Origin of the sequence: Haliscomenobacter sp., from assembly GCF_965225875.1 — a bacterium.
Classification (GTDB): domain Bacteria; phylum Bacteroidota; class Bacteroidia; order Chitinophagales; family Saprospiraceae; genus Haliscomenobacter.
Genome location: NZ_CBDDBS010000002.1, coordinates 692,058 through 807,400, shown reverse-complemented (window position 1 = coordinate 807,400; position 115,343 = coordinate 692,058). Strand labels below are relative to the sequence as shown.

General features: G+C 47.0%; 92 protein-coding genes, 1 tRNA gene and 1 riboswitch (2 of these 94 cut by a window edge). Of the genes, 27 read left to right on the top strand and 66 right to left on the bottom strand.

From position 1 onward, the window contains the following. On the bottom strand, positions 1–103 hold the beginning of the coding sequence (locus ACO08K_RS06145) for a glutamine synthetase family protein (protein WP_421795517.1). 1,253 nt of this gene lie to the left of the window's left edge; 103 of the gene's 1,356 nt are visible here — the first part of the coding sequence; its start codon is at positions 101–103; its stop codon lies beyond the left edge, outside the window. 111 nt (positions 104–214) lie between these two features. Here ACO08K_RS06145 and ACO08K_RS06140 point away from each other — a divergent pair, with 111 nt between their 5' ends. The 4 genes from ACO08K_RS06140 (at position 215) to ACO08K_RS06125 (ending at position 3,080) form a co-directional block, all read left to right on the top strand. Further along, a complete protein-coding gene (locus ACO08K_RS06140; protein WP_421795516.1) occupies positions 215–982 on the top strand; it encodes a prolipoprotein diacylglyceryl transferase family protein in 768 nt (255 codons plus the stop codon). A 70-nt stretch (positions 983–1,052) separates the two neighbouring features. After that, complete coding sequence (locus ACO08K_RS06135; protein WP_421798295.1) at positions 1,053–2,462, top strand: radical SAM protein; 1,410 nt, start codon at positions 1,053–1,055, stop codon at positions 2,460–2,462. Positions 2,463–2,483: 21 nt separating this feature from the next. Continuing rightward, positions 2,484–2,780 carry a hypothetical protein gene (locus tag ACO08K_RS06130; RefSeq protein WP_421795515.1) on the top strand — a complete coding sequence of 99 codons (297 nt, stop codon included), beginning with the start codon at positions 2,484–2,486 and terminating at the stop codon, positions 2,778–2,780. 12 nt (positions 2,781–2,792) lie between these two features. Next, the gene (locus ACO08K_RS06125) at positions 2,793–3,080 is read left to right on the top strand and encodes a hypothetical protein (RefSeq protein WP_421795514.1); all 288 of its coding nucleotides are present in this window, start codon (positions 2,793–2,795) and stop codon (positions 3,078–3,080) included. 8 nt (positions 3,081–3,088) lie between these two features. Here ACO08K_RS06125 and ACO08K_RS06120 read toward each other — a convergent pair whose 3' ends face one another. The 5 genes from ACO08K_RS06120 to ACO08K_RS06100 all read right to left on the bottom strand — a co-directional run bounded on the left by ACO08K_RS06120 (position 3,089) and on the right by ACO08K_RS06100 (position 7,598). After that, positions 3,089–4,003 carry an MBL fold metallo-hydrolase gene (locus tag ACO08K_RS06120; protein WP_421795513.1) on the bottom strand — a complete coding sequence of 305 codons (915 nt, stop codon included), beginning with the start codon at positions 4,001–4,003 and terminating at the stop codon, positions 3,089–3,091. Positions 4,004–4,080: 77 nt separating this feature from the next. Continuing rightward, positions 4,081–4,386 carry a hypothetical protein gene (locus ACO08K_RS06115; RefSeq protein ID WP_421795512.1) on the bottom strand — a complete coding sequence of 102 codons (306 nt, stop codon included), beginning with the start codon at positions 4,384–4,386 and terminating at the stop codon, positions 4,081–4,083. A gap of 11 nt (positions 4,387–4,397) precedes the next feature. Then, positions 4,398–4,964, bottom strand: a complete 567-nt coding sequence (locus tag ACO08K_RS06110; protein WP_421795511.1) for a DUF4240 domain-containing protein — start codon at positions 4,962–4,964, stop codon at positions 4,398–4,400. A 108-nt stretch (positions 4,965–5,072) separates the two neighbouring features. Next, positions 5,073–6,755: an ArnT family glycosyltransferase gene (locus ACO08K_RS06105; RefSeq protein ID WP_421795510.1), complete on the bottom strand. Its 1,683-nt coding sequence runs from the start codon at positions 6,753–6,755 to the stop codon at positions 5,073–5,075. A 6-nt stretch (positions 6,756–6,761) separates the two neighbouring features. Continuing rightward, a complete protein-coding gene (locus tag ACO08K_RS06100) occupies positions 6,762–7,598 on the bottom strand; it encodes a DUF3298 and DUF4163 domain-containing protein (protein WP_421795509.1) in 837 nt (278 codons plus the stop codon). Between the two features lie 119 nt (positions 7,599–7,717). Between ACO08K_RS06100 and ACO08K_RS06095 the strand changes: the two genes are divergently transcribed. Then, entirely contained in the window at positions 7,718–8,644 is a 927-nt protein-coding gene (locus ACO08K_RS06095; RefSeq protein ID WP_421795508.1) for a diacylglycerol/lipid kinase family protein, read from the top strand. 112 nt (positions 8,645–8,756) lie between these two features. Here ACO08K_RS06095 and ACO08K_RS06090 read toward each other — a convergent pair whose 3' ends face one another. The 3 genes from ACO08K_RS06090 to ACO08K_RS06080 form a co-directional block, all read right to left on the bottom strand. Further along, positions 8,757–9,497, bottom strand: coding sequence for a hypothetical protein (locus tag ACO08K_RS06090; RefSeq protein WP_421795507.1), 741 nt, complete (start codon positions 9,495–9,497; stop codon positions 8,757–8,759). Positions 9,498–9,596: 99 nt separating this feature from the next. Further along, complete coding sequence (locus ACO08K_RS06085; protein WP_421795506.1) at positions 9,597–11,366, bottom strand: helix-hairpin-helix domain-containing protein; 1,770 nt, start codon at positions 11,364–11,366, stop codon at positions 9,597–9,599. Between the two features lie 37 nt (positions 11,367–11,403). After that, on the bottom strand, positions 11,404–12,255 hold the full coding sequence (locus ACO08K_RS06080; protein WP_421795505.1) for an OmpA family protein: 852 nt from the start codon (positions 12,253–12,255) through the stop codon (positions 11,404–11,406). Positions 12,256–12,462: 207 nt separating this feature from the next. On the opposite strand from ACO08K_RS06080, the gene ffh reads away from it, so the two are divergent. After that, positions 12,463–13,818, top strand: coding sequence for a signal recognition particle protein (ffh, locus tag ACO08K_RS06075; protein ID WP_421795504.1), 1,356 nt, complete (start codon positions 12,463–12,465; stop codon positions 13,816–13,818). Between the two features lie 218 nt (positions 13,819–14,036). On the opposite strand, the gene ACO08K_RS06070 is transcribed toward ffh, so the two are convergent. The 19 genes from ACO08K_RS06070 to ACO08K_RS05980 form a co-directional block, all read right to left on the bottom strand. Further along, positions 14,037–14,723, bottom strand: a complete 687-nt coding sequence (locus tag ACO08K_RS06070; RefSeq protein ID WP_421795503.1) for an ABC transporter ATP-binding protein — start codon at positions 14,721–14,723, stop codon at positions 14,037–14,039. Next, positions 14,720–15,820 (bottom strand): ABC transporter permease, encoded by a 1,101-nt coding sequence (locus ACO08K_RS06065; protein WP_421795502.1) that lies wholly within the window; start codon positions 15,818–15,820, stop codon positions 14,720–14,722. Before ACO08K_RS06065 ends, ACO08K_RS06070 begins: the two co-directional genes overlap by 4 nt. Positions 15,821–16,489: 669 nt before the next feature. Next, on the bottom strand, positions 16,490–17,551 hold the full coding sequence (locus ACO08K_RS06060; protein WP_421795501.1) for a PDDEXK nuclease domain-containing protein: 1,062 nt from the start codon (positions 17,549–17,551) through the stop codon (positions 16,490–16,492). Between the two features lie 371 nt (positions 17,552–17,922). Continuing rightward, positions 17,923–19,995 carry an NACHT domain-containing protein gene (locus tag ACO08K_RS06055; RefSeq protein WP_421795500.1) on the bottom strand — a complete coding sequence of 691 codons (2,073 nt, stop codon included), beginning with the start codon at positions 19,993–19,995 and terminating at the stop codon, positions 17,923–17,925. Positions 19,996–20,058: 63 nt separating this feature from the next. Next, the gene (locus tag ACO08K_RS06050) at positions 20,059–20,415 is read right to left on the bottom strand and encodes a hypothetical protein (RefSeq protein WP_421795499.1); all 357 of its coding nucleotides are present in this window, start codon (positions 20,413–20,415) and stop codon (positions 20,059–20,061) included. A 1-nt stretch (position 20,416) separates the two neighbouring features. After that, positions 20,417–22,258 carry an EsaB/YukD family protein gene (locus tag ACO08K_RS06045; protein WP_421795498.1) on the bottom strand — a complete coding sequence of 614 codons (1,842 nt, stop codon included), beginning with the start codon at positions 22,256–22,258 and terminating at the stop codon, positions 20,417–20,419. 93 nt (positions 22,259–22,351) lie between these two features. Continuing rightward, the gene (hsdR, locus tag ACO08K_RS06040; RefSeq protein ID WP_421795497.1) at positions 22,352–24,739 is read right to left on the bottom strand and encodes an EcoAI/FtnUII family type I restriction enzme subunit R; all 2,388 of its coding nucleotides are present in this window, start codon (positions 24,737–24,739) and stop codon (positions 22,352–22,354) included. Next, positions 24,736–25,965, bottom strand: a complete 1,230-nt coding sequence (locus ACO08K_RS06035) for a restriction endonuclease subunit S (protein WP_421795496.1) — start codon at positions 25,963–25,965, stop codon at positions 24,736–24,738. The genes hsdR and ACO08K_RS06035 overlap by 4 nt, the downstream gene beginning before the upstream one ends. Continuing rightward, positions 25,962–27,449 (bottom strand): N-6 DNA methylase, encoded by a 1,488-nt coding sequence (locus ACO08K_RS06030; protein ID WP_421795495.1) that lies wholly within the window; start codon positions 27,447–27,449, stop codon positions 25,962–25,964. Before ACO08K_RS06030 ends, ACO08K_RS06035 begins: the two co-directional genes overlap by 4 nt. Positions 27,450–27,726: 277 nt before the next feature. Next, positions 27,727–28,920: a gamma-glutamylcyclotransferase family protein gene (locus ACO08K_RS06025; RefSeq protein WP_421795494.1), complete on the bottom strand. Its 1,194-nt coding sequence runs from the start codon at positions 28,918–28,920 to the stop codon at positions 27,727–27,729. A gap of 91 nt (positions 28,921–29,011) precedes the next feature. Beyond that, positions 29,012–29,395: a hypothetical protein gene (locus tag ACO08K_RS06020; protein ID WP_421795493.1), complete on the bottom strand. Its 384-nt coding sequence runs from the start codon at positions 29,393–29,395 to the stop codon at positions 29,012–29,014. A gap of 8 nt (positions 29,396–29,403) precedes the next feature. Continuing rightward, complete coding sequence (locus ACO08K_RS06015; protein ID WP_421795492.1) at positions 29,404–29,610, bottom strand: helix-turn-helix transcriptional regulator; 207 nt, start codon at positions 29,608–29,610, stop codon at positions 29,404–29,406. 166 nt (positions 29,611–29,776) lie between these two features. Further along, positions 29,777–31,213, bottom strand: coding sequence for a TlpA family protein disulfide reductase (locus ACO08K_RS06010; protein ID WP_421795491.1), 1,437 nt, complete (start codon positions 31,211–31,213; stop codon positions 29,777–29,779). A 164-nt stretch (positions 31,214–31,377) separates the two neighbouring features. Next, positions 31,378–31,605: a hypothetical protein gene (locus tag ACO08K_RS06005; RefSeq protein WP_421798294.1), complete on the bottom strand. Its 228-nt coding sequence runs from the start codon at positions 31,603–31,605 to the stop codon at positions 31,378–31,380. A 191-nt stretch (positions 31,606–31,796) separates the two neighbouring features. Continuing rightward, positions 31,797–31,870 (bottom strand) — tRNA-Lys (locus ACO08K_RS06000). A 114-nt stretch (positions 31,871–31,984) separates the two neighbouring features. Then, positions 31,985–32,323 (bottom strand): HAD family hydrolase, encoded by a 339-nt coding sequence (locus tag ACO08K_RS05995; RefSeq protein WP_421795490.1) that lies wholly within the window; start codon positions 32,321–32,323, stop codon positions 31,985–31,987. An 89-nt stretch (positions 32,324–32,412) separates the two neighbouring features. Beyond that, entirely contained in the window at positions 32,413–33,309 is an 897-nt protein-coding gene (locus ACO08K_RS05990; RefSeq protein ID WP_421798283.1) for an IS630 family transposase, read from the bottom strand. A gap of 4 nt (positions 33,310–33,313) precedes the next feature. Continuing rightward, complete coding sequence (locus tag ACO08K_RS05985) at positions 33,314–33,613, bottom strand: hypothetical protein (protein ID WP_421795433.1); 300 nt, start codon at positions 33,611–33,613, stop codon at positions 33,314–33,316. A gap of 22 nt (positions 33,614–33,635) precedes the next feature. Next, positions 33,636–33,980: an HAD family hydrolase gene (locus ACO08K_RS05980; protein WP_421795489.1), complete on the bottom strand. Its 345-nt coding sequence runs from the start codon at positions 33,978–33,980 to the stop codon at positions 33,636–33,638. A 63-nt stretch (positions 33,981–34,043) separates the two neighbouring features. Between ACO08K_RS05980 and ACO08K_RS05975 the strand changes: the two genes are divergently transcribed. Further along, entirely contained in the window at positions 34,044–34,430 is a 387-nt protein-coding gene (locus ACO08K_RS05975; RefSeq protein ID WP_421795488.1) for a hypothetical protein, read from the top strand. Here the strand turns inward: ACO08K_RS05975 and ACO08K_RS05970 are convergent. The 3 genes from ACO08K_RS05970 to ACO08K_RS05960 form a co-directional block, all read right to left on the bottom strand. Then, a complete protein-coding gene (locus ACO08K_RS05970) occupies positions 34,382–36,814 on the bottom strand; it encodes a TonB-dependent receptor domain-containing protein (RefSeq protein ID WP_421795487.1) in 2,433 nt (810 codons plus the stop codon). The two genes, ACO08K_RS05975 and ACO08K_RS05970, sit on opposite strands and share 49 nt — an antisense overlap. 310 nt (positions 36,815–37,124) lie before the next feature. Beyond that, positions 37,125–39,452, bottom strand: a complete 2,328-nt coding sequence (locus ACO08K_RS05965; protein ID WP_421795486.1) for a glycoside hydrolase family 3 N-terminal domain-containing protein — start codon at positions 39,450–39,452, stop codon at positions 37,125–37,127. Positions 39,453–39,572: 120 nt separating this feature from the next. Continuing rightward, a complete protein-coding gene (locus ACO08K_RS05960) occupies positions 39,573–40,931 on the bottom strand; it encodes an erythromycin esterase family protein (RefSeq protein ID WP_421795485.1) in 1,359 nt (452 codons plus the stop codon). 184 nt (positions 40,932–41,115) lie between these two features. Between ACO08K_RS05960 and ACO08K_RS05955 the strand changes: the two genes are divergently transcribed. Further along, the gene (locus ACO08K_RS05955) at positions 41,116–43,593 is read left to right on the top strand and encodes a glycoside hydrolase family 9 protein (protein ID WP_421795484.1); all 2,478 of its coding nucleotides are present in this window, start codon (positions 41,116–41,118) and stop codon (positions 43,591–43,593) included. A gap of 188 nt (positions 43,594–43,781) precedes the next feature. After that, complete coding sequence (locus ACO08K_RS05950) at positions 43,782–44,090, top strand: hypothetical protein (protein WP_421795483.1); 309 nt, start codon at positions 43,782–43,784, stop codon at positions 44,088–44,090. A gap of 81 nt (positions 44,091–44,171) precedes the next feature. Here ACO08K_RS05950 and ACO08K_RS05945 read toward each other — a convergent pair whose 3' ends face one another. The 4 genes from ACO08K_RS05945 to ACO08K_RS05930 form a co-directional block, all read right to left on the bottom strand. Continuing rightward, on the bottom strand, positions 44,172–44,567 hold the full coding sequence (locus ACO08K_RS05945) for an SMI1/KNR4 family protein (RefSeq protein WP_421795482.1): 396 nt from the start codon (positions 44,565–44,567) through the stop codon (positions 44,172–44,174). 139 nt (positions 44,568–44,706) lie between these two features. Beyond that, positions 44,707–45,888 (bottom strand): serine hydrolase domain-containing protein, encoded by a 1,182-nt coding sequence (locus ACO08K_RS05940; protein WP_421795481.1) that lies wholly within the window; start codon positions 45,886–45,888, stop codon positions 44,707–44,709. A gap of 117 nt (positions 45,889–46,005) precedes the next feature. After that, positions 46,006–46,632 (bottom strand): hypothetical protein, encoded by a 627-nt coding sequence (locus tag ACO08K_RS05935; protein ID WP_421795480.1) that lies wholly within the window; start codon positions 46,630–46,632, stop codon positions 46,006–46,008. A gap of 523 nt (positions 46,633–47,155) precedes the next feature. After that, positions 47,156–48,409 carry a cation:proton antiporter gene (locus ACO08K_RS05930; RefSeq protein WP_421795479.1) on the bottom strand — a complete coding sequence of 418 codons (1,254 nt, stop codon included), beginning with the start codon at positions 48,407–48,409 and terminating at the stop codon, positions 47,156–47,158. Between the two features lie 174 nt (positions 48,410–48,583). Between ACO08K_RS05930 and ACO08K_RS05925 the strand changes: the two genes are divergently transcribed. After that, a complete protein-coding gene (locus tag ACO08K_RS05925) occupies positions 48,584–49,864 on the top strand; it encodes a TIM barrel protein (protein ID WP_421795478.1) in 1,281 nt (426 codons plus the stop codon). After that, entirely contained in the window at positions 49,861–51,198 is a 1,338-nt protein-coding gene (locus tag ACO08K_RS05920; protein ID WP_421795477.1) for an FGGY-family carbohydrate kinase, read from the top strand. Before ACO08K_RS05925 ends, ACO08K_RS05920 begins: the two co-directional genes overlap by 4 nt. On the opposite strand, the gene ACO08K_RS05915 is transcribed toward ACO08K_RS05920, so the two are convergent. Beyond that, positions 51,191–51,799: a trimeric intracellular cation channel family protein gene (locus ACO08K_RS05915; protein WP_421795476.1), complete on the bottom strand. Its 609-nt coding sequence runs from the start codon at positions 51,797–51,799 to the stop codon at positions 51,191–51,193. The two genes, ACO08K_RS05920 and ACO08K_RS05915, sit on opposite strands and share 8 nt — an antisense overlap. Positions 51,800–51,871: 72 nt before the next feature. On the opposite strand from ACO08K_RS05915, the gene ACO08K_RS05910 reads away from it, so the two are divergent. From ACO08K_RS05910 to ACO08K_RS05900, 3 genes are all read left to right on the top strand, one after another. Continuing rightward, the gene (locus tag ACO08K_RS05910; RefSeq protein WP_421795475.1) at positions 51,872–54,580 is read left to right on the top strand and encodes a family 78 glycoside hydrolase catalytic domain; all 2,709 of its coding nucleotides are present in this window, start codon (positions 51,872–51,874) and stop codon (positions 54,578–54,580) included. A gap of 319 nt (positions 54,581–54,899) precedes the next feature. Further along, positions 54,900–55,415, top strand: coding sequence for a DUF2199 domain-containing protein (locus ACO08K_RS05905; RefSeq protein WP_421795474.1), 516 nt, complete (start codon positions 54,900–54,902; stop codon positions 55,413–55,415). Positions 55,416–55,525: 110 nt separating this feature from the next. After that, positions 55,526–56,896: a Gfo/Idh/MocA family protein gene (locus ACO08K_RS05900; protein ID WP_421795473.1), complete on the top strand. Its 1,371-nt coding sequence runs from the start codon at positions 55,526–55,528 to the stop codon at positions 56,894–56,896. A gap of 102 nt (positions 56,897–56,998) precedes the next feature. Here ACO08K_RS05900 and ACO08K_RS05895 read toward each other — a convergent pair whose 3' ends face one another. The 6 genes from ACO08K_RS05895 to metX form a co-directional block, all read right to left on the bottom strand. Continuing rightward, positions 56,999–57,763: an SDR family NAD(P)-dependent oxidoreductase gene (locus ACO08K_RS05895; protein WP_421795472.1), complete on the bottom strand. Its 765-nt coding sequence runs from the start codon at positions 57,761–57,763 to the stop codon at positions 56,999–57,001. 263 nt (positions 57,764–58,026) lie between these two features. Continuing rightward, positions 58,027–58,932, bottom strand: coding sequence for a helix-turn-helix domain-containing protein (locus ACO08K_RS05890; RefSeq protein WP_421795471.1), 906 nt, complete (start codon positions 58,930–58,932; stop codon positions 58,027–58,029). Between the two features lie 91 nt (positions 58,933–59,023). Further along, complete coding sequence (locus tag ACO08K_RS05885) at positions 59,024–60,211, bottom strand: porin family protein (protein WP_421795470.1); 1,188 nt, start codon at positions 60,209–60,211, stop codon at positions 59,024–59,026. Positions 60,212–60,396: 185 nt separating this feature from the next. After that, positions 60,397–63,348, bottom strand: a complete 2,952-nt coding sequence (locus tag ACO08K_RS05880; protein WP_421795469.1) for an ELWxxDGT repeat protein — start codon at positions 63,346–63,348, stop codon at positions 60,397–60,399. Between the two features lie 103 nt (positions 63,349–63,451). Further along, complete coding sequence (locus tag ACO08K_RS05875) at positions 63,452–63,871, bottom strand: OsmC family protein (RefSeq protein ID WP_421795468.1); 420 nt, start codon at positions 63,869–63,871, stop codon at positions 63,452–63,454. A gap of 113 nt (positions 63,872–63,984) precedes the next feature. After that, entirely contained in the window at positions 63,985–65,091 is a 1,107-nt protein-coding gene (gene metX / locus ACO08K_RS05870; RefSeq protein ID WP_421795467.1) for a homoserine O-acetyltransferase MetX, read from the bottom strand. 12 nt (positions 65,092–65,103) lie between these two features. Continuing rightward, positions 65,104–65,285, bottom strand: a riboswitch (SAM riboswitch). A 297-nt stretch (positions 65,286–65,582) separates the two neighbouring features. Here metX and ACO08K_RS05865 point away from each other — a divergent pair. The 3 genes from ACO08K_RS05865 (at position 65,583) to ACO08K_RS05855 (ending at position 71,350) form a co-directional block, all read left to right on the top strand. Next, positions 65,583–66,533, top strand: coding sequence for an NAD(P)-dependent oxidoreductase (locus ACO08K_RS05865; RefSeq protein WP_421795466.1), 951 nt, complete (start codon positions 65,583–65,585; stop codon positions 66,531–66,533). Between the two features lie 9 nt (positions 66,534–66,542). Further along, entirely contained in the window at positions 66,543–69,500 is a 2,958-nt protein-coding gene (locus ACO08K_RS05860) for a DEAD/DEAH box helicase (protein ID WP_421795465.1), read from the top strand. Between the two features lie 809 nt (positions 69,501–70,309). Then, on the top strand, positions 70,310–71,350 hold the full coding sequence (locus tag ACO08K_RS05855) for a LacI family DNA-binding transcriptional regulator (protein ID WP_421795464.1): 1,041 nt from the start codon (positions 70,310–70,312) through the stop codon (positions 71,348–71,350). A gap of 3 nt (positions 71,351–71,353) precedes the next feature. Here the strand turns inward: ACO08K_RS05855 and ACO08K_RS05850 are convergent, their stop codons facing one another. Further along, positions 71,354–71,833, bottom strand: a complete 480-nt coding sequence (locus ACO08K_RS05850; RefSeq protein ID WP_421795463.1) for a nuclear transport factor 2 family protein — start codon at positions 71,831–71,833, stop codon at positions 71,354–71,356. A 376-nt stretch (positions 71,834–72,209) separates the two neighbouring features. Beyond that, a complete protein-coding gene (locus ACO08K_RS05845) occupies positions 72,210–73,355 on the bottom strand; it encodes a DEAD/DEAH box helicase (RefSeq protein ID WP_421795462.1) in 1,146 nt (381 codons plus the stop codon). 322 nt (positions 73,356–73,677) lie between these two features. On the opposite strand from ACO08K_RS05845, the gene ACO08K_RS05840 reads away from it, so the two are divergent. Together ACO08K_RS05840 and ACO08K_RS05835 are read left to right on the top strand one after the other, a co-directional pair. Further along, positions 73,678–74,364, top strand: coding sequence for a carbohydrate-binding family 9-like protein (locus tag ACO08K_RS05840; protein ID WP_421795461.1), 687 nt, complete (start codon positions 73,678–73,680; stop codon positions 74,362–74,364). 336 nt (positions 74,365–74,700) lie between these two features. Continuing rightward, complete coding sequence (locus ACO08K_RS05835) at positions 74,701–77,385, top strand: family 78 glycoside hydrolase catalytic domain (RefSeq protein ID WP_421795460.1); 2,685 nt, start codon at positions 74,701–74,703, stop codon at positions 77,383–77,385. A gap of 3 nt (positions 77,386–77,388) precedes the next feature. On the opposite strand, the gene ACO08K_RS05830 is transcribed toward ACO08K_RS05835, so the two are convergent. Both ACO08K_RS05830 and ACO08K_RS05825 read right to left on the bottom strand, forming a co-directional pair. Beyond that, complete coding sequence (locus tag ACO08K_RS05830; RefSeq protein WP_421795459.1) at positions 77,389–78,381, bottom strand: S41 family peptidase; 993 nt, start codon at positions 78,379–78,381, stop codon at positions 77,389–77,391. Positions 78,382–78,393: 12 nt separating this feature from the next. Continuing rightward, on the bottom strand, positions 78,394–79,224 hold the full coding sequence (locus ACO08K_RS05825) for a hypothetical protein (protein WP_421795458.1): 831 nt from the start codon (positions 79,222–79,224) through the stop codon (positions 78,394–78,396). 192 nt (positions 79,225–79,416) lie between these two features. Here ACO08K_RS05825 and ACO08K_RS05820 point away from each other — a divergent pair, with 192 nt between their 5' ends. After that, the gene (locus tag ACO08K_RS05820) at positions 79,417–80,469 is read left to right on the top strand and encodes a flavin monoamine oxidase family protein (RefSeq protein ID WP_421795457.1); all 1,053 of its coding nucleotides are present in this window, start codon (positions 79,417–79,419) and stop codon (positions 80,467–80,469) included. Here the strand turns inward: ACO08K_RS05820 and ACO08K_RS05815 are convergent. Next, positions 80,461–81,312 carry an AP endonuclease gene (locus ACO08K_RS05815; RefSeq protein ID WP_421795456.1) on the bottom strand — a complete coding sequence of 284 codons (852 nt, stop codon included), beginning with the start codon at positions 81,310–81,312 and terminating at the stop codon, positions 80,461–80,463. The two genes, ACO08K_RS05820 and ACO08K_RS05815, sit on opposite strands and share 9 nt — an antisense overlap. 174 nt (positions 81,313–81,486) lie before the next feature. Here ACO08K_RS05815 and ACO08K_RS05810 point away from each other — a divergent pair, with 174 nt between their 5' ends. Further along, positions 81,487–83,043, top strand: coding sequence for a glycoside hydrolase family 32 protein (locus ACO08K_RS05810; protein WP_421795455.1), 1,557 nt, complete (start codon positions 81,487–81,489; stop codon positions 83,041–83,043). Positions 83,044–83,057: 14 nt separating this feature from the next. On the opposite strand, the gene ACO08K_RS05805 is transcribed toward ACO08K_RS05810, so the two are convergent. Together ACO08K_RS05805 and ACO08K_RS05800 are read right to left on the bottom strand one after the other, a co-directional pair. Beyond that, positions 83,058–83,774: a LytR/AlgR family response regulator transcription factor gene (locus tag ACO08K_RS05805; protein WP_421795454.1), complete on the bottom strand. Its 717-nt coding sequence runs from the start codon at positions 83,772–83,774 to the stop codon at positions 83,058–83,060. Further along, on the bottom strand, positions 83,774–84,682 hold the full coding sequence (locus ACO08K_RS05800) for a sensor histidine kinase (protein WP_421795453.1): 909 nt from the start codon (positions 84,680–84,682) through the stop codon (positions 83,774–83,776). The genes ACO08K_RS05805 and ACO08K_RS05800 overlap by 1 nt, the downstream gene beginning before the upstream one ends. A gap of 542 nt (positions 84,683–85,224) precedes the next feature. On the opposite strand from ACO08K_RS05800, the gene ACO08K_RS05795 reads away from it, so the two are divergent. Then, positions 85,225–85,647, top strand: a complete 423-nt coding sequence (locus ACO08K_RS05795; RefSeq protein WP_421795452.1) for a hypothetical protein — start codon at positions 85,225–85,227, stop codon at positions 85,645–85,647. Between the two features lie 88 nt (positions 85,648–85,735). Here the strand turns inward: ACO08K_RS05795 and ACO08K_RS05790 are convergent, their stop codons facing one another. From ACO08K_RS05790 to ACO08K_RS05755, 8 genes are all read right to left on the bottom strand, one after another. Then, entirely contained in the window at positions 85,736–86,467 is a 732-nt protein-coding gene (locus ACO08K_RS05790) for a LytR/AlgR family response regulator transcription factor (protein WP_421795451.1), read from the bottom strand. A gap of 6 nt (positions 86,468–86,473) precedes the next feature. Continuing rightward, on the bottom strand, positions 86,474–87,493 hold the full coding sequence (locus tag ACO08K_RS05785; RefSeq protein WP_421795450.1) for a sensor histidine kinase: 1,020 nt from the start codon (positions 87,491–87,493) through the stop codon (positions 86,474–86,476). A 24-nt stretch (positions 87,494–87,517) separates the two neighbouring features. Continuing rightward, the gene (locus tag ACO08K_RS05780) at positions 87,518–89,980 is read right to left on the bottom strand and encodes an outer membrane beta-barrel protein (protein WP_421795449.1); all 2,463 of its coding nucleotides are present in this window, start codon (positions 89,978–89,980) and stop codon (positions 87,518–87,520) included. A gap of 129 nt (positions 89,981–90,109) precedes the next feature. After that, positions 90,110–91,786, bottom strand: coding sequence for an ABC1 kinase family protein (locus ACO08K_RS05775; protein ID WP_421795448.1), 1,677 nt, complete (start codon positions 91,784–91,786; stop codon positions 90,110–90,112). Between the two features lie 338 nt (positions 91,787–92,124). Next, on the bottom strand, positions 92,125–92,994 hold the full coding sequence (locus ACO08K_RS05770; protein ID WP_421795447.1) for an alpha/beta hydrolase: 870 nt from the start codon (positions 92,992–92,994) through the stop codon (positions 92,125–92,127). A 39-nt stretch (positions 92,995–93,033) separates the two neighbouring features. Then, positions 93,034–93,888 (bottom strand): DMT family transporter, encoded by an 855-nt coding sequence (locus ACO08K_RS05765; RefSeq protein ID WP_421795446.1) that lies wholly within the window; start codon positions 93,886–93,888, stop codon positions 93,034–93,036. Positions 93,889–93,970: 82 nt separating this feature from the next. Continuing rightward, positions 93,971–95,479, bottom strand: a complete 1,509-nt coding sequence (locus ACO08K_RS05760) for a M28 family peptidase (protein ID WP_421795445.1) — start codon at positions 95,477–95,479, stop codon at positions 93,971–93,973. Between the two features lie 185 nt (positions 95,480–95,664). Then, positions 95,665–96,132 carry a hypothetical protein gene (locus ACO08K_RS05755; protein ID WP_421795444.1) on the bottom strand — a complete coding sequence of 156 codons (468 nt, stop codon included), beginning with the start codon at positions 96,130–96,132 and terminating at the stop codon, positions 95,665–95,667. Positions 96,133–96,445: 313 nt separating this feature from the next. Here ACO08K_RS05755 and ACO08K_RS05750 point away from each other — a divergent pair, with 313 nt between their 5' ends. Together ACO08K_RS05750 and ACO08K_RS05745 are read left to right on the top strand one after the other, a co-directional pair. Beyond that, a complete protein-coding gene (locus tag ACO08K_RS05750) occupies positions 96,446–97,852 on the top strand; it encodes an arginine decarboxylase (RefSeq protein WP_421795443.1) in 1,407 nt (468 codons plus the stop codon). A gap of 33 nt (positions 97,853–97,885) precedes the next feature. Then, complete coding sequence (locus ACO08K_RS05745) at positions 97,886–98,404, top strand: hypothetical protein (RefSeq protein WP_421795442.1); 519 nt, start codon at positions 97,886–97,888, stop codon at positions 98,402–98,404. Between the two features lie 124 nt (positions 98,405–98,528). Here the strand turns inward: ACO08K_RS05745 and ACO08K_RS05740 are convergent, their stop codons facing one another. Further along, on the bottom strand, positions 98,529–100,757 hold the full coding sequence (locus ACO08K_RS05740; protein WP_421795441.1) for a T9SS type A sorting domain-containing protein: 2,229 nt from the start codon (positions 100,755–100,757) through the stop codon (positions 98,529–98,531). A 257-nt stretch (positions 100,758–101,014) separates the two neighbouring features. On the opposite strand from ACO08K_RS05740, the gene ACO08K_RS05735 reads away from it, so the two are divergent. Then, the gene (locus tag ACO08K_RS05735; protein WP_421795440.1) at positions 101,015–101,677 is read left to right on the top strand and encodes a DUF6629 family protein; all 663 of its coding nucleotides are present in this window, start codon (positions 101,015–101,017) and stop codon (positions 101,675–101,677) included. A gap of 16 nt (positions 101,678–101,693) precedes the next feature. Here ACO08K_RS05735 and ACO08K_RS05730 read toward each other — a convergent pair whose 3' ends face one another. From ACO08K_RS05730 to ACO08K_RS05710, 5 genes are all read right to left on the bottom strand, one after another. Next, positions 101,694–103,136, bottom strand: a complete 1,443-nt coding sequence (locus tag ACO08K_RS05730; RefSeq protein ID WP_421795439.1) for a hypothetical protein — start codon at positions 103,134–103,136, stop codon at positions 101,694–101,696. A 246-nt stretch (positions 103,137–103,382) separates the two neighbouring features. Further along, positions 103,383–104,393 carry an NAD-dependent epimerase/dehydratase family protein gene (locus ACO08K_RS05725; RefSeq protein ID WP_421795438.1) on the bottom strand — a complete coding sequence of 337 codons (1,011 nt, stop codon included), beginning with the start codon at positions 104,391–104,393 and terminating at the stop codon, positions 103,383–103,385. A 16-nt stretch (positions 104,394–104,409) separates the two neighbouring features. Further along, complete coding sequence (locus ACO08K_RS05720) at positions 104,410–106,068, bottom strand: fatty acid CoA ligase family protein (protein WP_421795437.1); 1,659 nt, start codon at positions 106,066–106,068, stop codon at positions 104,410–104,412. A gap of 1 nt (position 106,069) precedes the next feature. Further along, positions 106,070–106,957 carry an alpha/beta fold hydrolase gene (locus tag ACO08K_RS05715; protein ID WP_421795436.1) on the bottom strand — a complete coding sequence of 296 codons (888 nt, stop codon included), beginning with the start codon at positions 106,955–106,957 and terminating at the stop codon, positions 106,070–106,072. 99 nt (positions 106,958–107,056) lie between these two features. Further along, positions 107,057–108,151 (bottom strand): sulfotransferase family protein, encoded by a 1,095-nt coding sequence (locus ACO08K_RS05710; protein ID WP_421795435.1) that lies wholly within the window; start codon positions 108,149–108,151, stop codon positions 107,057–107,059. Between the two features lie 446 nt (positions 108,152–108,597). On the opposite strand from ACO08K_RS05710, the gene priA reads away from it, so the two are divergent. Next, positions 108,598–111,069, top strand: a complete 2,472-nt coding sequence (gene priA, locus ACO08K_RS05705; protein WP_421795434.1) for a replication restart helicase PriA — start codon at positions 108,598–108,600, stop codon at positions 111,067–111,069. Between the two features lie 139 nt (positions 111,070–111,208). Here the strand turns inward: priA and ACO08K_RS05700 are convergent, their stop codons facing one another. Both ACO08K_RS05700 and ACO08K_RS05695 read right to left on the bottom strand, forming a co-directional pair. Further along, positions 111,209–112,105, bottom strand: a complete 897-nt coding sequence (locus ACO08K_RS05700) for an IS630 family transposase (RefSeq protein ID WP_421798283.1) — start codon at positions 112,103–112,105, stop codon at positions 111,209–111,211. Positions 112,106–112,109: 4 nt separating this feature from the next. Next, positions 112,110–112,409, bottom strand: coding sequence for a hypothetical protein (locus ACO08K_RS05695; RefSeq protein WP_421795433.1), 300 nt, complete (start codon positions 112,407–112,409; stop codon positions 112,110–112,112). 336 nt (positions 112,410–112,745) lie between these two features. Here ACO08K_RS05695 and ACO08K_RS05690 point away from each other — a divergent pair, with 336 nt between their 5' ends. Next, complete coding sequence (locus tag ACO08K_RS05690) at positions 112,746–113,933, top strand: glycoside hydrolase family 172 protein (RefSeq protein WP_421795432.1); 1,188 nt, start codon at positions 112,746–112,748, stop codon at positions 113,931–113,933. A gap of 38 nt (positions 113,934–113,971) precedes the next feature. Here the strand turns inward: ACO08K_RS05690 and ACO08K_RS05685 are convergent, their stop codons facing one another. Next, positions 113,972–115,343: the 3' portion of a 3-coathanger stack domain-containing protein gene (locus tag ACO08K_RS05685; protein WP_421795431.1), read on the bottom strand. The gene runs 1,325 nt beyond the window's last position; only the last 1,372 of its 2,697 coding nucleotides appear in the window; its start codon lies off the right edge, out of view — the gene reads right to left on this strand; it ends in the stop codon at positions 113,972–113,974.

The window sequence follows — 115,343 nt, the reverse complement described above, 5'->3', positions numbered from 1 at the left end:
GCAGGATTTTGCCACGCAGAATGCCATCGATGTCGACGATGGCGTATTTTACTTTGTCGCTGGGGAGTGCATTAAGGGTACTGGCAATGTCCTTACTGGTCATGGAACTGGATTTGGAGGCAAAATAAAAAAAAGTCTGGAATCAAATCTTACCAATGAGTATGGTTGATTATGTGTTGTAAAAGTACCATCTTGTAGCACAAACCCGTAAAGGATGTCGTTTTTTCTGCTCGATTTTCCGGTGCTGCTGTTTAAACGAGTTCCGCTACATGCGGTGCTGGAAGCCTTGTCCTATTTTGTAGGGTTTCGTTTTTTTGTTTACCTGCGGGGCAAACAAGGGGACAACATCGCGCAATCCAATCGCCTCTGGATATTGATCGGCGCTACTTTTGGGGCCTTGTTGGGTTCCCGCATTTTGGGTTTATTGGAAGCAGGACCCCAATTGTTTACGGTGCAAAAGCCACTGGAGGTTTGGTTGCTCGCCTTGTTTTCCAGCAAAACAATCGTAGGTGGCTTATTGGGCGGCCTGTTTGGTGTGGAAGGCATTAAAAAAATCATTGGCGAAAAAAGCTCCTCAGGCGATCTGTTCACTTACCCCTTGATTTTGGCCATGATGATCGGTCGATTTGGCTGTTTTTCGATGGGCGTGTTTGAGCCTACCTATGGCCTGGAAACTACTTTTTTTACCGGAATGGATTTGGGGGATGGCTTGAAGCGGCATCCGGTGGCTTTGTATGAAGTGCTGTACCTGGGGCTGTTTTGGATTGTCATGTACAACTTTGAGCGGGTGTATCCACTGGCATCTGGTGCGCGTTTCAAAATCTTCATGCTAGATTATTTGTGCTTCCGCTTTTTACTGGATTTCATCAAACCCGTGGAGCTTTGGCCCTGGGGATTGAGTGCCATTCAAACGGCTGCCTTGTTGGGGTGGCTGTATTATTGGCGATATGTAACACAACCGAAACGATTATTGCTCCCGTAGAGACGCAAGATCTTGCGTCTTGCCAGAATATAGACGCAAGATCTTGCGTCTCTACATAGAAACCAACCATATGCCCATTAGCCGCTACACCTATTACGACTACACCATCAGTCTTTGCCCCGAGTGTCTGCGCCGCATCGACGCCAAAATTGTCTTTGAAGACGATCAGGTCATCATGCGCAAAACCTGTCCGGAGCACGGTTTTTTTAAGGTAAAAATTGCCGATGACATCGAGTATTACAAAAACATCCGCAATTACAACAAAGCATCGGAATACCCTCAGCGGTTCAATACCCCGGTGGAGCACGGTTGCCCTTTCGATTGTGGCTTGTGTACCGACCACGAGCAACATTCCTGTTTGACTATTGTGGAGGTGACCGACCGCTGCAATCTCTCTTGCCCGACCTGCTATGCGGAGAGTGGGCCAAACCAAGGTCGACACCGCAGCCTCGCCGAAATTGAGGCCATGCTCGACCTGATCGTTGCCAACGAAGGCGAACCCGATGTGGTGCAAATCAGCGGCGGGGAACCAACCTTGCATCCTGATTTTTTTGCCATTCTGGATTTGGCCAAAGCCCGACCTATTCGCCATGTGATGGTCAACACCAATGGCATTCGCATTGCGCGGGATCGGGAGTTCGCCCAAAGGTTAGCGACCTACCAGCCCGATTTTGAAATTTACTTGCAGTTCGATAGCCTGGAAGCTGCGCCATTGGTGCATTTGCGGGGACTCGACCTGCGCGAGGTGCGCGAAAACGCCCTGAAACACCTGAACGAGGTTAATTTATCGACTACGCTGGTGGTAACCGTGCAAAAAAACATCAACGATCAGGAGATTGGCCCCATCATCGAATATGCGCTGAAGCAACCTTGTGTGCGTGGCGTGACCTTCCAGCCCACCCAAATCGCAGGCCGCGTGGAGCAGTTTGACCCCGTCAAAGACCGCATGACCATGACCGAGGTGCGAAGGGCCATCGTGGAGCAAACCGAGTTGTTTACACCAGCAGACTTGATTCCGGTGCCCTGCAACCCGGATGCCTTGATCATGGGCTACGCCCTGAAACTGAACGGGGAGGTTTTCCCCTTGACCCGCCTGATCGACCCCAGTTATTTGTTGGACAACTCGCGGAATACCATCGTGTATGAGCAGGATTCGGGCTTGCACGAGCAGGTGATCCAATTGTTCAGTACTGGCAACAATGTGGATGTGGCGGAGAAAAAACTGCAATCGATCATGTGCTGCCTGCCGGATATTTATGCTCCGGGACTGAGTTATGGCAACCTCTTTCGCATCATCGTGATGCGCTTCATCGATGCCTGGGATTTTGATGTGCGGGCCATCAAGAAGTCTTGTGTGCACATCGTACACCCCGACTTACAACGGATCATTCCTTTTGAAACGATGAACTTGTTTTACCGAGGGAAGGAGAGGTTGGAGCAATTGGATACGCTGATTGAGTTGCCGATGTATAAGGCTTGAATCAATTAAAATGAACAAACAATGAAAAAACCCAATCAAATCATTACCATTCATTTGGGCGTACTGGTATTGTACACGCTGTTCTTTGCGATTTTAGTGAACGCCTCTGGCTCTGGAAATGACCCCTATAAATGGATAGGATTTATGTTACTGCAAGCCATAATGATGGTTGGGCATGGCGCTACAATCATTGTTTTGGCCTTTGCTCAACCAAAAGACAAACCAGAGTATGGGCAGGCTCATTGGCTGAGTCTGCTATTTTTGGTTTTGTTGGGGGGATCTTTTTGTTTTGTTTTGCCGGGGGTGTTTGCAAGTTAAAATTTAGTAAGAATGAAAAAAACAGTCTACATCACCCTAATGCATATCACCCTAATGGCATTGTATACCTTTACTATGTGTTACGGTATTGATGAAGAATATGGTTTTCAACTAGACATGAGGTTCCAGTTGCCATTATTTTTTCTATTGGCATTACACCTGATCGTAGGTATCCTAATGATCATTGTTTTGACTGTCCAGAAAAAATACGAGCCATTGCAAGCTCATTTTTTGGGATTGATGTTTGTACTGTTGTTCGGAGGTACAGTATGTTATGTTGTGCCTCAGCTGTACAAATAAGGGTATGTTTATTTCCTCCCCTCCATCACCTCATCATAAGCTGCATTGAGGCTCCTTTCAATGCCTGTGCCTTTAAATTCCTCCGCTCCAGGAATGAGTTGTGGTTTTGAGGCGATCAATTGCTCTTTGGTTTTACCCGCCTTGACCTCTTTTTTCACAAATTTCAAAAGTTTGGAGAGGTAGTTTTGCATTACCGCGAATTCTTTCACCGTTCCGGTAAGCGCCAAACCATCGGCAGCGTGGCCAAAAATATAGAGGGTATCCTTGTCAAAATTTTTCTTAGCCTTATCCAGCGCTACAATCCAGTTGGAGATTGAGGCACCTGCACCTTTGTCAATATTGGGAAAACGCCGGTTGAACATCAAATCCCCACAATGCACCACGTTGGCATTTTCAAAATGCACGAAGGAATCGCCGTTGGTATGACCGGGGCCATAATAATGCAGGCTGATGGTTTCGCTGCCGACTTTTTGTGACCATTTGGTGTCGAAGGTGGTGTCGGGATACAACTGTTTGTCTTCGGTTTTGGCACCGATGGCTACTCGCTCCTGATTGGCTCTGGAGTTTTTGTGGGCCACTACTTTATTCACGATGTCCTTAAAAACGATATTGCCGCCGGAGTGATCGCCGTGGTGGTGGGTGTTGACCAACAAATCAACACGACGCTCGCTTTGTTTGCGGATTTCTTCAACCAAATGGGTAGCAGTATCCGGGAATTGGGTGTCTACTACTACCAAACCTTCCTTATCAATCATCCAGGCGATGGTGCCGCCTCTTTCGGTGAAGATGCCTACGTTGTTGCGTAGTAGTTTCATTTCACCCGCGGGGGCCAGCAATTGTTGCAGCCAGGCCGCAGGAACCAGGGTAGAGCCAATGGCAAAAGTAGAAGTTTGTAAAAATTGACGACGATGGAGCAGTGACATGATTAAGCTGATTTAGATGTTGAGAGTCTTTGTAAACGAAGATAAAAGGAAAAGGAGAATGACAACCCTATTTTATTTCAATCCACCGGATTCCCCCTCGGCCTTTCCCCATGCTCCAAAGCATAAGCCAGAATATGCTCCGTTTCCAATCTCCTCGCTTCACGTTTCCCCGGAATATCCTGAATCAAAATTCGGGCAAAAAAGCGAGGCCATTGATCGATTCTGTTCAAATGATTGACTTGTTCACGCATTCGGCTGGAGCTGCCGTCTGCATCAATGGGTTTACAACTGATCCCATATTTGAATACACTATTGTCCAAACGGTCAATAATTTCGTAAAGATGATGCAGTTCCTCATTCTCGTAGGAATTCCGATGGGCCATGTGGGTTCAATTTACTGCCAAGCCTCAGCATTACTCTTCGTTTCATAATTAAAACTCGGCACATAATTGAACTCCCTTCCAGTTTTGAGGGCATAAGCATCGGGCGCCACACTCAAGAGGTGTTCAAAATCAATCTCAGCGGGCATATTCGAAGGGTCTTTGAGTATCTGTTCATAATAGGCTCGACCTTCCGCCACTACACCACAGCGAACGTATAAAAAGTCATCCATTGAAAAATAATCGTCTTCCTGCTTGGCGAGGTAGGCTTTGGCGTGTTGGCGGGTGTCCAAGCGGTACAATTTTTCTGCCAATTTTTCTGCAAACAAGTAGATGTTCGAAATGGGCAGCTTGGACAAAGCCTGGATAGCAGGCTGGATGATCTCGTCCCGGCGGCCTTTGTTCCAATCCAGTAGGTCGATGATGTCCCAGAACTGCTCTTCGGAGAACAAGCCCTCACCCTGTTGATTTGTTTCCACACGTATTTCTACCTCTGCAGTGCTTCCTGCACTTGCCTGCAAGTCTTTAAAAAACTGAAGATTGATGTCTTGAAGGTTGACTCTTAATACGGTGGTTGCCATATTTCTCGGGATTGGATTTAAGCCAAAGGTTTTATAAAACGTCTTAAAACGCAATAAAGTTAACACTTTTTATTTTTAAATGCTGGTGTTTCTACTCAATCCACAGAATTATTTCAGCACGGTTAAGGGGTGCCCCTCACTCGCCAATGTCGACTGCAATTCCCCATACCGCAGCCCAAACACCATCTCCAATTCCCCCGGAAATTTCACCGGCACCCGGTATTTTACCTCCATCACATAATCCTGCCCGGGTAACCAGGCACCCAGCGGCTTGGCAGGTACCCCATACTCCTCCCACAAATACTGCCCATCCCGATGATAAGCCAGACCCAGGCGTAGCTTAAAAGTCCCCCGATTGGGATCAACCGCAAAAGGGTAGGGGTTGTGCAATTTGAGTTGCACCTGAATGGTGTCACCGGCCTTGGCTTTTTGGGGGGCTTTAAGCACGTCCAGGGTGATTTTTTCGGCCACCTGAAAATCTTCCAGTACCGCGCCCAGCATGGTTTTTTTACCCAGTTTTAAGGTGTCGCAAGCCGCGCAATAGGTTTTTTGATCCAGTACCAGATATACCTTTTTGCCTTGTAGTTCCATTTCGTCATCCCAAAGATCGTACTGGCTTTTGCGGTATTGAGCGGTAGTCAGTTCGTAGGCTTTTTGGCGGGTATAAAAATGGTAGAGGGCTGGATTGCGGTAGGTATTGTGAAACAACACCGGGAGCTGACCCACTTTGGGTTGCAGGGCGCTGATCCAGGATTGATTGTCGAATTGTTTGCCCAGGGGCGGCAAAAGCAGGAGTAAAGCTACCCTTGTCAAGAGGATGAGTGCTGCCGAACTAAAACCCAGTATCAGCAAGGTTTTGGAATTAAAACCTTTGTGTTTTTTCCAGGCAACCAAAAGCAATACCAGGGGAATAGATAAAATGGCTGTCCACTGTGGCTCTACGTGCCCTTTGCTGGTGCTCCAGAGGAAAAAGAGCCAAAAACCAGCCAGAACCCAGCGAAAACTGCGCTGCAATAGATCCTGAACGGGCGACTTGATCAAAGCCAGGACGATATAAGGCAACAACAATGGCGAAAAAATCACCACCTGATTAAGCAGATAATTCAGGGTATATTTCAACTCATACACATCATCCCGCCCTTTGAGGTGGTAGCGGAAGGAAGGAAAATCGTGGCTGTATTGCCAGTACAAATGCGGCACAAACAGTAGCGCACCCATCAAGCCCGCCGCATAAAACCAGGGTTGCCGAAACAAACGCAAATTGGACAATACCGTAAAAAAGATCAACAAAATGCCGTGGTACTTGCTGTACAACAAGGCCGCCATGATAACTGCCCAAAGTAAGGCATTGGCAAAGCCAGGACGATCCAAAAAGCGCCGATAGCCCCAAAAAAACAAGGCCGAAAACAACATCAAGGGCGCGTCAGCAGTGGCAATGAAACCATAAAGGTGCAAAAAAGGCATGGCGACCAACAGCGCAATCAGGAGGTAAAGTGGCCGGCCCGATTGGGGGCGTCCCGCCAAATCCCAAATCACCACAAAGGCTAAAGCATTGGCCAAGACAATGAAAAAACGTAAGCCCAAGGTACCCGGAAACAGCCAGGTGCCCAGCTTGATCAGCAAAGCCGCGGCGGGTGGATGGTCAAAATACCCCCAATCCAACTGTTGCGCGTAGACCCAATAATAAGCCTCATCGGGGTCGAGTTGGGTAAATCCTGCCTGCAACAAATTGAGCAGCACCCAGCACAACAAAAACAATGGAAAAGAAAAAGTCAGGACTGATTTGGACATGCTCGGTTATTTCACTTTGTTCATATCGACCAAATCACCCAGTTCTTCCCAACTGAGTACAAATTCGGTAGGGCCAACGGCATACGCAGCAATTTCATAAGAGTTGTAAAAAAACCAGAGGCCTTCCTTGGACAGACCAATATTTTCCGACAATTGGAATTTACCGTCCCAAAAAAAGCCTTCCTCGTTGAGGCTGGCATTGGGGGCCAATTCGTGGGTTTCGCGGAATTTTTTCTCCGCCAATTGCACCAGTTTTCGTTTGTCTTTTACCAAATCTTTAATGGTAATGGGCTTTCCCGTTTTGGTATCGTAGTTCAACAAGGTTACGGTGGTGTTGGGGTGGGCGCCGCCAGTGTAGGAATAGGTGCTCAGCTCGATGGAAACCAGCTTGGGCGACTCGAAGGTCACTATCCCGTACGTTTCGATGCTCCAGGGGGTGATGAAGGGATCGGAGTTGTCCTCTTCGGCGCGGGTTTTGGCCTCGGCGGTGTATTCGTTGTAATCCTGGATGAAGCGGTTGCCTAAGTCGTCTAATGTGGCCACGTTGCCCATGTCTTCGGGCGACAAACTCGTTTTGATGTAGTGTAAAATCGAGTCATTGATGCGTTGAAATACGGCGGCAGGTTCCCGGAATTGGGGAAAATCAATCTCAATGATGGCACATTCGTTGGAGTCGGTTCTACACCCGTCCGAAGCCTTTTTAAATTGTTGTTGCTCTTTGTGGTAGCTGAAGGCGGGTTCTTCGGCGGGCGCTTTTTCTTCCACCACGGGCGATTGACAATTGGAGAGCGAAACAAGTAGTGCTGCAACGATGGCAATTGAAAGGTATGCTGATTTGAACATAATGGTTCGGGTTAATTCGCGGCAAAATTCACCAATAAAGTACAAAAAGTGCGAGGGAAATGCAATTATTTTCACAAAAATTCAGAGCTTGACTCATTGTTTCAACCTAACACCCAATTATGCCCAATTGGTTCATCATTGCCAATCCTGCTGCTGGTGGAGGCCTGGTCCAAAAAAACTGGCCCAGCATCGAAGCCGAACTTCAAAAGTTGAACATTCAATACGTTTCCAATTTTACGATTGGCCCGGGTCATGCCATCACCATGGTGCAGGAAGCCCTGACTGCAGGTTATCGCCACATCATTGCCATTGGAGGCGACGGTACCAATCACGAGGTGGTCAATGGCCTGATGCTGCAAAAAACGGTACCAGCCACTGAGGTACATTACGGTTTGTTGCCCATTGGTACGGGCAATGACTGGGCGCGGACCTACGGGATTCCGGGCAACTGGCGGGAATGGTTGCCCAATTTGTTCACCGCTCCTTCCCGCTTGCAGGACGTTGGTGTGGCTGCTTTTTGGTCAAGTGGACAAAAACTGGAGCGCTTTTTTACCAATATCGCTGGCTTGTGTTATGATGCCTTTGTAGTCAAAACCATGCTGGAGAACCAGGTCAAAACCAACAATCGCTTCGTTTACCTGAGCTGGATTTTGCGCTGTTTGTTTGGCTTTACACCGCCAAAATGCAGGATTGTGTTCAATGGCCAAAGCGTTGAAAAAGCTTGTTACACCATTAATGTCGGCATTTGTAAATACTCCGGTGGGGGCATGCAGTTTGTCCCCCAGGCTGTTCCAGACGACGGTCTATTGGGCTTAACGATTGCAGGCAAACTCAGCAAGTTGGGGGTGATGCTGGCCACGCCAAAGTTTTATGCAGGCACAGTTGGAGAGCACCCCAAAGTGGATTTGTATCAGACCAAAGAAGTGACCGTGGAAGCTGCCGGAATTGATCCAGTGTATGTGGAAGCGGATGGGGAGTTTTTGGGGGAATGCCCGGCGGAGTTCAAAATATTGCCTGGGGCGATCAGGATTATTGCGCCGCTTTAACTTAGGTGTCCCTTAAGTGCCTTAGGTTTCTTAGGTGGTGAAAAATGTCATAGCTGCTTTTTTTTCACCACCTAAGAAACTTAAGGCACTTAAGAAGCACCTAAGGCGGGAATTACAAAGTTGTAAACTTCTCCTTCGGCACCGTACTCATTACTTCAATGTTGGTCAACTGCCGGTTTCCACCCCGATCACCAGAGATCAGGATTTTTCCCTGTTTCTGGTAATTGTTCCAGGGTGTCGACATACCCGGTTTTTCATCCGAAGCCTTGCGGAAATGCTGCCAGTGCGCCACCAAATGCGTGCTCTTGTCCACGTATACCAGGTAGCGGTTTTCGGGAGTGCGGCCTACATTTTCAAAGGTCAATTCCAATACATCCGAAGCTACTCCGGCCTCGGTAGGCATTTCCCCTTTGTATTTCAGGGTTACCCCGGAATCCTTCAATTTAAAAGGCATCAACAACCAATAAGAGTCATTGATCCAAATGGACTTGGCTACGCCTGCGTACTTTTTGATGGAATCCGCTTGGGTCATTACCGTACCCTTGTGTTTGATTTGACCGGTTTCTTTGTTCAAATCCACAATGTAGGTGCTGTTGTCGCCAGGAATGTCGATGCGGACCCGGCCTGCTTTTTTGTCCCACAACAAGGTTCTGCGCCCAAAAAAGTTCCAGGTGATGTAACGCGTAGCGTCCCAGGCTTTGCGTCCGCCCATTGCTTCCATGACTTGATCGGCAATGGCGATGGCTTTGGCATCCGAGCCCGCTGCATTGAATCCTTTGGCAGGCGGGTTTTGAGCAAAAATGCTCAAGGGTAAAAGGAATAAAAGAATACCCCAGGTGATTTTTGATGACATTAGTTTAATTGTTGCGTTACGTAAAACATTGTAGAGACGCACGGCCGTGCGTCTCTACTGCGCCAGATTCTACTTCCAAATCTGGAATTTGCCCTAAAATTACGCAGGGTTGCTCCCTTTATCCAAAAAATCCTGATAAGATTTCAACTCGTCCCAGCGACCATCGGCAGCCAGGCCCGCCTGACGTGGCCAGGTAGCCGGTTTGGCCAGTCGGAAATTGTCGCCAGCGGCATCCAGAATTTCGTAGAGGCGTGCAACGGTGGTATTGGACAGTTCATCCAGGGTATTGATGCCAGCCGCTTTGAGCAACTCTTCAATTTTTGGACCAATGCCTTCCACAATTTTAAGGTCTTCCGGATTGTTGTTGAAACCCAGGGCTTTTAAGGCCATGTCTTCAGCCTTGGAAGCGGAATCAAAATCCCCCGTGGTTTCTTTGCCGCCATCCAGGAAGCGTTGGTATTCGATCAAAGCCGCCCATTGCCCTTCAGCCGCCAGTTTGGCTTGTTGTGACCAGGAGCTCGGGTCCATCATTTTGTAGGCAGAACCAGCTGCTTCCAAAATTGGTTTGATTTCATCCGGCGATTTGCTGGCCAGGTCGGCCCAACTGGAGACCCCATTGTTAGCCAACAATTCGGCTACTTTTGGTCCAATCCCTTCGATGATCTGCAGGTTGTCGGAGCCAAATACTGCGGCGTAATTGATGCCTGCCTCGCGGTTGGCGGAGCGGGCAGAACCCAGCTTTTCAGCCATGCGGTCGATCTTGGCTGGATTGTCTCCATCGCCCACATTTTTGCGGCCTGCATCCAGGGTGTGCTGCAAACTGGCCAGGGTATCCCAATCGCTCATCGCGGCCAACTGGGCCTGACGGGGCCAGGAATCCGGATTCATCATACTCAGCCCGGCACCTGCAAGAATGGCCTTGAGCTCATCCGAGGATTTACCCTCCAGATCTGCCCAGGAACGAATGCCGTTTTCATGCAGCAAGGCTTCTACTTTTGGGCCAATGCCTTCGACAATTTGCAGGTTGTTGTCCAGGAAGTAACGATCGTATACACTGCGTGGAGATGCTGCGCTGCGTAGTTCCACCACACTTGCGGCCATTCTTTCCACTTTTGATTTGTTGACAAAATCGCCCGCAGTTTCGCGGCCACCGCCCAGGAAGCGTTGGTATTCAATCAAATCATCCCATTTGCCTTCGTTGGCCAATTGGGCCTGTTGTGGCCAGGTGTCGGGATTCATCATGCTCAGGCCAGCGGCGGCGAGGATAACGCGGAGTTCATCCGGTGTTTTGGCTGCCAAATCGCCCCAGGTTTGAATACCGGCATTTTCCAAAACTACTTCTACTTTTGGGCCAACACCTTCTACAATTTGCAGGTTGTCATTGGCAAACAAAGATCCGTAAGCACTGGTATCCGGCCCAGCAACAGGAATCAGGGTAGCGGCTGCTCCAATGCCAACCGCAGCAGTAGCCATTTCGATACCGGGCACAATGGGTGGCTGCGCAGCCATGGTCATCGCGGCGAGGTTGGCATTGGTGACTTCCAGTTTGGCTTTCAAACCTGCCACTTCAGCTTCGGCGTGCATGGTCTTTTTGTGCCAGGAATCATTTTCCTTTTGGCATTCTTCCAGTTTGTACCGCAAGTCGAACATTTCCTTTTCCAAATCGCTGGCGTGGTGAACGGCTTGATCGCGCTCAGCTGCCAAACCTCCGCCAGCTACCATAGCCGTAGAGCCATCGCTGGTTTTCCGTTTGCCGCTCAGCAGAGAGCCGAGCAACCAGCCCAGCAGGAAGGGTAAGATGCAGGCCAACAAGAGCGGCAGCCAGCAATCCATTGAAGTGAAATTAAACAACAAAATATGGATCAACATGATAGATTATTTTATTAGACTTTGCCAAGTATAAAGTCTATTGGTTTTCGGATTGTTTTTTGATCAAACGCACCTCAACGCGGCGGTTGTTGTGGCTGTTTTCTTCGCTGGTATTTGGCGCAACGGGCAACGTTTCACCCTTGGAAGCCGTGCTGATCAAGTCGGCGTTGACTCCCAATTTCACCAAAAGGTCCCGAATCTGGCGGGCGCGACTGTCTCCAAGGCGCAGGTTGTAGTCGGGTTCACCCTTGTTGTCGGTGTGCCCGGTTAACTCGATGCGTTCACCCGTTTTGGCGACCCGTTTGGCCAGGGTTTGCAGGTAGGCATCTACTTTCGGATCGTAATCCTTCTCGGTAGAGTTGAATGGGAAACGAATAATCGCCCCATCGGCTACTTCTTCAACCGTTTCGGGAATAACTTCTTCCTTAGGCAGCCATTTGAATTCCGAGGCCGCCAGCCAGGCGCTTTGCTCGGATGGGGCTGCTTCGTTCAACAAACGCCCCCGCAAACGAATCCGTTCTTCGGGAATATCTTTAAAGTACGCGTCGCGAATTGCAGTGGCCCGCGCCAGGCCCATGGTTTCAAATCCGGCCGGAGCCCTTTCACCTTCGTAGAACAAACCGATGATTTCCAGGATGCTATCATCGTTGTTGCCTGCCATGACTGCTGCCAACAGAGAGTCGAAACCCGGACCCTTGGTCGGATTCATATCACCATACTTGAACTGGATGGGATATTGCCTCAGCGTGTCGGCATTGTCAAGAATACCTGAAACAGCTTGATTTGTACCACAGGCTTCACAAATTTGGCGAGAGCAAAATTGAAGTAAACCAAAAAAGTACAAGACCAGAACTGCCAGGATCAATAAAATCCGAGTAGTTGTCGACATAAGAAAATTTGGGTTTTTGAGGACATTGAAGAATTTATGCTTAAATATAGCGAATAAGTCATTCAAAGTTTAGGATTTGTACAATAAATTCACCAAGAATAAACGGTGGCTTAACCTGAGTAAATTCTGGCGCTCAAAATTTTATTTTCCACTTTACTCGTTCCAGCTTTTTCGTATCTTTGCTACCCGTTTTTAATCAATTGAATTATGCTTGAAAGTTTAAGTGAACGTTTGGAAGGTGCCTTAAAGGTGCTCAAGGGTGAAAACAAATTAACGGAGATCAACGTAGCTGCATCCATCAAGGAGATTCGTCGTGCCTTGGTTGACGCTGACGTGAGTTATAAAATCGCCAAGGATTTTACGGATCGGGTAAAAGACAAAGCGCTCGGTTCGGAAAACGTGCTCAAAGCCGTTTCGCCAGGTCAATTGATGATCAAAATCGTCATGGACGAGTTGACAGAATTGATGGGTGGACAGGCTGCGGGGCTTAACCTGGCGGGCAAACCTACCGTTATCCTGATTGCTGGTCTGCAAGGTTCGGGTAAAACCACCTTCAGCGGTAAACTGGCCCATTGGCTCAAAACCCAAAAGAAAAAAAGCCCACTGTTGGTGGCCTGCGACGTGTATCGCCCAGCGGCCATGGATCAGTTGGGGGTATTGGCTGAGCAGGTTGGTGTGCCGATCTACAAAGAACCGGAGAACAAAAACCCGGTGCAGATTGCCCTCAAGGCGATCCAATACGCCAATGAAAACAAATGTGATGTCGTCATCGTGGATACCGCTGGTCGTTTGGCCATCGACGAAGAAATGATGACCGAGATCAAAAACATCAAGGAAGCCATCCTGCCTCAGGAAACCTTGTTTGTAGTGGACTCGATGACTGGTCAGGACGCCGTAAACACCGCCCAGGCCTTCAACGAAACCATCAACTTCGACGGCGTAGTGCTCACCAAAATGGATGGTGATACGCGTGGTGGTGCGGCCCTTTCGGTAAAATTCACCGTTGGCAAGCCCATCAAGTTCGTCAGCATGGGTGAAAAGCTGGATACCCTGGATATGTTTTACCCCGACCGGATGGCTCAGCGGATCCTGGGCATGGGGGACATCGTATCCTTTGTAGAAAAAGCCCAGGAGCAATTCGACGAAAAGCTGGCCAAAGACCTGGAGCGCAAAATCCAGAAAAATAAATTCGATTTCAATGACTTCATGGCGCAGATCAACCAGATCAAAAAAATGGGCGATCTCAAAAGCATCATGGGCATGATTCCGGGTATGGACAAACTGACCCGCAACGTGGAAATCGACAACAATGCCTTCAAAAAAGTAGAAGCGATCATCCAGTCCATGACGCCGAAGGAACGCACCAATCCTGATCTGCTCAACATCAGCCGCAAACAACGCATCGCGCGGGGTTGTGGTCGTACCCTGAATGACGTGAACATGTTCATCAAGCAGTTCGAGCAGATGCGCAAAATGATGCACAACATGAGCAAGATGCCGGGCTTTGGTAGCGCGGGTGCTCCGGGTGCAGGCGCTGGTGGTATGATGAAGCGCAGACGGTAAAATGCAATTCCGCTCGTGGAACCTGGGCGGAAGTAGTATAGGATGAATCATCCCGAGTTTTGATGGAAGTCAAGATTCGGGATGATTTGTTTTAGGGGGCAATGTCTTGAGTTCATTTTCAATTCCTTCAATACTGGGCAAGCTGGATTTTAATTCATCCGGCAAAATTTCAGTCCCTTGACACGCACCTACTCCCTCGCGCAGGGCAAAAAATTCCACTAACTCAATATTCCATCTTGCAGCAGCAACACCCTGTCGGCATAAGGTACGATCCTTTGGTCATGGCTGGTCAGGATGATTGAACGGCCTTCCTTTTTGGCAAGTTCACTGAGCAGCAACACAATTTGCATGCCCTGGTCAGTGGCCAAACTGCCCGTTGGTTCATCTGCAATGAGGAGTTGGGCATTGTTGGCCAGCGCCCGGGCAATGGCCACCCTTTGTTTTTCGCCCTGACTCATGGTACGGGGATAGGCATCAGAAAGATAGGCTATGCCAAATTGGTCGAGGAGCTCTTTGGCCCGGAGGGAGGCACTCTTCTTTGAAGTGTGGGTAAACTTCATGACCAGTAGAATGTTTTCCAAAGCGGTGAGTGCATCAATCAGGTGAAAAGTCTGAAAGACAAAGCCCAGGCGGGACGCCCGAAGTTGTTGCAACTCCGCGAGAGAATACCCTTGCAACGCTTTGCCAAATAACCAGACCTCGCCGCTGGTGGGAGCCTGCAAGCCAGCCAGGATGGTGAGGAAAGTAGATTTACCGCTCCCACTTGGCCCTAACAACAATACCAACTCGCCCGGATAAAGCTCGAAGTTGATGTCTTTCAGGACCTGAGTCTCTCGATTGAAGCCCTGGAAGGTTTTGGAAACGCCAATCAGGCGGGATACGGGTTCGGTAGATGTAGTATTCATTGAAAAACCTCCATTGGGTAAATGTGTTTAATTTTTGAGATGGGGTACAATGAGCTGATCAGGCCAATCAATGCCACGCCCATAACAATCCACAGGACATACTGTACAGATGTGTGTACCGATACTTCGGGTACTATTTTTTCCACCAGTCCCATCAATGGAAAAAACAGCAGCAGCCCGATCAACAGACCACTAAAGGACAAGGCAAGCGATTGAATCACCACCATTCCGGATACAAAGCCACGGGGAGCTCCCAGCGCCTTCATTACCGCAAAATCTTTTCTGCGCTCCAGTACATTAATGGACAAAATAAGGCTGAGAATGGCCGTAAGTACCACGGTACCCAGCAACGCGATCACAAACAACAAGGGTAGAATGCCTGAATTCATTTCCTCCCGGTTGTTCTCCAAAAAAGTGGCCCGATCAAACACGACGATATCCGACACTTCTCGTTCGATTGCACGTTTGACTTGTTGGACGGAGGTGCCCGCAGTGAGCTTCACTTGTAAGCACGATACCACACCTCCAAAATTAATGACCCGGAAGGCTCGGTTGAGGGTCACAAATGCGTACTGAATCACAAACACATTTGTGCCGTCACTCAAGCCTACCACCTTTAGTGAATGCTTTTTTATTTGGACGGTATCGCCCAATTTGACCTTGTATTTTGCTGCAAAGGAACGATCGAGTATGATTTCATCATCAGACCGGAGAAGACGGCCTTGTACGATGGATGGTGGTCCTCCCATGCCCGTCTCAGCATCGTAGCCGATGAGGTAAGCGGTTTGGGGCCTCTTCGAAACTTCGATGGAGCCCATGATCAATACCTGCGGTGAAACCGTAGCAACCCCAGGGATTGCTTCAATGTCACCGATCCGACTGGTCCGGATCATGGAAGTACTGCGCAGGATATTGTTGGTGTGTTTCTGGAGGACCCATAAATCTGCTGTGCTTGACCTTACATACGCTAAGGATCCATCGGCAACTCCTTTGTAAATCCCCAGCAAAAAATGAACCAATATCACACAGAGCGCAACTCCTAAGGCGGTAATGATGAAGCGAAATTTTTGATCCACCAGGGTTTTTAGAGCATACATGACCACATTTTTTGATGTGCGTGGAGAAAAAATTCTTCAACGTGGTCGGATGATCAGGGTATCCTCAATTTATGAAATTTTTAAATTAAAAAAAATGTTTGTGGAATTATTTTTGGGCATAAGCAAGGTTGCTCCTCGAAAAACCTTTCAGGTTGGGAAACACAACAACAAGACATAGAAACACAAAACTGCTGCAAGCTGTAGCAGTTTTGCCATGGAGGCATAATCTCCCGATAAAGAATTGGAAATAATGCTGATGAATGATTTGAAAAGCTTTAACGAACCTGAGTTCGGGGATTATGGCTCCAATCCATCTAACATCTTGTAACCCGCCGCTTTATCGGCGGGACTCAAGGCCACCCACTTACTCACATCTAACATCTTTCCTGAGGCTTGCATCATGAAATGGTATAGATGTAAGCCTCTGGAAGGATGTTAGATGTGAAGGGTAGGGGCACTTGAATCCACCCGTTGAAACGGGCGGTTACAAGATGTTAGATGGATTAGAGAGAACCAAAAACAAAAAAGCCACAATCAAATGTTACCGTCCAATTATGGCTTTTTTTAAGATGTGACCCCGCTGGGAAGGGGTGATGAAAGTAATAGTATGTTAATCAAGGATTTATTTTGAGAGAAGAGAGGAAATAAAAAGAATATAAGAAAAGCGGCTTAGTTCAATTTCTTGAGTTCGTTTTCAATTTCTTCAATGCTGGGCAAACTGGATTTTAATTCATCTGGCAGAATTTCAGTCAGTTGAAACTCGCTTACCCCCATTGGTTTATTGATGTCACGCAGGGCAAACTCGGTTTCGAAGTTGTTTTTGTCTCTACACAACAAAATACCGATGGTCGGCTGGTCGGCTTCAGATTTCACCAAACTGTCTACTGCAGACAGGTAAAAATTGAGTTTGCCGGCATATTCAGGCATAAACTTGGTGTTTTTTAGTTCAATTACCACATAACACTTTAGTTTGATATGGTAGAACAACAAATCGATGTAATAATCAGTTTCTCCAACTTGCAAATGGTATTGCTGCCCTACAAATGCAAAACCTTTACCCAATTCCAATAAGAATTTTGTAATGTGCGTGACCAGCTGCCTTTCGATGTCTTTTTCGTGATAAGGCTTGGTCATGGTCAAAAAATCAAAAATATAGGGGTCCTTCAGCGTTTGTTGCGCTAAATCTGATAGTGGGTCCGGTAAGGTTTCCCTGAAATTACTGATGGCCTTGCCTTGTCTTGCGTATAGCTGTGATTTCAATTGAAGTGCTAGGATATCCCTGCTCCAGCCATTTTCGAGGGTTGCCCTAATGTAAAAATACGCTTCCTCAACGTCTTTTGACTTGCTAAAAATCAGAATATTGTGGCCCCAGGGGATTTTTGTAGCCAGTTGTTGTGGTGGTTCAATAAATTGGTTTTCTGGAGATTGTAATTGTCCAACAGCCTGTTGGACAATTGGCGTTTGATAAAACTTGTAAAATTGTTTGGCATAGGAAAGGTTGCTCCTTGAAAAACCTTTCATCTCAGGAAACTCTTCTTTCAGGTCTTTGGCCAACTGCTCAATCAATTTGTCACCCCAGGTATGTTCTTTTTCAGCTATCATTTTGCCCAACTCCCAATAAAAAGCAATCAGCGCAGTATTTGCTGCTACTGCTGCTTTGGCCTGCACGGACCTTATCCTGGATTTTAGATCGGAGAGCCAGTTTTTGTATTCGAGCTGCATAATTTCCATGCCTTTTTCTTTTGGGTTTGGTTTCCGCGGCAAAAGGGAAACAATTTTGCTTTTTCTGGTTTTTAGGTCCTCTAAATTATTGATTTTTTCGAAATAATGAACGTTTTTGTTGAAAAATAAAATTATAATTTGAGTTGGATGGAGCTGAAAAACAAAAAAGCCACAATCAAACGTTACCGTCTAATTATGGCTTTTTTTAAGTTGTGATCCCGCTGGGAAGGAGGTATGAAAGTAGTGAATTGAAAATCAAGGGGTTGATTTAGTGAGAAGGCGGAAATAAAAAGAATTTAAGAAATGGGGAGGGGGTGATTTTTGAAGCCATACCTTGATGGCGCTACTTTTAATGGTTCTGGCTTGGGGAAGCGGATGCTCTATTTTTGCTCAGGCTCGAATTCCGTTTCTACCCATTGATCGGCAAAATAATCTTGTAGAATGCGGTGGCGGAAGCGCCAGGAGGCTCCGGTGGTTTCGAGGATGTTGCATTTGACCATGTCGTCGAGGAAAATAATTAAGTTTTTAGTAAGTTTTTTTTGTTTCTTTATTAGGAAAGAAATATGATAGTATTGAAAGATAGAAAAATGAAGCAGTTTTGCTGATGCTTTAAACCTTTGTAGAGGAGCACTAATTTGAATTAATGAACCATAACTAACATCTAAAGATTCTTCCAATCCTAAAGTGATTGATATGCTAAAAATTAATAGTGTTATAAAAGTAATATTGTCAAATAAATCTCCCATGCCTTTATTGAATAGTGCGATTACCATCAATATTATTAAAACAGAGAAAGAACCTAATAATATTTCAGTAAGGAATTTTTTCAGCATTCCACCAAATAATTCCCAACGCAAGTACTCCTTAGTTGTTACTATTGGAAACAAAAAGCCATTTTCTTGTGGCCATTTGAATATATTAAATATCCCTGTGATCAAACCTCCAATAGCTCCTGATGATAGGCATAATAATGGCAGAATAAGTAGAATGATTCCGAGAAAAAACAATCCATTAAAGCCATGTTCAAAAATCGCTAGAATTCCTCCTGAAAAACATAAAATACCAAAAAAGAAACCAAGCTTGGCACCTTTTTTTACTCCGTCGATCGTGCCCTGAATAAAACCAATAGTATAAAAACTTGACTTTGATAAATTACACCAGTCATACTGAAGATGAGTTAATTCAAAATCAATAATATTTTTTTGCTTTAATTTTGTTGCAAAAAAAGAGAGAAAATAAAGTATTTGCTGAGGATTATACCCCCTCACTGTTGAGCTTCGAAGCATCTCTTCGACAAATTTTTTTTCTAATTCCTGTTTCCTGTCTGTTATGTTTAAAGCAGAAAAATTAAAATCATTTAAAAATTTTCCTCTAGCAAATAATAATTGTAAAATGTTAAAATAAAAAGGAACCTCTGTAATCCTGCGCAAAAGCTCATCCTCTTTAAGCGCAGCCAATAAACGCTGGGAACCTTCATTCTGGTTCACTTTTTCCAATTGCTCAATCAATTGTTCATAAGTCAATGTCCCCACTTCCACCTGACCATTTACGGGTGCATCTTTTGCCACTGCGTTATATTCATCAATGCGGGAAGAAATGATAAAAAGTCTTTTAGGGTCTTCGCCATAAAGACCAATTGCTTCCAGACAAGTCTTTCGATCTTCAGCCTTGACCTCGTCTAAACCATCCATCAATAAAATTAGCCTATTCTGTGTGACCAGATCACCTGCCACTTTTTTATTGATGACAAGCCCCATTTCAGATGGCAAAATCTCTTGAATCCAGGCTTCCAAAGTTGGAAATTCGCTACTCCAACGCGCAAGGTTTAAAATGACAGGTATTCTCGTAATCTCCCTCTCCAAGAACTCTAACTCCAACTGCAAGAGCAAAGTCGTTTTACCCGCACCAGGTACACCAACCAATAACAAACGGCCATTTGCGTCTTTGTAATACTCCGCCAATTTCCCTCTAATTTGCCCTTCGCTGTATTGTACAAAAGTATTCGCTGCCTGGGGCGTAGTTCCAGCAGTAGAAGGCACCAGGCGAAGATTGACAGGTTGGCGGTTGGAGAGTTTTTGGCTCAGGCGGGTTTCATAGCGCGATTTTAAGGCAGCCCTGATTTTGTCGTAAAATTCAAATGACTGAGCTATTTCTTTCTCCAGAGCAGTGATTAGGAAGATTATACTTTTATTGATTTTGTTGTGTTCTCTGGTTTCGGTGTCAAAAGATTCTGTACCAAATCTTTGTGTGCGTTCTAGATCGGCCAAACGGGCACTTAAGGCAGTAATTTCAATATCCAGGGGCTTCAGTTTTAGGGTAGAGAGCAGTTCTAATGCCTGCTCTGGATGGGAGGCAGCAATGGCTGCTTTGGCCTTGCGCAAAAGCTCGTGGTTTTCATCCGTTGGGGGGATGTTGTAGTGTTTGAGTTTTGGTTTGGTGGTTTTGAAGATCATGGATGAGTTTTACTTCAAAGGGTGTTTGGTTTGTGGTGATTGAAAGAATTTTTCTTTGACAATTTAGCTTACATCAATCCGGCCAACCAAATCCAATATTCCTCTCACAACCTTTGCTTTCTCAATACTAATGTTTTCATGGCTATTCAAGGCATGTATTTCTTGATGATTAACCTCAGCATAGCGTGAGGATAGCATAATCAATTCATCGATCATTGATTGCTTACTTGGGGCACTGATTAGGTACGTTTTTAGTGCTTGTATTGCTTCGATTGTTTCACCATTGGCTAGTTGTTCCTTAATCTGGTCAATGGTATATCCTTCATGTTTTTCTGATGGGTGGGAATCACCTGCATTGACATTAAGGTTTTCAATGTTGAAGATGTTTTTCCCATTCTGTTGATTGATATTGAATGGCATGTTATGTGTTTTTCAAGTTTTCGATATTAAAAATATTCTCCGCTTCCTGTTTCTCAATGTAAGTTACACTTAAATTTGTGGGCGCAATAAAACTTGTTTCAATTTTTTGTTGCACAAATAAGCCTATTTCACGCAAATCCATTTTTTTCTTAATAGCGGTAACCAACAATTGCAATATAAATAGGATGTAATCCGAATTAAAGCCTTTTAACGGTATGGCAATGGCATTTTTTAGACCTCGCTCTACATTCCAAAGAATCAATGATGGAAGAATAATTTCATCCGCTAAATGCTGAATCGAATCCATTCTGTTTAAGGTTTCAAATCCACTCTTGCCTTCCAGGTCTTCTTTCGAAAAATACAAATCCATGTAATTACTAGTCAAGTGATTGATATCCTCCCAATACTTTTTGTAAATATTTCTGTAAGTACCATCACCTTGTGCAAAAAGGAAAAAACCGTGAAATTTTATCTCTTGATAACGCTTAAAAAGGTGGGTAATGATTTCTTGCTTATACTTTTTGCGGTTAAAAATGGCATTAAAAGCCATTTTAAATTTATCGATTTTCTTTTGGTAAGAAAATGGACTATAAAGCTTTCGTTTAAAAGGATTGAAAAATGCATCGAAGCTAACATCTTCATAGCCTTTGTCTTCACAGAATCGTTGAATAAGTTGATTTAACTTTTCGCTGGGAATACTTGAGAACGCGTTTATCCCCATATATTTTTCACGCAACCAATCATGAAATTCATTTAAATGCAGAAGTGATATTTCAATGTCAAAATCGCTCTGTAGTTTAGGGACAAAAAGATAGATGCCTCCTGCTTCAAAACCTATTTCGAAAATAGTATTTGGGCATCTAGAATCAATAGATGATTCATCACGATCGACAATTTCATATGTGCACTCAATGCCATCATTTGATTTATTGAATACCAAGCCTTGTTTAATTAGATGATTGTGTATTTCATATACATGTGAAGAGTAACTTAATTCAATTTCAATTTCAGTTTTTTGTGGCATAACTTGTAATACAAAGGAAATTGAATTTGATTTTCCTTTAGAAAGCAAATACGAATTGATGCTATTTTTTGATAAGTCTCTAATTGGTAGCCCATTATTCTCTAACCAGAAAAGGTACTCAACCGTTCTCATACTTTTGAAGGAACTCATTAATCGATTAGCCTTGATGAAAGGTACTACTAAATAACAACCTCTATCGTCCAATCCTGCTTCAAATATGGTCACTGAACTTTTGAAGTCTATAGCTTTTGTTCCTGCCAAGTTATAATCAAGTGAATTTCCTTCTGCATCAAATTCAGAAATGTCACCATTTTGGATTAAAGCGTTATATAAGTCTATTATTTTTGCTGATAAAGGTGCTTCGATCTCTATTTCATTACATCTGGGCATAATCCTAAGTATGAATGAAATAGAAGTAGGTTTCCCTTTCGCTTGCAAATAGGAGTCAATAATCTTCTCTGAAAGATTATTTTCTTCAAAGCCATTTTGGCTTAGCCAATTAAGGAATTCAGCTGTTTTTAAATTTATGAAGACACCTCCTCCTCCCGCTATAATCACTGGAGCCATTAATAATGTATCTCCATCCACTATATTTAATTCCTTAAGCGTACTTTCATCCTTTACTTCTTTCCCTTTTGATTTAGATGATAGTCTATAGGGTATATGACTGCCATCAGAATCAATTTTTGGTATTTGCAATTCAGGATGCTCTAATAGTGCCTTTTTTATTTCTGCACCCAATGTAGTCAGAGGAAGTTCTATTTCAACCTCCTTTCCAGATGGAAGTATTCTAATTAACAATGATATTTGCTCTTCCATTTATTTAAATTTTAGCCTCATTATAGCAATACAAGGTTATTTATTCACAGCTTTAGTTTGTTGTATTTTCATTTGTTCATCAAAAGCAGCCCCTCACGCCACCTTCTCCTCATACAAATACTTCTGAAACTCCACAAACAACGCACTGATCTCCCTTACCTCCCCCAGCACCCCTTTGGCATCCTGCAAAGACTGGTACTTATTCACCAGCAAAAGCGGCAATTTCTCCTGATCCAATTCCTCCACGCCCGTTTCGATGTATTTGCTCAGCACAAATTCGATGAATTCCTTTTGCTGATCATTGAGCAAGGCGAAGATGGTGGCTTGTGCGGCGGCCACCCTTTCGGCGCGGGTCATGGGTTTGATGTCGCTGTTGAACACGTATTCCAGGACGTCGAAGAGGTCGCTTTTTTCGGCGTCGATGAGTTGTTGCAGGGTGCCCAGTTCGTCTTTGCCAAAGCCCGCTTCGGCCAGTTTTTCCAGCAGGGTGCGTCTGGTCAGTGGATTGCTCCAGAGGCGGCGCAACTCGGCTTCATTGCTAAAGAGTTTGGGCAGTTCGCCGAAGAGATTGTGCAAAAACTCCTCGGCGGAAATGGGACGACCCTCAGCGCTCCAGAACGAAGTCGACATCATGTGCTGGATTTCGCGTTCTTTCCCGTCGCGCAGTTTGACCTTGATGCGTTTGCGTTTTCCACCTTCGTCGTCGCTATCGTCCTGCTTCTCGCGGGGTTGAGGCACGTAAGGTTCTTTGGGTTCAGCGACGATGTTGGTGCCTTCCGGTTCCAGGGGATCGCCGTCCCATTCCGGGTCGCTAAAGTGGCGGTAGGCGTCGACAAAATCATAGATGGTGAAAAAGTCTTTGCCCTCAAAGAGGCGGGTACCCCGACCGACGATTTGTTTAAACTCGATCATGGAGGTCACGGGGCGCAGCAGCACGATGTTGCGGATGTTGCGCGCATCCACCCCGGTCGACAACTTTTGGGAAGTGGTCAGAATGGTGGGGATGGTTTTTTCATTGTCCTGAAAATCCCGTAGAAACTGCTCGCCGATTTCGCCATCGTTGGCGGTGACGCGTACGCAGTAGTTGGTATGGGAAAAGCCGTAACGTTCATTTTTGCACTGCGTCACCAGGTCGCGAATGAAGGCCGCATGGGGCTGATTGGCACAAAAGAGGATGGCCTTTTGGTTGGGGTTGGCATTTTCCAAAAAAAGCTGAACTCGTTTTTTCTCGCGGGCGGCAATCTCGATTTTTACATTAAAGTCAGCTTCAGTGTACAAACGCCCTTCTTCAATTTCACCCTCAATGACTTGATCATCGCTGGTGTAGATGTAATCGTCCAGGGTGGTTTTGAAACGTTTGACCTTGAAGGGGGTCAAAAAGCCGTCGTTGATGCCTTCCTTGAGGGAGTACACAAAAACGGGTTCGCCGAAATATTTGTAGGTGTCTACGTTGTCTTTGCGTTTGGGGGTGGCGGTGAGGCCCAGCTGTACAGCGGGAGAAAAATACTCCAAAATGGCCCGCCAGTTGCCTTCGTCGTTGGCACCGCCCCGGTGGCACTCGTCGATGATGATGAAATCAAAATAGTCGGGCGGGTATTCGCCGAAGTAGGGTGCGGGCTGGCCTTCCTTGTCGGTACCCGACATGAAGGTTTGGAAAATGGTAAAAAAGATGCTGCCATTGGTCGGCACCCGGCCCCCTTTTTTGATTTCGGTAGGTTTGATGCGCACCAGGGCGTCTTCGGGAAAAGCCGAAAAGGAATTGTAAGCCTGATCGGCCAGGATGTTGCGGTCGGCTAAAAACAGGATGCGCGGGCGGCGGCTCACTGCGGCGCTGCCTCCGAGCTGTTGGGAGAGGTTCCAACGGGTTTGAAACAGTTTCCAGGCGATTTGAAAGGCGATGGCGGTTTTTCCGGTGCCCGTAGCCAGGGTCAGGAGGATGCGATTGCGCTGTTGAGCAACTGCCTCCAGGGTGTTTTTGACGGCGAGCTCCTGGTAGTAACGCAGTTGCCAGGTACCACTTTTGTCTTCAAAGGGGACGGCGGCAAATTTTTCGCGCCAGGCTTCCACCTCAGCTTCGCCGGGATTGCCGGCCTGGGGGTAGGTTTTGAGCCAAAGCTCCTGGGGGCTGAGGTATTGATCCACCAGACCTTCCACACCCGTTTTCATACAAATGCTGTAAATCGCCTTGCCGTTGGTGCTGTAGGTGGTTTCTACATTGAGTTTTTCGGCGTATTGTTTGGCCTGGGCCACACCTTCACCTACTTCCAACTCGGCGCTTTTGGCTTCAATGACGGCCAGTTTGATGCCTTTGTACACCAGCACGTAATCGGCACTGAGCTTTTTGGCCCGTTGGCCACCCGTCTGGATTTTGCCCGCAGTGATGTGGTACTCCCGCAGGATGCGAGAGCCTTCCACTACACCCCAGCCGCAGGCCTTGAGGGCGGGGTCGATGAGTTCGGCGCGGGTTTCGGCTTCGTTCATACGGCCAACATTTCGGCGGTTTTTAATTCCCCACTAAAGGCTTTCTGCAAAATGGACTTTTTCAACTCCTCCAGGTCATTGATCTTTTGCTGGTAGATGGCTTCGAGCTTTTTGGTTTGGGCGGAAAGGGCGTCGAGCTTTTGGATGATGGATTGTTGGGTTGTTAAGTTTTTTGGAAAAAGAACCACTAAAGAAGAAAGAGACCCCTGATTTAAGCTTTTTATTCCGACTCCATTCCCACCATCAATAAGAGTTTTTCTGGTTTTTGCAATCTTTAGAAAATTACACAAATATATAGGGTCAATAATTTTCGAGTTCAATCTGATCCTAATAGTAAAACCAGAATGAGAAACTTTCCCCACAACTTGACTAGCTAAAAGCGTTCTACCAATTAATTGGGGATTTCCATTGGAACGAACAGCTAAGATGTCACCTTCCCTTAGTGAATCTAAATCATTTAATTTTCCATCTAAAGTAACCGTGTCTAATGCTTCGAAGGGAACCCAGAAATTATTTTGAAAGTCTTTTACCCCAACGATTTTAATTTGTTCTCCTTTACTACTCTTTGTGAAGTTCATTCCATTTCTGAAAGTTGCTAATTCTCCCAAAGTCTTCTCTTCCCAACCATCTCCCCGCTGTTCAAACACCCCTTGCAAATAACTTTCAAAAAGCTCCTTCGCGTTTTTGAGGTTTTGTTCGGCATTAGCTTTTGCTTTGGCGATAGCGGCGAAGGCTTCGTCGAGGATGGCAACGATGCGATGTTGTTCGGGGAGGGGCGGAAGATAAAGCTGAATCTTTTTTAACAGACTTGACTTAATCCCTTGAACCGTAGCCCCAGTTCCTTTCTGTAATATTTCATTTCTAACAGAATCTGATAGTAGAAGATATTTTAAAAAGGTTTGGTCAATTTTATTTTTCTGTGGTTGCATAACGATAATACGTTGTGCAAAAGCTACTTTTTCGGTTGTGTCAAGCTGTGCGACATTAGCTAATGGTGCTTCTGTTGTAAAAATTACATCGCCAAAATTAGGAATACCTCTTGTCATCCAAGATTCATACTCATCTGGATGAATAAACTCTTGTGGCTCCAGTTGTAGGTAGCCTAGCTTAACATTTTTTGCAGTAATCAATCTGACCCCTGATTCTGTTTTTACAGGGGTTCTACCCCGATAGTCAATTAATTTTATGTAATCTTCAAGATGACATTTTTCCCATCCCTCTCTCATATCATTTCCATTATTACGTTCAAAATATCCGCACTCTCCTCATCCAGTGCGCGCATTTCCGCCAAAATCTCTTCCGGTTGCCGCAGGGCGGTTTCCTCTTTTTTATTCGGGTTTTTGGCACTCAGGTCGAAGGTGTTTTGGTCGATGTTTTTTACACTGAGGTTCCAGGAGTTTTCCGTTTCGGGGCCTTCCACATGGGAAGCCCTTACTTTTTGCAGGGCCACAAACTCTGCCAAATCCTTTTCATTCAGGGCATTTGTTTTGCCCAGGTTGCGCTCCAGGTTCAGTTGATAGAACCAGACCTTTTGGGTGGGGGCACCTTTTTCAAAAAACAAAACCACCGTTTTTACCCCTGCTCCGGTGAAGGTTCCACCGGGGAGGTCGAGCACGGTGTGCAGGTTGCAGGTTTCCAGGAGCAGTTTGCGCAAGCTGATGGAGGCGTTGTCGGTATTGCTCAAAAAGGTGTTTTTGATCACCACTCCGGCTTTGCCACCTGCTTTGAGGATTTTGATGAAATGCTGCAAAAAGAGGCTGGCGGTTTCACCCGTTTTGATGGGGAAGTTTTGTTGCACTTCGGCGCGTTCCTTGCCACCAAAGGGGGGATTGGCCAGGATGATGTCGTAGCGGTCTTTTTCCTGGATGTCGCTCAGGTTTTCGGCCAGGGTGTTGGTGTGTACAATATTGGGAGCCTCCACACCGTGCAAAATCATGTTCATGATGCCGATGATGTAGGCCAGGGATTTTTTCTCTTTGCCGTAGAAGGTGCGTTTTTGCAGGGTTTCTACGTCCTTGGTGGATAGATTTGGGCGGCCATCAGCACCACCGTTTTTCAGGTACTCAAAGGCCTCCACCAGGAAGCCTGCCGAGCCTACGGCCCCATCGTAAATGGTTTGGCCAATTTTGGGTGCAACCACTTTGACGATGGTTTTGATCAGTGGGCGAGGGGTGTAGTATTCGCCGCCGTTGCGCCCGGCGTTGCCCATGTTTTTGATCTTGTCCTCGTAGAGGTGGCTCATCTCGTGCTTTTCCGCGTGGGTGCGGAAACGCAGCTCGTCGATGCGGTTGATGACTTCCCGCAGGTTGTAGCCGCTCTGGATGCGGTTTTTGAGCTCGCTGAAAATTTCACCAATTTTGTATTCGATGGTATCGGGGCCTTCGGCCTCGGTTTTGAATTTTTTGAGGTAGGGGAAAAGTTGGATGTTGACAAAGTCGGTAAGGTCGTCGCCGGTGAGGGCGCGGTGGTGGTCCAGTTTGCCATCCTTGTCCTTAGGCGCAGCCCAGGTCGTCCATTGAAATTCAGGGCTGATGATGTTCTTGTAGGGTTTGCCAGTGAGTTCAGCGGCCGTGGCTTTGTCTTGCTCCAGGTCGTCGAGGTATTTGAGGAAGAGTATCCAGGAGGTTTGTTCCACGTAGTCGAGTTCGCTGCTGCAACCCGCGTCTTTGTGGAGGATGTCGTCGATGTTTTTGAAGGTTTGTTCGAACATGGAGGAATGCTTGGTTTGGTCCTGGTATTTTGGGTTTTATGCTACCTTATACGTTGGCCGGGTGCAAAAGGTTACGGGAATAAGGTAGGATCTGAAAAGTACGATAAAATTTAGAAAGGGGGTGGGAAGTGGGGGGAGTTTTTTAACAGACTTACCTTTATCTCAGTAGGTCGCTATTGGGGATGGGCAATGTGCAATTGCAAGTTTTATGAGCAGTACCAAAAAGGCCCTTCGCTGAAACTGAAGGTCTGTGCTGAGGCTATCTTGTCCTACGATTTTAGCTTTTTAAAATATTCAATTCTCTGTTGTTTCTTTCATAATCAGTGTCTTGTATTGATTTGAAAGAATTTAAAAACGCAATGTAGGAATCGGGTAACCCATGTTCGTCTGCTCCTTTTACAACATACTCCTTATACCAATCATAAGGGAAGAGACTAGAATCCCAAAATCTATTATCGCTAGAAATATAGGCATAAACAGCCTTTTGAGTACCGTCACTAAATGTTACTAAAACTTTGTGGTCTCTGTAACCTCTGCCTTTTCCTTCTATTTCATCCAAAACATATTTTTGTAACTTGTTTATTTCAAAAACAACACCCCAAACCTTGTCTGTTGTTGTCCCTTTAAGCAAATTTGCCTTTACAGAGCCATCTTTACTTTTTTTATTGAAAGTAAATTTATACTCAGAGAGCTCTGCAACTCCAATTTTTTTGATTGGTTTTATTCTGTTTTGGAGCCTTTTCGTCATCATGTTAGACCCGTAACAAAAAACAAAGATTTTTTCGGTACGGCAAATCATATTCATTTTTATTATGAAATTCTCACGAAGCTGGGTTTCTGAAATATCGGATAAACGCTTTTTATACCTTTCAAATTCTTTAACAAGCGCATTGTGAAATAAGACTCGATTAACAATTATTCCTTTGGCTGGATAATCACTATCAACATATTTTACCATTGTTGAAAAATCTCTTAAATTAATTTTACTTAGTTCTTTTGTTTCTGCTTGATGGAGTAATCCACATCTAACTTGGTCGTAAAAAATACCGGATTTTGATATTGAACGTTCTTCTTCCGTGCCTAAAAAATCTTGAGCTTCAACAAAAAAATCTTGAAAAAACGGGCTTTGTTGGAAAAAATCTTTAAAAGTTTTCCAGTTTTTTGATTTATATGCTGCATCCGTATTTTCGACCCCTTTATAGAATTGGTTTAAGGTTTCAACCAATAAACAATCAATAGACATGATTATGAAACCGCTATAAACTCTTATTGTGGCATCTGTATTATTTTCTAGGCATTCCACTTGTTTAAGAAAACGGTTGGTAATTCTATCATTAAAAATTTTTATGGCTTCAAACCAATCGTTAGTATTTTGGTATACAGGTAGGTTTTTTAGATTTTCCCAATCTTTTACGCAATAATCGGGGCTTATTGTCATACAATCCGCCCGCCTACATTTCATACAAGCCATAATAGATTTTTTATGCTAACAAAATGAATTAATGTTTATTAGATGAAATCACAAACCTAGATTTAACCAAGAGATATTCAATTGATCAAGTCTATATACTAGTGGTAAAATAACTTTTTTTCAATTTCAAACCAATATTACCTAAAAAATTCACCACGACCGCCACCTTCGCCACATCCAATCCCGAAGCCAACAAATACTTCTTCAATACCCCCAACTTCTTCCAGCCGCCTAGCTTACAAATGAAGTCCAAAGTAGCCCCTCCCATCGCCAGGTTAGTCGCCGCACTCCGCCTGGCCGTATGTGTCCGTACAAAAGTCCATTTCGGAGCCGTCACCCCATTTTCAGTAGCCGGAGTATTGATACTAGCCATACTCGCAATCTGTTTGATTTTGCGGCACACCTCCGCATTCATCGTTTTGGGCATTTGGTTTTGTACTTTCCCCAAAGCTCCACCAGTTCCCCAAAAAATCATGTGTTTAGTTACTTCTCCTCTCTCACCAACAACTTACACACATCCACCTCCAAAATCGCCGCAATCTGATACAACACCTCAAGTGGCGGTTGCATATCATTCGTACACCAGCGCGACACCGTAGATCGATCCCGGCCGATCAGTTCCGCCAACCAAAGGGAAGACTTATCCTTTTCAGCAAGGACTGCCTTGATGCGGTTAAATTTTTTCTTCATGGTTTCTTACCACCTGGAATGGAGAGTATGGTAAATTGAGTGATTTTCTGGCCGCAAATGGAATGGTACGGGAATCTACGCAAGAGCCTTAAATATTGAATTTCCCTACTCTTATCGCCAGATTAGTTGCTGCACTCCGTTTTTTTACACCATCTTATCTACCAATTTAATTTTTCAATAACATTTCAAGTTCAGAAACAAGGTTCGGGTCGCTTGGTCTTTTTGCATCTTGAGCAATGATATTGCCATCCCTTCCTACAATCAGATAATGGGGAACACCATTTGAAGTTAATTTATCAAGCAAATCAGATCTATTAGCCTTACCCAGTCTATAATGAATACCAGGGATCTCATACACTGATATAGCTTTTTTCCAGCTGTCTTCGTCCTGATCAACGGAGATAAACAGAAACTTCACATCCTTATCTTTAAACTTCTTTTGAAGCTCTTTAGATGCTGGCATTTCCCCAATACATGGGGCACACCAGCTGGCCCAAAAATCAACATACAGCAGCGATCCTTTGAAGTCATCAAGAATTTCCTTTAAACCGCCATCGGTCTTTTTTATTTGAGAATCACTCGAAATCTCGTGGCTTTCGCTTAGCTTCTTATATTTCTTAAAAGCATCTCCCAAAATTAAACGATTCTCCTGGCTACAGCTTTGAATAAACTGTCCATAATACGGGGCTAGCGAATTCACAGTCAATGGCGTTAAAAATTCAAAGAAAGATGTCATTACATAAGACTCATGGGCTTTTTCATTTAATATCTTCTTTGAAAGTATATAGCACCTCGTAAACCAAAAAGCAGAATCTTTAGCCGACTCAGGAAGAACCTTTTCATAAATCAACAGTCGATATTTAAGGCGGTTGATGTATCCCATAAAGAACCAACGATAGGCTTCAGTTTCAACAAAATTGGGATCATTATAGTCAATCTCATCAAGTAACTTTAATAATGGGAAATATTCCGGTTTAATTCCTTCTTTTTCGATATTGTTGTGGTTTGTAATGTAACTACAAAGAGCAGCGTAAAAACTGAATTTAAAATCCGTGACATAGTAATTAAAAAACGGGCTTTCCTTTAATCCATATTTAACAACATAATCATTCAAGAAAGCCATTTCTAAATCTAAAAGATTCTTTCTTAATTCAAGATAACGTTGCGGAGTAACGGTTCTTCTGTTCTCAAAATCGGTTTTATGTGAAGCGTTGAAATTTTGTTTCCAGACAGTATAAAATTGGGAGGTCTCCTTTCCTTTGCCCTCGAACCTGGTCGTTGCCAATAATTTATTGTAATCAGATGTTAAAATTAGGCTGTCTCCGGGCATAGCGTAAAAATCAAATTCTTTATCTTTAAAAAAACACCGGAGTACAGTTGGTTCTTTAGTGTTTATTACAACCGAGAAACTCCCATTTTTGATTTTAACCTTTTGCCATTCACTTGCATCGTTAGGTTTGTCAACTTTCCCAATTTTGAAGTTTGAATCTGGACAGTTGGCAATATTTCCACTGAAATGAATCTGATTCTGAGCGATTCCTAAGATTGAAGATCCTGTTAATATCGAAAAAATAGAAATTATTAAAAAATAGCTTCTGTTCATTTTTATTAATATTTTTAATGCTTTATAAAGTCATTTTCGTCTATCACACATGCTTGCCACTAACAAGTCGTTAGTTGCGTGTATTTCCGCTTTGGGTACACCATCATACTCATTTAAAGTAGGTTCTTTTTGCAAAATAATATTTTTCCAATTTCAAATCAACATTATCTAAAAAAATCATACTCCGCCACCACCTTAGCCACATTCAATCCCGACGTCAATAGATACTTATTCAGCATCTCCAACTTCTTCCAGCTCTCCAATTTCGCAATACAATCCAGTGATACACCCTGTATGGCTAGGTTTGTGGCTGCACTCCGCCTGGCCGTATGTGTACATACAAAAGTCCACTTGGGTGCCGTCACTCCATTTTCCGTAGCGGGGGTATTGATGCCATACTCGCAATCTGTTTGATTTTTCGGTTCGCCTCGGCATTGGTCGTTTTGCGCATGTAACTCAAGGGAGCCTGCGTTCGAATCCCAGCGGGATCATGGCGAGTATAAAGAGTTGCTGAAAGGAGAATCCCAAAAACAAAAAAGCCACAATCAAACGTTACCGTCTAATTATGGCTTTTTTTAAGTTGTGATCCCGCTGGGATTCGAACCCAGGACCCTTTGATTAAAAGTCAAATGCTCTAGCCGACTGAGCTACGAGATCAAGCTTTTGAAGAAACGATTTGGCTAGCAAAACGCCCTTTTTTCTAAAGCGTTGCAAATATACGAGTACATGAACCGTTTGTCCAAGAAAAAGATTCCTTTTTTTTCAAAAAGACTAAATATTTTCTCTGGCGCTTTGGGCCAGGGGTGGGGTAGCGGCCTCTATTGCCTTGATAAACAGGTCGAAGTTCAAAAAATTGCTGAGCACCTGGGTGGCACCCAAATGCAATAAAAAATCGTGATCCTGGCCGTGGCGGATGCCTACGAAGTCCATGGCGAGGTTGCGGGTGGTGTGGACGTCCCAGGCGGCGTCGCCTACGTACACGATGCGCTTGAGGGGGGAATGGCTGTTTTGCACCTCCTGGATGGCCTCCTGGAGGATTTCTTCGCGGGTGTACTTATCGTCGGCCCCGCTGACCCAAAAGCGCTGGGAGGGGATGCCTACGTGCTGCATTTTGATCTCGGCCGATTCTTTCCAGCCACCGGTGGCTACGGCGACGAGGTAGGCGGGGTGTTCCAGGAGTTGGGCTTATGAAGTTTTCTTTAAAAAGCGTTCTTTGACATATTGGAACTAACATCAGCGAAAGGGCGATAAAAAGGCGACTGTAAAGCCCTTAGGCCCACATATTGAAGCAAAGGCTGGTTTTGATGACCAGGTTGTGCAAACCATTGTTCGACTTTAATTTTCAATGCATCCCATTGATCGACCAGGCGATGATTGTGCAAAAGATCTTGCTTGAGCCATCGCCACATTTTTTCAATGGGATTGAGCCAAGAAGCATAAGTGGGCAAAAACAACAATTGAACGGGTAAATTTTTACCCTTGAACTTTGCTTTAGGCTTGAGATGTTGCCATGATTTGGGTAAAATTATGGGGAATGGAGATTGCTGAGGAGCTAAAGCAGCAAGGACGTCGGGGTGAAAATGAACCGGCCAATTATCCAGGATGACCCAAATGGTTTTTTGAGGATGCTTCAGGGTGAGTTCCTCAAAAAATTGAATGATGGTGGGTACCTTGATTTTATGACGAATCAAATAGTGGGTTTGGCCCGTTAGTCCATTTAAAGCGCCACAGATTCTGAACGTTTTATTGGAATAATGACCTAATCTACACAAGGGTTGCTTTTGCGAAGCTGGACTCCAGTCATAGCCAATCGTGGGCTGGAGATATACGGTGAGCTGATCCAAGAAATAAATTTCCTGCTCTCCAGGATTATGGCTTCGGATTTGCTGTAGCAGGTACTCTACTTTGGCCTGATAAGCTGGATCAGGGCTATGTACATATTGGCGTGCTCGTAAATGGCGAACCCCAATTTTTTTGAGTACTTGCCACACTCCACCCAGGGAGTAGTCCTTAAATGCCTCGATCTTTTCCCTCAATGCCTTTAGCGTCCACCGACTTTGATCTAAACCAAAGTTAGTTGGACTTTGACCTACCACCAACTCAACCTGGGTTTGTAGTTGTGGGGGGCTTAGAGGGGGAAAACCCAGGCTTACGACCGCGGCCTGCCTTTTGTTCTAAGCCTTTGATGCCTCCTGCTTTGTAGCGAACCACCCAGTCATAGACCGTGTTCTTGCGCCGACGTCGCAGTAAGCCTTTGTTTGCAACTTCGTTGCCAAAGGAACCAGACGCAATTTGTAAAATGGCACTCGCTCGCTCTCGAAGATAGGGCTTGGGTGAACGTTTCAAGAGGCCTTCCAAGGCTTCTTTTTCCCCTTCGCTCAAGGTTAGATAGATTCTCATCTCTCCTCTTTTTGATGCTAAGTTACCAATATTTCAAAGATCGTTTTTTACGAAAAACTTCATCAGCCCGGGCGGCGCCGGGTACTTCGTAAAAGTGATGGGGGTTTTCCAGGCGTTGCTGGCGGAGGCGCTCGCCGTAGATGCGTTTGAAGTGGGCGACTTCGGTACTGGTTACGGGGCGCTGGAAGTGTTGCTGGATGAGGTGGGCGAAAATGGTGGTGTCGCTCACGTGGGGGTACTTGCTCCAGTCGATGGTGGGGAAGGGGCGGTGGTAGAGGTCGGTGTAGGTTTGGGCAAAGCAGCGGCTGTCTCTGCGTTCGGAGTAGATGAGGGTGCCGTCGACGTCGAAGAGGATGAGGGTTTTCATGGGTTTGAATCTTTATGTGGAAAATCCATAGGAAATACCAAAGCGACATGAATTGGAACGCGGATGACACAGATAAAGCGGATTTACGCGGATTTTGCTTCGCCTGCGGCGAAGTTTTTTAGCCACGAAGGCACGAAGGCACAAAGGCACTTGAATAGAAAATGGTTTCTTAGTGTCTTAGTGCCTTCGTGGCTAACCTTTTCCCATCTCGCCGAAGGCGGGATCAAAATCCGCGTCAATCGCTTTATCTGTGCCATCAGCGCTGCTATTATTGTCGCTTTGGTGCTGGATGAAACGCTTTTGATTGGGGATTGTTTTGGGGCATTTGTGTTGGGGCAGCCTTCGGCTGGGTTGGGGGCATCCAGCAGAGGGGCAGCCACAGAGGGCTGCCCCTACGGCGGTCATTCCTCTTCGCCGCCGATTCGGCGTCGGGTTACTTGTTGGGACTGATTCAGGCGGTAATTCAGGGTCAAATTGATTTGCCGCAGGCGCATTTGGCTATTGTTTTCGGTATAAAAATTCTCGCCCCGGGTGATGCTGCGGAAACGGCGGCTGTTGAATACGTCCAGCACGTTGAGGATGAGTTTGCCCTGGCCTTTGAAGAGGTCACGGCTCATGGAGAGGTCGGTGAAAAACAGGGATTTGACCTCGCCTTGGGGCGTTTGGCGCGGCGCTTCGTAGCTGGCCCGGATTTGGATGTCCGTCTTTTTGGGCAAAGAAAAACGCGAGGTTTGGCGCGCAAACCAGGCGTAGGTATCACTCTGGTAGTCTTCCTGGATGTTGGAACCATCGGTGATGGCGCGGAAGAAGTTGACGTTAAAGTCCAGTTTCCACCATTTTTTCAGGCTGAAAGAACTGGTGAATTCGGCCCCAAAGGAATGCTCATCCAGCAAGTTTTCCGGACGGGTAGCCGCAAAACCATCGCTGTTTACCCGCCGGATGCGGTCAATTTTGCCCGTAGTGTAGCGGTAGTACAAGGAGGACGCAAAGGAGCCTTTTTCAAAAAACTTGACGTGGCCCAAATCGTAGGCATCCGTAAATTCAGGATTCAAATCGGGGTTGCCACTGAAAAAGTTGCGGTTGTCGCTAAAGGTCACGAAGGGGCTCAGGTCGTTGTAACGCGGGCGGCGTACGCGGCGGCTGTAGCTGATTTGCAGGGAGTTTTCCTGGGGCAGTTTGTAGGTGAAGTGGGCACTGGGGAAGAGGTTGGCGTAATTTCTGGGGTTGGATTCATTGGTTTGGGCCAGGGTGGTTTTGATGTCGGTGTGTTCAGCGCGGAGGCCGAATTGGTAGGAAAAACGTTTGATTTTGTTGCCAATGATGGCGTAGGCCGCATTGATGTTTTCGTCGTAGAGGAAGTTGTTGTTCAGGCTATCCAGTGGCAGGTAGATTCCGGTGCTGTCCTGCTCGGTCACAAAAAAGTCGTTGCTCATGTCGCGGAAACTGCTGCGCACACCCAGTTCGTATTTGCCTTCCTTGCCAAAGGGTTGTACGTAATCCGCCGAAAAAAGCCACTGTTTCTCTGTCTCATCATTGAGCGATTTTTGGGTGCGGCTGCTCACTTTGTTGATGATGCCATCGGCAAAAACGCTCTTTTGGGTGAAGGTTTGGTCGGAGTGCTCCCAATAATCCAGGTACCGGGCATCGATGAGGAGTTCGTGACCCTTTTTTTCAAAACTGCGTTTGTAACTCAGTGCGTATTCCGAGTTGGGTTCGTCTTCGGTTTCATCCTGCTGGCGGTCGGTGATGCTGTACAAGTTGCTCAGGCTATTGATGTAGTCCTTGTACTGGTTGTCGGTGATGCGGCGGGCATCGCTGCGGCGCCAGAGGTAGGAGGCGGTGAAGATGTTTTTGTCGTCAAAATAGTAGTCCAAACCGCCGTTGATGCTGTTGTTGGCTGCGCGCATGCGCCCCTTGTTGGTCTGTTCCAGGATGCGGGTGATGGGGCCGTCGTACACTTCCTGGTAGGTCTCTCCGCGACCCGGTTGCAGGCGGTAGGCCAGGGCGTAGTTGAGGAAAAAGTTGATTTTGTCCTTGCGATAGTTCACGTTGGCACCGGCACCGAAGTTGTCGGGATTGCCCGCAATGAGGTCAAAAGAGCCATTGAAACCCTGGCGTCGGTCTTTTTTGAGCACGATGTTGATGATGCCCGACATGCCTTCCGCTTCGTAACGCGCGGAGGGGTTGGTGATCACTTCCACTTTGTCGACCAGGCTACCCTGCAGCTGCTGCAAACCCGCGCCTCCCTTAAAACTGACCAAGCCCGAAGGTTTGCCATCGATGAGGATGCGCACGTTGTCGCTGCCGCGCAATTTGACGTTGCCTTCACCATCCACCGATACGGAGGGGATGTTGCTCAGGATGTCGGAGGCGGTACCTCCTGCATTGGCGAGGTCTTTGCCAACGTTGAAGATTTTTTTGTCGAGGGCCAGTTCCATGCTGCTTTTTTCGCCCTGCACCACTACTTCCTGCAGGTTTTGAGCGGCGGCGCTGAGGCTGATGGTACCCAGATCCAGGCTGTTTTTACCAGCACTCGCACTAAAGCTGGGGATTTTAATGGGCTGGTAACCCAAAAACTCCACAACCGCGTGGTAGTCGCCATAGGGTGCTTCGAGGGAAAACTGGCCTTTTTCGTCGCTGATGCCCCCGGAGACCAGGGTGCTGTCGCTGTTTTTCAGGATGCGGATGGCGGCGTAGGCGAGGGGCGCCTTGCTTTGGGCTTCGATGATTTTGCCTTTGATGTTGGCCAGTTTGCTGTTTTGGCCAAAACCATTTTGTACCAGGAACAGGATAAAAAGACCTGCCAATATCACTTTAGTCAATGGATGCTTCATGTTTTTTGTTTGGTGTTCGCGATCTTAATCAAGCTCTAAAGTTAAGCGATCGTATGGACAAAGGGCCTGCGGAATAGATTCTTCACCACATTGGCTAGAATGATGCCTTGTTTTAATCGATGGCTTGGATGGATAGACGTGTAAAAGGCAGCTTGCCCCGGTGAGGTGGTGGGAAAAAAATGTAAGGAGGGCGGCAAATGGGGGAGATGGCTAAGGTGCCTCTTTGGTGCCTTAAGATTCTTAGGTGGTGAAAAGATGTTTTTTTTCACCACCTAAGGAACCAAAGGCACTTAAGAGGCACCTCAGAAAATTATTTCTTCTTCGGTACATACTTCGCCGTACGTGCATCCTGAATCACCCCTTTCCAGTTCATCCCAAAACCGAAGGTGTACACGTGCCCGGCGGCATCCTTGTGGCATACCATATCGTGGGGAGCATCTTCAGCCTGTTTTTCCACTACGCTCATACTCGCTGGCATCTGCATGGGCAGCAGGCCGGAAGGTTCGACTTTGCCCGTCAGGATGTCGAGAATGGCTTGATCCTGGACGCGGAAATTGACGAGAATCGCGTTGGCTTTGCTTTCAAATTCACTGAAAACCATCGGATTGTCTACATTTATGGAAACGATGACAGGTTTGCCCTTCATTTTTTCATAAGTCTCGGTTACCATCGCCAAGTCGCTAATGTTGGTGGCTTTGACCGACTTGTCCTTGTAGGTACGGTTGGTGAAATTTTCCAGCGGGTCGCCCCCCGCAATACTCACTGCCCGGGCTTCAGTCGCTTTGTATTCGCCGTATTGCAGGCTGATCGGGAAGTACCCATTGCCGCCTTTTTTGACATCATCGGCCTGGTAGCCGTTGCCCGTGTTGGGGCTGCTGATGAAGGCTATCGCCACGTCGGCTTCATCGGGATTGTCGGTTACCGTGAAGTACTTTTTGACGATGTTGATGTTGACCGGATAATCCATTCTTTCCGGGGTCACTTCACCCAGGAAGTTGCGACCAGCCGGGGTGAATTTTTTAGGAACATATACTTTGGTACCTGTTTTTAGTGGCAAGGCTTGCTTTTGATTTTTCAACAAAACCATTGATTTCAATTGGGCCTCATACCCTGCTGCCATAAACTCGGGCTTACCCAACGTTTGTTTGGTGTTCTCCACATCCAGGTAAGGGTTTTCGAATAAACCTACCCGGAAGATGTTTTTCAACAAACGCACCGCCGATTGCTCCATACGTGCGCGCATCCAGGCCTCACCGTGCTCCTTGCTGCCCATCGCGTAGGCTTCGATGATGGGTTTGGCTTCGTTGTTGCCCCCAAACTGGTCCACGCCCGCCATCAAAACCTTGTAATGGCGCTCGGCAATGCTGAGTTTTTCTACACCCCAGGGCTTACCTGCGGTAAAGTTGTCCAGTACGGTTTCATCCCCGGTGATGCCCCAGTCGGTACAAGCTACGCCGTCGTATTTGTACTTGGTGCGCATCAGGTCGGTGATGATGTATTTGTTGTAGCTGTTGCCTACGTTCTCCTTGTTCTTGGTATCCTGATTCCAGGAAATGGTGTAATATGGCATGACCGCCGAGGCCATCATGGTTTTGCCTTTCAACTTGAATGCACCATTGATGAAGGGGATAAAATGCGTCTGGAATTGTTTGCCCGGGTACACCGCAAACTTACCCATGCCGAAGTGGGCATCACGGCCAGCTTCACCGGAACCACCTCCCGGCCAGTGCTTCACCATGGCATTGACGCTGCCATATCCCCAACCATTGGCAATTTCCTGGGCGCCAGTGGAGGTTTGGAAGCCGTCGCAATAAGCCTGAGCCATCACAGCAGCTAGGAATGGATCTTCCCCAAAAGTACCACTGAAACGATTCCAGCGGGGATCGGTAGCAATGTCAACCTGTGGGGACAAGGCCGTAGCAATGCCCAGGGCGCGGTATTCCGTAGCGGCAATGCGGCCAAATTTTTCAACCAATGCCGGATCAAAAGTTGCGGCCATACCCAGTGAACCCGGCCACATGGAAATCGCGCCACCCGCCGCGGCGTTGAATTCAGCGTTGGCTACGGTGCCATGGCGCGGGTCGGAACTGTTGTTGGCCGGAATGCCCAGACCAGTTCCTTCCACCAGGGCCTGCATGTTGTTGTTCCACTTGGCGGCAATTTCGGGCGATTGTACCGTGGTCAGCAGCACGTGGCGCAGGTTATCTTTGGTCAAAAACTCGATTTGTTGGTCACTCAGGTCTTCGGGTTTTGCACCGCTTTCAGGGAAGGGTTTTCCTTTGTAAAGACCAGCAAAATAACCAGTTGCGCGAGCAGGAACGGACTGGTGGCGGCTGTACAGCATCAAACCCGCAATTTGTTCGATGCTCATTTTAGAAGCCAGGTCTTTGGCGCGTACATCGGCGGGTAGGCGCCAATCTTCGTAGGGATCGAGCTGACCGTTTTTGTTCAGGTCTTTAAAGGCAAAACCGGCTACGGTCAGGATTTTCACGCCAGAATTGGGGGAATAACCAATGGCCTGGCCGCCCTGGTTTTGGACCAGGTTAAAACTTCCTTTGGAGGCTTCGGTCCATTTTTGTTGGGCAAAAATGCCGATAGTGCCCAAAAGCAGGATGAGTGTAGTGCAGAGCTTATGCATAATGTCTGTGTTTTAAAACTCTCACAATTTACAGAAAAAAGAATAAGGTTACCTGATGATTCTACTCACCCGCTAATGCAATGGAAAATTGGCCTGGAATGCTCGACGCTTTGGTGTGTTTTAGAATACCTGAGAAGGATTGGTGTTGTCAAAATGGAAAATCACGTCGTACAACTGATCCAAACGGATGGTGTAAAAATAATTTTCAACCTGCTGGGCATTGAAGACAGCCCCAATGGACAAAAAGGGGCGGCTGGAACTCAGGCGGCCATTCCAAAAATAGCGTTTTTGCAAATCGGCGAGTTTTACCCCATAGCGCGGTTCATCAACTTGTGTAAACTGGTCATTGAAGGAATTGGCCAAAGGTGCGTCCAGCCTCATGGTTTCCAGGCGGTTGTTGGTGAGGTTGTACGCTTTAAAATCTCCGCTGCCCATGCTGAATCCAATTACCTGGTAAGCCGTGCCGTATTTGGCTTGGATGTTTCCGCCCAATGACTTGGTACCAAAACTCACGAATTGATCGTTTTTGGCCACATGTTCATTGTGTGCCCAGAGGGCCACTTTTACGTTGCCGTATTGGCTGAAAATCCAATCCAGGTTTTCGGCCATGTATTTTTCCCGGAAGTTAAAGGAGGTTTCAGCGTTAATGATCTGGCTATACTGGATGATTTCGGCCTGGACGATGGTCTCGTACACCCGCCGAATTTGTTGGTAATACGCGGGAGACGTCAATTGAGAAATGGAAGCTGCCCTTTCATCGAGCGCCCGGCCTACTTCGTTGATTTGTGGCAAAACCCCATTGCGGGCTTGTTGAATGCTGTTGAAATTTTCTCCTTTGTACAACTCAGCTTTGACCAATGAACTCAATTTATTGCTCACCTCGCTGGCGAAATTGTTGTCGTAACGACTGAGTAAATTGACCAATTGGGGCACCGACTGGGACGTGAACTGGCAATCCACCCCAACCAGGTGTACTTTTTCAGCGTCGGGTTTGTTGCGGTTGTAATCCTGCATCCACAAAAAAAGCTGCAACACTTCCTCGGTACGCCAGGTCCAAAAATACATTTGCTGCGACATCCAGGCTTTGATGTCGCCCTGTCCACTTTGGATCAGTTCATTCAAGGCCATACAGCCGCCCAAATCGTATTCAAAAGCCAGGTAGCGGAAGCCCTGCTTTTCAACCAGGTATTTAAAAATGCGGTGTTTCATTTGGAAAAACTCCTGGGTGCCGTGAGTCGCTTCCCCCATCCCGACAATTTTGGCATTGCCCAGATTCCCCAAAAAGTCCAGGTCATTTAACGGGAGGCTGGGGTCGGTGGTACTAAGGGGGTGTAAAGTGGCGTTGAGCTCAATTTTGAGGTTTTGCTCAATGGTTTCTTGTAAAGTGGGTTTTACTTCATTTTCAGCTTTGCTACAGGCCAGGGAACTGACCATGATCAGAAGGAGTAACGGAAACGAACTTGAGGCGAAATTTTTCATGATTGCTGGGTTTATATTGAGTTTATATTATGATTCAACAAGGTAAGCACATAATTTGTTCGGGATTAATTTGTGGTGTTAAAACGTTAAAAGAGAGATGGTTAAAGTTTTGTTAAGACTTGTGTTTATTAAAAATTGAGTAGATTGAGTTATCTTAACAGCCTACATCAATCTGCCTGGCTCAATGAAAAATATTCTTCTTCTTTGTATTGGGATTGGTTTGTTGCCTCATTTGCTCCCAGCCCAGTCCACTTGGATCCGCGTCAATCAACTCGGTTACCTGCCCGAGGATAAAAAAGTCGCTGTACTCGTCAGCAAGGAAACACCGCAGGTCAGTAGTTTTGAATTGTGTGAAGAGTTGAGCAACAAAGTGGTATTCAGCAGCCGCAGCATTCAAACCTTTGGGGAATATGCCTCCTTCCGCTCAGGCTGTCGGCTCAATTTTTCCAGCTTCAACCGCGAGGGTCGTTATTATGTGCGGGCAGCGGGGGTACGTTCGCCCAGTTTCCGCATTGCTGATGAAGTATACGCAGGTACTGCCGACTTCATTTTGCGCTACATGCGACAGCAGCGCAGCGGCTACAATCCCTACCTCAAAGATTCTTGCCATACCCAGGATGGCTATATTGTGTACCATCCCGATCCGGCGAAAAATGGTACACACCTGGACGTTTCCGGTGGCTGGCACGATGCTTCCGATTATTTGCAATACGTCACGACTTCGGCGAATGCCACTTACCAAATGTTGTTTGCCTACCAGCAAAATCCGGCCTCTTTTGGCGACACCCACAGTGCCAATGGCCATCCCGGGCCCAATGGCATTCCCGATGTATTGGATGAAGCCAAATGGGGCCTCGACTGGCTGCTCAAAATGAACCCCGCCAAAGACGAAATGTACAACCAACTGGCCGACGACCGCGACCACCTCAAATTGCGCTTGCCCAATCTGGATTCGGTGGTTTACGATCCCAAACAGGGCCTTCGCCGCCCGGTCTACTTCATCACCGGGCAGCCCCAGGGCTTGTTGCGTTACCAAAACCGGACGAAAGGGGTAGCTTCCACCGCAGGTAAATATGCCTCGGCTTTTGCGCTGGGCAGCCGGGTATTGGCACCCTTTTACCCTGAATACGCCCAAAAGTTGTTGCCCAAAGCCTGGGATGCTTATACCTTTGGCCGCAAATTCCCCGGCGTTTGCCAAACCGCTCCCTGTCGTGCGCCTTATTTTTACGAAGAAGACAACTTCGTGGATGACATGGAACTGGCCGCCGCACAACTGCTACAACTTGCTCCTCAGCGCAATGAACTCTTCCAACAAGCCAGCGAATACGCCCAGACTGAGCCAACTACCCCCTGGATGGGCGCCGATACCGCCCGGCACTACCAATGGTACCCTTTTGTGAACCTGGGGCATTATCTGTTGGCCCAGCAGGGTGGGGGAGCAGGTACACCTTTTCGCCAATACCTCCAGGCGGGCATTGAAAAAGTAAAGGCTCGGGGGCAAAACAACCCTTTCTTAAACGGTGTACCTTTCATCTGGTGCTCGAACAACCTCACGGTAGGCATTTTGACCCAACTGCATTTGTACCGTCAACTGACCAAAGACGAGCAATACCAGGAATTGGAGGCAGCCCTACGCGACTGGTTGTTTGGCTGTAATCCCTGGGGAACCAGCATGATTTACGGCTTGCCGGCCGATGGGGATACCCCGGTTGATCCACATTCCGCTTTCACCAATCTCTACCGATATCCTATCGACGGGGGCTTAGTGGATGGCCCCATTTACGGCAGTATTTTTGGCCGGCTGATTGGCATTACCATGCACGAAGCGGATGAATACGCGGAGTTTCAATCCAAATTGGTGGTGTACCACGACGATAACGGCGACTATTGCAGCAATGAACCCACCATGGATGGCACCGCGAGCCTGAGTTACATCCTCTCGGCCTATGAGCAGGAGGGCAAAGCGGCTTCGGATCAACTGCAAAAGGATGTGTACGGTGGTATTCAAGGGATGAATCCGCAGGAGCCTACGATTTATTTGACCTTTACCGGCCACGAGTTTGGGGAAGGCAGCAAATTCATTTTAAAGACCTTGCAAAAACAAGGAATCAAAGCTTCGTTTTTTTTGACGGGCGACTTCTTGCGGACGCCCCAGTTCAAAAGCAGCATCCAACAAATGGTCAAAGCCGGGCATTACCTGGGGCCACATTCGGACAAACATTTGTTGTATTGTGATTGGGGAAAAAGGGACTCGTTGCTGTTGAGCCGCGCCCAATTTGAGCAGGATTTGCAGGCCAATTTGCAGGTCTTAAAAACCTTTGCTCCCACGGCGACCATTACCCATTTTATGCCGCCCTACGAGTGGTACAATGAACAAATTACCAACTGGAGCAAGCAACAGGGCTTACAGTTGATCAACTTTAGCCCCGGCACGGGCACCAATGCGGATTACACCACGCCCAGCATGAGCAACTACCGTGGCAGCGCGCAATTGTACGAACGTCTGCTGGATTTTGAGCAAAAGAACCTCACCCGGCTCAATGGAGCGATTGTACTGATCCATCTGGGGACGGACCCGGAGCGGAAGGATAAGTTTTATCGGAGGTTACCGCAGTTGATAGCGGAGCTGAAGGGGAGGGGGTATGGATTTGGGCGATTTTGAAGTAGCCTCCTGAGGTGAATCCTGAGTGCCTTAGGTTTCTTAGGTGGTGAAAAAGAAAAACCTTTATTTCACCACCTAAGAAACTTAAGGCACCTAAGAGTCACCTAAGGGGGGCTAGTGAAAAATCACCCATTTGCGTGAAAAAACCTTCACTCCATTTTCAGAACTTTGCCCAAAATCAATTCACCATGTTTACACCTGCCCAACGCTTGTACTTCCTGTTTTTGTTCGTCCTGGCCTTCATTATGTTCATCCTGGCAGCCTATACGGCCTGGATCGATCCGGCCATTACCTATGGTTTTTGGCCTGGCATCAAGCATGGTTTTTTTGCGGTGCAAAATGGTTTCATTGGCCTGTTTTCCGGGCGGGAGTATTATGCACCTTTGGTTACCGGAGGATATCGTTGGGGCTATTGGATTGGATTATTTTTGATTCCGGGGATAATTCGGATTGTATTTGAGGTGCTAGGTGTGTTGGTGGAGCATTGGTTGCGGTGAAAGATTGATCGCTATCAGAAAAGTGTGTTGTATGGCATTCACCGGGGCAATCGGAAGGTGATTGCAGTTAAGTTGGAGTGCTTACAATAGCTCTCCCAAAGAATCCGCTACCTCCAGCAACTGTCCCGTCTCATGCACCCACAAAAAAACATTATCCCGCAATTCCGACATGTCCACTTCAGAGGGTAACAACACCAGGTAATCCCCCCAGCCATTTTCGGCAATGGCTACTGCTAGTGGTGGGAAGCCCGGCCAGGTCCGGGCCACGTAAGTTTCCAGCACCAGGTGGTTGCTGGTGCGGCTGATTCGTTTTTCGTCGGCCCGGTCAAAGATGGGAAAAATGGACCAGGAGTGTTCAGTGGTGATGATTTCGCCGCCGTTGTGCTCGATCATTTTGCGTTTATACAGTTCTGGAAGCAAAACAGATAACTCCCGTTCTGCTTCCAGGATGTATTTCGGGTCAAGCGGGAAGGGCATAATTTAAGGTTTATAGGGGAAACTGAACTTTTACCCCGCTCGGGGTACATCTGCGAATGTAATTTAATTCACAGTCCTAAGGAAGCTTTATCCCCGGTTCTACAAAAAAAGTAAAGGGAACTCATGCGGAACAGGTTCATTACTCCTTCATCATTTCATCAACGATCGCTTTGCGGAAATCCAAAAACACCGCTTTCAAATCGCTTTCAGCATCGGTACCGTAATTGATCAGGTAGGCCATCGTGATGTCTTGGTTGGGGAAGTAAAATAAATCCGCCGTATACCCCAGGTCGCGCCCGCGGTGGCCCAATGCGTATTGATTGACTGGTCGATCCAAAAAGTCCTTGCGGATGGTCACCCCATACGCTTCTAGTTCGAGAAGGTCTTCGGCACTCATGCGGGTCATCTCTTGTAGGGTTTTGGCTTGCAGCAGGGTTTTATCCCGCAACAAGGCTTCAATGAAGCGTTGCAGGTCAAACACCGTGGAATAAATCCCACCATACCCATTGCCACTCCCGGTATTCAGGTTGGCGATGTTGACCAAAGTATTGTTGTTGTAGAGGTCAAAATAGCCTTGGGCAACAAAATTGGGCAGGCCTTCGTGCCAGTGGTAGTAGGTATCCTCCAAATCCAGCGGATCGAGGATCTTTTCGCGCAACAATTTAGCGTGGTCTTGTCCCGTAGCGCCTTCAATGGCCATGGCTGCGTAGAGCAGATTGGTGTTGGAGTATTCCAGTTGGGTGCCGGGTTCAAAGACCGGATCGAGACCTTTTACGTATTTCAACAAATCCTCTGGCGTCCAAAACCTGCCTGGGTTATTCAAAACAGCCAGGTAAAAGCTGTTTTGTTCAATGACGTCGGGAATCCCCGAGGTGTGGTTCAACAATTGGCGCAAAGTCACTTCTTTGGCATTGGCCACGTTATCCAAGTGTTTGGCCGCAACGTATTTGCTCAGGGGAGCATCGAGCTCCATTTTTCCCTCTTCAACCAATTTCATGATCAATGCCCCGATGAATATTTTGGTGACGCTAGCTACTTTGGACACCTGACAGGGTTGCATGGCAATCCCCTTATCGATATCGGCCATACCGGCTGCGCCATACCAGGTGCCCTCTTCGTCGCGGATCAAAAGGGAAATACCCGGCAAGCCCTTGCGGACATAGTCGTTCAACACCTTTTGATAGGAGGCAGCTTTGGGGTGTGGGGCTGGGGAGCTTGTACTACAACTTTGGGTGGGTTGAATTTCATCTTGTTTACAGCCCAGAGGCAACAGCAAAACGAAACTCAAGAGCAAAATGAAAGAAGCTTGGATCGTTTTCATGGCGATGTAGTGGGGCAAAAATAAGTGATCATTTTTCCTGAGCCAGAGGATTAGATAAGACACTTAAAATGAAACGTTTATTTATCTAATCCTCTGTCAAAATGATCGCTTATTTTTTTATCGCCCCTGCTTTTGGTGAAAAAATGGGAGACTCAAGCCAAGGTGTAGGGCAGTATTGGGCAAAATGGGAACATATTCATTCACAAAAGGAAACTGCAGATAGAATTGATAGGCCAAAAAGATTCGGGGTGCGTTGGTAGCAGGCAATTGATAACCAAGCCCCAAACTCAAAGAGGCGGTCGCCTGTGGCCGACCCAGGCTCGTTTTTTGCGCATACACACCATCGTTTAGTTCAAAAATCTGGGCAGCGGAGATGGAGTGCAGATACCCCAGTCCAAATCTGCTTTCCAGATCAAGCGGGCCACCAAAATGGTAGCGATACCCCACTTCGCTCATCAATTGCAAGCTGTGTTGGATATAGCGGTGATAATGATAGGCAAACCGGGCCGTTTGAAACCAATCGTGATGCGGGCGGGCACTGTACAGGAATTCGGTACCCAGGGAAATGCCTGGATGCACTGGAGTTCCCCAAACTCCCAATTTACCTGCACCGGGTAAAAGGGTAGCATTGTTGAACAATGAAAGGACGAGTGGGCGTGGTACCTTTTGCTGGGCACTTAAGTTGGTGTTCAACAAACAAAGTAAAGCAAGCCCGATGATCCACCTGATTGGGAGTATTTTCATGTTGTCCTGCTTTTAACTAACGCAGAAAAATTAACTTCCCAATTTGGGTTTTGAATAGGAAGTCGAACGGTTCATTTCAAGTGAGCTTCCTATTCAAAAGCCTCAAAAAAAATTGGGAAGTAATTTTTTGCGTCATGGTAGGTGAATAAATTGTACTATTAAGCTACAACTTAGTCTCTACCCTGGCAGGCATATGGATCAAGTCAGGGGGTGACTTTTGTCATCTGTTTTAAGCACTTTCATTGCTCCGAAGGAATAAATTACTCACATTACGCAGTTTTAAAACGCAGAGTTTCGCAGAGAACACGTAGAGTTTCACAGAGTTAGTTTTAAGGAGTTTTGCCATCTTCGATGGCTGAAGGCCGGGCACTACTGAATTTTGATTTTTTCATACCAACTGCTATTCAGTGCGGCCTCTGAGTAATCTTTGCCATCGTAGATGGCCTAACTTAAAAACTCTGTGAAACTCTGCGTGTACTCCGTGGAACTCTGCGGTAAAAAAATATTTAGTTTTGCCCCACTACTAAGCTTCAAATTCTTCTCCACCCTTTTGATCCTTGCCAAAAAACAACCGATAAAAGGGCAAACTGAGCCCTATTTTTACCAAAAAGAACAAGGCCACGCAGTACAAAGTGCTGAACAAAATTACCGCAAAACATATCGACTGAATGATCACTCCATCCAAATGCCCACGTTGCAGTGGCAAGGTAGCAATCACCGCGGCCCCCAAACCTTTTGGAATCATGATCGACATGATTGACTTGTCCAACAGTGGCGTATCTCTGGTCACGATTAACTTTACAATGATGATGCGGGAAGCATACAGGACCAGGGTAATGATTGCGCCCCACATCAACCAGTCCAAACGATTGATTTGAATGCTGATGCCAATGAATACAAAGAAAAAAGTGCGCAGCAAAAAGACCAGCTCACTGAAAAAATCCTTTTCAATTTGTGATAAAACAATGCTTTGATTGGGGATGATACGCTCCAGCAATTTAGGTTCAAAATACTGCAGGTTGCCAATCGCGATGCCAAAAGACAAGGCGGTGATCGGCCCGCTAAAATTGAGGTATTCCGTAAGCCCGTACAGAATGAATAAAAAGGCGGGAGTAGAAAACTTGGTCGATTTGAGGTTGGGAATTTTGTTGAGGATAAACGACCATAAAAAGGCCCCGCCAATCCCCATCAGCAGCGCAATGACCAATGAGGCAATAAACTGCGACAACACCGTACCCGCCTGAATCTCTCCACTCATCATCAAGCCCAAAATACTCAATGGAATCGCCAAGGTAAACACGTCGGTTTCTGCGGATTCCATGATCAAGGTCGTGGCTGTTTTGGGTTTTACGTCTACTTTTTTGACCAAACCTACTACCACTGCAGAGGAGGTTCCACCTAGCGTTGCTCCAATAAAAAGGCAGGTCAAAATGGGCAATCCCAAGATCAAATAACACATGACGGCCACAGTAATCCAGGTGACAAAAAAGCCCAGGGTAGTGATACCCGCCGATTCTCTAAAAGAAGATTTCACTTCAGAAATCCGCAAATCAGTACCACTTTCAAACAAGATAAAAATGAGCACCAGGTTGCTGAATAAAGGCCCAAACTGGCCAAAGGAAGTAGGATCAACCAGGTGAAAAATTGGGCCCAACAACATCCCAATCAACATCAAACCCAGTACATCCGGGATGCTTCTGCGTTCAAAAATCCCGTTGAGGTAATGCCCCCAGAAAATGAATAAGCCAATGATGATGATGATAATAGATGTTTGCATGGGAATCAGTGTGTATTTACAGATGTACATAAAGCTAAGGAATAATACCGAATGCCTAACTCAAACCATAAATATTTCAATTTTTACAGCAGGAGAGCACAGGATAGCAGCACATCAGGTTTTCATTTATTTTGTAAACATTACCTTTAGGCAAATCAAACAATCTGCACTGCCATGATCGCAAACGACCAAATCCAATACCATAATCAGGCCCAATTGCCTGAACACGAAACCCGGTTGAGCTTTATCGAAGGAGTGTTGGAGCGCAAGGGCTTCAATGCGGCTCAAATTGTTGAAAAAATCCGGGCCTTTCAAATTGCCATCCCCAGTTGGGCCCTGGGCAGCGGTGGCACCCGTTTTGGGCGTTTCAGCATCGGTGGTGAGCCAAGAAATCTGGAGGAGAAAATTGAAGATGTGGGCCTGATCCACCAACTTAACCGCTCGGCCAATTCCATCTCCTTGCACATACCCTGGGACATTCCCAAGGATGTACCCGCCCTCAAACAATTGCTCACGCATCATGGACTGACCATCGATTCGGTCAATTCCAATACCTTTCAGGACCAAAAAGATCAGGCCTACAGTTATAAGTTCGGCTCACTTTGCCACACGGAAACCGTAGTCCGCCAACAAGCCATCGACCACAACATCCAATGTGTGGAATACGGCAAACAGCTGGATTCCAAAGTGTTGACCGTTTGGTTGGCAGATGGCTCCAATTTCCCGGGCCAACACCACTTGCGCCGCGCCTACCAACGCACCGCTGAGTCTTTGGCTGACATTTACAGTGCCATGCCTGATGATTGGACTATGCTCATCGAATACAAGCCTTACGAGCCCAATTTTTACTCGATGATCATCCCCGACTGGGGAACATCCTATTCCTTGTGCCAATCCGTGGGTAAAAATGCGCAGGTGCTGGTCGATTTGGGGCACCATTTGCCCAATACCAACATTGAACAAATAGTAGGCCGCCTCATGCACTTTGGCCGCCTGGGTGGTTTCCACTTCAATGGCTCTATGTACGGCGACGACGACTTGACCACGGGCAGCATCAAACCCTTCCAACTGTTCCTGATTTTTAACGAACTGGTCGACGGCATGAGTGACCCCACGGTGAAAAACCCGAACATCGCCTGGATGATCGATGCGAGCCACAATACCAAAGACCCCATCGAAGATTTGTTGCAATCCGTCAATGGTATCCTTTCGGCTTATGCCCGGGCATTGTTGGTAGACCGCGCTGCCCTGAATCAGGCCCAAGAAGAGAACGATGTCGTCCAAGCTGAAGAACTCCTGCGCGACGCCTTCCTCACCGATGTCCGCCCCTTGGTGGCTGAGGCCATGCGGTTGGACGGCGGCGCCATCGACCCACTGGGCGCTTTCCGCGCAGCTCAGGTAAGGGCAAATTTGATTGAAAAAAGAGGTAAATTCAGTACGGCAACGGGCTTATGAAAACAGCGGCATTTGCAATTTTTGATGTAGGGAAAACCAACAAAAAACTTTTGCTTTTTGATGAGGAATTTCAACCCCTCGAAGAGCAAAGCCAAACTTTTCCAGAAACCAGCGATGCCGATGGTTTTCCTTGCGACGATTTGGGTTTGCTCAATTCCTGGTTGTTGGATCATTGGGAAAACCTGCGCTTGCGTTCGGATATCTTGCTCAAAGGAGTCAATTTTAGTGCCTATGGGGCCAGTTTTGTGCACCTGAATGCCGAGGGTACGGCGATTGGGCCTTTGTACAATTATTTGAAGCCATTTCCCGCAGACTTGCAGACTGAGTTCTATGCAGATATCCAGCGGCAGGAAAGCCAGGATCAGGACGCTTTTGCCGCCATAACCTGCTCGCCTACCATGGGCATGCTGAATTCCGGTTTGCAATTGTACTGGCTGGCCCGCAGCCAATCGGAGGTTTTCCAACAAATCAAAACTGCATTGCACCTGCCGCAGTACCTTTCCTATTTGTTGTCGGGTGAAAAATTCAGCGATTACACTTCCCTCGGTTGCCATACCGCCTTGTGGGATTTTCAGGCGGGAACTTACCACCCTTGGGTCAAACGTTGGGGCATCGATGAAAAGCTCGCTCCCATCACCAAAGATCCCATTGCAACCGTAAAGGATGGGGTGATGATTGGAGTAGGTTTGCACGATAGTTCCGCAGCATTACTGCCTTATTTGTTGCGGGGGAAAGAGCCCTTTTTGCTCTTGTCGACGGGTACCTGGTGCATCAACCTGAACCCTTTTAACGAGGAACACCTGAGCCCGCAGGCGCTGCGTTGTGATTGTTTGGCCTACCTCACGCCCAAAGGTAATCCGGTTAAAGCTTCCCGGGTCTTTTTTGGTCGGGAACACGATCACCAGGTTGAGCGCATTGCGGAGCATTACGGCGTGGAAACTGGTTTTTACAAAAAACTCAATGGCCAGGAAGAAGCCAATATTCAATCCGGCTTTATTCCCGCTTGTATGGAAGGGACTGGCCCCGTACTGGGTTTGCAAAATGGCAACTGGGATTTTTCGGACTGCACTGATGCCATTTCTGCCTACTTCAGTTTAATGCGCGGTTTGATGGATTTGTTAAAAACCTCCATCGAATTGGTTGACAATGGGGTACCCCAATTTTATGTAGATGGCGGCTTCGCCAAAAATCCCATCTTCATGAACATGTTGGCTGCAGATTTTCCCAACAAACAAATTGAGGCGCTCGAATTCCACCAGGCCACGGCATTGGGGGCTTTGATGCACTTGAAAAATGGGCAGGCCTACCAACAGTCGACGCCGCTTTTTACTTGATTGTGGGCAATTTCCAATCGTACTGTATGGCCAACTGACGAATGCCAAACACCACAATGATGGTGACAATCATTTTCCAGCGGAAGTCGAGGCCAAATAGCCCCAGGAACAAATAAAACAAGCCACCCAATAAACACACCGTTACATACAATTCAGCTTTGGGCTGAAACACGAGGGGGATTTCGTTGCACAACAAGTCGCGAAGTACTCCTCCAAAAGTAGCCGAAACGGCACCCATGACTACAGCAACTGCTGGATCAAGCCCCAAAGCCAGGGTTTTTTCCAAACCCAACACGGTGAACAAACCAAGCCCCAAACTATCGAACCACAAAAAGGTACGCGGAAAGCGCAAGATGGTTCTGCGGAAATAATAGACCACGGGTAGCGCTGCGAGAATGGCGAATAAAAAATTGGTGTCTCGCATCCAGCCTACCGGTAGTCGGCCAATCATTACATCCCGAATGGTTCCACCACCTACCGCAGTAGCCCAGCCGATGATCGCGGCGCCAAAAATGTCGAATTTTTTTTCGGCTGCAGTCGCCATTCCGCTGATGGCGAAAACGAATGTACCCAGGAGTTCGAAAAAGTAAATGATGTCCATTTTATCCAGCCTTTTTGCTTATTTTATTGGCGCGAAGATACAACTTACACAACCATAAACCTTTTTCAAAACATGAGATCGCTCTATCTACTACTTATTCTGCTAGGCTTTACCGTAAGCGCCCACAGCCAGCTTACGGTAAATAGCCTCACTTGTGAACACCTCGTCAACCCCATGCCGCTGGATGCCAGCAAACCCCGCCTGAGTTGGAAACTGAGCAGCCCACAGCGCAATATTTTGCAAACTGCTTACCAAATCCGGGTAGCTACGGCAGCGGATTTTAACAAAAAGAGCTTGATCTGGGACTCCGGAAAACTGAGTTCAGCTCAATCCATTCTTCAAGAATACGCCGGGCCAGCCTTACAAAGTGCCAAACGTTATTACTGGCAAGTCAAGGTTTGGGACAACCAAAACCACGAATCCCTCTGGAGTGAAACGGCCTGGTGGGAAATGGGCCTGCTCAAACCCGAAGACTGGAAAGCGTCCTGGATTGAACCCGAACTGACGGTTGATACCAAATCGATGCCCCCGCCGCCTTTGACGCGTAAAGAATTTAGCTTGAGCAAAAAAATCCAGTCGGCCCGACTTTACGCCACCAGTCATGGCCTCAATTTTATGGTCATCAACGGAAAAAAAGTGGGTGAAGATCTCTTTACACCTGGCTGGACGGCCTATCAGGATCATTTGCAATACTTCGTATACGACGTAGGCAGCATGCTCACCCAAGGCCCTAACGCCATCGGTGCGGTACTGGGCGACGGCTGGTACCGGGGCTATCTCGCCTGGGAAGACAACCGCAACGTATATGGCGAAAAACTGGCCCTGCTGGCACAATTGGTCGTCACCTACACAGACGGTTCTCAACAAGTCATTGGTACCGATGCTTCCTGGAAAGCACAAAACAACAGCGCCATCCGCATGGCCGATTTGTACAATGGCGAGACTTATGATGCGCGTATGGAAATTCCCAATTGGTCCAAACCAGGCTTTGACGACAAGGGCTGGTGGGCGGTAAACGTGGCCAATTTTCCAAAGAACAACCTCATCGCTCCCCAAGGACCACCGGTTCGCCGCATTCAGGAGCTGAAGCCCCAAAAAATGATTACCACGCCACAAGGTGACAAAGTCATCGATTTTGGCCAAAACATCACCGGATGGATTCGTTTTAAAGTCACTGGCCCAGCCGGAACGAAGGTGACCATCCAACACGCCGAAGTATTGGACAAAAAAGGCAATTTTTATACCACCAACCTGCGCCACGCGAAGTGTGAATTGAACTATACCCTCAAAGGAGTTGGAGAAGAAACCTTTGAGCCGCATTTTACCTTCATGGGCTTCCGCTACATCAAAATCATCAACTATCCGGGTACTTTGAGCGCCGAGAATTTCACGGGGGTGGTGATTCACAGCGACATCAAAAAAACCGGAGATTTTTCCTGCTCCAACCCCTTGCTTAACCAATTGCAAAGCAACATCCAATGGGGCCAGCGTGGCAACTTCCTCGATGTACCCACCGACTGCCCCCAACGCGACGAGCGCCTGGGTTGGACGGGTGATGCGCAGGCCTTCTCCCGCACTGCTGCTTACAACTACCAGGTGGCGGGCTTTTTCAACAAATGGCTGAATGACCTGATTGCCGATCAGGGAGAAAATGGTGGTGTACCCCACGTGATCCCTGATGTGTTGCAACGCAAAGAAAAAAAGAACCTAACTGGCTCTTCTGGTTGGGGCGACGTGTGTACCATTGCGCCCTGGAACCTGTACCAGGTTTACGGCGACCAACGCCTGTTGGAGCGGCAGTACAACTCGATGGAAAAATGGGTAGCCTGGATCACCACCAAGGCCCCCGACGGCCTTTGGAAAGGTGGGCCCCACTTTGGCGACTGGTTGTTTTATCAGGCTCAAATCAGTAACCCTACCGAAAAAAGTGGCTACACCGACCCTGATTACATCGCTACCGCTTTTTATGCCAACTCGGTGGACATCTTGCGCAAAACGGCGCAGGTTTTGGGCAAAAAAGCGGATGAAGCCAAATATGCTGCCTTGTTTGAAAAAATCAAAAAGGCCTTCAACAACGAATACGTTGCTGGTTCGGGGCGGACAATTTCGGATTCTCAAACTTCGTATGTGCTGGGTTTGACCTTCAACTTGTTTGAGGAAAAAAATCGGGCTGCGGCCACGGCACAGTTGGTACGTGACATCAAATCGCGCGGCAACCACTTGTCGACGGGCTTTTTGGGTACACCTTACCTCTGCCATGTCTTATCGGATAATGGGCATACCGACGTGGCCTACGACCTCTTGTTTCAGGAGTCTTACCCATCTTGGTTGTACCCAGTCAAAATGGGCGCCACCACCATCTGGGAGCGTTGGGACGGCATCAAGCCCGACAGCACCTTCCAGGACGCGGGCATGAATTCTTTCAACCACTACGCCTACGGCGCCATCGGCGACTGGATGTACCGCGTAACGGCTGGCCTGGAAATCGGGCAGGTGGCTTACAAACACATCCTGATTCAACCACAGCCTACGGCCAAGTTGAATTTTGCGAAAGCGAGCTTCCAAAGCAGCTACGGCGAGATTGTCTCCGGCTGGGAACGCCAAGGGGGAAAGATCAAACTGACAGTCAAAATTCCAGCGAATACTACGGCTACGGTGACGCTGCCGACGAAGGATGCGGGCGCGGTGCGGGAAGGTGGAAACCCGGTGGCGAATGCTAAGAGCACGGCGAAGGGGGTTGTGGTTGAAGTGGGGAGTGGGGAATGGGTGTTTGAGTTTTAGGGTATTGTCTTGGGTGCATACACCAAAAGGTTTTTCGAGTTACGAGTTCAGAATACATGAGTACATGAGTTTTGAAGTGCGCTACCGCAGCGGCTTGGACACAGCCTTGGTCTAAGTCGCTGCGGTAGCCCACTTCAAAACTCGTATGTCATGTATTCAAAACTCGTCACTCAAAAAAACATTAATTAATTGATAATCAAATTTTTTTACTCTATTTGGAGAATGATCAATACCCTGATTTCCAAATTTTCATTCTTGCATATTTTTTCAGAAATGCCGACATTGCAAGAGAAAAAATGCAAACATTCATCAAACCCTTATGACCTACACCTGCCCCTCCTGCGGCGAAACCCACGACTCCTGGCCAGCCCTCGCCTTCCGCGCCCCCGACAGCTACGTCCATCTTTCCGCTGAAGAAAAAGAAAACATTGCCTTTTTAAACAGTGATTTCTGCGTCATTGAATATCCTGATCAAACGGATCGCTTTATTCGAGTCGTAATGACTCAAAAAGTCAAGGACCATTGCTCTGATTTGGAATACGGCGTTTGGGTAAGTCTGAGCGAAAAAAGTTTCCAGGATTACAACGACAATTTTGACAATCCAAATCACCAAGTCCAATACTTTGGCTGGTTGAGCAACAAACTACCGGATTATACTTTTAAGGATTATATTCCCTGCCTTGTGAATACCCGTCCAGATAACCAGCGCCCGGAAATTGTGCCTCGTCCCGATTTTGAGCACCCTTTTGTTGAGGACTATTATGCTGGCATTACGAAGGCTGAAGCCGAACTGCGCATTCAAATGATGTTCAATCGTGGTCAAAATCCCAACTAAATCCTGTATTTTTTCCTGCCCTTTTTCTCAATCGCCAAATTTTTCCCTACTTTACCTCTCACAATTGATCGCAAGCTATTTCTGGTTTCAACCCTCAATCCTACACCTACATGGAAAGTTTCAACATCAATCGCCGCCGTTTTTTAAAAGGTGCCACTGCCGCTTTAGCCCTCAATACGTTGGGTTTATACGGCATCGACTTGATCAATCCCCTCGCCCCGCTGAGGGTCGCCTTGATTGGTACAGGTTGGTACGGCAAAAGTGATTTATTTCGCCTGATTCAGGTCGTGCCTGTAGAGGTAATCGCCCTTTGTGATGTAGATAAAAACATGCTGACTGCTGCTGGCCAACTGGTGAGTCAACGCCAAAAATCGGGCAAAGTCCCCAAATTGTACAACGATTATCGCAAGCTGCTCGCCGAAAATCAGCTCGACATCGTACTCATCGGCACCCCCGACCACTGGCATGCCCTCCAAACCATTGAAGCTGTAAAAGCTGGGGTGAACGTATACGTACAAAAACCGATCAGTGTAGACGTCATGGAGGGTGAAGCCATGCTGGCAGCAGCACGCAAGTACAACAAAGTGGTGCAGGTAGGTACCCAACGCAAAAGCACCCCCCACCTGATCGACGCCAAAACCAACATCGTCGACGCCGGCCTACTCGGCAAGGTGTCCCACGTAGAGATGTGCTGCTACTTCCACATGCGCAACAACGGAAACCCGCCCGTACAACCCGTTCCCGACTTCCTCGATTACGAAATGTGGACCGGCCCCGCGCCCATGCGCCCCTACGACGGCCTGCCCCACATCCGCTGGTGGCGCACCTTCAAGGAGTACGGCAACGGCATCATGGGGGATATGTGTGTGCACATGTTGGACACGGTGCGCTGGATGCTCAAATTAGGCTGGCCAAAATCCATCGAATCCAGTGGTGGAATTCTGGTACAAAAAGAAGGCAAATCCAATATCGCCGATACGCAAACCGCCATTTTCAAATTTGATGAACTCGACTGCGTATGGCAGCACCGTACCTGGGGCACGCCACCTAACCCCGAGTATCCCTGGTCATTCACGTTGTATGGGGAAAAAGGCACCTTGATCGCCAGCACCATGCGTTACGATTTTATCCCGGTGGATGATAAAGCTCCAAAGATTCATAAGGACGTTGTTTATGAAAAAGAAAAATACCCGGAAGATCTGACTGAAGAACGCATTGAGCTAAATGCAGCTCCGGCTACTCGTCTGCACATGCTCAATTTCCTGGAAGCCATTGATAAAAAAGGCCGCCCAGTGGCCGATATTGAAGAAGGGCATATATCTACAGCGAGTTGTATTCTGGCCAATATTGCGATGGAAACGGGCCGGAAATTGACCTATGATCCCAAAAAACGGATTGTGGTGGGGGATAAAGAAGCTACGGCATTGCTGGCAAGGCCGTATCGGAAGCCTTGGGTGCATCCTGATCCGACGAAGGTGTAATTTGATTGCCAATAACCTGAAAATTTGGATGTTGCACACCAATTCCAAAACCCCTCCCCGAAGGTTCAATACCTTCGGGGAGGTCAATTAAAGCACCAATTTCTACAACATCATCCCACCCGACAACTCAATCCGCTGCGCATTCATCCAACGCGCTTCATCCGTACACAGAAAAGCCACCACTCCGCCAATATCTTCTGGTAAACCTACCCGGCCAAGAGCAGTCATTGATGCAACCTGAGCGTTTAAAGCCGCATTGTCCCGGACCGCTCCTCCACCAAAATCAGTTTCAATGGCTCCTGGAGCAACTACATTGACACGAATACCCCTGGCACCTAGTTCGTTGGCCTGGTATTTGGTCAAGGTTTCAATGGCACCTTTCATCGAAGCATAGGCTGCGTATCCGGGGAATGAAAAACGCGCCAGTCCAGTAGAAATGTTGACGATTCCACCTCCGTCATTCATCAAGGGCAGTGCCTTTTGCGCCATAAAAAAGCTGCCCTTAAAATGGATGTTCAGGAGTTCATCAAACTGCTCTTCGGTGGTTTCTGCAAAAGCGGCATGAATACCGATGCCCGCATTGTTTACCAAAAAGTCGATTTTATCCGTGCCAAAGTGTGTTTGTAATACTTGCTGTAGGTTGGCATAAAAGGAGTTAAAAGTACCGACCTGGCCTACATTGAGCTGTAAAGCTGCTGCTTTTTGCCCCAGTGCTTCGATTTGTTGTACCACCGCTTGCGCTTCGTCTTGTTTGCTGTTGTAAGTTAGCACTACATCCAGGCCTTTTTCAGCAATACGCAAAGCCATCTCCTTGCCGAGTCCACGGCTACCGCCCGTGATCAGCGCAATTTTTGAATTGGATATCATTGTTTGGGTTGTTTGGGCGCTTGTATAAGTTTTTTGTTCGGGCTACAAACGGCCCATTTTTACCCAAATTTCGTTCCGAAAATGCTCATTTAGCGCTGCTAAACTCCGCTTTTCGTGCCTCATTTGGGTAAAAATGGCCTCGTTTTCGCTTCCGAACAAAAAACTTATACAAGCGCTGAATGATACCACAAAACTATAGGCTTCTGGTATGTCAGGAAATGCTGAAATCAAACCAATAACTGCAAAAATCAAACAAGAGGGAATTAATTGGACAATTCACGGAAGGTTTTAGGCGTAAGCTCTACCTGTTTTTTGAAAAAATTGATGAAATGGGGAGGTTCCTCAAAACCCAGGCTCCAGGCAATTTCACCGATGTTCCAGTTGGTGTGCATCAGCAACATTTTGGCTTCCTGTATCACTCGTTCAGCAATGATTTGGGAAGTGGTTTTACCGGTGGTTTCTTTCAAGGCACGATTGAGGTGATTGACGTGCACGGCCAATTGGGTGGCAAAATCATTGGGTGAACGGAAGGCAATTTGTTGCCTATTGGCCTCAATGGGGAACTGCCGCTCCAGTAATTCGGTAAACATGGCAGAGATCCGCGTCGACGCATTGGAAGCTTCATACACCGAAATCTGTGCAGGTTGTAACTTAAGCGCCAGGTGTACCAATTGTAGCACCAAAGTGCGCATCACATCGTATTTGTATTGAAAATCGGAGGCCATTTCCTCGTGCATTTGCAGGAAAATCAGGCGGATTGGCTCGATTTGATCTTCAGTTAATTGGAATAGGGGAGTACCTCCCGGTTGAAAAACGGGATAGTCCTTGATGTTGCCAAAGTTGGTGAAAAATGCCTCGGTGAAAATGCAAAAATGCCCTGAATAGGTGCTTTGTAGTGGCTCCCAATTGTAAGGGATTTGTGGGTTGGCAAAAAGTAGGGTGGGCCCATTCGTTTCCACTACTTTATCGGCGTAGTGGGCGCGGTTTCCGCCTAGGATGAAACTGATTTTGAAAAAATCCCTGCGGTTGTAAGGCATGGGTTTAGCCTGCGGACCATTAAAGTCATCCAGCTTAAATACATTGAAATGCCCTAAGCCTTTTTTGAGGTTATCGGGCATCCATTGGAGTTTGTTGCGGTAAAAGTCTTCGATGCTTTCAGTCTTGTTCATGGGGCAAAGTTATAAAAATCAAATCATGATCAATATGCCTGGTTTAAAAATCTTGTACTCCCAACACACCGTAAATAAGCATCCAGCTCCTTTATTTACCCATCCTCCACATCAATCCCCCCGAGATTTGAAACACCGAGGAGTTAATCTGGTCCCCATCAATAAATGCAGGTATGGTATGTTCAAAAAAGGTAGAAAAGCGGATGTACTGTCCCAATAATTGCAATTTTATCTTGTTATTCAAGGACTTATTCACCCCAATTCCTGCCCTTAAGCCCGTACCCATCGCCTGAAAAACGTGGAAGGGCGTTTCATAATCCAGGTTCGGATCATAAGGTGTATGGATAAACTTGCGCGAAAGTGGTACTCCAATCTGTGCACCCACCTGTACAAAGGGTTGCAGCTTTTCGGGCCCAAAACGGTACTGCACCATTAGAGGAATATCCAAATAAGTCAGTGAAAATTTGATTTGATTAAAATACTCGGCATAAGTAAAATTGATGTTCACCGAATCTCGGAGCGTGCTGCGTTGGAACAAATGTAAGCCGGTTTGAATGGCTACATGTTTGCCTATTTGCAATTCAGCAGGGATACCAAAGCTAACACCCACCTGATCGCGAAAACCACCGCCTTTAAAATAACGCTCCGGGAAAAGGTTTTCTTCCATTCCCGTTGAACCCTGATTCAAACCCAACTGCAAACCCAGATAAAGTTTGGCCGTTTTTTCCTGGTAGGTTTTAGGCTCTGTGCTAGCTTTGTTTTGGTCAGGATATTTGCACTGGCAATAATCCCCCGTCATTTCGATCAAGGAGTTGGTGGTGAAGCGGTACTGTTTGTTTTGCGCTTTAAAACTGGAACACTTGTTTTGCAGGGCATTGACTACACCGGCTAAGGTGGTCAATTTAATGGCATAAAAAGTACCTTCTTCTTCCAGATAGTACAAGCTTGTTTCACTGGCACTGCGGTACAAATTGACCTTGCATTCCAATAAGTTTGTTAGCCATTGACAGTTTGTCTCCGTAGCACAATAAGGTATGTAACGCTCCTGGCTGCCAATGCGTACTTCTTTGATTTGACTCAGTTCAAAACTGCTTTCTGAAGCGTTTTCTGTGCTTTTGAAACGTAAGGGCTTGCTGTTTTGGAATTGTGCAAAGATCAACCCTGCTTTGGTTTCACCGTTTTTCAACACCAATTGGCCTGCTTGAAAGTTATTGCCAGTTTGGGTAAAGGCCGAAATGCTGGGCAGCATACAAAGAGTGAGGAACAATACAATTCTCATGGTTTTGGGATTGGAAGATGAGGTAAGATTTGATGATTGTGTATACCAGAAGGCAAAGCACGAGGCTAAGCTCCCCCCTCGAAAGTTTCAGACTTTCGAGGGGTTCTGCCCGCACAATCTTGCGCTAAAGAACTTTTCAAAAGGTCGAACCTTTTGAAAAGGCATACTAAAGTTTTGCTAAAAATTTATTGCTTCTGAAAAGCCTGAGCAGCCACTAATTTTTGCTGCGCATCATATACTTTTAGGTAATATTGTCCTGGTACCAAGTTTTTCAGCGTCACTTCTCCACTTTGGCTGAAGGAAACCGCTGGTAAAACCCGCCGCCCCAGACCATCGTACACTTCCAATTTCAGGTTATCCAAGGGCATTTGCACCTGCAAATAATCCGTGCCTGGATTGGGATAAAGGGTTAATTTGGGTAGATCATTGAAGCCATTAGCCAGCTTTGGTTCGGCCAGTTGTGCTAAATCGGCACTTGGCTCATTAAACGTAGCCACATCCGGCATCGCTGTTTTCCAGAGCTCCAGCCCAATCTTGCCATTATCGGCACGGAAGTACAATTCATCGTGGAACATCGTTAATTCGCTGGGGCTGGAGGAGGCTTTACCCTGATTCAAGTCAAAAAGCAAATTGGCTACGCCCGCACTGGAGGATAAAGACCACAGCTCCCGCCCCGTGTTAGGTTCATCAGCACTAAAGAACAAAAATGAACCATTTACCAGCAATTCCTGTGGGTTACTACCCGCAAAACCGGGATTGATGTCCTGTACCAAGCTGGTTCCAACCTTAGTCCCATCGGTTTTCCACAACTCTCTTCCAGAAGTCCCATCGTCAGCGCTGAAATACACCAGGCCATTAAAAGCCCTTAAATGGATCGGGCTGGAAGAGGTCACCCCAAGGTTAATGTCCAGTACCAGACTACTCACTTTGGTCAGGGTATCGTAGCTCCACAGTTCCTGTCCGCTAAGTTGAGCATATCCGCTGAACAGAATTTTTCCTTTGTAGCCTACGAATTGATCGCCGTATCCATTATAGACCAGCTCAACGCTTGTGCCATTGCTGCGCCAGGTTTGGATGTTGTAGTTGTTGTCGATGATGTTGAAATACGCATACCTGCCAATGCGGGTGATGTTTTGAAAATAGCCCGAACCCAGTATTCCTGGATTCAGATCAGCCAACAGGTAAGTCCCGGCTGCCGTACCATTCGTACGCCAGAATTCTATCCCAGAACTACTATTCTCTGCTTTAAAAATGAGGATGCTATCACCGAAGGTGCCTGCTTCACCAAAAAAAATAGGCTGAGAAGATGCTGCGCCTGGCCAAATGTCTTTCAATAGTTTGGTTCCGGCATCGGTGCCGTCACTGATCCAGAGTTCACTACCTTGTTCAGGCGTTTGGCCGCCAAAAAGCACCTTGTCTTTGAGTTTGCCCATTTTGACTGAAACCACTCCTGACAAATTTCCAGGGTTTAAGTCTTTAACCAAAACCCCTTTTTCGTTAAATACCATGCTGCGCCACAACTCCCGGCCAGCCGATTCACTGGTAGCAGCAAAAGTAAAGTTGAGGTCTTTCAGGGGAAGAAAACCAGTTGGGAAGCTACTGCCCTGGCCAGGATTGAGGTCAGCAAGTAGCACTGTACTAAAAGGAAGTCCTTTGCTTACCCATAGTTCATGTCCTGTAGCAGGTTGGGTGGCGTTGAAAATAAGGTAACCTTGATGTACAAAAAAATTGCCCGGGTTCGAGTCGCCATTCGTACTGTTCAACACCTTAACCAGATTGGTTTTATCCGTGCCATTGCTCATCCATAACTCTTGGCCCTGCTGCTCATTTTCAGCATTAAAAAACAAGCGTCCACTTGCTGCGGCCATGCTGCGAATGCCGGGTGAACCTTTACCGGGATAAATATCTTTGAGCAATCGGGGTGCCGTTAGTACCGTATTGCGGATCGCCCACAATTCCGTTCCCCGCTGAGCGTCTCTGGCCATGAAATAAAATACATTGGCGGAAACGAGCCCTTGCAGGAATTTTCCGTCAAGGTAGCCAGGCTCAGACAATGTTTTAACCTTTAGTTGACGCGAGCCAAACACATCAAAATACCAAAGTTCGTCGGAGCGGATACTATCGTTGTACACAAGGGTAAAAACCCCTCGATCAAAAGCCTGTACCGAGCGGAATTGGCTACTACTTTGTTCACTGGAAAAGTAATTACCCGTTGGGCGTGTGCCGTTGGTTGTGCCATCGCTGCGCCAGACCTCTGCGCCACCGTTGGTGGTATGGGCTACAAAAAAAAGCGTCTGGTCGTTCACCGTCAGGTGTTGTGCTGCGCTACTCGTTGATCCGGGCAACACATCCAGGTATATACTGGCCGTGTTGCCATCGGTAGACCAAATCTCCTGCCCATAAACTCCTTCGCGAGCAATAAACAGCAGTTTTCCTTTGTACAAACGCATGCCTGACGCCATCGGGTTGCTGCCTGTAAATTCTTGGAGCAATTGGGTGCTGGCATTGGTGCCTTTGCTGCTCCACAATTGTACTGTTCCCGTAAAGTGACGACTACTAAAAACCAGGGTGTTGTCTACACTCCCCATCTCAATCGGCTGTAACAACTCGGGCAAGCTAGTCACCAAATCGACCTGGGTAGAATTGGCGCGAATTTTCCACAACTCGCCCCCATTGTTCACTTTGATCCAAAAGAAAATTTCGCTTCCCGCACGGGTAAACAAACCATGATTGCCCAAATTAGCATCATTGATGCCCGTAAAATCTTTCAGGGCTTGTAATTGGCCATTTAAAAAATTGTACCGCCACAAGGTTACCGTAGTGCCTTGATGCGTGAGAAAATAAGCCCGTTCGTTGATCACTTCCAGGGAAAGGTAAGTGCCGCTGGTCGTGCCTTTTGCGGCATCAAGGATCAGTTTGGTCCCTGCCCCAGTGCCATCACTGTAAAATAGTTCCAGCCCATAATCCGCGCTATTGGCCAAAAAAACTACACCTCCGGGAGCAGTACGAATGAAATGTGGATTGGATCCTCGGGCCAATGGGTTGATGTCGGCTACGAGGGTTTGTGCAGCGGCAAAGCGAGTGGCCAGGAACAGGCTACTCAAGCTGAGGCATAGCAACAGGGTTGTCTTTTTCATGGTATTACAACAGTGTCTATCAGGATTACTTGCAGCAGGAGGTGGGGATACAGCAAGTAACCTGGTGTTTAACGATATACTGTTGCAATTTAAGAGAATTGAATTATTTCTCCAAAATATTTGTTTCCCAGGTAATCTTTGCCGTTTTTTCCAAAATCTTTGCCACTGAGCAATACTTTTCCATCGACATATCTACCGCTCTTTTGGCTTTGTCTACATCCAGATCGCCATAGAGATTAAAGGTCACATGAATATCAGTAAAGAGTGCAGGCGTTTTGTCCTTCTCTCGCTCCCCGTTCAGGGTCACTTTGATGTCGTTGAGGGGTTGGCGCATTTTACGCAGAATATCGATTACATCAATGGAGCTACACGCGCCCAAACTACTCAGCAGCATTTCCATGGGGCGCATGCCTTTGCCACCACCACCAATGGCAGGTGCAGCGTCAGTTTCTACGGAATTTCCTTGTTCATTGGTGGCCCTCAGGTTGAAGGCATCGTCGAGACGTTCGAGTTGAATGAGCATTATTAAGAGTTGAGGAGTTGAGGAGTTGAGGAGTTGAGGCTACCGCAGCAATTTTGACAATGTCCTTGTCTAAGTCACTGCGGTAGCCTCAACTCCTCAACCTCTCAACTCTATTAGAATTTTTCCGACCCCGGCAGCGCCACATTCGATACCGTCCAAGCCTGCGAAGGCCGGGGGCTGGCGTCTACCTTAGCTTCCGGGGAGAATAAAAAAAGGCGGATCAAGGATTCAATGCGTTGAAATTCAACCAGAAACCCATCATGCCCGAAAATGCTTTCCAAGACGGTATACTGTGCACCGGGAATCCCTTTGGCTATTTCCTCTTGCTCCCGAATCGGAAACAGGATGTCAGTAGCAATGCCGATCACCAGCGTTTTTGCTTTAACCGCATGGAGTGCTTTTTCTACGCCACCCCGGCCCCGGCCTACGTTATGGCTGTCCATCGCGCGACTCAAGGTCAGGTAAGAGAAAACATTAAAACGACGCCAAAGTTTTAAACCCTGATACCGTTGGTAAGAACTTGCCCGAAAATCTTCCAATTTATCGGCATCATCTGTTTGGGAGAGTTGATAGGTATCGTAACTGCGGTAAGACAGCATGGCAATGGAACGGGCAGTTTCCAGCCCTTTTTTACCCGCCTCGGGATTGTTTACTTCCAACAAAGTACTGTCCGCATAAATGGCCATCCGCTGCGATTCGTTGAACGCAATACCCCAGGGCGAGTGTTGAGCATTAGTGGCCAAAAGCACCAGGTGCTCAAACAAATCGGGCTTTTGAATGCCCCATTCCAGCACTTGTTGCCCCCCCATTGAGCCACCCAGCGCTACATGGATTTTTTGGATGCCCAGTTCCTCCCGAAGCAATTCGTGGGCTGCTACCATATCCCGAACGGTAATGAGGGGAAAACTATGCCCGTAAGCTTTGCCGGTGGCGGGATTGATGCTCAAAGGCCCGGTACTCCCGTAGCAAGAGCCCAGGATGTTGGCGCAAACGATGAAGTAATTTTCAGGGTCAAAAAGTTTACCCACACCAACCAAGCCATCCCACCAGTCTGCTGCCTCGGAATTACCCGTCAAGGCATGGCAAACCCACACGACATTGTCACCAGCAGGTGAGAGTTGACCATAGGTATGGTATGCGATTTCGATTTCCGGCAGCGTAGTGCCGCATTCCAAATGGAAAGCTTGGGAGCGCTTCCATAATTTGGGTGATTCAGCCATTGACTCTAAGCGATTTTATATGCCCATTAATGGCGGGATTTGGCACCGTTGCCTAAGAGATGAAAGATGAGAGATGAAAGATGGAAAAGCAAAGTGCTTTCCTTTTCATCTTTCATCTCTCATCTTTCATCTTTAGTATTGCATGGTTGCCAGAGGTTCATCGAGCCCGTTCTCTCCCCTCTTCTGTATAAAATCACACCTTACGTAAAAGAAGTGATCAGGAGTGCAAAGTTATGGAGCCATTGGGAAAAATCAAATAGCGGGGGGGCATAAAAAAATAAGTGCTTCATTTTGCCAAAGGCTTAGATAAGCAAACGCTTCATTTTAAGTTTCTTATCTAAGCCTTTGGCTCAGGAAAAATGAACACTTATTTTTGCCCCATTAGAGGGTATGAAATTGATTAAATAATTGTTAGTTGTCCTTCTTTGCTTGCACAATTGCACAAGACGCTGCATATTTACATCTTGTCTGAAAATTGAAGGATCTGATACATGAGCAAAAAAAGAAGGGTCATCTTTATTGACAACACCCATCCTTTTCTATTTCAACGTCTTAGCGAATTGGGCTTTGACTGTGAAGCCCATTACAAAACCTCACGCGAAGAACTTTTGCCCCAATTATCCAATTGTTTTGGCCTGGTATTGCGCAGTCGTTTGCGCATCGATGCTGAGCTCATCAATCGGGCAGAAAATTTAGCATTTATTGCCCGCAGTGGGGTCGGATTGGAGCACATTGATGTGGAATTGGCTGAAAAACGGGGGATAAAAGTGATCCCTTCACCGGAAGGAAGCCGGGATACGGTAGCCGAACACGCTATAGGTATGCTCCTGATGTTGATGAACAACCTGGGGCTTGCTGACCGCCAAATTCGCGATGGCCAATGGGTTCGAGCCGCCAACCGGGGCATCGAAATCAAAGGAAAAACCATTGGTATCATTGGTTATGGCAACATGGGTTCAGCCTTTGCCCGAAAAATACGCGGTTTTGGTGCCCGCCTGATCGCCTACGACAAATTTAAAACCCATTACGCTGACGAACTGGTAGAGGAAGTTGCGCTGGAACAAATCTGGGCGGAAGCCGATATTGTCACCTTACACATTCCTTATTTGCCCGAAAATTACCATTTCGTCGACCACAATTTTTTGCAGCGCTTTCAAAAAAACATTTTTCTGGTCAACACTGCCCGTGGGACGGTGTTGAATACGAGTGATTTGGTGCTAAACCTCCAATCGGGGAAGGTGCTGGGGGCCGCTTTGGACGTATTTGAGTACGAAGAGCAATCTTTCGAAAACCTCAAACCAGCGGAACTTCCCGAACCATTTCAGTATTTACGCAAGGCGGACAATGTGGTGCTGACGCCCCATTTGGGTGGAAGTTCCGTCGAGTCCAACGAAGGCCATGCCAGGGTTTTGGCACAAAAAATCGAACACTTATTTTGTTGATTGATGAGGATGCAATTGTTTTCAAATACGGCAGAAATACAGGGCAAACACGAGGTGGTCTACAACCTGATGGAAGTGGCGGAAGGGCTTTATTTACCCAATGCCTACATTGTCAGTGTGGATCAGAGCAACTTATTGGCACACATCCGGCAAAAAGCACTGGACGATACCATTGGGGCTTTTAAATTGGAACTGGATGCTGTACGCAGCAAATTGTTTGCTATCATTGACGAGTTGCAGCCCAAAAACCTGGAGAAAAAATACAGCCCACCCAAGAAAAAGGTCAAGCCGCTGGAGGAGCTTTGGGCCGACAAAGACATCCAAAGCGCCATCTCCCTTTTTGTACACCGCAAATTGGATGAACTGCTGAGCCAGATTGTTGAGCACCGTTTGCCCCTCACCTGGAACGTCGACCGTCGGGGACTGGTCAAGGATTTTGTGATGCAATTGTCGGAGAAAAATGCGGACCTAGACGTGCACTTGTATTTCAAAAAAAACCAGGACAATGTTCAATACCGCCTCCGCCTGAGTGAAGGTGAAGGAGAGCCCTGGGTGGTCAGCGCCAAGGAGGTGATCCCCATCACCAACCACCCCGCCTGGTTGTTCATCGATTACCGCTTGTGCAAGGTTGCTGAAATCAACGGCAACATGGTCAAACCTTTCCAAAAGCGCGACGAGGTCATCATCCCTGCCAATTCGGTCAAAACCTACTTCCAAAAATTCATCCTCAAAGTAGCCGCCAAAGTTGACATTGAAGCCGAAGGTTTTGATGTTGTGGTTTGGGACGAGCTCAAAGCCTGCCAACTTGAACTGGTACCCAGCGTATTCAATGGGGAATGGGTGCTGGCCATGCACATGATTTACCCCGCACAGGCCAGCTTTAACTGGAACGACCGGCGAAACAAACGCACCAGCCTGGAATTTGGCGAAAACGACGTGCGCATCAATCAGGTGCGCCGCAACCTGGACCAGGAGAAACAATTCGTTACAGCCATTAAAAAACTGGGCTTACACAATCCTGAAGCCTCGTACTTTACCGTACCCGATAAGGGCCTAGACCCTTTTCACTTGCTCGATTGGTTGCTTACCCACCGGGAAGAACTTAACAAGTTGGGCTTCAAAGTGGTCCCGGTTCAGTTGGAGGAAAAAAAGGTCTACCTGGCCAAAGCACAGTTGAGCCTCCACTCCGAACGCATCAATGACTGGTTTGACATCTACGGTGATATCCAGATAGGAGAGTTCAGCATCCCATTCCTGGCTCTGGCCCGCAACATTCGCGAAGAAAACCGTTTTTACCTTCTGCCCAACGGCGAGTACTTTGTCATTCCCCTGGAGTGGATGGAAAAATTCCGCGCCTTGATGCAATTTGCCCGCAAAGAAGGCAATGCCCTGCGCCTGAATAAAAGCCAATATACCCTGGTAGACGAGTTGGGCATCGCCCAAAAAAGCGGGGCAGAAGACGAAGCAACCGACCTCTCTGATTATGTGCCTGGCAAAAAGCTCAAAGCCGATCTGCGCCCCTATCAACTAGAAGGGGTGCGCTGGTTGATCAAATTGTACCGCAATGGCCTGGGGGCTTGTTTGGCCGACGACATGGGTTTGGGCAAAACCCTTCAAACCATTTCGGTGCTCCTGTATGCCAAGGAGCAAAAAGCCGCCGCCCCGGATCCTGCCGCCACGGGTAATCAACTGGATTTGTTTGCCACCAGCGCCGGCGATGAGGAGTTTTTGCAAGCGCTCAACGCCCTGATTGTGCTGCCTGCTTCTCTAGTGTTCAACTGGGAAGCCGAGATCAAAAAATTCGCCCCTACCCTCAGCATTTACAAACATGTGGGCCAGCGCCGTTATACTGATATCCGCTTGTTGCGGCGCTTTGATGTGATTTTGACCACTTATCAAACTGCCCTGCGCGACGAGGAACTGCTGGGGCAAATGGAGTTTGAATACATCATCCTGGACGAAAGCCAACAAATCAAAAACCGGGAGAGCAAAATTTTCCAGTCGGTTCACGATTTGCGGGGCAAGCACCGGGTTTCGCTTTCTGGTACTCCCATCGAGAACTCCCTGAGTGACCTCTGGGCCCAAATGCAGTTCATCAACCCGGATTTGCTGGGCAATTATTCTTTTTTCAAACGGGAATTCATCACCCCGATTGAACGGCATCAGGTGGAGGACAAAAAACTCCGTCTGCGCAACCTGGTTGCCCCCTACCTCTTGCGGCGCACCAAGGAGGAGGTGGCCAAAGACCTACCACCGCTCACTACGCAAGTTTTCTATTCCGAAATGACCCCGGAGCAGAAGAAATTGTACGAGCGGGAAAAAAGCGCGGCCAGGAATTTCTTGTTGGAAAACTACGACGCGAACAGTCCGCAATACCGCATTCTGGTGCTGCAATCCCTGACCAAACTGCGCCAACTGGTGAACCACCCGCGCCTCGTTTCGGAGGAATACACCAAAGAAAGTGGCAAATTCAACGACATTCTGGAGCAATGGGATACCATCCGCCGCAGTAACCACAAGGCGCTGTTTTTTAGCTCCTTCGTGCAATATCTCAGCCTTTTCCGCGAGGAATTTGAACAACGCAAACAGCAGTTTTCCTGGCTCACCGGTGACTTGACCGCTAACAAACGGGTCTCCGAAATCAAACGTTTTGAGGAAAACGCGGAGGTGCAATCTTTTCTGATCTCCATCAAATCCGGTGGTACCGGCCTCAACCTCACCGCCGCCGACTACGTCTTCATCCTCGATCCCTGGTGGAATCCCACCACTGAGCAACAGGCCATAGCCCGCGCCCACCGCATCGGGCAGGACAAAAACGTTATCGCCATCAAGTTCATCACCAAAGACAGCATCGAGGAAAAAATCCTGAAGTTGCAGGACAAAAAATCAAAGTTGGCGGAGGATATTATTGAGAATGTGAATCGGGCGGAGTTTTCAAGGGGGGATATTGAGTTTTTGTTGGAGTGACGCACCCTTAGGTGTTCTAGGTGGTGAACAAGCGCCCTGCTCCGAAGGGCTTTATTTCACCTAAGACACCTTAAGGCATCTAAGGGGTTCACCATAGAAACCCGTCTTTAACACCACCATTTCCAGGGTAATCCCCTTGATCCATCAACCCTCAAAAACAAAAGCTGAAAGCACCTGCGCCCCTTAAAATCAAGAAGCAGCAGGCACCTCAGCTTTCAATGAAGTCAAAAAACAAAAAAGACGAAAAAAATCAATCTAGAATCATGCTTATCACTAATACCAAACACCTTAAACATGATTTTTGAAGCACTTCTCCTGAACTGGTGTTTTCTTCCTGGTCGCTCAAATACCACTTGTCACCCCAGGCGAGATACAATGTAAAAATCACCACAAAGACGCTACAATGTAACCGATTGCTAAAAGACCTTTATTTCTATTGTTTTTTGGCGATTAAAAGCCATTAAAAATGTAAATCCCGGTAATGAATTTCGGCAGAAACCAATAAGTAAAGTTGATCGTAGAAACAAAGGAAATCGATTGAATAAAAAAGAATACACCTCTTGGGTAAAATTTCTTTCTGTTTAGATCTAATAAAGCCAAATTAATACAACAAAGGTAAAGGTCTTTTTTAAAAATGTAACCGATTGCATTGATTTTTTTCACTAATTTTTGACTACCTTTGTTTTAGCTAGGAAGAAAGGCATTTAAAATCACCCATTTTATTGTTTTTCATTCATTTACGCTTTATACGCCACACGGGATGTATAGCAATTGATCTTAGCGTCAGACTACAAATGTTCCTGCGTATTATGAGCAAGACAAAAAAGGATGTAACCATCTATGATATTGCGGCCCAGCTAGATATATCCGTAGCTACGGTGAGCCGGGCCTTGAGAAACGATCCGGTGGTAAGCGACAAAACCAAAAAAAGAGTTTTTGAACTGGCCGAAAAACATGGCTACCAGGCCAATCAGTTCGCCCGCAGTTTGCGGCAACAGCATACCAATACGATTGGGGTGATCATTCCCCGCCTCAATAGTTACTTTATGGCATCGGTGATTGCGGGCATCGAAAACGTGGCCAACCAGGCCGGGTACAACCTGATCATCAGCCAATCTTCTGAATCTCCCGAAAGAGAAGCCATCAACGTTCGCACCATGTTCAACAACCGGGTAGATGGCCTATTGGTGTCCCTCTCTTACCTGACGAATAATTTGGAACCTTTTGAAAAATTTGCCAGGAAGAACATCCCGGTCATCTTTTTTGACCGCAGTCCTGAAAACAGTTCCTTCACCAATATCCGCATCAACAACGTTCAGGCTGGATACGAAGCCACCAAACATTTGCTGAGCCAGGGGCGGCGGCGGATCGCCCACATAACGGTATCCAGCACGCAGAGCATTTACAAGGAGCGCTTCCAAGGCTACACCATGGCTCTAGCTGAATTTGGTATTGCATTGGACAAAAGCCTGATCCGCCTGGTTGACTTAAGTATGGAATCGGGAACGGAGGCTGCCAAATACCTGCTGGCCCAGCCCAATCGGCCAGACGCCATATTTGTGGCCAACGATAACTGTGCAGCAGGTTGTGTCATTGGTTTGAAGGCCCAGGGTATCCGGGTACCCGAAGAAATCGCAGTAGTTGGCTTTAATGACGACCCGGTCAGCAGAATTGTAGAACCCAATCTGACTACGATCCATTATCCTGGGCATGAAATGGGCGAATTGGCGGCCCGTAGCCTGATCAATCACTTGAGTGGTGCGGGGGACATCATGATGACCCAAACGATTTTGTTGCGCTCTGATTTGGTAGTGCGTCAATCATCGGGCATTTTGGTGCCCAGTCACTAAACATTAAGACGATTTGTGCTGCATAAACCTGGCCAGGTTACCCTTGGCGGTGCTGTTTACCTTTTTGTGAAAATAAGGAGTCCAGCCCAGTAGGATGCCTGTAATCCCAAAAGCCTGTCTGGCCCAGGCATAAAAATCGAAGCGGTCGACGTGTTTTTTGATTTTGCCGTTTTCAAACTCAAAACTGGCCTTGATTTTATTGAGCACTTTGCGCCCGGTGGCTGAGAAGGTGTAGCGGGCCTCCCAATAAGCAGACCCACTGTGCTCATTTGCGCTAACATCCTTGAATTCCAACTTTAAATCCTTTCCATTGCGGATCAGCATTTCCCACATGGCACGCACCTGAGCGGCATCCAGGTTCTGAAATGCCTCGTCATTAAAGGTGGCATCATCGCTGTAGCAGGCTTGCATGCCCGCGTAGTCTTTGTTTTGGAAGCAAGTGTAGAAATGTTCGAGGAGGAGTTGGTTTGGGTGTTTGGACATGACGCTAAGTGTTAGTGCAGCGAAATGTACATCAATTTCCTCAAATTGGCGTTCATTGAGCACAAAGAACAACAAGGAGCACCAATAAATCGACGCCTTGTCAACTGCTGACAAGTGTCCACGGAGCGGCCTTGGTTCTTTGTGCTTATGGTATTCGTGTGGCGAAAGGTAAAACGAACTGGTGGTTTGTTAAAGTTGTGTTTGAGACCCAATCATCATTGCCGTTAATGATTATTTATGATACAAAAGTGCAGCATCAAACTGGCAATGAAAAGTACAAATTTACTAATTCTTGGAATTAAAAAAAAAGCAACAATCATCATAAAAATCTATTTTTCAGATAATTGTTGCTCTGTTTTTTAGCAATTTCTGGTTTTTAATACTTCAATTGCATATTGGGCGCGTAGGTAATTGTAGGAATATTTTTGGCAATCAGCCGGTTGATATCCCGCAAATACGCTTTTTCTTCACTATCGCAGAAAGACAATGCAATTCCGCTGGCTCCTGCCCGCCCGGTACGACCAATTCGGTGTACGTAGGTTTCAGGGATATTGGGCAAATCGTAGTTGATTACGTGGCTCAGATTGTCTACATCGATGCCTCGGGCGGCAATATCGGTAGCGACCAGTACGCGGATTTTACCCTCCTTGAACCCGCTGAGTGCACTTTGACGCGCATTCTGGGATTTGTTGCCGTGGATGGCGTTTGAACGGATGCCTGCCTTAACAATATCGCGGTTGATTTTATCGGCACCATGTTTGGTGCGGGTAAAGACCAATACGGACTTGATCTTGGATTGCCGAAGCAATTCAATCAGAAGGGCGCGTTTGTCCCTTTTTTCCACAAAATAAATCAGTTGCTCCACAGTTTCAGTGGTAGAAGAAACAGGAGTAACCTCTACTTTAGCCGGGTTGTACAAGATGGTATTGGCCAGCTTTTGAATTTCAGGGGGCATGGTTGCCGAAAAAAACAGGGTTTGTCGGCGTTCAGGTAATTTGCTGATGATCCGTTTTACGTCGTGTACAAAACCCATGTCCAACATCCGGTCGGCTTCATCCAACACGAAGGTATTGAGGTATTGCAGACTGACCAATTTTTGGTTCATCAGGTCGAGCAAACGCCCGGGGGTAGCGATCAGGATATCCAGGCCCCGGCGAATGTTTTCTACCTGTTTGGTTTGGTTGACGCCACCAAAAATCACGCCGTGGCGCAAGTTGGTGTGCCGACCGTAGGCGCTGAAACTTTCGTTGATCTGGATGGCCAGCTCACGGGTAGGGGTGAGAATCAAGGCTCTGATTTGGCGAGGGCCAATCGTGGGCACGCCGTCATTGTGCAACAATTGTAGAATCGGGATGGCAAAAGCTGCCGTTTTCCCGGTTCCGGTTTGTGCACAACCCAGCAGGTCTTTTCTCTGTAAAAGAATGGGAATGGCTTGTTGTTGGATGGGGGTTGGGGTGGAATAACCCTCAGTTTCCAGCGCGCGCAGGATGGGGTCAATCAAATTTAAATCCTTAAAAGTCATGTGGTATTGTTAGCTGCTACCTTGGTATCTATTGTCTCAGTAGCAATAATAGTACAGCCAGGGGAAAGCAAAACCTTCTCCAGTTTGTACAGTAATCTCCTGAAATTGAATGAATCACAAGGTGAGCAAGGCAAAAATACCGAGCCGGAAAAACAAATGTAACAGTGGCTCTTCCGTATCTTGAGCTACAAATCAACATCAAGTATTTCAAAATCGATACAAAGGTACAGTTTTATACGGTACCGTGCAGGTTTTTGTTTTTAACCTTTAAAATCCACCATCCCTGCTTATATTTGTTACTACCGCTTTAAGTCTCTAAAATATGCTTCACCTTTTTCTACTGCTATTTTTTGTCCATATGTACGAACAAAACACCAAAACCATCCAGATCCAGGCGGGCCAATGGACTGCCCTGGAGTCTGCTACTTTTTTTCACTCTACGGATGGCACTGCTGCCGATTTTCCCACCTCCGTCCAGCTAAAAGCAGATGCAGACTACCTGCATGTTGCCTTTTTGTGTGAAAAGGATGAGTTTGTGGCTCAAAATACATATCTGGAGCACAACCAGCCTTTGTACAATCAAGAGGTATTTGAGGTATTCATTGCCCCTGGCACCGCCGACCCGGCGCAGTACATTGAGCTGGAAATCAATCCCAATAATGCCATTTGGGTGGGGAAAATTTCTTACCCTTCTCTTGGAGAAAAAAGTGACATGAAGGGAGAACTGATCGACCCTGTCGGTAGCAAAATCCTGCACCAGGCCACTAAAGGGCAACAAGCCTGGTCGGGCACCTTGTCGATTCCCTGGAACTTGATCTCAGCTGAAAAATCTTCACAGTACCGCATCAATTTTTACCGCATTGTGGCCAAACAAAAGCCTCTTGAAAAAAACTGGAAATGCAATGTGGACAATTGTGCATTCCTCTGCTGGAGCCCCACGATGAGTGGTAAAACTCCAGCCTTTCATCGGCCAAGGCGTTTTGGATTGCTTGATATTCTTCCGCGTTAAACATCCTTTATTTATAGGTGGGTGCTGAATTAATTTTTTTTACCGCAGAGTTTCACAGAGTACGCGCAGAGTTTCTCAGAGTTTTTAGTTTCACGGAGTTTTGCCCCCTCCGGTGGCTGGAGGTCGGGCACCATTAAAGTTTGATTGTTTTACATTGTTTATCAATTTGCCTCTGAGTCATCTTAGCCACCGAAGGTGGCCTAAACTCCGAGAAACTCTGCGGGTACTCTGCGAAACTCTGCGGTAAAAAAATGTTGAGCCTGCATGTTGTATTTGCTAAAAAAGCATTCCAATTCCTTGATCTTTAAGGCAAATAAGTCAAAATTCGCGTCGTTTATGAAACCTACATCTGCTCGTATAATTCTCTGCACATTTTGTGCATTCTTTTTTCTAACTATTACCCCAAGTTTCGCCAAACCCGTTGAACTCCGCTGTGAGTACCTCACCAATCCCCTAGGTATTGACGCAGCCCGTCCGCGTTTCAGCTGGCGGTTGGAAGACCCTAGTCAGGGTGCGGGTCAAAGCGCCTACCAAATTTGGGTAGGAACCGATTCAGCGGGACTGCTCCAGGGCAAAGCACTGGTCTGGAATTCCATAAAAGTGGTTTCCAACAAAACACTAATAACGTATGCAGGTCCACCCTTGCAAGCCTTTAGCAAATACTACTGGGCCATAGCCTCCTGGGGTGTCGATGGGCAACGTACGCTTTCTTCCGTTGCGAATTTTGAAACTGGCATGCAAAAGGCCAGCAATTGGAAAGGCGCCTGGATTTCGGATACCCGCGATGTCAACCTCAAACCTGCTCCTTACTTCCGCAAAACCTTTGAAACCAATAAAAGCATCCGCTCCGCGCGCGCCTACATTGCCGTGGCGGGTTTGTACGAGTTGTCGATCAATGGCCAGGCGATTGGGAATCACCGCCTGGACCCCATGTATACCCGCTTCGACCGGCGGACGATGTATGTGACCCACGATGTGACCAAACAAGTCCAAAAGGGCAAAAATGCCATTGGGGTTCTATTGGGCAATGGCTGGTACAACCATCAATCCACGGCGGTTTGGTTTTTTCACGAAGCACCCTGGCGCAACCGCCCCACTTTTTGCCTCGATTTGCGCATCACCTACACCGATGGTTCGGTAGAAACAATCAGTTCTGGCAAGGACTGGAAAACGGCCCTCAGTCCCATCATTTTTAACAGCATTTATACCGCCGAGCACTACGACGCTCGCCTGGAGCAGCCCAATTGGAACCAACCCAATTTTGACGATGCCCAATGGAAAACCGTGATTTTGCGCCCAGCACCCAGCACCAACCTGGTCGCTCAGGTGATGCACCCCATCCGCGATGTGGAAGCAATTAGCCCTAAATCCATGCGCAAAATCAACGACACCACTTATCTGTACGACCTGGGCCGCAACATTTCTGGCGTAGTCAGCCTACGCGTAAGTGGTGCAGCTGGCACCCGGATTCGACTCCGACATACCGAACGCCTCAACGCGGAAGGCCGCTCCGACATGTCGAACATCGACGTCCATTACCGCCCTACTGACAATACTGACCCTTTCCAAACGGATATTTTTATCCTCAGTGGCCGCGGCGAGGAACGTTTTATGCCCCGCTTCAACTACAAGGGTTTTCAATACGTGGAAGTGAGCAGCAATCAGGCCATCACCCTTTCTGAAAACAGCCTCAAGGGGTATTTTATGCACAGCGATTTACCTGTGCTGGGTAAGGTACAATCGAGTAGTTCCACCCTGGACAAAATCTGGTTTGCTACCAACAATTCCTACCTTTCCAACCTTTTCGGTTATCCCACCGATTGCCCCCAGCGGGAGAAAAACGGCTGGACCGGAGATGCCCACATCGCCAGCGAAACTGGTTTGTACAACTTTGACGGCATCACCGTTTACGAAAAATGGCTGGCCGACCACCGCGACGAGCAACAACCCAATGGCGTGTTACCCTCCATCGTGCCCACCAGCGGTTGGGGGTATGAATGGGGCAATGGCCCCGACTGGACGAGTACTATTGCGATCATCCCCTGGAATGTGTACCTGTTTTACGGCGATTCTAAACTGCTGGAGGATTGTTACGACAACATCAAACGTTACGTGGATGCCATCAGCGACCGCAGTCAAGGGCACTTGACGACCTGGGGCCTGGGCGATTGGGTGCCCGTCAAATCAAAGGCACCGGTTGAACTGACCTCTTCGATTTATTACTACGTCGATGCGACGATTTTGGCCAGAACAGCTCAATTGTTGAATAAAAAAGCGGATTACACCACCTATTCAGCGCTGGCCACTCAAATTAAAGCGGCCATCAATGCCAAATACCTAAACCGGGAAACGGGCATTTATGGCAACGGCACCCAAACGGAAATGAGTGCACCGCTCCACTGGGGGATTGTGCCCAGCGAACTCCAGGCCAAAGTAGCCGCCAACCTGGCGCAAAGGGTCAAAGCTGATGGCGCGCATCTGGACGTAGGCTTGTTGGGCACCAAAACCATTCTCAACGCGCTCAGCGACAATGGCTACGCTGACCTGGCCTACCAAATCGCCGCGCAAGAAGACTTCCCTTCCTGGGGTTGGTGGATCAAAAACGGCGCCACCACCCTCTACGAAAACTGGCCCATCGATGCGAAGTCGGACATCTCCATGAACCACATCATGTTTGGGGAAATTGGAGCCTGGTATTACAAGGCGTTAGGGGGCATTAAGCCGGACCCGGCGGCTCCGGGTTTTAAAAATATCTTGCTCAATCCTCATTTTGTGAAGGGTTTGGATCGTTTTCAGGCCAGTTTTAAAACGCCACAAGGAGAATTGGTTTCGAGTTGGGAAAGGACGGCTCAGGGTATTAGCTACAAGGTAGTTGTGCCACCGAACAGCAGTGCTAGTTTGAGCCTAGAGCTTTTGCCAGGTCAAAAGGTGTGGAATAAGGGGCGGGTATTGGATAATGCGGGCAAAAATGTAATGGTACAGCAGGTGAATGCTGGAAACTATGAGTTTGTGATCAAATAAAACTCATTCAGCTATCGCCCTTTCCAACATTCGGTCGCGCTTATTTTGAAGATCAAGAGCAGTGTTGTTGATTTCAATATCTGGTTTAATGCCGTCTTCAATATGGCGACCGTTTGCTGGGAGGAAGTAATTGCTAGCAACGGCCACGGTCCAACCGTTGGGCAACTCATAAGGTAATTCAAGGCCACTACCCGGGCCAGTAGTCTGGCCGATCAGGGTCACATTGGGTAAGGTTTGTAGAACTGCCACCACGTATGTTACAACGTTAAAGGTATAGCGATTGGTAAGAATAATTATTTTTTTATCCCCTACATATTCTGAAGTGGGTTGAACTATTACGGGCACTGTTTTGAAATCTTTTGGGCCTCTACCATTCTTATGTACCATTGATCCCACTTGTGTAGGCGTGGATACAAAATGTCTGAGCAGATTAAATGCTGCGATTGGCTGACCACCATATGCATTGCGCAAATCAATAATTACTTTTTTGAATCGGCTAAAGGTTGTATACCCGATTGCGCTTTTTATTTTGTCTGAATCTGAATGAAACAAAGAATAAAAATGAACATAGGCAGTAGTATCATTAATTGTTTCTGATAAGGGATCAGATCTAACATCAATGTTTTTCCTCTTCAGGTAATTCAATACGACCTCTAGTTTAAACTGAATGTCATATCCTGTCTTAAAATCATAGGTTTGGAGTGTGCGACCGTTGTTGACATAACATTGCCCATCTTTCAATTCTTTTATTGCTTGGTGACAAATTGAAAAGAAGCTGTCTTGTGTCATCTGGTTGGACACCTTGGGGCGATAGCCTATTTTAACTGCTTCCCAATCAATTTTTTTAACCTCAAGCAAAGCATAGTTCTCTTCTGTGAATTTCAAAAACTCCTCAAATACTTCAACGTTGGAGTCCTTTGGAGAGGCAAATTCCTTGGAACAACCTAGGAATAATAAACTGAGATAGAGGACTAAAAGATTAATGTGTGTTTTCATGACTTTTTAAACCTAAATTGATAAAGCTATACCAAGTTGATGATTGAATTTAAAGAGAGGTTTAACTCCTCCAGCAAAAAGGTAATTCCATTTGTAGTTGAAACCAATTGAGTTGCCCCTTTGACCAAGTTTGCGTTGAAGTCCTGTTTGAAATTGAAGATTTGTAAACTGAGTAAATGGTCGAAATTGAGCACGCTCAAAATATTCTGACTGCAATAGCAAAGAATAATAATCTTTCAAAACGTAGTGATCTTCAGGAAAAACAAAAGCATAAGCAGGACGCTCTGTAAAGGCAAATAGAGGTAAAGCAGTTTTAACGTTCAATAGCCAGTTTTCACCTAATGACTTTTGATATTTCCCACTCAGGCCAAAAGAAGTCCACATGACATAACTAAAACTTGGGTCATCATCAAATCCAAACCAATATCCTCCATCCCGATCAGTAAGGAACACACCATAATCAATATACGCACCCAATTGCCAATTTTTATTTCTCAACGTTCTTAAATGCTCATAGAACATCCGCATTTCTATAGCAAATACGCTGGTGACGATATTTCCATCTCGATCTCCAACAGCGAAGGACAGTCCAAATCCCAGTGCATTTGCGCTCTTTTCGCCCTGAATGCTGTAACTCAATGTTGAGTTTCCGCCTTGGCAGGTACGGAAAATGCTGCTGTGTCGAGTGTCTTTAACCATTGTTGCTAGATACCCAAAATCAATAGTAAAACTGCCGCCCAAATTTTGAGCGAAGCAAAAATTTACATTGATAAGCGATACAACAAACAACAAAGTGTAAGATCGAAGAAAGGCTTTTAATGTTGATGTAAAAGCAAGGCTCATTTATCACAGTGATTTAATTATAATTTATATTTATTCGGATGGAGTCATCAACTCTACTGCCGACAAAAGTACAACAAGGAAGATGTTTTTTTATCGCGAGCTATTTTTTAAAACTTAAATTTCGAGCTTTTTTTAAAATGCCCACCTGGGCCCCACTACTCACCACGCACAATAATTCCCTATTTTTAACCCATGAAAAATGTATTGATTTTAGGTGCTGGTTTAACTGGCCTTACCTTGGCTTATCAACTCAAAAAAGCAGGTATCTCTGCCACCCTCATCGAGGCTCGGAACCGTCCGGGTGGGCGCATTCATACCCTTTATCCGGAGGGAGAAGCGCCCGTAGAAATGGGTGCAACCTGGCTGGGTGGAAAACACGAAGCTTTAGTTGCTTTATTGAATGAATTGGAGCTGCCCGTTTTTGAGCAATTTTTGCAAGGCTATACTTTTTACGAACCGATTTCCACCTCGCCCCCTCAGGTTTTTCTCTTGCCAGAACAGGCACCTAATCTCCGCATTGCGGGCGGCAGTGGTGTTTTGATCAAAAAACTACTGAGCCACTTAGCTCCCGATCAACTCCACTTGGGGCAGCGTGTCCAAAAAATAGTTTACCACGATGGCATTTTTAGTGTAGAAAGCGCTGATCAAAGCTTCAGCGCGGATATCCTGGTGTCCACCATTCCGCCGAAGTTACTGGTTGAAAAACTTGAGTTCCAGCCAGCCCTGCCAGAATCTTTGGTGCTAAAAGCTCAACAAACCCATACCTGGATGGGCGAATCCATCAAAGTAGCCATCACTTATCCCCGGGCGTTTTGGCGGGAGAAAAAATACTCGGGCTCGGTATTCAGCAATGTTGGCCCCATCAGTGAACTGTACGACCATTCCAATGTGGAAGCATCCCATTTTGCCCTCAAAGGTTTTATGAGTGGGGCTTTGCACGGGGCAAGCCAGGAACAAAGAAAAGCGCTGGTATTCCAGCAATTGCAGAAGTATTTTGGCGATGATGCCCTACGGTACAATACCTACTATGATTGTGTTTGGCAACAGGAGCAGGATACTTTTGCGCCTTATACCGGATACATTTTGCCGCATCAAAACAATGGTGATCCCATTTTTAGGGACAGTTATTTTGATGGTCGCTTTATTGTAGCAGGTACGGAAACTGCTGCTGCCTTCCCTGGTTACATGGACGGAGCAGTAGGGAGTGGAACGGAGGCTGCGGAGCGGGTGTTGAAGCTACTTTAGTTCTAAAAGTTTTTTCAAGCCCTCCAAATTCCCCCGCAGCACGACCTCGACATCTTCATCATCCCGATGCCCCAGTACTCCGATTCGCCCTTTAAAGCCACTTTCCCGAATCAATTGAATCATTTCTTTTTCACTTTTCCCGCTACCAATTGGGAGAATTTGGCCTTTGCTCAAATCCATACCATCCAGGTTGATGGCCACGAGGTAGGGCAACATATTTTTCAACATGCTGTGAAAACGGTTGATCTGGTGGTGGCCATGGTGAAAACTGTACACGATGCCCACACCCTTCAGGCCAGCTTTTTTAATGATTTCAATTTCGTTTTCTGGTTCGCCAAACCAGCCACCGTGGTTGTACAAGGCAATTTTGCACTGCAGTGGAGTCAGGATGGAATGGAGGTATTTTAAAAATGCCGCACCTTTGGCCACCCTTTCATGATGGCTTAGACCTTCAAAAAAGCCATTGTCAAAACCCAGCCAAAAAGTGGTTTTGAGTTTGTTTTTGGCTACAATATCGATCACTTTTTGGTTGTCGGCACTCAATTGCCCGGTTTTGTCCACCTGACTGTTGACCCACAGCCAAACACCTTCCATGGCGATGTTGTGTTGTTTGGCCAATTTGATTTCCTGATCAAAAGTAGGGATGTGTTCACTGCGCCAGTCGTATACGTACTGCACGAAGCCCAATTTTTCCAACATCGCGATCCGTTCTTCCGGGCCACGTTTTAACTTATCGAAAGGGACGATGCACCAGGCAGTGAGGTTGTTTTGGTCAAAAATGTTTTGAGCAAAAGCAAATTCCAGGTTGACCAAAAAAAGCAGGAGTAAGGGAATGAATTTCATAGAAGGTTAGTTTGAATGGCTAAAGTACATGAAAAACAGAGGTGAAACCAATCATTCCTCCTTTGATTAAAGGATAATTTTATAGATTCGTAAGTACAAAAAAATGGCAAAGAAGAGTTGGCCAATCAAAAGCCAATTCGGCATCCAGTCCTTTTACCTAAACTTGATGAGCTAATGAATACACGCTTATATATCCACCTGTTTTTGCTGATGATCATGCTGACTAGCTTAAAAGTGGTTGCCCAATTCCCCCACTACCATGAGCCCCAGCGCCCCCAATTCCATTTCTCCCCACCCCAAATGTGGATGAACGACCCCAATGGTATGGTCTACTACAAGGGCGAATACCACCTGTTTTATCAGCATTACCCCGAAGATAAAGTTTGGGGCCCAATGCACTGGGGGCACGCGGTTAGCAAGGATTTGGTGTATTGGCGCAATTTGCCCATTGCCTTGTACCCCGATTCCCTGGGTTTGATCTTTTCTGGTAGTGCGGTGATCGACTGGAAAAACACCAGTGGATTCGGCATCAATGGTCAGCCGCCGATGGTTGCCATGTTTACCCATCACCTGATGGCGGGCGAAAAAGCTGGTCGGAACGACTTTCAATACCAGTCCCTCGCCTACAGCAACGACGCTGGTCGTACCTGGACCAAGTACAAAGGCAACCCGGTGATTCCCAACCCCGGCATCCGCGATTTCCGCGACACCAAAGTGATCTGGCATGAGGGCAGCAAACAATGGATTGTGGTACTGGCAGCACAAAACCAGGTGCGTTTTTACGGCTCACCCGATTTAAAAAACTGGACTTTCCTCAGCAACTTCGGTGCCGAGCACGGCAACCATGGTGGCGTATGGGAATGCCCCGATTTTTTTCCACTCAAAGTGAGCGGTAGCACTCAAAGCAAGTGGGTACTGATCCAAAGCATCAACCCGGGCGGACCCAATGGAGGCTCGGCTACTCAATACTTCGTTGGTGAGTTTGATGGCAAAACCTTCCGCAACGACAATGCCCCTGAAAAAGTCCTTTGGATCGACTGGGGCCGCGACAATTACGCCGGGGTAACTTGGTCGGATGCTCCCGCCGGGCGGCGCCTGTTTATGGGCTGGATGAGCAATTGGGATTACGCCCAAAATGTGCCTACCCATCCCTGGCGTAGCGCGACTACGGTAGCCCGGGAACTGAGCTTGCGACAAACCCCAGATGGCTTGAGGGTGTTCTCGCAGGCGATACCAGAACAAAAAAAGTTGCGTGCCAAGAGCTTTACCCTTACGCCTCAATCCCTGAGTGGCACTTTGGATATCGGCAAAAAAAGTGGCCTTTCACCCGCCCAACTGGAGCTGGAGCTGGAAGTTGTACTACCCAGCGATCCACAGGTAAAATGGGGGCTTGAACTCAGCAATGCTAGTGGAGAAAAATACCGCATCGGAATGGACGCTGCTCAAAATCAATTTTTTAGCGACCGACGGCTGGCGGGCAAGCACGATTTTTCAAAAGCATTTGGCAAAGAAGTACACATCGCATCCCGGGAAAGCAAAGATCGCAAGGTGAAAATGCACATCCTACTGGACGTTTCTTCGCTTGAATTGTTTGCTGATGAGGGTAGGGTAGTGCTGACGGATTTGTTTTTCCCTACCACGCCATTTGATTCTATTTCCCTGTTTTGTGAGGGAGGGAAAGTGGACCTGGTAAAAGGGCAATTGTGGAGTTTGAAGGCGATTTGGAAATGAGAAGGGTAAGGGTTTCACCGCCCTTCCATCAACCCCACAAACGCCTCCTTATACATCCTTCCGATGGGCAACTCCATTTTGTGGATTTCCACATCGTGCGCGGTATAGGCCTCAATTTTGTCAATAGCCACCACAAAAGACTTGTGGATGCGCACAAAACGATCTGCGGGTAATTCATTGAAAAAATTCCCGATGGAGGTTTTGGTCATGATTTTTTGATCCTTGAGTACAATTTTGACATAGTCTTTTACTCCCTCCACGTACAAGATGTCATCAAGAGCTACTTTGATGGTTTTGCGCTCGGCTTTGATCAATAAAAAGGTGGCCTCGGCTGGGGTAGGGGAGACGGGGCTAGGTTCAGTTGTTGTTTTTGGGACTTTTTGCTCCAAAAACTTGTCGATGGCTTTGATGAATCGTTTGAAAGGAATGGGTTTCACCAGGTAATCGAGTACATTCAGTTCAAATCCTTCCACCGCGTATTCCCGATAAGCGGTGGTGATGATGATGGAGGGTTTGTTTTGAATGGATTCGATCAGATCCAGACCGGTCAGTTCGGGCATTTGGATGTCCAGAAAAAGCAGGTCGGGCTGTAGGGTTTTGATTTGCCCCAATGCCTGCAAGGGTTCGGTAGATTTTCCACAAACCTCAAATTGTTCAAACTTGCTCAGGTGCTGCTCGATGACATTCAGGGCCAGGGGCTCGTCATCGAGGATGTAACATTTGTAGGGCATTAAAACGTAATTTCCAGCGTAACTTCATACATTTCCTCCCCATTGACAATCTGCAATTGATGCCGATCAGGATAGAGCAAGTTAAGTCTTTTTTGGATGTTTTCCAGACCTACGCCGCCGCTCTGCGTTACTGGACTATTTGTGGTTTTACGCTTGCTGTTGCTGAGGCTGAAGTAGAGCTTTTTAGGGTCAGTATACAAATGCAGTTCTACCCTAAAAACTCCATCGGCACCAACTCCCCCGTGTTTGAAGCAATTTTCGGCAAAAGGCAAAAGCAACAAGGGCGCGATGGCGATACTGTCGTTTTGCACGGCAATATCCGCTTTTACCTGGAGTTTATCGCCGTAGCGCAATTGTTCCAAACCCAGGTAGTTTTCCAATAATTGAACCTCTTTGGCCAATGGAACGGTATCCATACTGGCACGGTACACGAGGTAGTCCAGCAATTCGGTGAGTTTGAGTATGCTGTCGGCGGTGAGTTCAGATTTGGACAAGGCCAGGCTGTAAATGTTGTTCAGCGAGTTGAACAGGAAATGTGGGTGCAATTGCCCTTTGAGCAGTTTGATCTCCACCTCAGCTTTGGCTTTGATGAGTTCCTCGTTCAGTTTTTGTTTGCGGCGGTAATCCCCGATGATGTAGATGCACACCGCCAAGGCTATGATGGAATAATCGCGGATGATGTTTTTGAGCATTTTGTTGACTGGCACGGGATAATACTGCTCCGAGCGCAGGTAATTGACCACTTCCTGCCACTTGATGCGGAAATAAAATACAATCACCGCCACAACCACACACCACAACAGGAACCAAATCCACTTTTGGGGCACCAAATAACGCGGCACCACAAACCAAGCAATAAAATAAGTGGCGATCATCAAAATGGGTAGTGGCAAGAGGGTGGCGCGCAAAAAACTAGGCCATTCACTAGGGTACTGATGAACTAAATTGGCGAAATACTCCGACACCACATATAGTCCCCAGAAAAGGACATGGGTTATGAGCAAGGAATAATCGATGCCTTTGCCTGCTGTCCGAGTTGTTGGTATTGTTTGGATGGTGCTGATTTTTAAATGATTTAGAGCTTGTTTAAATTTTTTGTTCGGGCTACAAACGGCCCATATTTGCCTAAATTTCGTTCCGAAAATGCTCATTTAGCGCTGCTAAACTCCACTTTTCGTGCCTCATTTAGGCAAACATTTTCTCGTTTTCGCTTCCGCCCAAAAAACTTAAACAAGCTCTTAAATTACGTTGATTTAGTGGTGAATTTTGCATCAAAGTAGAGCAAAATACAATCTAGGTAGAGCAACGACTGCTTTTCCCAAAAAAAGCTGACTTCCCTCCGAATCTGGTTGTTGCTATCCCAAATCCAGGGCTTGGTATACCTTTTGAATTTGACATTGAAAGGGGTTATACATTTGAACTCATCATTACTTCACCAAAACTTGTGATCATGAAAAATCTAAAAAGTTTATTGTTGTCCGCATTTGTAATCGTTGGGATGTGTTCTTTTGTAACTGCACCTAATCCTGAAGCGGCAGCAGAACTACCTGGCGGCGCATTCCTGACCATCGCTGGCAAATTCGGAGGTGACATCAGCAAGAAGGATGTACTCAAAACCAAGGAACTGGCGGTTGATGGCTGTGCAGTAGGTTCCAAGATTTTCACCTACACCATCGACATCAACAAAGGTGGTACCATCAGCACCTTCAAAGAAGAGTCCAATACCTTCTCTAAAGAAATTATCCTGAAAATTAAGGAGTTGAATGCTGGTGATTCTTTTGAATTCAAAAAGGTAAAGGCTTATTTACCAAATGGCAAAGATCAGGTGGATGTGCACAGCAAAAAGTTTGTGGTCGTAGCCGACAATGTTTGATTGAAATAGGCTCTAGGAGCAAATGAGTGGATGGAAGAGCTTACCAAGGGCGCTGCTACTTGGTAAGCTCAATGTCCAATTTATTTGCTCATTTCATTTGATTTACGAATTGCATCAGTGCCTCTAAATGAACGTCGCTTACTGGAATATGCTGCTCGCCGATAAAAATGGTTTGACTACGGATAGAATCGATTTTGCCCAAGTTGACAATGAAGGACTTGTGTACGCGCATGAAGTTTTGTGGGGATAGTTTTCCTTCGATTGATTTTAAAGTCATTTTGGTAATGACAGGTTTTTTTGCCGTCGTCAAAAATATTTTCACATAATCCTTCATGCTTTCAATGTGGGAGATGTCCTTGATCTGGATTTTGACCAGTGCGTATTCTACATTAACATAAAATACGTCTTCCTGGGGCGTTTTAACTTCCAAAGTGGGGGAATTAGCTTTGAGTGCGACTTGTTTTTGTTTTTCCTCCAGTGCTTTTAAGGCTGCCGTGGTAAAACGTTCCAAACTGACCGGTTTCATCAAATAATCGATCACATCGAGATCATAACTTTCAAGCGCATAATTGGAGTAGGCCGTGACAAAAATAACCATTGGTTTTTCCCGCAAACTTTGCAAAAATTGGGTACCCAACATCCCTGGCATTTGAATATCAAGAAACATCAAATCTACTGCGGTTTCTTGCAACAGCTGCAGGGCTTCAAAAGGATTTTTACAAACGCCTACAAGTTCCAAAAAAGGCAATTGGCCAATGTTTTCTTCAAGGAGTTTGCGTGCCAAACTTTCATCATCCACAATTATGCAGGTCAGTTTCATAACGATTCAATTAAACGTTAAACGCAAGGTGACCAAAAACCAGTCTTTTTCATCCTGGATGAGCAATTCATGGGTTTGAGGGTAAAGCAATTCCAGTCGCCTTTGAACATTTTTCAACCCGATCCCCGAACTCGTGTCCTTGTGCATCGCCGTTTCGGGGGCAATTTTATTTTTGATCGAAAAAGACAAGGTGTTTTCGCTGATGTGCAACACAATCCTGATCGAGGGATTCAAAACCATTCCTACGCCATGTTTAAATGCATTTTCTACAAATGGGATGAGCAACATGGGTTCAATCATTTGGGTGGAAGCGGCACCTTCCGTTGTAAAGACCACATCTACGTCTTCCCCAAAGCGAACTTGTTGCAATTCGATGTAATTTTTCAGGTAAGCTACCTCTTTTTCCAAGGGGATTTGAGCATTTTCAGATTCATACAACATGTAGCGCATGAGCTCCGAAAGTTTCAAAGTGACCGGCTCGGCTAAATCCGATTTACTCCGAATCAGATAAACGATGCTATTTAGGATGTTAAAAATAAAATGCGGGCTGATTTGAGAGCGCAAAAAGGACAATTCCGACTGCAACCGTTCTTTTTGTTTTTCTTCCTGCTGTTTTTCCTGCACCACTACGTAATTCAACAACCCATAACCCGTACTGATGGCAGCCACCAGGATCAAGGCAATGGTGCCCTTGGAGGGCCTGCTGTCATGGTGTTGGTGCTCCCTGGGATCATCGTTCAGTTGGGTGTGGATGACCCGATGCAACAAGGAAAACCCAAATACTACGACCACCAATGAGGTCAGATACAAGGGAATACCTTTTCGGATCAGCACTTTGGGGATCAACCATCCTGTGTTGATGATAAACAATGGAATATGAGTGGTTAAAATCAGGATGATGATAAATTTGGCGCGCGCATAAAACTCGTCCTCACCGACGTTGGATAAAGACAAATACAGCCAAACGCTCCACAAAAAAAAGTGGAACAGAATCGTTTTATGGAGGCCAGTGAGGACGAATTTCATGACAAATTTTTAAATAAATAATCCTTAAAATTCTTGCATTTCAGGCACTTCGGGCTTCTTGTTGCTCTTTTTGAACAGTGAAGCATCCGCTTTGCCAAAAGGAATTTGCAAGGATAGTTTAAAATAACGGGTATCGCGGCGGCGCATCGACTCCTGAATGTAAGTAGGAAGTGTCAGTGTGGTAATGTCTTTACGGGTATTGAACACATCATTGATCGAAAATACCAAATTTGCTGCATTTTTGAAAAACGATCTTTTTACCGCAAAGTCCATGTAGGCAATACCTTGCCGGGAACCTTGGGGAATGGGCCGATTGCCTTCGTAGGCAGCATTCAACTGCAGCGAAAAACTAGCAGGCAAACGGTAATTCAAACCCACTTTACCATTGGCGGCCCAACCGCTGTTGCTAAAAGTATCTACATTGACATTGAACCTAAACACATTGGAATTGAACAGGACATCAAAGTTTTTGCCAAAAGCCAGTTTTAAGGTATTGTCGATCCCGTAGGTCAATTCATTAGTACCATTCACAAATTTGGTCACCAGTACGGTAGGGTCGGTTTCGGAGGGGAGTGTCAAAGGCTTTATGGTATTGGTTTCATTGCTCAAATACAAGGAAATCAACCAATTGTTGTGGCCGAAAATTTTATTGTAGTTCAATTCGGCCAGATCAATAAATTCGGGTTGTAAGGCTGGGTTGCCGATTTGGATGTTCTGTTTGTCATTGGATTTGATGCCTGGCATAAACTGTTGAGGATTGGGGCGTTGGATTTTGCGACTAAAGTTAAGCCCAAGCGCGTTGTTTTGACCCAAGTCTTTTGACAAAAAAATGGACGGAAAGAGGGAACGGAAAAACTCTTTTCCCCAGCCTTTGGGGTAAGTGTAGCCGAAATCAGGTTGGTTTTCCAGGTGTGAAATCCCGGTCAAATTGGACTGCTCAAACCGCAAGCCCGCCTGGTAGCTGATGTGGTGCTTCAGGCGCCCGGCGTACAAGAAATAAGCAGCATTGATGCTTTCGCTAATGTTGGCATCCTGGGAGAATTGGGTATCCACGATGAAATCGTTCAATTCCGCATTGAAGGGTTTGAAAAAGTAATTTTGGTAGCGGGCATTCCAAAAACTGCGCAACCCCATTTCGAACTTGGTGGAGTCGTTTAGGGGATTGACATAATCCAACTGGAATAAGACCTGATCATTGTTGCTGGCATCGTTTATTTTAACCAATTGAGGATAAGTTGCCAAAGATGTTCCCTGGGCATCAAAACCAGTGGTGTTCCAATTGGAAGTATTGGTCTTGTCCCCCCAGCTGTAGTTTAAAATAGCTAGGAGCGATTTGTTTTTGGTGGCATAGGTTTTTTTCCATTGCAGATCAAGGCTATTGCGGGTAAAATCATTCTCAGACAAGGTCTGGCGGGACCCATAGTTGGTGATCTGGCGGTTTGAGGCTAAGGATTCATAGTTCTGGGCAACCGAGAAGTCAAATGCTCCACCAGAAACGGTTCCTGCCAGGGAGATGGTATTGCGGTTGTTGAGGGCGTAATCCACATTTAGGCGGCCGGTTTGGAAAAAATTCCGATTGGTAACTACCGAATTTTGATTGTAATAATCCTGCACAAGGGCTGCTGAAGTTAAACCTGTACGGTATACGTAAGCAAGGGATGGCACATTCGAATTGTTGATGCTGTAAAAACCGGAAATACTCCATTTGTCCTTATTGAGGTTCAAATTGAGCCCGCCATTGTACCGATCCTGGTTGCCTAATCCAAGGCTCAAAACTCCGTTGTAACCAGGTTTGCGGTTGTTTTTGAGTACAATGTTCAAAATTCCGCCCATGGTGGAAGCCTCATATTTGGCAGAAGGATTGGTGATGACCTCCACAGATTCAATTTGGTCGGAAGGGATTTGATTCAAGGACATCAGGGTTGGTTTGCCATCCACATAAATGGTGGCACTTCTTTCCCGCAATTTGATGCCTCCGTCCATGTCAACTGTAACCGAAGGCACATTTTTTAGCACATCTTCGGCAGTTCCACCCATGGCACTGAGGTTTTTATCCACATTAAACACCCTTTTTTCCAGGTTCATGGTGGTGGTCGCCTTTTCCGCTTTTACTTCCACCGTGCCTAATGTTTGAACATCGACGGCCATGAGCAGGTTGCCCAGATCTTGTTCCAGGTTATTGGGCGGCGAAATTTTAATTGGTTTCACCAAATCCTGATTGCCGACAAAACTCACTCGAACTTTGAAAGCACCCATGGGCAGTGCAGTGACATTGAAGTCTCCATTTTCTATGGTTAAAGCGCCACCGATTAGACTGTCCTTTCCACTGGGTAAGGTTTTAAAAACGGTTACGGATGCATATGCGATTGGCTCCTTAGTTGTTGCCTCAAGTAGTTTGCCGTACACCCGCCCGATGGCCGGGGTATTTTTTTGCGCCTGCAATGCAAAAGCGAGCAGGATCAAAGAAAGGGTGAATAAATTTTTCATGGTTCAGCACTTTTGTAAATGACAATACAAAGGTACTGGCCCATATTTTGGCGTGATGAAGAAGCCGACTGCTCAGGTGATTGTGGAGATGAAAAGGGTGATTCTGGGGTTTGGGGGTTCACACCCAATCTAGTCCATCCCCCGAAAAATCCTTCCCCCCTTCCGCCAGGCCCCCAAAAACAACCAGCCAAACACGAGCGCGGCCCCATACGCCCACCATGCCGAATTCGGCTCCTCAATCTTCAAGAACCATTGCGCCAAAACTACCGATGCCAAACCCATCAAGGCCATCAACCATTGCCGGGCCGCCAAATACAACAACTTTGCCCCATCCCGAATATCCGGCGTGCGTACTTCCAACTGCCCTTTATTCGCTTTTTGTAAGGTTTTACGCAGCTCATCAGGCAGTGCCAGTAGATTGACTAGGGTACCTTGCAGGAGATTGCGGACAAAACCAAACCAGCCCCCCTGCTGGTCTTTGACCAACTCCGTGGCATAAGGGCGCACCACTTCCAATGGATTGAGTTTAGGATCAAGGGTATTGCAGATGCCCAACAACAAGGTCAAAGCCCGGTTGAGCAAAATCCAGTCTTTGGGCACCGTTACTGTGCCCGTGATTCCGCTGATGCCGATGTCCTGGATCAGGGCAACCATGCTGTTGTTGAAAGGATTGACCTCAATATCTTTAAAATTCAAACCATCCAGTTTGATTTCATTTTGCAGGAAGTTACGCATGGCCTCAATCATCTTTTCGGCCATTTGTTCCGCTTCACGGCCATCCGCCAGGAAGCCCATCAGGCGCACTGCTTCGACGATGCCCTGGGTATCGTTTTTTACGGCGGATTCGATCAGTTTGGGAATGCCTTCCTTGAGGGCAGGGCTGAGTTGTCCGGTGGCACCAAAATCGAGTAGAACCAGGGTGCCGTCTTTTTGTACCAAAATATTGCCCGGGTGGGGATCGGCGTGGTAAAAACCGTCCTTCAGCACCATTTTGCTGTAAGCCCGCAAGAGGGTACTGGCCAAGGCCCGACGATCCAGTTTCCAGGAATCAATTTGTTCCAGGTTGGAAATTTTGACTCCATCGTGCCAGGTGCTGGTCATAACCCGAGTAGCCGAATAAGTGGGGTGAATTAGGGGAATATTTAAACCCGCTAGATCTTGTAAATTGATGCGGATTTTTTCCATAGCCAGCGCCTCTTTGCGAAAATCCAGCTCCTCCTCAATCATCAACTTGACTTGGGTGTACACATAATCCATGCCCTTGATGTTGTAAAACCAGGCGCTGACTTGAATCAAACGGCGGATGATTTCAAGGTCGATGCGGGCAGTCGCTTCGATGCCCATGTGTTGGACTTTGACCACCGCTTCGGTGCCGTCGGGCAGTTGGGCGCGGTGCGCCTGGCCAATGGAAGCTGCAGCCAGTGGCTCTAAGTCAAAACGAGTGAATAACTCTTCAGGGTATTTTCCCAATTCGCTCCGCACGCGCTCGCGTACCTGCTCGTAGGGGCGGGCGGGGATTTTGTCCTGTAATTCTTCCAGCGGTTTTTGAAAGGTCTCCGGCAAAAAATTGCTGAGGATGGACAACATCTGCCCAATTTTGATGAACAGTCCATCTAGCTCCAGAATCGCTCGTTTGACCCGCTCGGCATTGCGGACGTGCAGCTGTTCAATGCGCAGCTCGTAATAGCGTTGCCCAAAGAGGCGCTTGCCGAGGAATAACCCCGCATAACTCAGCATGACCTGAAGGGCAGTGCGGTAAGCTTTGCGGAATCGTTGACCGCCGGTGAGAACTTTTTTGCTAGACATGTGATGGTTTTAGGTAGGTTGAGGAAATTGAGAACAGGAGTCATCCCGAATTTTCGGGATGACAAACCGCGGATGCGGTTGAATTTATAATAGCCCCGGTCGTCCGGGGTCATTTTGGTAGCACAAGGTTTCGCAACCGCGGATGCGGTTGAACTTTTTGCTCAATTGAGTTCAACCACTGCCGTGGTTGCCGCCAATTTGACCCAACTATTTACCCCGGACGACCGGGGCTATTATTAATTCAATCGCTCCGCGATTAGGTTTATGTCCGATTTTGACTTTTCAAAAATTCGGGATGACTTATGTTCCTCAACATCCCTCAACCCCCTTCAGACACCTTATTTCAAAGTTCCGTTGCCCTTCCACACCTTCTGAAAAAACGCAACATGATCTGGCAAGGCATTTTGCCAATAATCCCAGGTATGTGCGCCGGGGCGCTCGGTGTATTCGTGTGGGGTTTTGTTGTACAAAAGGCGGCGATGCAATTCCCGGTTGGGGGCGATCAGGAAGTCGTCTACGCCGCAATCGAATTTGATGGGCAGCCCGTTGGCTTTCATTTTATCGGCCATGTTCACCACCGAGTTGTTGTAGTAGAAGGCTGGATTTTCTGCTTTGGGTGGCCAAACGTTGACTTGACGGTCGGCAATGGCTTTGCGGCGCTCGGGGGTGACATCCCAATTGTCGGTATTGATGTCCAAGGCCCCACTCATGCTGCCTACGGCGCAAAAAAGCTGTGGATTGCGGGTGGCGAGGTACATAGCGCCATGCCCACCCATACTCAGGCCACAAATGACCCGACCGGTCTTTTCTTTGATGCTGCGGTAGGAGCCATCCACTTTGGCGATGACTTCTTTGGTAATGAAACTTTCGTATTGGCTGGCTGGATTGACCGGACTATCCAGGTAATACCCACCAATGCCACCTTCGGGCAGTACGATAATGATGTTGTATTCATCACAGATGCGGTGGACAAGGCTTTTGTCCGCTGGCGCCATCAACCAATCGCTGAATTTGCCGTAACCTCCATGCAACAAATACATGGTTGGATAAGTAGCTTGGCCACTTTGGTACCCTCTCGGGGTAACCACCGCGATTTTGACTTTGCGCTGCAAGAATGTGCTGGTGATTTCAACGGTATCGACCTTGGCGGCATAAATAGTCAGACTGAAGCTGATGCAGCAAATGGAGAGTAAGAACTGTTTGAACATGTTAATTGTGTCGGTTTTATGTTTGTTTAAAGGTAGTTTTTAAAGTTGAACTTCTGGCTTTTGTCGCCCCTTTTCTCCCACAATCACTTGCACCGCCAGCATGCTCAAAATTACCAGGCCACCTATTATGGTCCACATACCAGGCTTTTCCCCATATCCAATAAAAACCCAAACGGGATTTAAAATCGGCTCCATCATGGCCAATAGCACACTCTCGATGGCCAGGGTGCGTTTGAGCCCGTAATTGAACAACATGTAACCTACTCCAATTTGAATAACGCCCAAAATGAAAAACAAGGTCCAATGCTCTAAAGTGGGTGTGGCTGATTTTAAATACCAGGGCAAACAAATTAGCGCGATGAAGATGTTGCCCCAAAACAGACCTGCATCGTAATGTTCAATTCGATTAAAGCGCTGGGTGATCATCATGGCTGCCAGCAGGACGCCAGACAAGAGTGCAATGAGGTTGCCTTGAACATTTCCCCCACCCAAATCTTCGGCAAAAAAGAGCAACATACCCACAAAACAGACGACCACAGTTATGATGTTCAGCCGGGTCAGTTTAAACTTGAATAAGATGGGTTCCAGCAAAAATACGTAGATCGGCGCGGTGTATTGCAACAAAACGGCATTGGCCGCGGTGGTGGTTTTGGTGGCGACCACAAAACAAAAGGCCAATCCGGCGTATTGCAAACCAACGGCACCGATGATTGGAGTCAAGGTGAGTGCCCGCTGCCGGAAGAAGGCCAAAAAGGTCAGCGCAGCAAAAATCGAGCGGTAAAACAGGATGGTGTACGGATCGTAAGGCAGCAATTTGATGCACAAACCGCCGGTGCTCCAGACGGTCGCCCCGATGAGTACGGCAAGGATGCCGAGGGTGTGTTGGTTTTTCATGTTGTTTGGAAAGTTGGAGGGTTAAAATTAATGGTTACTGAGCGTAGCCGAAGTGCCATTAATTTTAACCCCTTCAACTTCATTATTTCTTATACAGTTCCATCCCTGCCTTCTCATACTTATCGCCCGCCTTCCACTGTGGCCGCTGTGCATTGTCGGCAATGAGGCGCGCCAGATTGGCAAAGGATTGGCAATACTTGAGGAAGTAAGGCAGGTCTACCGATTCGGCATGGTCGGCTACCTGGTGGTAATACTTGGCGATGACGTCGTCAAACTTGGTGATACCCGGGCTGAAATCCAGGGCAGGTACCCCTTTTACGGCAAAAGACACGTTGTCAGAGCGGTCGAAGAGGTTTTGCTCAGGAGCAGGTTCTGGAAAAACCTTCAATCCCACACTATTGGCCGCTTGCTCAATGAGGGCATCGGTACCTGTGCGACTCCAGCCGATGATGGAGATGTGTTCGGTGCTGTTGTAGCCCGCCCCATCGGTATTGAGGTTGAAAATACACTTGTTGAGGGGAATCAGTGGGTTTTCGGCATAATACTGGCTGCCCAAGAGTCCCAGTTCCTCGCCCGTTACCGCCAATACAATCACTGAACGTTTAGGCTTTTGTAAAGACAAAGCTTTCGCGGCAGTGAGCAGTGCCACCGTACCCATTGCATTGTCGCGGGCACCGTTGAAGATGCTGTCTTCCTTGGAATAAGCGCCACCACCTTCTTTGCCAATGCCCACGTGGTCGTAGTGCGCACTGATGATGATGTATTCGTCTTTGAGTTGTGGGTCGCTACCTTCGAGTACACCCACCACGTTTTGGCTGGGTACCATACGCCGGGTAAAGCCAGAGTTACTCAGATTGGCCTTGAGTTTTTTGCCCTCCTGCAAATCCTTGATGTCACTGACCGTATTTTTTTCTTTCAACCAGCCGTAGAACATTTTATTGGAGGCTTTAGGGCCTTCTTTCGGAGCTACGCCCAGGCTTTCTTTGCCAAAATAGCTGGTGAAAAAATTCCAGGGGAAAGACAAGCGGTACAACTCGATCAGACCCGCCGCGCCACGCTCATAAGCCCAATCGCGTTTTTTCGCCATAGCCCGAAAAACGGCTTGTGGCGAGGTTTCATTGGGTGCGCCAGGCAGTACAACGACCAGCTTACCTTTGACATCTTTGCCTTTGTAATCGTCTTGTCCGGTTTTTTCATCGATCCAGCCATTGCCGGCAAACACTACGTCCAGTTTGCTGAGATTGGTGGGATCACCCGTCATCACGATGAAGTCTTCTTTGAATTTGTATTCGGTTTTACCAATCATCAAACTGGCGGAAACTGGAGGTGTATTAGCTTGAAAATCAATGGACTGGAAGTAGGAATTCAGGCCCGGAGCCATGGAGTAGCCGTAAGTCCGCAGGTGCTCTGCGATGTAGCGGGCAGCAATCAGGTTCCCTTGAGAGCCAGTCCGGCGTCCGCCTAATTCATCCGATGCCAAAAAGCGCAGGGGAATTTCGACTTCGGATTGGGCAATAGCGAATTCGGGCGCTTTTTGGGCGCTGGCGTACAGGCTAAAGCCCAGGAGGAGGAGAATGAGTGGTTTTTTCATAAATCTGGTTGTTAAGAGGTTCCATGTTTCGCTGGTACAAGTCTCCAGACTTGTACCAATATCAACACGTCTCTGACGTGTATTTGCTCAATATTTTTGCATTGCGCATGCGTCAGAGACGCGAAAATGTTGGTACAAGTCTGGAGACTTGTACCAGCTATGGACTTGTACCAGCCAGGGAATTCCTAAAGAAGGATCTTCTCCAAATTGGCTGGAGAGTAATTGATTGATTTTAAGGTTTTATCGTCATCCTTGCGGTACACCAAAAAGTAGGGTGGTACCTCCCGGATGTAACTTTCTACACCGCGTTCCTGCTGATAATAGGCAGCGGTTGCTTGAGCCTCACCCAGGGTTTTGCATACCTTACTCATGTTGGAGCGCTGTACTTCGTCGAAGAGTTCGCGGAATTTTTCACCCATACCAAACTCCAGCACCGCTCCACTGAGTACATATTGAATGTCGCAAAGGGCGTCGGCAATTTCAACCAAGTCACCTTTAGCGATAGCCGATTTTAGTTCGGCTACTTCTTCCTCCAACAGGGCTACCCGCAGGCGGCAGCGCGCTTCGGAGGGGATGGTGGGTTGGGGTTCGATGGGGTGCTGGAAGGTACGGTGGAATTCTGCCACTTGATTGAGGGCGTCGAGTTGCTGCATGGTGTCTTTTTTTAGCGCCACAATTTACACGATTTCACCAGAATTCATGGGCGCAAGTCGTCGAGTCAACTTTACAATTTTATTTCGTTTGTGTTCCTTAGCTTTGCAGCGCTTTTTAAGGAACGGAAATGAAATAAAGTAAACAAGTTAACTTGGCTGTTTTTTGATTTGGCAAGGCAGGTGGAAGGCGCATAGTGAACTACGCAACTGACGAGTAACGCAGCAAAATCAATAAAGAGCTTGTCAAGTGTTTACTTTATTTCACTTCCGTTCCTAAGCATGTTTGATCAACCATTAAAAATCTCTGGCCAAAGTGAACGGAACCAACAGATACTTCGATCTGATCGATCAGACCTTTTATTTTCCACAAGAAGGGTTTGACATCGATGTCAATGGTTATTTGGTGTTCAACGGTGTACCACTTATGTACCTCATTGAAAAGTATGGTACTCCACTGAAGCTCACCTACTTGCCCAAAATTGGCGCTCAAATCAAAAAGGCGCGCAATTTGTTCACGCGAGCCATGAAGTCGCTCAACTACAATGGCAAATACCAGTACTGCTATTGTACCAAAAGCAATCACTTTAGCTATATCCTGGAAGAGGCGATCAAACACGAGGTGCAATTGGAAACCTCCTCGGCCTTTGACATCGACCTGATTCGGAAGTTGCACAAAAAGGGGCTGATCGACAAGAGCATCACCATTGTGTGCAATGGTTTTAAACCCGATCACTACAAGCAGCGCATCATCGATTTGATCCACGACGGTTTTGAAAACGTGATCCCGGTTTGTGACAACATTGATGAAATTGAATACTACGACCAACATTTAAAGGGTCAGTGCAAAATTGGCATTCGGGTAGCAACGGAAGAGGAGCCCAATTTTGAATTTTATACCTCCCGCCTCGGCATCCGCAACTCGGATGTGATGACTTTTTTTAGAGAAAAAATCAAAGACAATCCCAAATTCAAACTCACTTTGCTGCATTTTTTTGTCGATACCGGCATCAAAGACAGCTTGTACTACTGGGGTGAATTGCGCAAAGCGGTGCGCATGTACGCCAATTTGCGCCGCGAATCGGAAGATCTGGGAATCCTGAACATCGGCGGGGGTATGCCCATCCGCAATTCTCTGGGCTTTGAGTTCGACTACAAATACATGATCAAGGAGATTGTCAAAACCATTCTCCAGGCTTGCCAGAAAGAGCAAGTACCAGAGCCGGATATTTTCACCGAATTTGGTAAATACACGGTAGGGGAGAGTGGGGCAACGCTTTTTTCGGTACTCACCCAAAAGCAACAAAACGACGCGGAGCGTTGGTATATGATCGACAACTCCTTGATGACCACCCTGCCCGACGTATGGGGCATCGGCGAGCGCTTTATTTTGCTGCCCATCAACAAGTGGTACAACGAATACCAAAGGGTCAACATCGGCGGCTTGAGTTGTGACAACTCGGATTATTACAACGCAGAGGTCAACCAGGCTCAGGTGTACCTGCCCGCTTTTGAAAACGGTGATCCAGAGCGTTTGTTCCTAGGTTTTTTCCATACTGGAGCCTATCAGGACCAAATCAGCGGCTACGGTGGAATCAAACATTGTCTGATCCCTTCCCCCAAACATATCCTGATTTACAAAGACCCACAGGGGAACATCGTGGATCGTTTGTACCAACCTGAACAAACTTCTGAGGAGATGTTGGAAATATTGGGCTACTAAATACGTTTATAAGTATTGCTAAAACACCTAAACATGAAAAGCCATATTATCCTTGAACCCGCTACGGGTAAGTTGTTCTTGTTGGATGAACAGGGACAGGTTCAAATTTTTGACCTGAACCCAGGCCTGCTCATCAGCCTGCAAGGAGCAGACCTGAACATCGCTCCAGTAGGGCCTTTGGCACCTGCTATGTTGGTGCGTACCACCATTTTGGACCCGGCCCAAGCCCATTTCAACGTCATTTTTGATGCCAATGCGCAAGTGTTGTCTATTGTGCTCACGCCCACTTTCCCAAGCTCGAGTTCATCCGCAGTAGCGGGTGGTGGCAAAATGAAGCTGGGCTCGGTAGATTTGACCTTGAGTAGAAATGTCCTGACGACAATGACGGCCAATTTGGGTGCTAGTGAGGAGGCGGGTCACGCTCCTAATGGTTCAGCTAGTCACTTGGAATGGTTGTTGTTGGATTTGACGCAGTTCAGTTTGGTGGTGGAATTGGTAGGCGGGCAGTTGCGTTTGAGTACTATCGCTGTGGGACAAGGAAACTTGGCTTGATGCTTTTCTAAAGTGATTCTTTAGTGTCTTTGGTTTCTTGGGTGGTGAAAAAAATAAAGCACATTTTTTAACCACCTAAGAAACCTAAGGCACTAAAGGAACACCTCAGATTGGGAATGCACAATTACTCTCCTCGCTTCACCAACTTTCCACTGAATACCTTTCCTTCGGTGCTGAGCCTGAAAATATAAACTCCCGGCGTCCAATCCCGAATCCGAATTTCATTGGAATACCGATTGATGCTTTGTTGCATCACCTGACGCCCGGCTAGATCAAAAACGCTCAAAAGCCCTTTCTCCTCGCTTAAACCGGGAATTGAAACCCAATCACTGGCGGGGTTGGGCACCAAGCTGAGCGCTTGATTGGCCAATGGCTCCCGTACTGGGGTTGTTTGGCTACTGCGGAAAGAAGTGGTATAAAGGCTCAAACCACCGCGCTGATTGCCCACCACCATGTCCAAAAATCCGTCACCATTGATGTCGGCCAGGTCGGCCTTGGTGCGTTTCCCCAGGTGAAGGTTCCCCAGTTCATTGTCTAATACCCTGAACGTATCCGTCAAAAAGCGTTCAATCTGGTCGTACATTTTTAGCTCACCCCGTTCTGTGCCCAGGATCAAGCGCATTTGTTGGGCCTGTTTGAAAAACAAGGGAGCACCGTAGCCATAAAAATTGACATAGTCATTTTGGTCACGGCCATTCACTCCACCCAGGCGCTGAATGGAAGGATCTTTGGCAAATTTTGCCACCTTGGAGGTTCCGGTGTTTTTAAAATAACTGATGTGCCCACTGCGGTTTCCTACGACTAAATCCAGAAGTTTGTCGCCGTCGATGTCCACAATTTGTGGGACTGCACCCTGACCAATGTCGATGTTCATGTATTTGGCCTGCCACAATCCAAATTTCATGGTTTGATTGGGTCCTGCAATGTTTTCGGCGTAGTACATTAACCCAAATTCAGAGCCCACCAGGATATCCAGGTCATTGTCTCCATCCAAATCACCAAAAGTGGGAGCCAGTGCATAATTTTCTTTGTTGTACTGGTTCATCCCCAACCAGTCCCGATCCACCAGGCGGTATTTTGGTTTTTGGGTAGTGCCTACATTTTGAAACAAGGTCAAACCAATCGAGCGCTGACCCTGAGGCAAAAAACGAGCGCCATTGCCCACCACCAAATCCATCAGGCCATCGGCATTGTAATCGACAAAACTGGGGTAGGCGCCAGTCCCCAGGTCAATCATGTCTTTGACCAAAAAATTGTCTTGTTTGAATTTGAATTCCGGGCTTGCTGTAGTGCCCTTGTTCTCATACACCCACAGTACATTTAAGTCTTCTGAACCATTGTTCTCATTGGGAGCTACCAATACTTCTTTGGTGCCGTCGTTGTTGATGTCCACCAAATAAACTGCCGGGAAAATAGGCAGGTCTACACCCTTGTCGTTGCCGGGAAAACGAGGGTCTTGCTTGTTGAACCAGGCTTGTTTGCAGGTGCCGCCATTGGTCAGGAGGTTGATGTTGTTGTAAGAAACGTCGCCCACAAAAAGGTCGACATCTCCATCCTTATCGATGTCGGCGGTGGTCAAGGTAGAACCAGCATGGCGAAAATCTACCGAGGCCACATTGGATTGGTAACACTGCCCCGGAGCAGCGGCGAGGCCCATGTTGGCGCTCAGGCCATCTTCATAGATGCCGCCCCAACAATTGGTTTGTAAGTTGAAAAGCATACTGTCGCGGCCAAATCCCTTTTCGACCGACTGGTTTTGGTAAAATTCGACGTAGCCGCCGGAAATATTGAAGGTGATGATGTCCAAATCTGAATCACAGTCCACGTCATCAATGGCGGGGATGTCGATCCGGGATATGTAGATTTGTGATTTCCCGCCGGAGCGCAGGGGGAAATAGGCCAAATTGAAGGGTCCACCAAAATGGTAACGCCGAAACGCCAACTTGTTGTCCTTCCAATACCCGGTGAAAGCAGTCATGCCATCAATACCTACCACATCGGAATAGGCGATGATGTCGGCAATGCCATCTCCGTTGTAATCGCGGAGCATACTCCAATCGGTCAAGGCCGGGAAGTTTTGCACCAGTTCGGGGGCAAATACATACTGGGTACCTTGCCGCCGATAGGCCAGATGCAGGTTGGAGGTACGGTCAAAGATGTACAAATCGTTGAGCCCATCGTGGTTGAGGTCGGCTTCGGACAGCTGTGGACAGTTGAGCCCACCACCCCAGGGATTACTGAGTAAACCCGTTTCGGTTTCTACTTCAATGTTCAGGGGGGTAAAGGTTTGGGCAAAGGTGGCCTGTAACAACAGCAACCCTACCCAAGTCAGGCAGAACTTGATCCTCTTCATCTTTCTATGTTGTTTTGAACGGTATCCTTCCTGATAACGCAGGAAGCTGGTTTACCGTTTACAAAAGTGATGCCAAAAAGGATGGGAGAGGAATAAAAAATTAAAATAAATTTTAAAGTGTTGACTCTCGGACCCTAACCTGTAAGCAAAATAAAGGGTTGCCCAACAAGTACTGAATTTTACTGGTATTTCTGAAATGAATTTTTTAACTTAACGGAACGCATTGGTTTTTTGCAGGAATAATAAAATCAAGACTTATGTGTTTCTCAGCAAGTGCAAGTTTTGGAGCCGGAGTAATACTGGCTGGTGCAGGTTTCATTGCCATTAAAAAAAGTGAATCGCCTAAAATGTTGGCTTTTGCCAGTGTACCATTTTTGTTTGGCTTCCAGCAATGTTCAGAAGGGATGTTGTGGCTGAGCTTTACGCAACCAAAATTGGCTTCCTGGCACGATGTGTCGATGTACCTCTTTTTACTGATCTCCCAGGTGATTTGGCCTGTTCTGGCCCCATTTGCCCTTTGGTTGATTGAGCCCGATAAAGCCAGAAAAAAAATGATCTTCTATTTTATGTTGCTTGGTGGGGCCCTCTCCGCATATATGCTTTACTGCCTGTTTGTGCATGAGGCTTCGGCAATTGTTGAGTCCAAACACATTCGGTTCACTATACATTTCCCTTATCGGATTTTGCATCGGGGGGCCTATTTTTTGGCTACAGTAGTACCCATTTTTCTGTCCAGTATGAAATGGATGAAACTATTGGCTGTAACCATGTTGGGCTCTTTGGTCTTCTCGTTCATTGCATACACACACTATGTTATTTCTGTCTGGTGCTTCTTCGCGGCGATTTTGAGTGTGCAGGTTATTTTTATCATTGTTCAAAACAAGGGGACTATCGGCAGCCTTTCGATGAACAAAAGTTAGGTCATCGCAATCGGCATCACCTATTGCCAATAATCGTCCGCAACACTTCTGGCTCAACGTACAAACTTATTCTAGCCAATTGTTGGCTCAAACGCCCGAGGATATGCTGGTATAGAAATTCGGAATCTACCCCAAATGCACGGAAAGCCTGAATGAGTTGGTGGTCTTCGGTTTTGTCTGAGTAGACGGACCTTAAGATTTTTTTTAAAGCCATTTTGTTCCGAATGCGTTCCCATTTATTGCCTTTGCGGTAGAGCTCATTGTAGATGGCTACACACAGATCCATATGCCTTTTTTCATCCTGCTCTGCGATGGTTTTACAAATGCTACAGAACAAGGCATCGGGCATGTATTTTGCTGTACCAAAAAACTCAAGGGATGCCGCTCCGATCGCTTCAACAATCACGGCCAGAAAAAAGCCAGTGCTCGGTATCAGGCGTGCCAGCCACATGTAACGATTGGCACCCTTGATGAGGATGGGAGAAACAAATTCTTTGGCCTCCAGTTTTTCTACCAAAAAGCGACGAAAAGTAGCAGAATGTTTGGCTTCATCATTGATAAAAGTGGTCATTGCTTCCTGGATCTCACGGTGACGTTTGTAGTGGATGATGCCCATGGTCAAAGGGGCAATTGCACTCTGCTCCACTACCAAGGCGTGGTTGGCAATGTCTTTCAGTCCTCTAATTTGGCGTTTCCAGATCAAATCCTTCAGACGCAATAAATCCTGGGTATCCGTGGGTAATGCTTTAGCTTGTACAGTCCGCTGAATCAGTTTACGGGTTGCTTGCAAATCGTCCAGGATCAGGTGCTCTATAGCGTGAAGCTCAGCCTGGATTTTTGCTTTCAATTGTGTTGATTCCAGTACATATTGTTTGTCCAGTTGTTTGATTTTCAATTTAATTTGTTCGGTTTGACTGGCCAGGCGGGATAAGGTTTCAGTTTGATTTTGTTTTTCAGCTACAGTTTCCAGGTGCTTAACCTGGTTGCCTACCTTGAATAAACCTAACCTTTGTTGTTCACGCAAATCCAGAAGTTCACTCTGAAGAATTTCTACCTGATCCTTCATGGTGGAAATCGATATTTGGAGCTCCTTCAAGGGTGATTGAATGGATAAAGCCTGCTGAATGCTCGTTCGGTCGAAAGGAACACATTCCTCGATGCCTTTGAGTGCATCTTCATCCAGGGGTAACTGTTTTTGCTGGATTTGGTCTATTTTGTACGCAATGCTCCCTTCAATCATTGGTAAAACCATCAGACTGATTTTTGAAAAATCCTCAGGAGCAAGTTGATCCAAATGCTGCCTCAGGTTACTTCGAACATCCTGCCCCCAATCAAATGCGGTTTCTTTGTTCCAATATTTTTCCTCACAATCTTTGGTATACTGAGTAAAATCCCGAGTAGGAGTGATGTAATAATCTGGCCGCCCATTGGCAAGGAGGGTGTGAGGTTGATTTTTCACGATTGAATGAGGTTTACAGCCCAATAGCAACGCTACCAGCAGTGAATAAATAAGCACCTTCAAATCCATGCCGATTACCCACAATACCTACATACATTGTATGTTTTGTGGCTAAAATCGAGTATAAATCAATTGTTGGTGATTTTTAGGGCAATTGAGAGGCTTTGAGATAGGGTAAATAAAAATACGCATATTTTTCCCAAAATTCAGAATAATCTCAAGGGTGGCGGACAAAAAAATAGACACCTAAGTCAGGAAGTGATATGGATGATTCTCCTCAATCCAGGCTCTTAAATGCTTCAACCCATCCTCGATGGAGACGCTGGGCACATAGCCGAAATCCCGTTTGGCCGCAGAAATGTCGTACCAATGAGAACTCGCCAGGTGTTTCGCCACAAAGAGTGTCAGAGGGGGTTCCGACTGTACGTTGAATAGCCTGAAAGTATGCTGAAACAACCACCCCGCGAATAGTGCAACCTGGGGGCTGATGGTCTTGTTTACCGCAGGCCGACCGCAGGTGTCCAACAGCCGGTTGAAGAATTCTCTGATGCCAATCGGGTCATCCTGAGAAAGGAAATAGGCCTTACCTGCCACTGCGGCAGGATTGTTGAGCATGACCTCGAAGGCCTGCAAATGAGCCCTTGCAGCATTGTCAATGTAGATGGTGTCGATGCGGTATTTTTCGTCGCTGGGTAAACGCAGCCTGCCTTTGCTTTGTCGGAGGAGAAGACTGGGCAGGAAATGGAAATCTCCGGGACCCCAGATCAGGTGCGGCCGCAAGGAACAGGTGCGCAAGGATTCGCAGTTGGCTTTGAGTACGGCCTGTTCGGCGATGGCTTTGGTTTGGGGGTAATATGCGTCGAATTTGGGAGGGTAAGGCAGGCGCTCATCCTTGCCCTCAGAGCTACCATTGTAGACCACACTGGGCGAACTGGTGTAGATGAGGTAAGGTACCTGGAGTTCTGAGCAGGCTTTGAGCAGGTTTTCAGTGCCCCTCACGTTGGTCTCGTAAAAGGAGGCATAAGTTCCCCAATTGCCAATTTTACCCGCCGTGTGGAAAACGGCTTCACAGCCTCGCAGGGCAATTTTTAGCCTTGCATAGTCAGTGATATTTCCCTGGTGTTGAGAAACGCCCAACTTTTCCAGTGCTTCATACCTGCTCCGGGCATAGCTCAGTACCTCGTGGCCTTCCATCAACAATTGTTTCACAATGGCAAACCCTAAAAAACCACCACCGCCGGTTACCAATATTTTCATACCTTTTGATTGATGTTCATAATATCAATTGCCCTGTTGCCCAAATAGCCAGTTTTTCCCTGAATATTTTGGAATTGTGTCGAATATCTACCGGGAAAGAGGGATGAAAAAGAACGGTTTGGATGTCCTTGCTTAGCTCATTTTCGGAGGCCCATGCCAAAAGTTCTTCTTTGAGCTGCTGGGGGTTGGGATTGGTGGCGCCTTTGTCTATTTCAACGCAGAGAACTGCTTTTTTTCCTACCCCCACCAGTGCGGTACGATGCACTTGCGGATGTTTGTTAAAAATGGCTTCACATTGAACCGAATACAGTTCTTTGTCGGCCAACTTAATACGATGGGCTTTTCGTCCGCAAAACCAGAGCCTGCCTTCCGCATCTTGATACCCCAGGTCACCCATTCGGTGCCAGATGTGGTCGCCATCCTGGATTTTGGCCATTTGGGTGGCAGCATCCCGGTTAAAATAGGCCCTGGTCACATGTAGCCCTTTTACGGTGATTTCTCCAATTTCTCCTGGAGCCACTTTCAATTCATCTGACCAAAAAGCAATTGGTTCCTCCGTAATGCGGATTACTTGGACATCGAGGCCGTCCACTGGTTTGCCGATACAAATTCCTGCCCCATTTTCAGAGCTTTGCTGCACAGCTTCCTGCAAGAGCTCATGGCTGCCGATGGAGGCCACGGGCATAGCCTCGGTAGCGCCATAAGGGGTGAATATCTGGGTGTCGGGATTGAGCATGCAGGAAAAGCGCCGCAGCGCCTTGGCGGGAACTGGAGCACCTGCCGAAAGTACCCTTTTGAGGCTGGGGAGTTTGACCTGATTTGCCTCCCCATAGCGCCCCACCCGGTCAAGTAGTGCGGGGGAGCCAAACATACTGGTGACCTTGAACTGTTCTACCACCCGGATGATGCGCTGTGGGTCAACATCGGCTGGCCGGGTAGCATCCATGTCCGGGATGACAGTGCTCACGCCAATAATGGGGTTGAGTAGAGCAAAGGGTGGGAAAGTAGGTAGATCGATCTCATCGGGCCCGATGTTATAAGTTTTGCGAATAATTTCCACCTGCCGTCGCATAATGCCCTGAGTGGACATTACCCCTTTGGGAACTCCGGTTGAGCCACTGGTGAAGGAGATGCTGGCGAGGTCGTCGGGGTGGGTAGCAAAGTACTCAACAGGGTCTTTGGGGCTACAAGCTGCTTTGATTTTTTTTAAACTGTGCCCACCCCAGAATAGCCGCGGACCGATCGTTACCTTCTTTTTGATACTAGACTTTCCCCAACCCAGCAACACCCGTGCTACCTGAGCTTTGGTGATGCCGATAAATCCTACCGGGCTTACCTCTTCAATGCACTTTTTCAAGTTTTTGATCCCGATTCCGGGGTCGATCAGCACCGGGATGATCCCGGATTGGAGAAAGGCAAAAATGAGGCTGAAAAATTCAATTCCGGGGGGAACCATGAGCACAACCCTGTCTCCCGCCTGAAATCCCGAGGCCAACAAACTGCGGGAAAGGCAATTGGTTTCGTAGGCCAGTTCTTTAAAGCTGATTTTTCGATAAGGAATGGGGCCGCTTTTTGGCAAAGGTTTGCCGGGTTTTGCTGGCATGGCGATGGCCAACTTGTCTGGATGCGCTGCAGCGATTTCATATAATGCTGCTACGATATTGAAGGTCTCCATATCAATTGGCTAAAAAATCGTGGATCAATTTTCCGATTTCCTCTTGCGCATCCTCGAGCACGTAGTGACCGCAATCCTCAAAACGGTGCACCTGTGCCTGCGGTAGGTATTCGATCCATTTATTCAGGAAATGGATGTCAAAAACCTCGTCTTTTAGCCCCCAGGCGATGAGTACGGGGGTGTTTCGGAATAGGTAAAGGTGATTTTGTAAGTCTTCTACATAATCAAATCCTGGGTCACCTTTTTTGATTGGAATGTCTTGCACAAAACGCAGGGTCGCAATGCGATTCTGCCAGGAATTGTAAGGTGCGCAATAAGCCCGCCGCAATTCCCGGGACATCCTACTGCGTTTCACTCCAAGAATGGTAGCCGCAGCACTGAAGCCATTGAAGGCCCGAACCACAAAAGCCCCGATGAATGTGCGGGTTAAGTGGAGCAGCAGGGGCAAACGTTTGCCCTCCGGAATGTGGAACGCAGAGGTGTTCAGGATGACGATTTTTTTGATGGCTTCCGGGTGGCGACGTGCGTAACTCATCCCGATGGCCCCGCCCCAATCGTGTACAATGAGGGTGATATTCCGGTTAATGCCTTTGTTTTCTAGGAATTCCTCTAGGTCTTTGACCCGCTGGGGAAGAGTATAGCTGTAATTTGCATCATCTGGCTTGTCTGAATAACCCATGCCGATGTGATCAGGAGCAAGGCAGTGGTAAGCAGGAGATAGCTTTTGAATGAGTACCCGAAAATAAAAAGACCAGGAGGGATTGCCGTGGAGCATTAGCACCGGGTCTCCCTCACCCGCTTCAATGTAGTGATACTGATGACCCGCGATGGCCATGAATTGACTGGTGAATGGATATAATTCAGGGCTAACTTTTGTTGTGTTTTCCATATTTGGCAAGTTTGAATGGGGGGACGAGGAATGTTGAAGGTGATAATTAGGAAGAGAATAGCTGGCAAAAGAACAGTAAAATCAATGTTTACTATGATTTTACTGCAAAGGGTAATTCCAGCGTCGGAGAAAGGGTTCTAACTTTTCGGTAGCGACTCGCCTTTCCTCCTCTGGTAAATGGTGTTGAAGACTGGAAAATGTCTTTTGCCGGGCTGCAAAGGCGCTCATTTTGGCCTCACAAATACTGAAATCATTGAGATTGAGGGCCTCGTAAACTTTTTTCAGGTTAGCTACAGGTGCTTTGACAAAATCGTCGTAGACCAGCTCGATCAAGTGCCCGGCTGGAATCAGGTCTTTTTCCTGCACATAACGCTGCATCGTTTGGGTGTAAGTATCCAGGATGATCTGGTTGAAATCAATCGACTTGGTTCCTCCCACCGCGTAAAAACCATGTGTCACCTGCAGAAATTTTTTATTGGAAGCATAAACCTCATAGGGGTTGCGGTGAATGAAGATGAACTTGGCATTCGGAAAAATGGTGAGCAATAATTTTATTCTGGCGGTATTGGGAGGGCTTTTCAGCACCAAGGGTTTGCTTTCGCTGGCTATGGATATCTTTTTGAGCAGAAAAATATAATCCCGAGCCCATGCCTCAATTTCTGCATTAGGCATGTTTTCGAATAAAACAAATTTGTGGAAATAGTCCATCATCTTTTTTGGAAAAAAATAGCCCCATCCTGCTCCCCGGGGATTTAAAGCGGTGGTCATAGCCCCATCCTCTTCGCCGGGAAAGCGGAAGGAGAGGGGGACTCGATGTACCGGATCAAAAATCTTAAATAGGCGGAAAATAAAGTCAAAACTTGGGGATAGCCATTTTTCGCAGCTCAGCATTATTTCCGGAAACACCATCTGAAAATTGGTATGGTAGCCAAAACGCTCGTCCTGGGTGATGAACTCATGCAGGTAAGAGGTCCCACTGCGGTAAAAACCGAGAATAAAAACGGGATCCACGTTGATGACATGTCGATTGATCCGTTTTTGCTGGGTGGCCAATTCGACCCAGCGAAGAGGCTCCAATAGCACAAGTTTAACCATCCAAAGCACGATGTTTTTTAGCCTTTTGATGGAAAATCCCCCATTTTTAATCGCAATTTTCAGGAAAGTATAAATGGGCAGCGGAAAAAGTTGATTCATCGGTATAGGTTTAATCTTTGGCAAATGAAAAGCCCAGTAAGGTTTTGCGTTCTTTTCTTTGGATTAACAATTGTCCTTTATTCGAGGTGAGTAGGGAAGAAGATTGGGAGATAGAAACGCTTGGTGCCAAGTGAACAACTGCTGAAAGATAGGATGTTTTTATGGAGAAATACATCATTAGAGTGGCAAAATTTTGGTGTGGGCCGGGATGTGGTTATGTATGACGCAAAAAATTACTTCCCGATTTTTTTTGAGGCTTTTGAATAGGAAGCTCACTTGAAATGAACCGTTCGACTTCCTATTCAAAACCCAAATCGGGAAGTTAATTTTTCTGCGTTACCATGCTGATTGACAAAAAAATTAATTTCTCCAAGAGCATTATAATTTTACCCGCAGATTTATAATTTATTTATCTTGCTGCTGTCTAAAACAATTTGCGTCACAAGATGTCCGAACTGCATCCCACGGCTCAGGCCAATACCTACGTTACCGTCATCCTGCCCATGGCGGTGCCTAAGCCGTACACCTACGCGGTGCCCGAAGAATGGGTCAGCAAGGTGCAGATTGGGGTGCGGGTAGAGGTGCAATTTGGCCCCAAGCGCCAGTACGCTGCACTGGTGTTGGACGTATTGAGCGAGGCACCCGGGCACAAAACCAAAGCCATCCTTTCCGTCATCGACGATACCCCCATCATTTGGGCCGAGCAATTGCGTTTTTGGCAGTGGGTGGGGCAATACTACTGCTGCACCCTTGGCGAAGTGATGCACGCCGCTTTGCCTGCCAACCTGAAACTAGCCAGTGAAACCACCATCACCCTCAGTCCCCTGTTTGATGGTGACGTTATGGACCTGGAGGACAAAGAGTACCTTATCGCCGAAGCCCTGACCATCCAACACGAACTCACCCTGGAGCAGGTGCGCGATATCTTGGGCATCAAAACCATCTATCCCCTGATCCGGGACATGCTGGACAAACGCATCATTTACCTCAAGGAAGACCTCAAGGAAAAATTCAAGGCCAAAACCGTCGCTTGCGTGCGCCTGCGCGAACCCTACGTTAGCCACCCCGAAAACCTGCAGGACGCCTTTGACAAACTCAGTCGGGCCACCCGCCAGGTGGAAGCACTGATGGCCTACTTGCAATTGGCTAGGGGCCAGGAATTTGTGCGTCGGGATGAATTGTATAAAATGGCCAAGGTGGATGCCAGCGTCATTTCGGCCATGGAAAAAAAAGAAATCCTGGAGGTGTACGAACGGGAGGTGAGCCGCATCGGGGGCTACGAAGACGAAATTGTGGAGGCCGATGCATTGAGTGTACAACAAGTCCGCTCCATCGCGGAAATACAAAATCATTTTGAAGAAAAAAACGTGGTGTTACTGCAAGGGGTTACGGGCAGCGGGAAAACCCGGGTCTACATCGAACTCATTCGGGAAGCCATGCGGCGCGGGGAACAAATTCTGTACCTTTTGCCCGAAATTGCCCTCACCACCCAAATCATCGACCGCCTCAAACGGGTTTTTGGCGACCAGGTCGATGTATACCATTCAAGACTGAATAACAATGAACGGGTTGAAATCTGGAACCGTACCAAGGAGGGAAAAGCTGTAGTATTGGGTGCCCGCTCAGCCTTGTTTTTGCCCTTCCGCAACTTAAAACTGGTCATTGTGGACGAGGAGCATGACCCCTCCTTCAAACAGCAAGACCCCAATCCACGCTACCAAGGGCGGGATGCGGCGATTTACCTGGCTCAATTGTTTGGCGCAAAAGTCTTGCTTGGTACTGCAACTCCGTCCATCGAATCTTTTTACAATACCCAGGTTGGCAAGTATGGCCTGGTGAGTATGACGGAGCGTTTTGGCGGCCTGGAATTGCCGGAAGTGGAAATCGTGGATCTCAAAAAAGCCCAAAAAGCGGGGACATTACAATCCCATTTTACGGTGGATTTGCTCAATGCCATGAAGACTACCCTGGAAAAGGGCGAACAAGTCATCCTGTTCCAAAACCGCCGGGGCTACGCTCCGATCTACAAGTGCAGCACCTGCAACTGGACTTGTGAGTGCATCCACTGCGATGTAAGCCTGACCTACCACAAGGGGCAAAATAACCTCAAATGCCATTATTGTGGCTACCAAACGCAGCTGCCTAAAGAATGCCCGGCCTGTGGCAGCAAACAACTCATCGTGCAGGGTTTTGGTACCGAAAAAATTGAAGATGAGCTGAAAATATTTATGCCCGATGCCAAAATCGGGCGGATGGATTTGGATACGGTACGCAGTAAAAATGCCCATGCCAAAATCATCAACGATTTTGAAGAAGGGCGATTGAATATTCTGGTGGGTACCCAAATGGTGACCAAGGGCCTGGATTTTGAAAAAGTAGGCCTGGTGGGAATCCTCAGTGCAGATCAACTGCTGCAATTTCCCGACTTCCGGGCAGGTGAACGCGCTTTCCAATTGATGCTACAAGTAGCAGGGCGCGCTGGACGCAAACACAAGCGGGGGAAGGTCATCATTCAGGTGCAAAATGTAGCCAATCCAGTGCTCAAAGAGGTGTTGAACAATGACTTCCGGGCATTTTACTCCCGCGAAATTATGGAGCGCCAGGAGTTTTTTTACCCGCCTTTTTATCGCCTGATCCGCATCACACTTAAACACAAAAAGCCGCAGGTGATCAATGCCGCCGCCCAGAAATATGGCAATTTTTTGCGCAGCAAATTGGGTGATCGCCTGCGCGGGCCAGCCGTGCCCTACGTAGGCCGTGTGCGTTCGTATTTCCTGATTGATTTTTTGATTAAATTAGAGCGCAACCCCAAGCTGATTGGCGTAACCAAAGACCTGATCGCGGAAGCTGAACATTTTTTGCTGAATGAAGAGGGGTATTCCAGCATCAAAATCGCGGTCGATGTAGATCCGATGTAGGGGCAAGAAAGGGTGTGGGTGTGAAGTGTGATAGTGTGGGTGTGTTGACCTTTCATTCCTCTAAGACATATCGCCAACCCATGGATTTATCCGTGGGAGGCCACCATACCGCCTCAACCCATGACTTATGAAGTTTTCTTTAAAAAGCGTTCTTTGACATATTGGAACTAACATCAGCGAAAGGGCGATAAAAAGGCGACTGTAAAGCCCTTAGGCCCACATATTGAAGCAAAGGCTGGTTTTGATGACCAGGTTGTGCAAACCATTGTTCGACTTTAATTTTCAATGCATCCCATTGATCGACCAGGCGATGATTGTGCAAAAGATCTTGCTTGAGCCATCGCCACATTTTTTCAATGGGATTGAGCCAAGAAGCATAAGTGGGCAAAAACAACAATTGAACGGGTAAATTTTTACCCTTGAACTTTGCTTTAGGCTTGAGATGTTGCCATGATTTGGGTAAAATTATGGGGAATGGAGATTGCTGAGGAGCTAAAGCAGCAAGGACGTCGGGGTGAAAATGAACCGGCCAATTATCCAGGATGACCCAAATGGTTTTTTGAGGATGCTTCAGGGTGAGTTCCTCAAAAAATTGAATGATGGTGGGTACCTTGATTTTATGACGAATCAAATAGTGGGTTTGGCCCGTTAGTCCATTTAAAGCGCCACAGATTCTGAACGTTTTATTGGAATAATGACCTAATCTACACAAGGGTTGCTTTTGCGAAGCTGGACTCCAGTCATAGCCAATCGTGGGCTGGAGATATACGGTGAGCTGATCCAAGAAATAAATTTCCTGCTCTCCAGGATTATGGCTTCGGATTTGCTGTAGCAGGTACTCTACTTTGGCCTGATAAGCTGGATCAGGGCTATGTACATATTGGCGTGCTCGTAAATGGCGAACCCCAATTTTTTTGAGTACTTGCCACACTCCACCCAGGGAGTAGTCCTTAAATGCCTCGATCTTTTCCCTCAATGCCTTTAGCGTCCACCGACTTTGATCTAAACCAAAGTTAGTTGGACTTTGACCTACCACCAACTCAACCTGGGTTTGTAGTTGTGGGGGGCTTAGAGGGGGAAAACCCAGGCTTACGACCGCGGCCTGCCTTTTGTTCTAAGCCTTTGATGCCTCCTGCTTTGTAGCGAACCACCCAGTCATAGACCGTGTTCTTGCGCCGACGTCGCAGTAAGCCTTTGTTTGCAACTTCGTTGCCAAAGGAACCAGACGCAATTTGTAAAATGGCACTCGCTCGCTCTCGAAGATAGGGCTTGGGTGAACGTTTCAAGAGGCCTTCCAAGGCTTCTTTTTCCCCTTCGCTCAAGGTTAGATAGATTCTCATCTCTCCTCTTTTTGATGCTAAGTTACCAATATTTCAAAGATCGTTTTTTACGAAAAACTTCATTAGCCCAACTCTTTAAATGCCTTATGAATATTGGGCTAAAGCCCAGATCGGGGGGCATTACGCCAACCCCAGGCTAAAGCCAGGGGCTATTCAATCATTATTCAGGCTGAAGCCTGGAGGTTTTCGATTATTTTCAATGCTGATGGAGTTTTTGAAATATAGCGTTCCTAAATGAGCCAGAAATTGAGAAAAGCTGGCAGTTCCAAAAGACCGTTTATTTCTAAAAACTCCATTAGTCGTGGGAAAGTGGGCCACCACAAACATCTATCGCACATGAAAAACATCATCCTCTTCCTCTGCACCCTCTACAGTGCAGCCCTCCTAGCCCAGGAGCCCCTCTACCGCATGAGTACCGACAAGCCACGTTGGGCTACCTTTGAAAATCCCAAAGCCACGGTCGGTGCAGGCGGCATGGAAAACCAAACCGCCAAGGGCCACGCTTTTGAACCCATCAAAGCCGGAGAAGTCAAAACCTTGCTCAATGTAAATGGCATGGGTATCGTCCAACGCATTTGGCTGACCGTCAGCGATCGCAGCCCGGCCATGCTGCGCTCCCTGCGCATCGACATGTATTGGGACGGCTCCAACCAACCCGCAGTGTCGGCACCATTGGGCGACTTTTTTGGCATTTCACACGGTCAAATTATGCCCTTTGAAAATGCGTTGTTCTCCAGTCCGGAGGGGCGTTCTTTTAATTGCCGCATTCCGATGCCTTTCCGGAAAGGAGCACGGATCACGGTGACCAATGAAGCCAGCAAAGATTTAGATCTGTTTTTTTACGATGTCGATTTTCAGTTGACTACCACCTTGCCTGCTGATGCCTTGTACTTTCATTGCCACTGGCGTCGGGAGCACAAAACCCAATTGGCGGTGGATTTCAACATGTTGCCCGAAGTGAAAGGGAAAGGCCGCTTTTTAGGCGTCAACGTCGGACTGATCACTGCTCCTGAATACGGCAAAAGCTGGTGGGGTGAAGGCGAAGTTAAAATTTACCTGGACGGAGATGGACAATTCCCAACCATTGTCGGCACTGGGGCCGAGGATTACATCGGTTCGGGTTGGGGCCTGGGCAAATTCATTCAATGGCACCAGGGCTGCACCATCGCCAACGACAGCACCCGGCAGTGGTCTTTTTACCGTTTCCATATTCCCGATCCTATTTATTTTCAGCAAAAGTTGCGGGCTACCATCCAGGTGATTGGGGGGTATTCCCGGGATCAGGTGCGGCAAATGATCAAGGATGGTCATTCTTTGAAGCCGATATCGGTAGCCTATGACAAAGGATTTATGAAATTATTGGAAGGCAATCCGCCTGCCCTTGATTCCCCCAATTTCCCGGATGGCTGGGTCAATTTTTACCGGCAGGAAGACTATTGCGCGACGGCCTATTTTTACCTGGATAAACCAGTGAATGGGCTGCCTGCATTGGTGGCGGTGGGGGACCGGACTAGAGGAATGTAAAGTTGTAGAGACGCACAGCCGTGCGTCTCTACAACTATTTATTTCACCACTACAAACTTTTCAGTAGTTGCCCCATTGGCACTTTGTAGCAAGAGTAAATAAATGCCTGGTTGGAAATCCGAGGTATTCAATTCATGCCATTGCTCTCCACTGGCCCTTCGATTTCCCGGCGTAAGGGTGCTCACTAGCCTACCATCCAGCGCCCGTACTTGCAGGTTGTACCAGTTTTCTACCGGCATATTAATCTGGATGTTCATGCGGTAGGTGGCAGGATTGGGGAAACACTTCATACTTGGCGTGGCATCCAGGGTGGGTTCTTCCTTGTCTGGTCTGCTGCTCAATGATGGCGCTTCCATCAAGTTCATGTTGCAATCCTGAATAGCCGCCACAAAAAAGCTGCCCGGCTCGGCCCGGAAATTTGGCTTAAGTCGGATGAAATTCCCCGCATGGTAAACCACATTTGATCCGACTGCAATGGTAGCATCCGACTCAATGAAGTCTTTGGCTAGGTACAAACCACTCGGAGTGGTGCCAGTCAACACCAGATTGGGAGGACAAGACGTAGTCAATAGGTTGAAATAATCGGTGGTAAACATGCCTCGGCCATGAGAGGCGGCAGACACCAAATGATCAGAAATGCGGTATTGCAACATGTCGACCCGCACATTGGCCAAACCAAAGGTATTGGTTGGGAACCACTCTGTTCTGGTGCCATTGAGGAAATCGGTAGTCCATACGCCCAATTCAGTAGCAATCAAAGCCTGGGTTGAATCAAATGGATGAAACATGGCCCAACGCACTGGCATGTCCGGCAAGTCGCCTTCAACCTGGGTCCATTTTTTACCCCCATCTCTTGTTTCGTAAATGCTGATGCGTCCATAACTGGAAGTGGTGGCCAAAAGGTGGTTGTCATCACCAGCCTCCACATCAATACTGGAAACGTAAGTGGAAAAAATAGAATCAAGCAAGGTAACCGTTACCCCACCCGCCTGATTGGCATTGTCGATGCGCATAATTCTCCCACCCGTAGTCCCTACAAAAAGCCGATGAGTAGTGTTGGGCGAGACCCGGATATGGCTGATTTGCCCTTTATTGATTTGGGTAATCCGTTCGTAGGTGATGGTATTGGCTCCCCCTACATCCACCACTCGCCCCAGGGTATCAGGCCCATCCGAAAAATACAGGATATTGTTGGCGTCATCAAAGTCGGAAGGGGTTATGAACAGTGCGGCCTCTTTGGTTGGCAATAAATCAATCGAGGTGGCAAAACTATCGGTGGTCAGGTAAAAACGCCGATTCTGGGAACTGGCAATTTGTAATTTAGCATTGTTCTGGTCAATGAAACAAAAGCCCCCATCTCCACCTTTGGGTTCGTCCGTTGTACAGATTCCCGGGCAGGTGAAACGTTGG

Coding starts and splice junctions, on each gene's coding strand:
- ACO08K_RS05975 (WP_421795488.1), top strand. CDS start 34,044: ATGACACAGATAAAGCGGATTTACGCGGATTTTGCTTCGCCTGCGGCG.
- ACO08K_RS05955 (WP_421795484.1), top strand. CDS start 41,116: ATGAAAAATATTCTTCTTCTTTGTATTGGGATTGGTTTGTTGCCTCAT.
- ACO08K_RS05995 (WP_421795490.1), bottom strand. CDS start 32,323: ATGCAGCACGTAGGCATCCCCTCCCAGCGCTTTTGGGTCAGCGGGGCC.
- ACO08K_RS05775 (WP_421795448.1), bottom strand. CDS start 91,786: ATGTCTAGCAAAAAAGTTCTCACCGGCGGTCAACGATTCCGCAAAGCT.
- ACO08K_RS05845 (WP_421795462.1), bottom strand. CDS start 73,355: ATGACTTTTAAGGATTTAAATTTGATTGACCCCATCCTGCGCGCGCTG.
- ACO08K_RS06140 (WP_421795516.1), top strand. CDS start 215: ATGTCGTTTTTTCTGCTCGATTTTCCGGTGCTGCTGTTTAAACGAGTT.
- ACO08K_RS06045 (WP_421795498.1), bottom strand. CDS start 22,258: ATGGAAGAGCAAATATCATTGTTAATTAGAATACTTCCATCTGGAAAG.
- ACO08K_RS05715 (WP_421795436.1), bottom strand. CDS start 106,957: ATGGAAAACACAACAAAAGTTAGCCCTGAATTATATCCATTCACCAGT.
- ACO08K_RS05850 (WP_421795463.1), bottom strand. CDS start 71,833: ATGTCCAAACACCCAAACCAACTCCTCCTCGAACATTTCTACACTTGC.
- ACO08K_RS06015 (WP_421795492.1), bottom strand. CDS start 29,610: ATGAAGAAAAAATTTAACCGCATCAAGGCAGTCCTTGCTGAAAAGGAT.
- ACO08K_RS05930 (WP_421795479.1), bottom strand. CDS start 48,409: ATGCAAACATCTATTATCATCATCATCATTGGCTTATTCATTTTCTGG.
- ACO08K_RS05770 (WP_421795447.1), bottom strand. CDS start 92,994: ATGTTCAAACAGTTCTTACTCTCCATTTGCTGCATCAGCTTCAGTCTG.
- ACO08K_RS05830 (WP_421795459.1), bottom strand. CDS start 78,381: ATGAAAACACACATTAATCTTTTAGTCCTCTATCTCAGTTTATTATTC.
- ACO08K_RS05835 (WP_421795460.1), top strand. CDS start 74,701: ATGAAACCTACATCTGCTCGTATAATTCTCTGCACATTTTGTGCATTC.
- ACO08K_RS05725 (WP_421795438.1), bottom strand. CDS start 104,393: ATGAAAATATTGGTAACCGGCGGTGGTGGTTTTTTAGGGTTTGCCATT.
- metX (WP_421795467.1), bottom strand. CDS start 65,091: ATGGCTGAATCACCCAAATTATGGAAGCGCTCCCAAGCTTTCCATTTG.
- ACO08K_RS05740 (WP_421795441.1), bottom strand. CDS start 100,757: ATGAAGAGGATCAAGTTCTGCCTGACTTGGGTAGGGTTGCTGTTGTTA.
- ACO08K_RS05855 (WP_421795464.1), top strand. CDS start 70,310: ATGAGCAAGACAAAAAAGGATGTAACCATCTATGATATTGCGGCCCAG.
- ACO08K_RS06080 (WP_421795505.1), bottom strand. CDS start 12,255: ATGTCGACAACTACTCGGATTTTATTGATCCTGGCAGTTCTGGTCTTG.
- ACO08K_RS05940 (WP_421795481.1), bottom strand. CDS start 45,888: ATGAAAACGATCCAAGCTTCTTTCATTTTGCTCTTGAGTTTCGTTTTG.
- priA (WP_421795434.1), top strand. CDS start 108,598: ATGTCCGAACTGCATCCCACGGCTCAGGCCAATACCTACGTTACCGTC.
- ACO08K_RS05910 (WP_421795475.1), top strand. CDS start 51,872: ATGAGATCGCTCTATCTACTACTTATTCTGCTAGGCTTTACCGTAAGC.
- ACO08K_RS05900 (WP_421795473.1), top strand. CDS start 55,526: ATGGAAAGTTTCAACATCAATCGCCGCCGTTTTTTAAAAGGTGCCACT.
- ACO08K_RS05805 (WP_421795454.1), bottom strand. CDS start 83,774: ATGCCCTACAAATGTTACATCCTCGATGACGAGCCCCTGGCCCTGAAT.
- ACO08K_RS05720 (WP_421795437.1), bottom strand. CDS start 106,068: ATGGAGACCTTCAATATCGTAGCAGCATTATATGAAATCGCTGCAGCG.
- ACO08K_RS05795 (WP_421795452.1), top strand. CDS start 85,225: ATGAAAAATCTAAAAAGTTTATTGTTGTCCGCATTTGTAATCGTTGGG.
- ACO08K_RS06110 (WP_421795511.1), bottom strand. CDS start 4,964: ATGGCAACCACCGTATTAAGAGTCAACCTTCAAGACATCAATCTTCAG.
- ACO08K_RS05710 (WP_421795435.1), bottom strand. CDS start 108,151: ATGAATCAACTTTTTCCGCTGCCCATTTATACTTTCCTGAAAATTGCG.
- ACO08K_RS05935 (WP_421795480.1), bottom strand. CDS start 46,632: ATGAAAATACTCCCAATCAGGTGGATCATCGGGCTTGCTTTACTTTGT.
- ACO08K_RS05820 (WP_421795457.1), top strand. CDS start 79,417: ATGAAAAATGTATTGATTTTAGGTGCTGGTTTAACTGGCCTTACCTTG.
- ACO08K_RS05965 (WP_421795486.1), bottom strand. CDS start 39,452: ATGCATAAGCTCTGCACTACACTCATCCTGCTTTTGGGCACTATCGGC.
- ACO08K_RS06050 (WP_421795499.1), bottom strand. CDS start 20,415: ATGCCATTCAATATCAATCAACAGAATGGGAAAAACATCTTCAACATT.
- ACO08K_RS06120 (WP_421795513.1), bottom strand. CDS start 4,003: ATGTCACTGCTCCATCGTCGTCAATTTTTACAAACTTCTACTTTTGCC.
- ACO08K_RS06055 (WP_421795500.1), bottom strand. CDS start 19,995: ATGATCTTCAAAACCACCAAACCAAAACTCAAACACTACAACATCCCC.
- ACO08K_RS05825 (WP_421795458.1), bottom strand. CDS start 79,224: ATGAGCCTTGCTTTTACATCAACATTAAAAGCCTTTCTTCGATCTTAC.
- ACO08K_RS05875 (WP_421795468.1), bottom strand. CDS start 63,871: ATGCTCATTCAACTCGAACGTCTCGACGATGCCTTCAACCTGAGGGCC.
- ACO08K_RS05690 (WP_421795432.1), top strand. CDS start 112,746: ATGAAAAACATCATCCTCTTCCTCTGCACCCTCTACAGTGCAGCCCTC.
- ACO08K_RS05890 (WP_421795471.1), bottom strand. CDS start 58,932: ATGAACAAGACTGAAAGCATCGAAGACTTTTACCGCAACAAACTCCAA.
- ACO08K_RS05895 (WP_421795472.1), bottom strand. CDS start 57,763: ATGATATCCAATTCAAAAATTGCGCTGATCACGGGCGGTAGCCGTGGA.
- ACO08K_RS06025 (WP_421795494.1), bottom strand. CDS start 28,920: ATGGCTTGTATGAAATGTAGGCGGGCGGATTGTATGACAATAAGCCCC.
- ACO08K_RS05980 (WP_421795489.1), bottom strand. CDS start 33,980: ATGAAAACCCTCATCCTCTTCGACGTCGACGGCACCCTCATCTACTCC.
- ACO08K_RS05960 (WP_421795485.1), bottom strand. CDS start 40,931: ATGAAAAATTTCGCCTCAAGTTCGTTTCCGTTACTCCTTCTGATCATG.
- ACO08K_RS06010 (WP_421795491.1), bottom strand. CDS start 31,213: ATGAACAGAAGCTATTTTTTAATAATTTCTATTTTTTCGATATTAACA.
- ACO08K_RS05815 (WP_421795456.1), bottom strand. CDS start 81,312: ATGAAATTCATTCCCTTACTCCTGCTTTTTTTGGTCAACCTGGAATTT.
- ACO08K_RS06130 (WP_421795515.1), top strand. CDS start 2,484: ATGAAAAAACCCAATCAAATCATTACCATTCATTTGGGCGTACTGGTA.
- ACO08K_RS06090 (WP_421795507.1), bottom strand. CDS start 9,497: ATGTCATCAAAAATCACCTGGGGTATTCTTTTATTCCTTTTACCCTTG.
- ACO08K_RS05950 (WP_421795483.1), top strand. CDS start 43,782: ATGTTTACACCTGCCCAACGCTTGTACTTCCTGTTTTTGTTCGTCCTG.
- ACO08K_RS06030 (WP_421795495.1), bottom strand. CDS start 27,449: ATGTTCGAACAAACCTTCAAAAACATCGACGACATCCTCCACAAAGAC.
- ACO08K_RS05985 (WP_421795433.1), bottom strand. CDS start 33,613: ATGAGAATCTATCTAACCTTGAGCGAAGGGGAAAAAGAAGCCTTGGAA.
- ACO08K_RS05860 (WP_421795465.1), top strand. CDS start 66,543: ATGCAATTGTTTTCAAATACGGCAGAAATACAGGGCAAACACGAGGTG.
- ACO08K_RS06035 (WP_421795496.1), bottom strand. CDS start 25,965: ATGAGAGAGGGATGGGAAAAATGTCATCTTGAAGATTACATAAAATTA.
- ACO08K_RS05810 (WP_421795455.1), top strand. CDS start 81,487: ATGAATACACGCTTATATATCCACCTGTTTTTGCTGATGATCATGCTG.
- ACO08K_RS06135 (WP_421798295.1), top strand. CDS start 1,053: ATGCCCATTAGCCGCTACACCTATTACGACTACACCATCAGTCTTTGC.
- ACO08K_RS06060 (WP_421795501.1), bottom strand. CDS start 17,551: ATGGAAATTATGCAGCTCGAATACAAAAACTGGCTCTCCGATCTAAAA.
- ACO08K_RS06070 (WP_421795503.1), bottom strand. CDS start 14,723: ATGAATACTACATCTACCGAACCCGTATCCCGCCTGATTGGCGTTTCC.
- ACO08K_RS06105 (WP_421795510.1), bottom strand. CDS start 6,755: ATGTCCAAATCAGTCCTGACTTTTTCTTTTCCATTGTTTTTGTTGTGC.
- ACO08K_RS05755 (WP_421795444.1), bottom strand. CDS start 96,132: ATGCAGCAACTCGACGCCCTCAATCAAGTGGCAGAATTCCACCGTACC.
- ACO08K_RS06085 (WP_421795506.1), bottom strand. CDS start 11,366: ATGTTGATCCATATTTTGTTGTTTAATTTCACTTCAATGGATTGCTGG.
- ACO08K_RS05780 (WP_421795449.1), bottom strand. CDS start 89,980: ATGAAAAATTTATTCACCCTTTCTTTGATCCTGCTCGCTTTTGCATTG.
- ACO08K_RS06125 (WP_421795514.1), top strand. CDS start 2,793: ATGAAAAAAACAGTCTACATCACCCTAATGCATATCACCCTAATGGCA.
- ACO08K_RS05920 (WP_421795477.1), top strand. CDS start 49,861: ATGAAAACAGCGGCATTTGCAATTTTTGATGTAGGGAAAACCAACAAA.
- ACO08K_RS05945 (WP_421795482.1), bottom strand. CDS start 44,567: ATGCCCTTCCCGCTTGACCCGAAATACATCCTGGAAGCAGAACGGGAG.
- ACO08K_RS06065 (WP_421795502.1), bottom strand. CDS start 15,820: ATGTATGCTCTAAAAACCCTGGTGGATCAAAAATTTCGCTTCATCATT.
- ACO08K_RS06100 (WP_421795509.1), bottom strand. CDS start 7,598: ATGTTCAAATCAGCATACCTTTCAATTGCCATCGTTGCAGCACTACTT.
- ACO08K_RS05905 (WP_421795474.1), top strand. CDS start 54,900: ATGACCTACACCTGCCCCTCCTGCGGCGAAACCCACGACTCCTGGCCA.
- ACO08K_RS05790 (WP_421795451.1), bottom strand. CDS start 86,467: ATGAAACTGACCTGCATAATTGTGGATGATGAAAGTTTGGCACGCAAA.
- ffh (WP_421795504.1), top strand. CDS start 12,463: ATGCTTGAAAGTTTAAGTGAACGTTTGGAAGGTGCCTTAAAGGTGCTC.
- ACO08K_RS05785 (WP_421795450.1), bottom strand. CDS start 87,493: ATGAAATTCGTCCTCACTGGCCTCCATAAAACGATTCTGTTCCACTTT.
- ACO08K_RS05925 (WP_421795478.1), top strand. CDS start 48,584: ATGATCGCAAACGACCAAATCCAATACCATAATCAGGCCCAATTGCCT.
- ACO08K_RS05745 (WP_421795442.1), top strand. CDS start 97,886: ATGAAAAGCCATATTATCCTTGAACCCGCTACGGGTAAGTTGTTCTTG.
- ACO08K_RS06020 (WP_421795493.1), bottom strand. CDS start 29,395: ATGATTTTTTGGGGAACTGGTGGAGCTTTGGGGAAAGTACAAAACCAA.
- ACO08K_RS05970 (WP_421795487.1), bottom strand. CDS start 36,814: ATGAAGCATCCATTGACTAAAGTGATATTGGCAGGTCTTTTTATCCTG.
- hsdR (WP_421795497.1), bottom strand. CDS start 24,739: ATGAACGAAGCCGAAACCCGCGCCGAACTCATCGACCCCGCCCTCAAG.
- ACO08K_RS05865 (WP_421795466.1), top strand. CDS start 65,583: ATGAGCAAAAAAAGAAGGGTCATCTTTATTGACAACACCCATCCTTTT.
- ACO08K_RS05885 (WP_421795470.1), bottom strand. CDS start 60,211: ATGAGAATTGTATTGTTCCTCACTCTTTGTATGCTGCCCAGCATTTCG.
- ACO08K_RS06115 (WP_421795512.1), bottom strand. CDS start 4,386: ATGGCCCATCGGAATTCCTACGAGAATGAGGAACTGCATCATCTTTAC.
- ACO08K_RS05765 (WP_421795446.1), bottom strand. CDS start 93,888: ATGAAAAACCAACACACCCTCGGCATCCTTGCCGTACTCATCGGGGCG.
- ACO08K_RS05735 (WP_421795440.1), top strand. CDS start 101,015: ATGTGTTTCTCAGCAAGTGCAAGTTTTGGAGCCGGAGTAATACTGGCT.
- ACO08K_RS05880 (WP_421795469.1), bottom strand. CDS start 63,348: ATGAAAAAGACAACCCTGTTGCTATGCCTCAGCTTGAGTAGCCTGTTC.
- ACO08K_RS05695 (WP_421795433.1), bottom strand. CDS start 112,409: ATGAGAATCTATCTAACCTTGAGCGAAGGGGAAAAAGAAGCCTTGGAA.
- ACO08K_RS05915 (WP_421795476.1), bottom strand. CDS start 51,799: ATGGACATCATTTACTTTTTCGAACTCCTGGGTACATTCGTTTTCGCC.
- ACO08K_RS05760 (WP_421795445.1), bottom strand. CDS start 95,479: ATGAAAAAACCACTCATTCTCCTCCTCCTGGGCTTTAGCCTGTACGCC.
- ACO08K_RS06095 (WP_421795508.1), top strand. CDS start 7,718: ATGCCCAATTGGTTCATCATTGCCAATCCTGCTGCTGGTGGAGGCCTG.
- ACO08K_RS05840 (WP_421795461.1), top strand. CDS start 73,678: ATGCTTCACCTTTTTCTACTGCTATTTTTTGTCCATATGTACGAACAA.